Annotated in this window: 97 protein-coding genes and 1 riboswitch; of the genes, 39 read left to right on the forward strand and 58 right to left on the reverse strand. The window is 40.3% G+C overall.

What is annotated here, in order from left to right; all coding sequences use genetic code 11:
- Positions 1 to 147: 147 nt before the first annotated feature.
- Both ACFFIP_RS04115 and ACFFIP_RS04120 read right to left on the reverse strand, forming a co-directional pair.
- The gene (locus ACFFIP_RS04115; protein ID WP_382386299.1) at positions 148 to 600 is read right to left on the reverse strand and encodes a DUF1569 domain-containing protein; all 453 of its coding nucleotides are present in this window, start codon (positions 598 to 600) and stop codon (positions 148 to 150) included.
- A 75-nt stretch (positions 601 to 675) separates the two neighbouring features.
- On the reverse strand, positions 676 to 906 hold the full coding sequence (locus tag ACFFIP_RS04120) for a hypothetical protein (protein WP_382386300.1): 231 nt from the start codon (positions 904 to 906) through the stop codon (positions 676 to 678).
- Positions 907 to 1,364: 458 nt separating this feature from the next.
- Between ACFFIP_RS04120 and ileS the strand changes: the two genes are divergently transcribed.
- Together ileS and ACFFIP_RS04130 are read left to right on the forward strand one after the other, a co-directional pair.
- A complete protein-coding gene (ileS, locus tag ACFFIP_RS04125; RefSeq protein ID WP_382386301.1) occupies positions 1,365 to 4,757 on the forward strand; it encodes an isoleucine--tRNA ligase in 3,393 nt (1,130 codons plus the stop codon).
- 76 nt (positions 4,758 to 4,833) lie between these two features.
- Positions 4,834 to 5,496, forward strand: coding sequence for a lipoprotein signal peptidase (locus ACFFIP_RS04130; protein ID WP_382386302.1), 663 nt, complete (start codon positions 4,834 to 4,836; stop codon positions 5,494 to 5,496).
- Positions 5,497 to 5,598: 102 nt separating this feature from the next.
- On the opposite strand, the gene ACFFIP_RS04135 is transcribed toward ACFFIP_RS04130, so the two are convergent.
- Positions 5,599 to 6,411 carry an ion transporter gene (locus ACFFIP_RS04135; protein WP_382386303.1) on the reverse strand — a complete coding sequence of 271 codons (813 nt, stop codon included), beginning with the start codon at positions 6,409 to 6,411 and terminating at the stop codon, positions 5,599 to 5,601.
- Between the two features lie 269 nt (positions 6,412 to 6,680).
- On the opposite strand from ACFFIP_RS04135, the gene ACFFIP_RS04140 reads away from it, so the two are divergent.
- From ACFFIP_RS04140 to ACFFIP_RS04155, 4 genes are all read left to right on the forward strand, one after another.
- The gene (locus ACFFIP_RS04140) at positions 6,681 to 7,454 is read left to right on the forward strand and encodes a TSUP family transporter (RefSeq protein ID WP_382386304.1); all 774 of its coding nucleotides are present in this window, start codon (positions 6,681 to 6,683) and stop codon (positions 7,452 to 7,454) included.
- 167 nt (positions 7,455 to 7,621) lie between these two features.
- Complete coding sequence (locus tag ACFFIP_RS04145) at positions 7,622 to 8,248, forward strand: hypothetical protein (RefSeq protein WP_382386305.1); 627 nt, start codon at positions 7,622 to 7,624, stop codon at positions 8,246 to 8,248.
- A 108-nt stretch (positions 8,249 to 8,356) separates the two neighbouring features.
- Positions 8,357 to 8,869 (forward strand): FKBP-type peptidyl-prolyl cis-trans isomerase, encoded by a 513-nt coding sequence (locus ACFFIP_RS04150; RefSeq protein WP_382386306.1) that lies wholly within the window; start codon positions 8,357 to 8,359, stop codon positions 8,867 to 8,869.
- A gap of 43 nt (positions 8,870 to 8,912) precedes the next feature.
- Positions 8,913 to 9,941 (forward strand): oxidoreductase, encoded by a 1,029-nt coding sequence (locus tag ACFFIP_RS04155; RefSeq protein ID WP_382386307.1) that lies wholly within the window; start codon positions 8,913 to 8,915, stop codon positions 9,939 to 9,941.
- 19 nt (positions 9,942 to 9,960) lie between these two features.
- On the opposite strand, the gene dgt is transcribed toward ACFFIP_RS04155, so the two are convergent.
- Positions 9,961 to 11,313, reverse strand: a complete 1,353-nt coding sequence (dgt, locus tag ACFFIP_RS04160; protein WP_382386308.1) for a dGTP triphosphohydrolase — start codon at positions 11,311 to 11,313, stop codon at positions 9,961 to 9,963.
- 120 nt (positions 11,314 to 11,433) lie between these two features.
- Between dgt and ACFFIP_RS04165 the strand changes: the two genes are divergently transcribed.
- From ACFFIP_RS04165 to msrC, 4 genes are all read left to right on the forward strand, one after another.
- Positions 11,434 to 12,279, forward strand: coding sequence for a DUF4382 domain-containing protein (locus ACFFIP_RS04165; RefSeq protein WP_382386309.1), 846 nt, complete (start codon positions 11,434 to 11,436; stop codon positions 12,277 to 12,279).
- A gap of 237 nt (positions 12,280 to 12,516) precedes the next feature.
- Entirely contained in the window at positions 12,517 to 13,323 is an 807-nt protein-coding gene (locus ACFFIP_RS04170; protein ID WP_382386310.1) for a DUF4382 domain-containing protein, read from the forward strand.
- Between the two features lie 4 nt (positions 13,324 to 13,327).
- On the forward strand, positions 13,328 to 14,356 hold the full coding sequence (ribD, locus tag ACFFIP_RS04175) for a bifunctional diaminohydroxyphosphoribosylaminopyrimidine deaminase/5-amino-6-(5-phosphoribosylamino)uracil reductase RibD (protein ID WP_382386393.1): 1,029 nt from the start codon (positions 13,328 to 13,330) through the stop codon (positions 14,354 to 14,356).
- 19 nt (positions 14,357 to 14,375) lie between these two features.
- Positions 14,376 to 14,858, forward strand: coding sequence for a free L-methionine (R)-S-oxide reductase MsrC (gene msrC / locus ACFFIP_RS04180; RefSeq protein ID WP_382386311.1), 483 nt, complete (start codon positions 14,376 to 14,378; stop codon positions 14,856 to 14,858).
- 58 nt (positions 14,859 to 14,916) lie between these two features.
- Here the strand turns inward: msrC and ACFFIP_RS04185 are convergent, their stop codons facing one another.
- Positions 14,917 to 15,489: an LOG family protein gene (locus tag ACFFIP_RS04185; protein ID WP_382386312.1), complete on the reverse strand. Its 573-nt coding sequence runs from the start codon at positions 15,487 to 15,489 to the stop codon at positions 14,917 to 14,919.
- 62 nt (positions 15,490 to 15,551) lie between these two features.
- Positions 15,552 to 16,148 carry a hypothetical protein gene (locus ACFFIP_RS04190; RefSeq protein WP_382386313.1) on the reverse strand — a complete coding sequence of 199 codons (597 nt, stop codon included), beginning with the start codon at positions 16,146 to 16,148 and terminating at the stop codon, positions 15,552 to 15,554.
- A gap of 456 nt (positions 16,149 to 16,604) precedes the next feature.
- Here ACFFIP_RS04190 and ACFFIP_RS04195 point away from each other — a divergent pair, with 456 nt between their 5' ends.
- Positions 16,605 to 17,000: a DUF2784 domain-containing protein gene (locus ACFFIP_RS04195; protein WP_382386314.1), complete on the forward strand. Its 396-nt coding sequence runs from the start codon at positions 16,605 to 16,607 to the stop codon at positions 16,998 to 17,000.
- 588 nt (positions 17,001 to 17,588) lie between these two features.
- Here the strand turns inward: ACFFIP_RS04195 and ACFFIP_RS04200 are convergent.
- Entirely contained in the window at positions 17,589 to 18,812 is a 1,224-nt protein-coding gene (locus ACFFIP_RS04200; protein WP_382386315.1) for an ABC transporter permease, read from the reverse strand.
- Between the two features lie 14 nt (positions 18,813 to 18,826).
- Positions 18,827 to 19,210: a 30S ribosome-binding factor RbfA gene (rbfA, locus tag ACFFIP_RS04205; protein ID WP_382386316.1), complete on the reverse strand. Its 384-nt coding sequence runs from the start codon at positions 19,208 to 19,210 to the stop codon at positions 18,827 to 18,829.
- A 150-nt stretch (positions 19,211 to 19,360) separates the two neighbouring features.
- Between rbfA and ACFFIP_RS04210 the strand changes: the two genes are divergently transcribed.
- Positions 19,361 to 20,719, forward strand: coding sequence for a hypothetical protein (locus ACFFIP_RS04210; RefSeq protein ID WP_382386317.1), 1,359 nt, complete (start codon positions 19,361 to 19,363; stop codon positions 20,717 to 20,719).
- A gap of 153 nt (positions 20,720 to 20,872) precedes the next feature.
- On the opposite strand, the gene rpiB is transcribed toward ACFFIP_RS04210, so the two are convergent.
- The 6 genes from rpiB to ACFFIP_RS04240 all read right to left on the reverse strand — a co-directional run bounded on the left by rpiB (position 20,873) and on the right by ACFFIP_RS04240 (position 27,709).
- On the reverse strand, positions 20,873 to 21,310 hold the full coding sequence (gene rpiB, locus ACFFIP_RS04215) for a ribose 5-phosphate isomerase B (protein ID WP_382386318.1): 438 nt from the start codon (positions 21,308 to 21,310) through the stop codon (positions 20,873 to 20,875).
- A 12-nt stretch (positions 21,311 to 21,322) separates the two neighbouring features.
- The gene (gene tatC, locus ACFFIP_RS04220; RefSeq protein WP_382386319.1) at positions 21,323 to 22,165 is read right to left on the reverse strand and encodes a twin-arginine translocase subunit TatC; all 843 of its coding nucleotides are present in this window, start codon (positions 22,163 to 22,165) and stop codon (positions 21,323 to 21,325) included.
- Positions 22,166 to 22,180: 15 nt separating this feature from the next.
- Positions 22,181 to 23,449, reverse strand: coding sequence for a serine hydroxymethyltransferase (gene glyA / locus ACFFIP_RS04225; RefSeq protein WP_382386320.1), 1,269 nt, complete (start codon positions 23,447 to 23,449; stop codon positions 22,181 to 22,183).
- Between the two features lie 86 nt (positions 23,450 to 23,535).
- Complete coding sequence (locus ACFFIP_RS04230; protein WP_382386321.1) at positions 23,536 to 24,138, reverse strand: trimeric intracellular cation channel family protein; 603 nt, start codon at positions 24,136 to 24,138, stop codon at positions 23,536 to 23,538.
- 118 nt (positions 24,139 to 24,256) lie between these two features.
- The gene (gene uvrA / locus ACFFIP_RS04235; RefSeq protein WP_382386322.1) at positions 24,257 to 27,073 is read right to left on the reverse strand and encodes an excinuclease ABC subunit UvrA; all 2,817 of its coding nucleotides are present in this window, start codon (positions 27,071 to 27,073) and stop codon (positions 24,257 to 24,259) included.
- Between the two features lie 51 nt (positions 27,074 to 27,124).
- On the reverse strand, positions 27,125 to 27,709 hold the full coding sequence (locus ACFFIP_RS04240) for a VTT domain-containing protein (RefSeq protein ID WP_382386323.1): 585 nt from the start codon (positions 27,707 to 27,709) through the stop codon (positions 27,125 to 27,127).
- 132 nt (positions 27,710 to 27,841) lie between these two features.
- On the opposite strand from ACFFIP_RS04240, the gene ACFFIP_RS04245 reads away from it, so the two are divergent.
- Positions 27,842 to 29,038: an MFS transporter gene (locus ACFFIP_RS04245; protein WP_382386324.1), complete on the forward strand. Its 1,197-nt coding sequence runs from the start codon at positions 27,842 to 27,844 to the stop codon at positions 29,036 to 29,038.
- Between the two features lie 37 nt (positions 29,039 to 29,075).
- Here ACFFIP_RS04245 and ACFFIP_RS04250 read toward each other — a convergent pair whose 3' ends face one another.
- Positions 29,076 to 29,843: a hypothetical protein gene (locus tag ACFFIP_RS04250; protein ID WP_382386325.1), complete on the reverse strand. Its 768-nt coding sequence runs from the start codon at positions 29,841 to 29,843 to the stop codon at positions 29,076 to 29,078.
- 78 nt (positions 29,844 to 29,921) lie between these two features.
- On the opposite strand from ACFFIP_RS04250, the gene ACFFIP_RS04255 reads away from it, so the two are divergent.
- Complete coding sequence (locus tag ACFFIP_RS04255) at positions 29,922 to 30,902, forward strand: isopenicillin N synthase family dioxygenase (protein WP_382386326.1); 981 nt, start codon at positions 29,922 to 29,924, stop codon at positions 30,900 to 30,902.
- A gap of 5 nt (positions 30,903 to 30,907) precedes the next feature.
- Positions 30,908 to 32,104 carry a chromate efflux transporter gene (chrA, locus tag ACFFIP_RS04260; protein ID WP_382386327.1) on the forward strand — a complete coding sequence of 399 codons (1,197 nt, stop codon included), beginning with the start codon at positions 30,908 to 30,910 and terminating at the stop codon, positions 32,102 to 32,104.
- 725 nt (positions 32,105 to 32,829) lie between these two features.
- Here chrA and ACFFIP_RS04265 read toward each other — a convergent pair.
- The 16 genes from ACFFIP_RS04265 to ACFFIP_RS04340 all read right to left on the reverse strand — a co-directional run bounded on the left by ACFFIP_RS04265 (position 32,830) and on the right by ACFFIP_RS04340 (position 46,730).
- Complete coding sequence (locus ACFFIP_RS04265) at positions 32,830 to 33,969, reverse strand: DUF4221 family protein (RefSeq protein ID WP_382386328.1); 1,140 nt, start codon at positions 33,967 to 33,969, stop codon at positions 32,830 to 32,832.
- 285 nt (positions 33,970 to 34,254) lie between these two features.
- Positions 34,255 to 34,545, reverse strand: coding sequence for a cysteine peptidase family C39 domain-containing protein (locus ACFFIP_RS04270; protein ID WP_382386329.1), 291 nt, complete (start codon positions 34,543 to 34,545; stop codon positions 34,255 to 34,257).
- A gap of 71 nt (positions 34,546 to 34,616) precedes the next feature.
- Complete coding sequence (locus ACFFIP_RS04275) at positions 34,617 to 35,684, reverse strand: DUF4934 domain-containing protein (protein WP_382386330.1); 1,068 nt, start codon at positions 35,682 to 35,684, stop codon at positions 34,617 to 34,619.
- 175 nt (positions 35,685 to 35,859) lie between these two features.
- Entirely contained in the window at positions 35,860 to 36,063 is a 204-nt protein-coding gene (locus tag ACFFIP_RS04280; RefSeq protein WP_382386331.1) for a hypothetical protein, read from the reverse strand.
- 146 nt (positions 36,064 to 36,209) lie between these two features.
- A complete protein-coding gene (locus ACFFIP_RS04285; protein ID WP_382386332.1) occupies positions 36,210 to 37,343 on the reverse strand; it encodes a DUF4221 family protein in 1,134 nt (377 codons plus the stop codon).
- 69 nt (positions 37,344 to 37,412) lie between these two features.
- On the reverse strand, positions 37,413 to 37,601 hold the full coding sequence (locus tag ACFFIP_RS04290; RefSeq protein ID WP_382386333.1) for a hypothetical protein: 189 nt from the start codon (positions 37,599 to 37,601) through the stop codon (positions 37,413 to 37,415).
- A 105-nt stretch (positions 37,602 to 37,706) separates the two neighbouring features.
- On the reverse strand, positions 37,707 to 38,936 hold the full coding sequence (locus ACFFIP_RS04295; RefSeq protein WP_382386334.1) for a vitamin K epoxide reductase family protein: 1,230 nt from the start codon (positions 38,934 to 38,936) through the stop codon (positions 37,707 to 37,709).
- Positions 38,937 to 38,999: 63 nt separating this feature from the next.
- A complete protein-coding gene (locus tag ACFFIP_RS04300) occupies positions 39,000 to 39,278 on the reverse strand; it encodes a cysteine peptidase family C39 domain-containing protein (protein WP_382386335.1) in 279 nt (92 codons plus the stop codon).
- A gap of 270 nt (positions 39,279 to 39,548) precedes the next feature.
- Positions 39,549 to 40,088, reverse strand: a complete 540-nt coding sequence (locus ACFFIP_RS04305; RefSeq protein ID WP_382386336.1) for an ABC transporter transmembrane domain-containing protein — start codon at positions 40,086 to 40,088, stop codon at positions 39,549 to 39,551.
- Between the two features lie 55 nt (positions 40,089 to 40,143).
- On the reverse strand, positions 40,144 to 40,524 hold the full coding sequence (locus ACFFIP_RS04310) for a cysteine peptidase family C39 domain-containing protein (protein ID WP_382386337.1): 381 nt from the start codon (positions 40,522 to 40,524) through the stop codon (positions 40,144 to 40,146).
- A 68-nt stretch (positions 40,525 to 40,592) separates the two neighbouring features.
- Positions 40,593 to 41,663 carry a DUF4934 domain-containing protein gene (locus tag ACFFIP_RS04315; RefSeq protein WP_382386338.1) on the reverse strand — a complete coding sequence of 357 codons (1,071 nt, stop codon included), beginning with the start codon at positions 41,661 to 41,663 and terminating at the stop codon, positions 40,593 to 40,595.
- A 101-nt stretch (positions 41,664 to 41,764) separates the two neighbouring features.
- The gene (locus tag ACFFIP_RS04320; protein ID WP_382386339.1) at positions 41,765 to 42,001 is read right to left on the reverse strand and encodes a hypothetical protein; all 237 of its coding nucleotides are present in this window, start codon (positions 41,999 to 42,001) and stop codon (positions 41,765 to 41,767) included.
- 105 nt (positions 42,002 to 42,106) lie between these two features.
- The gene (locus ACFFIP_RS04325; protein WP_382386340.1) at positions 42,107 to 42,769 is read right to left on the reverse strand and encodes a DsbA family protein; all 663 of its coding nucleotides are present in this window, start codon (positions 42,767 to 42,769) and stop codon (positions 42,107 to 42,109) included.
- A 398-nt stretch (positions 42,770 to 43,167) separates the two neighbouring features.
- A complete protein-coding gene (locus ACFFIP_RS04330; protein ID WP_382386341.1) occupies positions 43,168 to 44,034 on the reverse strand; it encodes a cysteine peptidase family C39 domain-containing protein in 867 nt (288 codons plus the stop codon).
- Positions 44,035 to 44,072: 38 nt separating this feature from the next.
- Positions 44,073 to 45,044 (reverse strand): hypothetical protein, encoded by a 972-nt coding sequence (locus ACFFIP_RS04335; protein ID WP_382386342.1) that lies wholly within the window; start codon positions 45,042 to 45,044, stop codon positions 44,073 to 44,075.
- A 627-nt stretch (positions 45,045 to 45,671) separates the two neighbouring features.
- Entirely contained in the window at positions 45,672 to 46,730 is a 1,059-nt protein-coding gene (locus tag ACFFIP_RS04340) for a hypothetical protein (RefSeq protein WP_382386343.1), read from the reverse strand.
- Positions 46,731 to 47,623: 893 nt separating this feature from the next.
- On the opposite strand from ACFFIP_RS04340, the gene ACFFIP_RS04345 reads away from it, so the two are divergent.
- Positions 47,624 to 50,149, forward strand: a complete 2,526-nt coding sequence (locus tag ACFFIP_RS04345) for a M14 family metallopeptidase (protein WP_382386344.1) — start codon at positions 47,624 to 47,626, stop codon at positions 50,147 to 50,149.
- A gap of 781 nt (positions 50,150 to 50,930) precedes the next feature.
- Here the strand turns inward: ACFFIP_RS04345 and ACFFIP_RS04350 are convergent.
- Entirely contained in the window at positions 50,931 to 52,484 is a 1,554-nt protein-coding gene (locus ACFFIP_RS04350) for a TolB family protein (protein WP_382386345.1), read from the reverse strand.
- 258 nt (positions 52,485 to 52,742) lie between these two features.
- Here ACFFIP_RS04350 and ACFFIP_RS04355 point away from each other — a divergent pair, with 258 nt between their 5' ends.
- From ACFFIP_RS04355 to ACFFIP_RS04380, 6 genes are all read left to right on the forward strand, one after another.
- Entirely contained in the window at positions 52,743 to 54,893 is a 2,151-nt protein-coding gene (locus ACFFIP_RS04355; RefSeq protein WP_382386346.1) for a TonB-dependent receptor, read from the forward strand.
- A gap of 12 nt (positions 54,894 to 54,905) precedes the next feature.
- Positions 54,906 to 55,559 (forward strand): hypothetical protein, encoded by a 654-nt coding sequence (locus ACFFIP_RS04360; protein ID WP_382386347.1) that lies wholly within the window; start codon positions 54,906 to 54,908, stop codon positions 55,557 to 55,559.
- Positions 55,560 to 55,665: 106 nt separating this feature from the next.
- A complete protein-coding gene (locus tag ACFFIP_RS04365) occupies positions 55,666 to 56,157 on the forward strand; it encodes a DUF2306 domain-containing protein (RefSeq protein WP_382386348.1) in 492 nt (163 codons plus the stop codon).
- A complete protein-coding gene (locus ACFFIP_RS04370; RefSeq protein WP_382386349.1) occupies positions 56,157 to 56,444 on the forward strand; it encodes a hypothetical protein in 288 nt (95 codons plus the stop codon). The genes ACFFIP_RS04365 and ACFFIP_RS04370 overlap by 1 nt, the downstream gene beginning before the upstream one ends.
- Before the next feature lie 12 nt (positions 56,445 to 56,456).
- A complete protein-coding gene (locus tag ACFFIP_RS04375) occupies positions 56,457 to 57,557 on the forward strand; it encodes a sensor histidine kinase (RefSeq protein WP_382386350.1) in 1,101 nt (366 codons plus the stop codon).
- Complete coding sequence (locus ACFFIP_RS04380) at positions 57,554 to 58,309, forward strand: LytR/AlgR family response regulator transcription factor (RefSeq protein ID WP_382386351.1); 756 nt, start codon at positions 57,554 to 57,556, stop codon at positions 58,307 to 58,309. The genes ACFFIP_RS04375 and ACFFIP_RS04380 overlap by 4 nt, the downstream gene beginning before the upstream one ends.
- A gap of 331 nt (positions 58,310 to 58,640) precedes the next feature.
- Here ACFFIP_RS04380 and ACFFIP_RS04385 read toward each other — a convergent pair whose 3' ends face one another.
- Both ACFFIP_RS04385 and ACFFIP_RS04390 read right to left on the reverse strand, forming a co-directional pair.
- Positions 58,641 to 60,908 (reverse strand): TonB-dependent receptor, encoded by a 2,268-nt coding sequence (locus tag ACFFIP_RS04385; RefSeq protein ID WP_382386352.1) that lies wholly within the window; start codon positions 60,906 to 60,908, stop codon positions 58,641 to 58,643.
- 75 nt (positions 60,909 to 60,983) lie between these two features.
- Positions 60,984 to 61,349 carry a DUF8478 family putative metalloprotein gene (locus ACFFIP_RS04390; protein WP_382386353.1) on the reverse strand — a complete coding sequence of 122 codons (366 nt, stop codon included), beginning with the start codon at positions 61,347 to 61,349 and terminating at the stop codon, positions 60,984 to 60,986.
- Between the two features lie 147 nt (positions 61,350 to 61,496).
- Between ACFFIP_RS04390 and ACFFIP_RS04395 the strand changes: the two genes are divergently transcribed.
- Positions 61,497 to 61,871 carry a UDP-glucuronosyltransferase gene (locus tag ACFFIP_RS04395; protein WP_382386354.1) on the forward strand — a complete coding sequence of 125 codons (375 nt, stop codon included), beginning with the start codon at positions 61,497 to 61,499 and terminating at the stop codon, positions 61,869 to 61,871.
- On the opposite strand, the gene ACFFIP_RS04400 is transcribed toward ACFFIP_RS04395, so the two are convergent.
- Entirely contained in the window at positions 61,868 to 62,098 is a 231-nt protein-coding gene (locus ACFFIP_RS04400; RefSeq protein WP_382386355.1) for a hypothetical protein, read from the reverse strand. The genes ACFFIP_RS04395 and ACFFIP_RS04400 overlap by 4 nt on opposite strands.
- A 121-nt stretch (positions 62,099 to 62,219) precedes the next feature.
- On the opposite strand from ACFFIP_RS04400, the gene ACFFIP_RS04405 reads away from it, so the two are divergent.
- On the forward strand, positions 62,220 to 63,125 hold the full coding sequence (locus tag ACFFIP_RS04405) for an AEC family transporter (RefSeq protein WP_382386356.1): 906 nt from the start codon (positions 62,220 to 62,222) through the stop codon (positions 63,123 to 63,125).
- Here ACFFIP_RS04405 and ACFFIP_RS04410 read toward each other — a convergent pair.
- From ACFFIP_RS04410 to ACFFIP_RS04465, 12 genes are all read right to left on the reverse strand, one after another.
- Positions 63,110 to 66,124 (reverse strand): AsmA-like C-terminal region-containing protein, encoded by a 3,015-nt coding sequence (locus ACFFIP_RS04410; RefSeq protein WP_382386357.1) that lies wholly within the window; start codon positions 66,122 to 66,124, stop codon positions 63,110 to 63,112. The two genes, ACFFIP_RS04405 and ACFFIP_RS04410, sit on opposite strands and share 16 nt — an antisense overlap.
- Positions 66,125 to 66,201: 77 nt before the next feature.
- Entirely contained in the window at positions 66,202 to 66,999 is a 798-nt protein-coding gene (locus ACFFIP_RS04415) for an inositol monophosphatase family protein (protein ID WP_382386358.1), read from the reverse strand.
- Positions 67,000 to 67,293: 294 nt separating this feature from the next.
- Positions 67,294 to 68,067 carry a 16S rRNA (cytidine(1402)-2'-O)-methyltransferase gene (rsmI, locus tag ACFFIP_RS04420; protein ID WP_382386359.1) on the reverse strand — a complete coding sequence of 258 codons (774 nt, stop codon included), beginning with the start codon at positions 68,065 to 68,067 and terminating at the stop codon, positions 67,294 to 67,296.
- Position 68,068: 1 nt separating this feature from the next.
- Positions 68,069 to 68,296 carry a 4a-hydroxytetrahydrobiopterin dehydratase gene (locus ACFFIP_RS04425; RefSeq protein ID WP_382386360.1) on the reverse strand — a complete coding sequence of 76 codons (228 nt, stop codon included), beginning with the start codon at positions 68,294 to 68,296 and terminating at the stop codon, positions 68,069 to 68,071.
- A gap of 12 nt (positions 68,297 to 68,308) precedes the next feature.
- Complete coding sequence (locus ACFFIP_RS04430; RefSeq protein ID WP_382386361.1) at positions 68,309 to 68,575, reverse strand: DUF493 family protein; 267 nt, start codon at positions 68,573 to 68,575, stop codon at positions 68,309 to 68,311.
- A gap of 144 nt (positions 68,576 to 68,719) precedes the next feature.
- Positions 68,720 to 70,831, reverse strand: a complete 2,112-nt coding sequence (locus ACFFIP_RS04435; RefSeq protein ID WP_382386362.1) for a SurA N-terminal domain-containing protein — start codon at positions 70,829 to 70,831, stop codon at positions 68,720 to 68,722.
- Positions 70,832 to 70,905: 74 nt separating this feature from the next.
- Positions 70,906 to 72,186, reverse strand: coding sequence for a hemolysin family protein (locus ACFFIP_RS04440; protein ID WP_382386363.1), 1,281 nt, complete (start codon positions 72,184 to 72,186; stop codon positions 70,906 to 70,908).
- Positions 72,186 to 72,401 carry a hypothetical protein gene (locus ACFFIP_RS04445; protein WP_382386364.1) on the reverse strand — a complete coding sequence of 72 codons (216 nt, stop codon included), beginning with the start codon at positions 72,399 to 72,401 and terminating at the stop codon, positions 72,186 to 72,188. Before ACFFIP_RS04445 ends, ACFFIP_RS04440 begins: the two co-directional genes overlap by 1 nt.
- 2 nt (positions 72,402 to 72,403) lie before the next feature.
- The gene (gene lptC / locus ACFFIP_RS04450; RefSeq protein ID WP_382386365.1) at positions 72,404 to 72,949 is read right to left on the reverse strand and encodes an LPS export ABC transporter periplasmic protein LptC; all 546 of its coding nucleotides are present in this window, start codon (positions 72,947 to 72,949) and stop codon (positions 72,404 to 72,406) included.
- A gap of 87 nt (positions 72,950 to 73,036) precedes the next feature.
- Positions 73,037 to 74,338, reverse strand: coding sequence for a tetratricopeptide repeat protein (locus ACFFIP_RS04455; RefSeq protein WP_382386366.1), 1,302 nt, complete (start codon positions 74,336 to 74,338; stop codon positions 73,037 to 73,039).
- 11 nt (positions 74,339 to 74,349) lie between these two features.
- On the reverse strand, positions 74,350 to 75,633 hold the full coding sequence (bamG, locus tag ACFFIP_RS04460) for a BamG family beta-barrel-assembly machinery protein (RefSeq protein ID WP_382386367.1): 1,284 nt from the start codon (positions 75,631 to 75,633) through the stop codon (positions 74,350 to 74,352).
- A complete protein-coding gene (locus tag ACFFIP_RS04465) occupies positions 75,617 to 76,342 on the reverse strand; it encodes a type III pantothenate kinase (RefSeq protein ID WP_382386394.1) in 726 nt (241 codons plus the stop codon). Before ACFFIP_RS04465 ends, bamG begins: the two co-directional genes overlap by 17 nt.
- Positions 76,343 to 76,455: 113 nt before the next feature.
- Between ACFFIP_RS04465 and ACFFIP_RS04470 the strand changes: the two genes are divergently transcribed.
- From ACFFIP_RS04470 to ACFFIP_RS04500, 7 genes are all read left to right on the forward strand, one after another.
- Positions 76,456 to 77,541, forward strand: coding sequence for an anhydro-N-acetylmuramic acid kinase (locus ACFFIP_RS04470; RefSeq protein ID WP_382386368.1), 1,086 nt, complete (start codon positions 76,456 to 76,458; stop codon positions 77,539 to 77,541).
- Positions 77,542 to 77,674: 133 nt separating this feature from the next.
- Complete coding sequence (locus tag ACFFIP_RS04475) at positions 77,675 to 78,901, forward strand: Glu/Leu/Phe/Val dehydrogenase dimerization domain-containing protein (protein WP_382386369.1); 1,227 nt, start codon at positions 77,675 to 77,677, stop codon at positions 78,899 to 78,901.
- A gap of 194 nt (positions 78,902 to 79,095) precedes the next feature.
- Positions 79,096 to 80,595: a sodium:proton antiporter gene (locus ACFFIP_RS04480; protein WP_382386370.1), complete on the forward strand. Its 1,500-nt coding sequence runs from the start codon at positions 79,096 to 79,098 to the stop codon at positions 80,593 to 80,595.
- A 316-nt stretch (positions 80,596 to 80,911) separates the two neighbouring features.
- Positions 80,912 to 83,047 (forward strand): prolyl oligopeptidase family serine peptidase, encoded by a 2,136-nt coding sequence (locus ACFFIP_RS04485; RefSeq protein WP_382386371.1) that lies wholly within the window; start codon positions 80,912 to 80,914, stop codon positions 83,045 to 83,047.
- Between the two features lie 181 nt (positions 83,048 to 83,228).
- Complete coding sequence (locus tag ACFFIP_RS04490) at positions 83,229 to 83,654, forward strand: nuclear transport factor 2 family protein (protein WP_382386372.1); 426 nt, start codon at positions 83,229 to 83,231, stop codon at positions 83,652 to 83,654.
- Positions 83,655 to 83,708: 54 nt separating this feature from the next.
- Positions 83,709 to 83,897 carry a hypothetical protein gene (locus ACFFIP_RS04495; protein WP_382386373.1) on the forward strand — a complete coding sequence of 63 codons (189 nt, stop codon included), beginning with the start codon at positions 83,709 to 83,711 and terminating at the stop codon, positions 83,895 to 83,897.
- 397 nt (positions 83,898 to 84,294) lie between these two features.
- Positions 84,295 to 85,851 (forward strand): S8 family peptidase, encoded by a 1,557-nt coding sequence (locus tag ACFFIP_RS04500; RefSeq protein WP_382386374.1) that lies wholly within the window; start codon positions 84,295 to 84,297, stop codon positions 85,849 to 85,851.
- 189 nt (positions 85,852 to 86,040) lie between these two features.
- Here the strand turns inward: ACFFIP_RS04500 and ACFFIP_RS04505 are convergent, their stop codons facing one another.
- Together ACFFIP_RS04505 and ACFFIP_RS04510 are read right to left on the reverse strand one after the other, a co-directional pair.
- Positions 86,041 to 87,741: a fibronectin type III domain-containing protein gene (locus ACFFIP_RS04505; RefSeq protein ID WP_382386375.1), complete on the reverse strand. Its 1,701-nt coding sequence runs from the start codon at positions 87,739 to 87,741 to the stop codon at positions 86,041 to 86,043.
- 382 nt (positions 87,742 to 88,123) lie between these two features.
- Positions 88,124 to 89,818 (reverse strand): fibronectin type III domain-containing protein, encoded by a 1,695-nt coding sequence (locus ACFFIP_RS04510; RefSeq protein WP_382386376.1) that lies wholly within the window; start codon positions 89,816 to 89,818, stop codon positions 88,124 to 88,126.
- 343 nt (positions 89,819 to 90,161) lie between these two features.
- Here ACFFIP_RS04510 and ACFFIP_RS04515 point away from each other — a divergent pair, with 343 nt between their 5' ends.
- Positions 90,162 to 91,259, forward strand: a complete 1,098-nt coding sequence (locus ACFFIP_RS04515; RefSeq protein ID WP_382386377.1) for a T9SS type A sorting domain-containing protein — start codon at positions 90,162 to 90,164, stop codon at positions 91,257 to 91,259.
- Between the two features lie 148 nt (positions 91,260 to 91,407).
- Here the strand turns inward: ACFFIP_RS04515 and ACFFIP_RS04520 are convergent, their stop codons facing one another.
- The 3 genes from ACFFIP_RS04520 to rho form a co-directional block, all read right to left on the reverse strand.
- A complete protein-coding gene (locus ACFFIP_RS04520; protein ID WP_382386378.1) occupies positions 91,408 to 92,985 on the reverse strand; it encodes a T9SS type A sorting domain-containing protein in 1,578 nt (525 codons plus the stop codon).
- 406 nt (positions 92,986 to 93,391) lie between these two features.
- A complete protein-coding gene (locus ACFFIP_RS04525) occupies positions 93,392 to 95,113 on the reverse strand; it encodes a T9SS type A sorting domain-containing protein (protein WP_382386379.1) in 1,722 nt (573 codons plus the stop codon).
- Positions 95,114 to 95,497: 384 nt separating this feature from the next.
- Positions 95,498 to 97,336 (reverse strand): transcription termination factor Rho, encoded by a 1,839-nt coding sequence (gene rho / locus ACFFIP_RS04530; protein ID WP_382386380.1) that lies wholly within the window; start codon positions 97,334 to 97,336, stop codon positions 95,498 to 95,500.
- 604 nt (positions 97,337 to 97,940) lie between these two features.
- Between rho and ACFFIP_RS04535 the strand changes: the two genes are divergently transcribed.
- The 5 genes from ACFFIP_RS04535 to ACFFIP_RS04555 all read left to right on the forward strand — a co-directional run bounded on the left by ACFFIP_RS04535 (position 97,941) and on the right by ACFFIP_RS04555 (position 106,574).
- Entirely contained in the window at positions 97,941 to 100,760 is a 2,820-nt protein-coding gene (locus ACFFIP_RS04535) for a M16 family metallopeptidase (protein ID WP_382386381.1), read from the forward strand.
- Positions 100,761 to 101,070: 310 nt separating this feature from the next.
- Entirely contained in the window at positions 101,071 to 101,694 is a 624-nt protein-coding gene (gene pnuC, locus ACFFIP_RS04540) for a nicotinamide riboside transporter PnuC (protein ID WP_382386382.1), read from the forward strand.
- On the forward strand, positions 101,687 to 102,211 hold the full coding sequence (locus ACFFIP_RS04545; RefSeq protein ID WP_382386383.1) for an AAA family ATPase: 525 nt from the start codon (positions 101,687 to 101,689) through the stop codon (positions 102,209 to 102,211). Before pnuC ends, ACFFIP_RS04545 begins: the two co-directional genes overlap by 8 nt.
- A gap of 181 nt (positions 102,212 to 102,392) precedes the next feature.
- Complete coding sequence (locus ACFFIP_RS04550) at positions 102,393 to 103,460, forward strand: fatty acid desaturase family protein (protein ID WP_382386384.1); 1,068 nt, start codon at positions 102,393 to 102,395, stop codon at positions 103,458 to 103,460.
- 456 nt (positions 103,461 to 103,916) lie between these two features.
- Positions 103,917 to 104,013, forward strand: a riboswitch (TPP riboswitch).
- Between the two features lie 164 nt (positions 104,014 to 104,177).
- The gene (locus tag ACFFIP_RS04555) at positions 104,178 to 106,574 is read left to right on the forward strand and encodes a TonB-dependent receptor (protein ID WP_382386385.1); all 2,397 of its coding nucleotides are present in this window, start codon (positions 104,178 to 104,180) and stop codon (positions 106,572 to 106,574) included.
- Positions 106,575 to 106,787: 213 nt separating this feature from the next.
- On the opposite strand, the gene ACFFIP_RS04560 is transcribed toward ACFFIP_RS04555, so the two are convergent.
- The 4 genes from ACFFIP_RS04560 to ACFFIP_RS04575 all read right to left on the reverse strand — a co-directional run bounded on the left by ACFFIP_RS04560 (position 106,788) and on the right by ACFFIP_RS04575 (position 109,569).
- Positions 106,788 to 107,252 (reverse strand): hypothetical protein, encoded by a 465-nt coding sequence (locus ACFFIP_RS04560; RefSeq protein ID WP_382386386.1) that lies wholly within the window; start codon positions 107,250 to 107,252, stop codon positions 106,788 to 106,790.
- Between the two features lie 6 nt (positions 107,253 to 107,258).
- Positions 107,259 to 107,855, reverse strand: a complete 597-nt coding sequence (locus ACFFIP_RS04565) for a hypothetical protein (RefSeq protein ID WP_382386387.1) — start codon at positions 107,853 to 107,855, stop codon at positions 107,259 to 107,261.
- Positions 107,856 to 108,122: 267 nt separating this feature from the next.
- On the reverse strand, positions 108,123 to 108,881 hold the full coding sequence (locus ACFFIP_RS04570) for an SDR family NAD(P)-dependent oxidoreductase (protein ID WP_382386388.1): 759 nt from the start codon (positions 108,879 to 108,881) through the stop codon (positions 108,123 to 108,125).
- A gap of 205 nt (positions 108,882 to 109,086) precedes the next feature.
- Positions 109,087 to 109,569: a GNAT family N-acetyltransferase gene (locus ACFFIP_RS04575; RefSeq protein WP_382386389.1), complete on the reverse strand. Its 483-nt coding sequence runs from the start codon at positions 109,567 to 109,569 to the stop codon at positions 109,087 to 109,089.
- A gap of 95 nt (positions 109,570 to 109,664) precedes the next feature.
- On the opposite strand from ACFFIP_RS04575, the gene ACFFIP_RS04580 reads away from it, so the two are divergent.
- On the forward strand, positions 109,665 to 110,444 hold the full coding sequence (locus ACFFIP_RS04580; protein WP_382386390.1) for a type III pantothenate kinase: 780 nt from the start codon (positions 109,665 to 109,667) through the stop codon (positions 110,442 to 110,444).
- Here the strand turns inward: ACFFIP_RS04580 and ACFFIP_RS04585 are convergent.
- Entirely contained in the window at positions 110,429 to 111,112 is a 684-nt protein-coding gene (locus tag ACFFIP_RS04585) for a peptidoglycan DD-metalloendopeptidase family protein (RefSeq protein WP_382386391.1), read from the reverse strand. The genes ACFFIP_RS04580 and ACFFIP_RS04585 overlap by 16 nt on opposite strands.
- Positions 111,113 to 111,167: 55 nt before the next feature.
- Between ACFFIP_RS04585 and ACFFIP_RS04590 the strand changes: the two genes are divergently transcribed.
- A complete protein-coding gene (locus ACFFIP_RS04590) occupies positions 111,168 to 112,124 on the forward strand; it encodes a pyridoxal-phosphate dependent enzyme (protein WP_382386395.1) in 957 nt (318 codons plus the stop codon).
- On the opposite strand, the gene ACFFIP_RS04595 is transcribed toward ACFFIP_RS04590, so the two are convergent.
- Complete coding sequence (locus tag ACFFIP_RS04595; protein ID WP_382386392.1) at positions 112,121 to 113,293, reverse strand: methionine adenosyltransferase; 1,173 nt, start codon at positions 113,291 to 113,293, stop codon at positions 112,121 to 112,123. The two genes, ACFFIP_RS04590 and ACFFIP_RS04595, sit on opposite strands and share 4 nt — an antisense overlap.
- Positions 113,294 to 113,533 lie beyond the last annotated feature (240 nt).

Here is a 113,533-nt window from a genome sequence, read left to right on the forward strand (position 1 = left end):
AACTTGAATTCATTTACAATTAAAGTTTTAAGGCTTCCAGCACTCCCTGCTTTCGGAAGCCTTATTTTATATCTCTAATATAATGAATTTCAGTTAATTAACCACTAACTAAACGGCATTAATTGTTAATTAGTGATTAGTGATTTGTCACACCCCAAACTGCCGCAAATGATGATCTGTATGTTTCCATACCAAAATTCCCCACTCCCTGTGATTGAGTGGTCCGAAAAAGGGGTGGAAACCTTGGAGTTGGTGTGTGATGCTGCCAAAGGCTTGCAGGGTATCGATTAGCCCTTGCTTTTCTTCAAGAAATTTCTCCTGGGAAACCTTCCCTTTCATATCAAAGCGTTTGGGGCCTTTGACAAGCTTGGGAAATTCTTTTTTGAAATAGAAAAAGTAGTACTTCCCGAGCAGCTGTTTGAAGTTCGCCTTCCTCTCTGGTGTAGGAGACTTCAAAACTGCCGCCGCCACCTCCCGCGCATGTGCCAACATTTCCTCCACCTGCATACTTCCCCAGTGCCCTTGGTCTCCAGCTTGAAGTTTCGATACGCGGTCAAGTAACTCTTGGCGATTTTCCGGGTGTAGGATAGATTTTTTCATTTAGTATGGTGGTTTTGGGTGAGGTTCATGTAATTTTAAAGCTACTAACTTTTCGTTTATTTTCTATTCTTAAACCTAGACAGTTATATGAAGAAGAAAATCCTTCAATCCTATGACTTCCACAGTTGATTCATAGAGGTATCGGTTTTCTCCAGGTGTAATGACAAAAAGCTTGGTAATCCCCAAGTCATCCATGGCAAGATAACTTCCTTTGGTCAATTTGGGAGAAAGGCTGAGCTTGATCTCCGCTGCTGCAAGCCTAAAAGTCAAGTCATGTATGCTTACATCGATTTTGGATCCCTGCAATTTTAAAATTTGTTTTTAAAATTGCAGGGATAAATCATAAGTTTTTATCAAATTCATTGAAAGCTGAAAATCAGTTTGATCACAAAAACCTAATTAGTGAGTTAGTTAAAATTTTATTTTATGAATAAGGTTTTTATATCAATACTCTTCCTTTCATTACTGAATTTAGAAGTTTTTTCTCAAACTCAGGAATAACTTTAACTTCAAAAATCATAATCCTAGAAGTAAGTCTTTGGCATTTTTAGCTTTTATTTTTCCCGATTTCACTTTTGTTGGAAAGGAAGACTCCCACACAATTCCCAATAATTTCTCTCCAATCCTGTAAAATCTCTTAACTTTGTGCCCGCATTCGAGTGTTATACTGCACCATTTGCGGCTGTATCAAAGGCTTTTCCAATCCTTAGCAGCGTTACATTGTAATTATCTTGGGGACAAACCCCATCAAGCTATAGAAGACTGTGAAAAAATACCAGGAGTTCAAACAAGTAGATTATCCTCAGATAGGAGAAAACGTGCTGTCATTCTGGAAAGAGAAAGACATATTCAACAAATCAATCACCAACAGGGAAGGTGCTGATACCTTCACATTCTTTGAGGGACCTCCTTCTGCCAATGGTACACCAGGCATTCACCACGTGATGGCCCGTACGCTGAAAGACATTTTTTGCCGTTACAAAACCCTGAAAGGGTTTCAGGTAAAAAGAAAAGGCGGATGGGATACCCATGGCCTTCCTGTGGAATTACAGGTAGAAAAAGAACTGGGTATCACCAAAGAGGATATAGGCAAAAAAATCACTGTAGAAGAATATAACCAAAAATGCCGTGAGACGGTCATGCGTTTCAAAAACGAATGGGATGACCTGACTGAAAAAATCGGTTATTGGGTTGATTTGGATGATCCTTATATCACTTTTGAAGCCAACTATATCGAATCCCTCTGGCATTTGCTCAAAATGCTCTATGAAAAAGGGCTACTGTACAAAGGCTACACCATTCAGCCCTATTCCCCTGCTGCAGGTACCGGTCTTAGTTCTCACGAACTCAATCAACCCGGCTGCTACAGGGATGTGAAGGATACCTCCATCACCGCTCAGTTTAAGTTAAAAGCACAGGACAACACCTATATCCTTGCCTGGACTACTACACCTTGGACTTTACCGTCCAATTCAGCCTTGGCTATTGGGGAAAAACTGGATTATATAAAGGTCAAAACCTTCAATCCCTACACCCATGAACCCATGTTTGCCATCTTGTCTAAAGCCAGGATGAATGCTTATTTCAATCCAAAGGCCCAAGAGTTGTCATTGGCAGATTACAAGCCAGGTGATAAGTTGATCCCTTTTGAAATTGTAGAAGAATTCAAAGGGAAATCCATGCTGGGTTGGGAATATGAACAGCTCTTCCCAATCGAGGCATTACATCTTCCTCACCCTGCCTTTACTGTAGTGGCTGGAGATTATGTGACCACTGAAGACGGTACCGGTATAGTCCACCTGGCCAAAGCCTTTGGTGCGGACGACTTTAGAACTTTGGTGCAGAATAATGTACCCGGTGTATTTGTCAAAGACAACCAAGGAAACGATATTCCTGTAGTGGACAAGCAAGGCAAATTCCTTCCTATAGTAGGAGAATACCTGGCTGCCAAAATGAAGGAGCATAGCATCACCGCACATAAGGAATTTGGCGCTGACGACTTCTTTGTCAAGAACTACACCAATGATGATGAATCCGACAAGGAATTTAAAAACACGGATATCATCATTTCCATCATCCTTAAAAATGAAAATAAGGCCTTTAAGGTAGAAAAATACGAGCACAGCTATCCGCACTGCTGGAGGACTGATAAGCCAATTCTTTATTATCCATTGGAAAGCTGGTTTATCAAAACCACCGCCTACAAAGACAAACTGGTAGCATTGAACAAAACCATCAACTGGAAGCCTGAAGCTACCGGTACTGGTCGATTTGGCAACTGGTTGGAAAACCTGGTAGATTGGAACCTGAGCCGATCCAGATTCTGGGGAACACCCCTGCCTATCTGGAGGACTAATGACGGAACTGAAGAAAAATGTATCGGTTCTGTAGCCGAATTACAGGCAGAGATGGAAAAATCCATTGCAAAAGGCTTTATGAGCAAATCCCCTTGGGAAGGAAAAGAAATGGACCTGCACCGTCCTTATGTGGATGATGTAGTGCTTGTTTCCTCCAAAGGTGAAAAGATGTTCCGTGAGCCGGATCTTATCGACGTATGGTTTGACTCTGGGGCCATGCCTTATGCCCAGTGGCACTATCCATTTGAAAACGAAGACATCTTCAAAGCCAACTATCCGGCAGATTACATTGCAGAAGGTGTGGACCAAACCAGGGGTTGGTTCTTTACCCTACATGCCATCGCAGGTATGCTCTTTGATTCTGTGGCCTTCAAAAACGTCATTGCCAATGGTCTTGTACTGGACAAAAACGGCAACAAGATGTCCAAGCGTCTGGGCAATGCCATCGATCCATTCAAAACATTGAAAGAATATGGCCCTGACGCCTTGCGTTGGTACATGCTCAGCAATGCCAACCCTTGGGACAACCTGAAATTCAACTTGGATGGTGTCGCTGAAGTACAAAGAAGATTCTTTGGAACTTTACAGAACACCTATAATTTCTTTGCCCTTTATGCCAATCTTGACGCATTTGTCTATGAAGCAGGCAAGTCGGTACCAGTAAAAGACAGAGCTGAACTGGATCAATGGATCATTTCCAAACTCCAATCTTTGATCGCCGAGGTAGAGTCCGCCATGGACAACTATGACGCCACCAAAGCTACACGCGCCATCATGAACTTTACCGTGGACCAATTGTCCAACTGGTATGTAAGGTTGGCCAGAAAAAGGTTCTGGAGAGGCGATATGACCCAGGATAAGCAAGCTGCATATGAAACACTATATGAATGTCTGATTTCCCTGACACAGTTGATGTCTTCCTTTGCTCCGTTCTATGCAGATTGGATGTATCAAAACTTAACCGAAAGTAACAGGGAGGCAGGTCAGAAACTACCTGAGTCGGTTCATTTAGGCGACTGGATACCAGCAGATCAATCCTTGATACAAGAAGATTTGGAAGCTAGCATGGATCTGGCACAGCGTATCTCCTCCTTGGTTCACTCGTTGAGAAAGAACCCAAAGATCGGCATCAAAGTGCGTCAGCCGCTGCAGCGTATCATGATCCCTGTCCTGGATGAAAAAACTAAAATCCAGATCCAGCATATAGAAGAATTGATCAAATCAGAGGTGAATATCAAAGAAGTGGAATATCTCGATGATGCTTCCGGTGTGTTGGTGAAAAATATGAAGCCAAACTTACCTGTTTTAGGAAAAAAACTGGGACCTAAAATGCGCTTTGTCGTGGCTGCGATCAACAGTTGGGGACAGGAGGAAATTTCCCAGATCGAAAAAGAAGGGAAGATAACTGTACAGGTAGAAGGTGAAACCATTGAGCTTCTGTTGGAGGAGGTCCTGATCAGCTCACAGGATATCCCGGGCTGGTCTGTTGCTACTGACCAGGGATTGACAGTGGCTTTGGATGTGACACTGACCGAAGAACTGAAGCAGGAAGGTGTGGCCAGAGACCTGGTCAATAGGATCCAAAATCTTCGTAAAGAGATGGGCCTGGAAGTTCAAGATAAGATTATGATTCAAGTTGTCAGACATGATGAATTGGTGAACAAGGCATTGACAAATTTTGCCCCCTATATCCAAACCGAAACCCAGGCTTTGTCGTTGGAATTGGTTGATTCTATCAACAGTCCAATCATCTTGGATATGGATGATTTTGAATTATCCGTGAAAGTAGAAAAAGCATAAGCTTATAAAATAAACAGCCACAGATGCTTAAGAATTTGAAAAAATTCCTTAAATCTGTGGCTTTGAACTGATATCGATGAAGTATTTCAAATATTTTGGCATTGCCCTAGTGATCATTCTTCTTGATCAGGCAGTAAAAATGATCGTCCATTACCAGATGGATTTTGGCACGCCAGGCCAGATCAAAGTCTTTGGTGATTGGTTTAAGCTCCATTACACCACCAATCCAGGGATGGCATTTGGAATGCAGCTGGGCACAGAATATGGTAAACTTATTCTGACCAGTTTTAGGTTAGTGGCCATGTTTGGGATAGGCTATTATTTGTACCACATCATCAAAAAGAAAATGCATACAGGTTACCTGATCTGTATTTCCATGATTTTGGGAGGAGCTATCGGGAATCTGATCGATAGTGTTTTCTATGGGGTCTGGTTGAACAATGCACCCTACAACGCGCCAACACCTTGGTTTCATGGTCAGGTAATAGACATGTTCTACATTGACATATGGGAAGGGTTCCTGCCCGAATGGATTCCGGTATGGGGAGGAAGTTATACCGCTTTATGGCCGATCTTTAACATTGCCGATGCAGCCATTTTCGTTGGCGTAGCCATTATCCTGATCTTTCAGGGAAGGTTTTTTGATGAAAAATTGACCGAGCACAAAACCGAGGAAATCGACGAGATACAGCAACAACTTATTGAAGGTGAAGAAAAAACTTCTTCCAATAACGCTTAAATGAAAGGCCTTCGGGCCTTTTTTATTTTCTTGCCCGATTATTTTTCAGTGCTGTTAATTATGTTTGCCATTTTCTCCTAGAGAAATAATAAATCCGCTGTATTAAACCGGTTCTCCACAATATTTACAATAATTCGAGTCCTCATCCAGGTGCCTAGATTTACAGGTTTTACACACCTTATTTCCTGTATGGTGCACTTTTCTCTGAACTGCTGTGAGTTCTGAGCTGACAATTCCGGTAGGAACAGCTATGATCGCATAGCCAAGCAGCATAATGACAGAAGACAAGAACTTACCCACTGGTGTCAAGGGAGTAATATCCCCATATCCTACTGTCGTCAAGGTTACTATTGCCCAATACATCGAAACCCCTATGCTGGTAAACCCACTTTCTGGACCTTCGACGATAAACATGATAGTACCAGCTATCAATACAATGGTCAATACTGTTCCAACAAAAAGCTGGATTTTGGTCCGGCTATTTCTCAAGGCAGTTTTCAAGGTCTCCGCTTCCCTCATATACCGGCCCAGCTTGAGAATTCTGACCACTCTTAGCAGTCTTAATCCTCTAATTACCACCAAAAACTGCGTATTGATCAGAAACAGGCTGAGGAAGGTCGGAATAATGGCCAATAAATCCACTAGCCCATAAAAACTCAAGACATAACCCCATTTATTTCTGCTCAACCAAAGTCTAAGGCTATATTCAATGGTAAAAAGGATTGTAAAGACCCACTCCAGAATGTAAAATTCATGATGATATCGTTCATTTAGATATGGCTCTGAATCTAAAATAACTACAAAGAGTGAAGCCAAAATCAAAAAAAGCACACTCAAATCAAAATTTTTGGATGCCCTATCATCATGTTCAAATACAATATGGGCGATGCGGGATTTGGTTGGTAAAAAAGACATATTACATTTTAGAAGGTATCGGAAATATACCACCTAATTTAAAAATTTCTTAGAAAAAGATAATTTGGGTTGAATGTTTAGACAGAGAAAAAGTATGGATAACTATAAGATTAAATTTGAGATTTAAATTACCTGAGAATGGTAGCCTTTCTGGATATGTGATATATTCTGGAATAGCACTAAAAACCCTTGAGGGAAATAATTACGCATTTTGTTTTTTTGAACAAATAACTACCCGGTTTCAAACAAATACGATTAAATTGACAATCATGGAAATATTCATCATCTCCCTTACCGCTTTTATAGTCGCCATCCTGACCTTCTTTTCAGGTTTTGGATTGGGGACAATTCTCACCCCTGTCTTTATGGTTTTCTTTCCGGTCGACCTGGCCATTGCCTTGACGGGAGTCGTCCATTTTTTCAATAACCTGTTCAAACTGGCCCTAGTGGGTAAAAATGCAGACAAAGACGTTCTGATCCGCTTCGGCATTCCCGCAGTGGTTGCAGCTTTTGTGGGCTCATGGGTATTGCTCAACATAACGAATTTGGATCCTCTTTTCAGGTATGACTTGTTCGGGAAAACCTTTATTGTTGAACCGGTAAAATTTATCATTTCTATTCTCCTGATCATTTTTGCCGCTATGGACCTGATCCCTTATTTCCAAAAACTGCAATTCGGGAAAGATAAATTGCCTATTGGGGGCGCATTGAGCGGATTCTTCGGAGGCCTCTCCGGTAATCAGGGGGCTTTGCGTTCCGCTTTTTTGATCAAAGCGAGCCTTTCCAAAGAAGCTTTTATCGGGACCGCAGTAGTCGTATCCACCTTTGTAGACTTTACCCGATTGAGCGTTTATGCCACAAGATTTGTCAGTACCGACCTCAGTGACAATATACAACTAGTAGTGATCGCCACCCTTTCCGCAATAGCAGGGGCTTATTGGGGCAATAAACTTTTGAAAAAAGTGACCTTGAAATTTTTGCAGTTGACTGTTGCGATCATGCTAATTTTGATTTCTATTGCCTTGGGTGCAGGTTGGGTTTAAAAAGAATATCCTTATCCAATATCCTCTTTCATGATAATTTGAAATTTCTTAAGCACCAATGTTTTACGTTTCTTTATCTTAAATTTTTTTTATACCTAAAATTTTATCAAGTGTTTTTTTTATCAAAATAAATATTGTAATTCAAAGAAAACTAAAACCCTCATTCTATGAAAAAACTTTGTTACCTTATTGTTGTCTTCACCATGTTTACCACATCATCTTTTGCTCAAATTGAAAAAGGCGGTCAATTGGTAGGCGTTCAGTCTCTTTTTGTGAAAAGTTTTCCAAAAGATGATGCTTACATCTCAAAATCCTACAACACAGATTTTTCCTTGTTCCACCTATTTATGGTCAGCAATAGAATTGGTCTGGGCTACTTTACCAATCTCAATTTTGCCGGATCAACGTCAGAAGGCCAAGTTTCCTGGGGGGATAATGTGACATATAAAAACAGGAACTTAACGGGGCACATCGGGCCAATTTTAAGGTATTCTATTCCGATCAGCGAGAAAACATATATTTTTCCCCAATTCATGACAGGGCTGGGTATTAACCGGTCAAAATATGAAACAGAGCAATTCGGAAGTTCTTATATGAACAAATCATCCGGCAGGTCTTCTTTAACTGAAATTCAAATCGGTATGTCTAATTTCTTGAGTCAAAGGGTTGCCCTGGAAACAAAAGTAGGGTACGGCTGGGCAACGGTCAATCAGAATGATCAAAAGACTAAGATAAATGCACTTGGCGCCAGTTTTGGTGCAGTTTTGTATTTCAATAAAAAAGTGAAGATTTAGATTCCAATTAGAAGGGAACAATTTTCGCAGAGATGCAATTATATTCTGAATAGTTATCTTTGAACTTACACAAAAAGCACAAGCGTATCCTATTAAAAATAATTGCAAATGAAAGTAGAAAAAAATAAAGTAGTCGCCATTGCTTATGAACTGCATGTGGACGATGGTGAAAATGGAAAAGAGTTCTTTGAAAAGGTCTCCAAAGATACCCCTTTTTACTTCCTTTTTGGAGCGGGGAATATATTGCCTAAACTGGAAGAAGCCATTGAAGGCAAAGCAGCCGGAGAAGGCTTTGAGCTCTTCATAGATTTTGAAAATGGTTATGGAGACTATGATGAAAGCAAAAAAGTCATCGTTCCCAAATCCAATTTCAAAGAAAACGGCCAAAAACAAAAAAACCTCCTGAAGGTGGGCAAAGTAATCCCCATGAAGGATGACCAAGGCAATCAACTCCGCGGTGAAATCATCAAGATTGACTATAAAGGCGTGCACATGGATTTCAATTCCCCCTTAGCTGGCTTAGACCTGTATTTCAAAGGAGAGATTGTCTCTATCCGTGAAGCCGAACCGGAAGAAATTGATCATGGCCATGTGCATGGACCAGGTGGGCATCACCATTGATCGAAGAATAAAAAATGGAGAATTATGAATTAAGAATGGAAAGATGAAAAAAATCAGAACAGCTTTGGTGGGATATGGGTCTGTTGGAGAAAAAATGCATGCCCCTTTAATTTCGGTTTGTGAGGACCTCGAATTGGTAGCCGTAGTAGAAAGAAATCAGGAAAGATCGAAAGAAAAATATCCTAATGTTCAAATTTTCCGAAACCTGGAAGATCTATTAGAAGCCGATGCTGCAGATTTGATTGTGATCGTCACTCCAAATGAATTTCACTTCCCTTTTGCAAAAATGGCCTTAGAGTCCGGCAAGCATGTAGTAGTGGACAAGCCTGTCACCATTCACTCCTTTGAAGCTGAAATTCTGAAGCAACTGGCCGAATCCAAAGGTCTTGTGCTTTCTGTATTTCAAAACAGACGATGGGATGGAGATGTCCAGACCATCCGAAAAATCCTGAACGAAGGAACCTTGGGAAGAATTGTTCATTTTGAATCTCATTTTGACCGGTTTAGGCCGCAGCTTGTGGACAACTGGAGGGAAAAGGATGTTCCGGGCAATGGTATCACCTATGACTTGGGAACGCACCTTATCGACCAAGCGGTGATGCTTTTCGGGAAACCTAAATGGGTGTACGCCGAAATCCTCAAACAAAGAAATGATGCTTTGGCAGATGACTTTTTTGACATCACCCTGATGTACGAAGGCATGAAGACAAGATTGACTGCCAGTGTTTTGGTCAATTTACCCATGCCAAAGTTCCTTGTTTTGGGAGAAAAAGGCAGCTATGTCAAATACGGTTTAGATGTGCAGGAAAAAGCTTTCAAATCAGGACTGAAACCCGAAGGTGAAAACTGGGGATTGGAGGGCGCCGAAGCCTGGGGCACCGTGCATCTGGAAAATTCAGTCACAACCTATCCCACTGAACGGGGGGATTACCGCCACTTCTACCAAAACATTGCAGATACGATCCGCGGTCAGGCAAGTTTGAAGGTAAAAATGGATGAAGCCATTTTGGTGCTAAAAATCATTGAAGCAGCTTTTTTGAGTCATCAGGAAGGAAAAAGGATAGCCTTATAAGCTATCCTTTTCTATGGCATCAAGCTCCCGGCAAAGAAATCCCTTTTACCTTTCGATAAAGCGACAGGGCATATTTGTCAGTCATTCCTGAAATCAGGTCCACCAAAGACCTTAACAAAGGATAAGGATTGACCTGTGCCCCCCATCCTTCCAAGGGAAAATCTGCCGGCAACAACCTGAGTATACTTTTGTCCTTACCTGAATATAGCTCAGTCTGATAGAATTTATGGTTGAGGGCTCTGGAAAAAACTTCCAACAAGCCTTCCAAAACCTGGAATCCTGCAGCTTCTTTTTCCAAAACTGGTTTTGACCTGTAAATTTTTTCAATGGAGAGATTGGAAATTTTTGATAAAGCAGGTGCAGAAGGGATAATGTCAGTAAGCGCTTTGTCAAATTCTCCTTTGAGCATTTCTTCCTCCTTTTGTTCAAATGCCGCTACACATTCCTCGATCAACTTCCCGATAGTCATCGCCCGCATGATGGCTAACTTCTGAGCTTCTGTTGGGTATTTTTCCAGTTTTCCAGGCTGAAATTTATCTCCCAAAATATCTCCCATCAGGGCAATACTTTCTTCAAACCTTACCAAACCCAATGTACAGCCATCTTCGAGGTCAATAATGCTGTAACATATATCATCTGCCGCCTCGACCAAAAAGGCCAATGGATGTCTCATCCAACAATCAGAATTGATTTTTGCCAATCCCAATACATCCGCCAAGTGTTCAAAATCTTTAAGCTGGTCAGTGAAGAAACCGAATTTCTTCTGGCTTCTTCGGCTTTTATCCCTTTGGAAAACCTGAGATGGTCGAGGATATTTGGTAAAGGCAGCAAGCGTGGCATAGGATAACTGTAGCCCATTATTTGGCGAAACCAGCATTCTGAATCCTTGGGCATTACCTTCAAAATTACAAAGGTCATCCCATTCCTGAATTCTGACATGAGGCTGCCATACAATGCCATAAGGATGGTGCTTAAAAAAATCAGATATCGCTTCTTCTCCTGAATGACCAAAAGGAGGATTCCCTATATCATGTGTCAAAGCCGAAGCAGCTACAATTGCGCCAATATCTGAGGATTGTATTTCTAATGACTGTAGTGAAGGATATTTTTTCAACAGGAATTCTCCCGCAGCCTTTCCCAAAGACCTTCCTACACTTGACACTTCCAAACTATGGGTCAGACGGGTATGGACAAAATCGTGTTCAGGAAGTGGAAATACCTGTGTTTTATCCTGTAGGTTTCTAAAAGGTGCGGAAAATATGATCCTGTCATAGTCTCTTTCAAATTCAGTCCTAGAAGAATCTTTAAGCGGAAGATGTTTTTTGGAAGCATCAAACCTTCCGGAAGCCAGTAATTTTTCCCATTGCATCATGGTCAAAAATACTAAAGCTATCACGAATAGCTCTAAAAAATGGTAAAAAAAGAAAAACTGATACAGTTTGGCACTATGGTTGTAAAGACAAAATAGAATATCATCCAACTTAAACTAACTATGAAAAATTTAATCAAATCATTCTTTTTGGGTCTTGCTGCAATTTTGGTGGCTACATCCTGTGACATGGAACGTGATGAAAGCATCGCTGAAGGAAATGCCAAAGTAAATATTTTCCTGATTGATGCTCCAGCAGATTATGATGAAGTATGGGTAGAAGTACTTGGTGTAGAAATTCTCCCTAAAGGTGGCAATGAAAGCAACGAAAGTGCCTGGATCAATCTTCCTTATGAGAAAAATGACCAAAAGATCAATCTTTTGTCTCTAACAGGTGGTGCTTCTGAACATTTGGGAGAAGTCGAAGTCCCTGCAGGTGAAATTTCCCAGATCAGACTTTTATTGGGAGATGATAATTACATCATGCAGAACGGTCAGAGATTGGAATTAAAAACTCCTAGCGCCCAGCAGAGTGGTCTAAAACTAAAAGTAGACAAACCGCTAAATCCGGGAATCTCTTATGACTTGGTCATTGACTTTGATGCTTCCAGATCCATCGTAAAAGCAGGAAATTCAGGACAGTACATTTTGAAACCAGTATTGAGAGTTGTAGCAGAAGCATCTGCTACGATTGAAGGAACTGTATTGCCTCTTGAGGCAGGACCAGTAGTAGTATCCGCCATCATCGAAGAAGATTCTGTGGGTACTTTTGCAGATGACAACGGTCTATTTGTAATCAGGGGACTGAGGGGCGGAAACTATACTTTGGTATTTACTCCAAATGAGGGTTATCAGGAAAAAGTTGTCGAAGACATCATTACTGAGTTAGGTCAAGTAACCAAATTGGACCTCGTAGAACTGGAAGAAGTAGTTGAAGAAGAGCCAGAGGAAGGCGAAGGAGAAGGATAATTAAACTATTGATAGAGCCTGGGTAGGACCCAGGCTTTTTTATTGACCAACAATTTTTAGCACGAACTCCAAATGGATTAATCGGGTAACACCACATGATTTTCTTCAAGATCTAACTGAACTTAAAAACATCTCATTGAGCTTATCGTTTGGAATTAGAACAGCTGAATTGTATTCAGTTTAGTGAATACTTGAGCAAGATTTTGATTAATAAGGCCAATAAAACTACCTTTGGGTGTGAGAAAAATTTACCTAACCATTGCCCTTACACTTTTTCTTTTTGCCTCCTGTTCTGAAGATTCAGAACGATCAAAAGGCTTGGTAAATGTTTTTATCATTGGTTCGCATGGTGAATTTGATGAGATATGGCTGGAAGTTTTAGGGGTGGAGATCAAAACAACAGGTACTCGGGGAATGGATAATGCTGATCCGGTTTTCCTTGCCAATACGCAGACAGATAAAAAAATCAATGTAGCATCCCTTACAGCAAACTCACAGGTATTGCTGGGCCGAGGTGAATTTTCAGAAGCTAACATCACAGAAATCACACTGAAGTTTGGAGATGACCATTATGCAGTCATCAACGGACAGAGATTCTCCATCTCGTTTGCTTCCAATGCATCAGCCGAACCTAAGTTCCTGGTCAACTATGATATCTTCGGTGGGATATCCCACGATATCTTCCTGGATTTTGATGCTTTCCAGTCATTCGAACTCGTAGAGGGTCCTGAGCCCAGGTTTATTTTAGAGCCTCAAATCAGGCCATTTCTTTCCTTAAATACAGGAAGGGCAAGTGGCAGAATCAGCCCCGCCAATCAAAAGGTAGCCATCTTTGCAGTAGAAAATGAACAATTGATCTCCACTACTGGCAGTCAGGCATCTTCTGGAGATTTTGCGCTTCGTGGACTGGAAGAAAACAAGCGCTATAAAGTGTACATTTTTCCCTTCAGCAATAATTTTCTGCCTGATACACTTGACAGTGTATCTGTCAATTTAAGGCAAAACACTGCCTTGGGCACCATCACCTTAAGACCTGTAGAATAATATGATGGACAGTCATCAGAAATTCATGTTACGTGCATTGGAATTGGCCGAACTTGGAAGAGGCGCTACAAGCCCCAATCCCATGGTGGGCTGTGTCATCGTCCATGAAGGCAAGGTAATCGGGGAAGGCTACCATGAGATTTATGGAGGCCCACATGCTGAACCCAATGCAATTCAATCGGTACAAAACAAGAACCTACTTCCTGAATCTACTGTTTATGTCACTTTAGAGCCATGTGCCCATTGGGGAAAGACACCTCCATGTGCCAATTTATTGGTAGAAAAACAAGTAAAGAAAGTAGTAGTAGGGGCGCTTGACAGCAACCCATTGGTAGGGGGAAAAGGCATTCAGATTCTTAGAGACGCAGGTATTGAGGTAGTAACCGGCATCTTGTCTGACAAGATAAGGAATCAAAACAGGCGCTTCTTTACCTATATAGAAAAGAAAAGGCCCTATATCCTACTCAAATGGGCACAGACCGAGGATGGCTTTATAGCCAGAGAAAATTATGATTCTAAATGGATCAGCAGCCAATATAGTAGACAATTGGTACATAAGTGGCGATCAGAGGAGGACGCCATTATGGTGGGAACCCTGACAGCACAATACGACAACCCCAAACTCAACGTACGGGATTGGGAAGGTAAAAACCCAGTAAGGGTTGTTATAGACCGGAAGCTTTTACTGAACCCTGACCTTTATCTTTTTGACCAAAGTCAGGCTACCCTCTGTTATAATCAAATTCAGGAAAAAACAGAAGGATCCTTACAACATGTTAAAATGGAAGACGGCTTTGATATAGAGGCTGTTCTTTCTGACTTATACCATAAAAAAATCCAAAGCATCCTTGTCGAAGGTGGTGCCCAATTGCTAAAAAAATTCATCGAAAAGGAACTTTGGGATGAAGCAAGGTTTTTTACTGGAAACATAGCCTTTGGGCAAGGCATAACTGCGCCGAAATTGACAGGGGTACTTCAGGAAGAAATAAACATTATGGGAGATAAGCTTCAAGTTTTTTTCCCAAAGAGATAAAATAGATTTCTAATAAAAGATGGCAGAATCAATATACATCCCAGAATCCGCAACCAAAGCTGAAAAATACCAAGCTATCCTACCACAAGTTGAATCACTGATTTCAACAGAAACTGATTCTTATGCTAACCTTGCCAATGTGGCTGCGGTTTTAAAGGAAACTTTTGGATTTTTCTGGGTGGGTTTTTACTTGGTGAAAGAGGATCAATTGGTCTTAGGGCCATTTCAAGGACCTTTGGCCTGTACAAGAATTGCTTTTGGAAAAGGCGTTTGTGGAACAGCTTGGAAAGAAGCCCAAACTCAATTGGTTCCGGATGTAGATGCTTTCCCAGGCCATATCGCCTGCAGCTCTGCTTCTAAGTCAGAAGTCGTTGTTCCTGGCTTTAAAGAAGAAAAAGTATGGATCGTACTCGATGTGGACAGTGACAGACTTGATGATTTTGACCAAGTTGATGCCGAACAACTCGAAAAACTGATGCACATTGTCAGCAAATATTGCTAATTGGGATTTGGTGATTGGTGATTGGTTATTTGTAATTAGTAATTGATCATTGGTCATTTCACCGAACCTCCCACTTTTCAATATACTTCGGTTCGAATGCAGCCATTTTATCGAAGATTTCCACAGGGTCACTGCTCACAATCAGAAGATCCAATTGTGCCTGATGTAAAAATCCTTGCTCACTCGCATGATTTAAGAAACTAATCAGCCCTTCATAGTATCCATTTACATTATATAAGGCAAGTGGTTTTTTGATATAGGCCAATTGATTGAGTGTCATGATTTCAAAAAGTTCTTCAAAGGTCCCAATACCTCCCGGCATGGCAATGAAACCATCTCCTTTTTCAGCCATCAGCCATTTCCTATCCCGCATGGTCTCTACCACAGTAAGCTCAGTACATCCTGTATGGGCCACTTCTATATCAACCAGTTTTTGGGGAATGATCCCATACACCTGCATACCTGCCTCAAGCATGGCATCTGCGATGACCCCCATTAACCCAACATTGCCTGCACCATAGACCAAGGACATATCCCTTTTGATCATTTCTTTGGCTAAGGCTTTCGCTCCTTCTGCGAAGACTGGGTTTTTACCTTTATTTGAACCGCAATAGATGGTGATCTTTTTCATATTTCAAAGGTATAAAAAAACCCGCTTTTGGCGGGCTCTTTGGATTTTACTATTTGGGTGGATCAAACGGCTTTCTGGTTCAATGCATCAATAAGTTCCCGTTTCAATTTTCTTTCTCTATCCAGTGTGTTTTTCCTATGCTGGTCAAATTCTTCCCTGGTTTCTTCCAAATCTTTTTTGGCCTTGGAAATAACCTTGAAACTTTGGCTGAATTTATAGAGGAAAAATAGGAAGGCACCCGCCAATATGGCTACAAGGGTCCACATCATGGTATTATATGCAGACTTATGAATAGGCATACCTAAAAAGAAAAAACTATCCCTTGCCTCTTCTGCCTCTGCCAATTGCTCCCGGATGTCGGACATCTGTGCCTCAAGATCTGCTATCTGATTTTGTCTCTCCACCATGTCCTGCTTGATGGTGACGAGTTGATCCTTAAAGACATTTAGTGAATCCGTGACATTATTCCTTATTTTATCAAGATGGGCTTTCTTCACCACCTTGTATTCCTGATAATTATTGGAAATTGAATTCAGGTAATCAAATTGACTGGAAATTGTCCCGCTATTCAGTGAACCTGTTGATTCCGGTTCCTGGGCTAAAATGTACCCCGAAAAGCAAAAAAAAGTAAATAGGGTCAGGAGTAGGTTTTTATTCATCGGTTTTAGGTGATATTAATACTATACAATTCATTTAGACACTCAGGATTTATCCTGATTTTGTAGTATATGCAATAAATATGCCTTTTTAATCTGAGATTAACAAAAAATGATATAAAAAAAGTATATTTTTTAAATAAAATATAATAAAATTCATTTTGTTACTTGTGAAAAGTAAAATACTGGGTGTGTAATCTCAAAAAAAATTTCACCTTCTCTCAATTATGCTAAAATTCAATTATTTAGACAACGTAATTGAGTATCTTAAAATAAACAACCTTATAGTACGCTATTCTGTCATTAGTCGAATATTCCTATAGTTTAAGGTCTGAATACCGATGGCGTAAGACCGTAAAAGGAAAAGATTTGGCTTTTACTTTATAAGCTTTGGAATTAGTTTCTGGCAAAGTTCAGTATATTCATATAAAACAAAATAGGAGTTTAACCCAGCTATGAATGAAAAGTCCAATATTACTGGATATTGTCGATTTATTTTTCCTGATTTTTCATTCAGTACTGATTTTATTCAATCTATTTGCCTGGATTTGGATACCCTTAAGAAAATGGCACTTATTGACCATTTCCTTGACCTTGACATCATGGGTCTTCTTGGGTTTCTTTTATGGTTGGGGTTATTGCCCACTAACGGATTGGCACTGGGAAGTACTCAGGCAAAAGGGCATATCTGATCTTCCGAATTCCTACATCAGTTATCTGATCGAGCGAATCCTTCATATAAAATTACCTCCCAAAGTGGTTGATGCATTCACTTTAAGCTTGGCTGTTCTTGCCTTCATGATCTCATTGAAAGTTAATTTTTGGAGAAATAAAGAAAACCAAGAAAAAAGCTAATACAATTGGGTCTATCCTGAGATTCAGACCATGTCTTTCCATTTTCAAATTCACAAAACGGAATCAATTCAAGAGCTCTATTTTACATTATCATTAATAATTTTATTTATTTATTAAATTTTATGTATTTTTTTTGATTGTTTGTTATATTATTTTAAATTATACAATTGTTTTATTAATTTTGAATCATCAAGAAAGACGAAAGGTCTTCTCACACTGTAGGATGTTGAAACTGGCAGACAAGCCCTCCTGTCTCGGGGGTGGGGAACCCAGGATAAAGCGAACATGGAGCTCGTGTTCTTGCCTAACTGCCCCGTGGAGGTTCGAATCCTTCTCCTACAGCAAATAACCAAATCAGATTTGCATAAGGCAGGTCATGGTATTGAAAAAAATTATACTGTAGGATGTTGAAACTGGCAGACAAGCCCTCCTGTCTCGGGGGTGGGGAACCCAGGATAAAGCGAACATGGAGCTCGTGTTCCTGCCTAACTGCCCCGTGGAGGTTCGAATCCTTCTCCTACAGCTGGTTATTTTGGGTTTATTGTTAATTGACTAAAGCTGTGAGAGTGTTTTTCACAGCTTTTTTATTTATAGCTCATAAGACTTCACTTTTGATGCTATCAAAGCCGGACGGTAAGCCGCCAAAAAAGTAATGGCAATAACAGCCACGCTTGTCCATAAAAAGTCCGTCCAAATCATTTTTACAGGATAATTTTCAATCACGGATGAGGCTATTCCTAAAGAAATCAAACCAAACTTATCCTGCATCCAAACAAGCACAAATCCAAGTACCAATCCAATAATAGCTCCTGAAAAAGCAATGATTGCACCTTGTTTGATATAAATCTGCTTGATCAGTTTTTGTCTAGCCCCCATAGCAAACAAGATTGCCGTATCCTTTTTCTTCTCAATCGCTATCATGGATAGGGAAAAGAAGATATTGAATGAGGCCACAGCAAGAATAAAACTCAAGGTGATAAACACAAAAAGCTTTTCAATTTTTATCGTGCGCAATAGACCAGCATGTTGCTCATCGGTGTCTTTCACTGTAAAACCTTCCCCCAAATGGGCTCTCAAGCGTCTTTTCACCCTTTGAATACTTTCTCCCTCTTTCACTTTGATCTCAAGGGATGTCCGCCTGTTGCCGTAATTCAGCAGTTTACTTACAAATTCAAGAGGTGCTATGATATAATTATCATCAAACTCTTTATCCACGCTGAAAAATGCTGATGGCTTGATCATATCCCTGCTGTACAATTGATTAGGATCAATGGTACCGGCACTTCTGGGGGCTTTGGGATAAAATACCTGTAGCATTTCAAACTCATTGTCCAGATCGACTGAAAGGAAAAAACCAACACCCCTACCCAAAATAGCCTTAGGCTGCTGCCCTGTCCCCAGCTCAAGATCTCCCCAAACATAACCTTGACCAAATCTGCCATGATCCAGATAATTGGCAGATACTCCTTTTATCCTTGCAAGATGCTGGTAGTCCCTATACTTGAAAAGTGCATTATCCTCTATCACCTCAGTTACAATATCAACTCCTTCCAATGCTTTGATTAAGTCAAGCCATTCCTCCTCTGCCACAAAAGATTTGCCCAAACTAGCCTCCACTTTCAATTCTGCATCAAAAGAAGCATAAAGTGATCTCACCAGATCCTCAAGTCCATTAAAAACAGATAGCACAACTACCAAAGCCATCGTACCTACCGCCACACCAATCATGGAAATCCGTGACAGGACGGTAATGAAATTCCGCTTTTTCTTGCTGCGGAAATAACGGGATGCTATGAAAAAAGAGAGATTCAAACTTTTGCTAAAAATTAATCTTCATTCTCTTCTTCCTCTTCATCTGAATCTTCTGGGATATCCAATGAAGAAATCACTTTGTCCATGTGCTGCGCATAGGTAGCAGAATCATCTATAAACAATGCCAATTCAGGAACAATTCTGACACTTTTACCAATTCTATTTCCCAAATGCTTCCTCAACTCACTTTTTTTATCATTTAATTTTTCAAAAACAGGCCTATCCTGATCGAGCAAAAAACTCAGATAAATTTTTGCAAGTCCAAGATCAGGACTCACGATTACCCTGGAAACTGTCACAAAAGAGCTGCCTAACAAATGTTTAGCCTCTTTTTGGAATATTTCACCTATCTCCTTTTGAATAAGCTTACTGTATTTTTGCTGTCTTTTACTTTCCATATCTCATTTTAATTGGTACAAATTTAGTGAATTAAATGCGTAACCTTTAATTTCGTAGGTCCTGATTCTATAACACTTGAACCCAATACGCAATTGATCAATTTTTTCCGAATAAACGACCCTTTTCGTCTTTTTGCCATATTAGGCCTAATGCTTGTTTTAAGCAGCATCTACCTATTTGTTCTTGAGGTCCCTCTGCTTCAGCCGGAAATGACTTGGATGCTTATCGGTGAGAATATGTCAGAAGGAAAAATCATGTACAAAGACATCCTTGATGATACCGGACCTTTCTCAGCTTGGGTTTATTGGATACTTGTTTTCGTTTTCGGGAAAAACATCTGGATCTTCAAACTATTTGCAGGAGCAATACTTTTCCTGCAGATGGTGTACCTCAACAGTCTTTTTATCAGCTATAAATCTTTCGAAGAGATTACCTACATACCCGCCTTTGTGCTGATGATTTTGGTTCACTTATCCTTTGATATCCTGATACTGTCACCCGCCCTGATGGGAAGTACTTTCATCATTTTTGCTTTAGGACAATTGTTTTCACAGACTGTGCTGCAAAAAGAAGGCAAAGACTCTGTCCTTTTAGTCGGGATATTTGGGGGAATTGCAGCTTGCTTTCATTTTCCCTTGGTATTCTTTCTTCCCTACATGCTATTGGTTGGCATTATCATCAGTGGTTTTTCCTTTACTCAACTCCTTTTATCCATTATAGGGTATTTTCTGCCCATACTTATCTGTAGCGTATATTACTTCTGGCAGGATGCACTTCCGGAATTCATAACAGAATATATTCTGACATCAAGAACACTTGAAATTTACAAACATGTCAGATTTAGAGACCTGATGCTATTATTGGTCACTCCCTTGTTTTTTTCCTTTATGGGATTGTTCACAGGTTCTGTTTTCAAATCACTGACAGTAAACCAGCAAAAACAACTCCAATTGATGCTGATATTCTTGTTTTTCAGTGCATCGGCATTTTTTCTGACCAATAGAATTGCTCCTTATCAATTGGTCATCATGCTTCCTGCCCTGACTTATCTGATATCCATGCTTTTCCTTTCTGTTAAAAAAGGCATGTTTCTCAGGATTACTTCGATCTCATTTTCGCTACTAATCCCCATAATCGGCTACTCTTGGTTGTTTTGGAAAACACAAAACCAAACAATGGATACATATGGAGTCTATTATCAAAACAAACATAAAATCACTGAAGGCAAAACCACCTTGGTTTTAGGAAATGATCTTGCTTACTACCAAAACGCTAAACAGGTGACCCCTTACTTAAACTATCACCTTACAAAAGAACTGCTCACAGATTTTAACAATCTGGAAAATGTAGTCATGGCTTTCAAACATTTTCAGCAATTTTCCCCTCAGGTCATCGTGGATGAAGAAGGGCTCTTTGAAGAGCTACTCGAGCACCTTCCTATCCTGAAGGAACAATACAGAAAATCAGGTAACTATTTTTTATTAGACACCAACAACACAAAGGAATAGCAACCCCTTCAAATTTATATTTTAAGTCCTGATAGACATCAATTCAAAAAAAAAGATGCTGCCTCCTTAGGGTTACAGCATCTTTCCATACGATTAGCAGTTTGAACCAAAATTCAAACAGTCGCCATCAGATCAATTATTAAGTATAGAATTTTAAGAACAGGCTATTTTATTCACCCTATTTTGATGCCTACCTCCTTCGAAATCAGTAGATAAAAAAACAAGCGCCATTTGTTCTGCCAATTCATAGGAAACGAAACGCGCCGGCAAGGCAATGACATTGGCGTTATTGTGCTGCCTGGCTAATGCAGCCAAATCCTCATTCCAACACAAGGCAGCACGTATGCCCTGGTGTTTGTTAGCAGTTATGGCCACCCCATTACCACTGCCACAGATGACAATTCCCTGATCAAACTCTCCTTTCTCTATACCTTCACAAACAGGGTGTACAAAATCAGGATAATCAACGGAGGCATCTGAAAATGGACCAAAATCTTTAACACTATATCCCTCTGACTCTAGTCTTTGGATCAGCTTTTTTTTGTATTCATATCCGGCATGATCTCCGCCGATTGCTATTTTCTTTGCCATGGGTTTTTACTTTTATTGCATTTCTTCCAATTCTCTTTTAGCTCTTTTCTTTTCCAATCTCTTGGCAATCTGAATCCCTGCTTCATAGAGGACCAATATCGGCATGGCTATCAAAATCTGACTGATTACATCAGGAGGCGTAATCACCGCTGCCAAAATCAAAATCACCACAATTGAATGCCTGCGGTATGCCTTAAGCATAGCAGAAGTCACCAATCCTGACATGGACAGAAAATATACCACAACAGGTAATTGGAACATGATCGCAGAAGCCAAGACCAACATCGTCAAAGTACTGACATAAGAAGTAATGTCAAACTCATTCAAAATACTTGGGTCCAACTGGTAGTTGGAGAGAAAATTGATCGAAAGTGGGGCCAGAATATAATAACCAAATGCAGCTCCAGAAAAGAACAGTAAACTCACAAAGAATACCGCTCCCCGGGCCGCTTGTCTTTCTTTGGCATATAAACCTGGACTAATAAACCTCCAGAATTCCCAAAAAACATAGGGAAATGCAGCAATCAATCCAACAACTACCGAAGAAGTCATGTGCATGGAAAATTGCCCCGTCATTTGCCTGCTTTGAATGGTAAACGGTAAACTTTCTATACATAAAGGAGCAATGGACAAAGCATCCGAAATTTTGCAAAGCATGCGATAAGTAAAGAAATCTACCTTGGAGGGACCAAGGATGATCTGACCAAACACAATACTTTTTGCAAGAAAAGCCGCAATGGTAAACACCAAAACAGCCGCAACGGATCTAAGCAAATGCCAACGCAACTGCTCCAAATGATCCAAAAAGGATAATCCCTCTTCTTCCTCTTCTTCTCTATACTGATCTAAAGCCACGCTTTTTGGGAATAATTAATATAGTGGAAACTGGACCATCCAATCATTGACTTCTTTTTTGATTTCAGCCAATACCGTCTCATTATCATGATTGGTAAGTGCTTTATCAATCAGGGATACAATTCGCTTCATATCCTCTTCTTTCAATCCTCTTGTCGTCACAGCAGCAGTGCCAACCCTCATTCCAGAAGTCACAAAAGGAGATCTGGTATCAAATGGAACCATATTCTTGTTGATCGTAATATCTACTTTACCAAGTGTTTCTTCAGCCAGTTTACCGGTAAGGTCCTTGTTGCGAAGGTCGATCAACATCAAATGATTGTCTGTGCCACCTGAAATGATCTGATATCCCAATCCGACAAATGCATTTGCCATCACTGCAGCATTCTTTTTGACTTGAAGGACATATGTCATGTATTCGTCAGACAAAGCTTCCTGGAATGCCACTGCCTTAGCTGCAATGATATGCTCCAACGGACCTCCTTGAGTACCTGGGAAAACTCCTGAATCTAGAAGTGAAGACATTTTTCTTAATTCACCTTTTGGTGTTTTCAGGCCGAATGGATTGTCAAAGTCCTCTCTCATCAAAATCAAACCACCACGAGGTCCCCTCAAGGTCTTGTGGGTAGTAGTCGTCACGATATGACAATATTCCAATGGATCATTCAATAAGCCTCTTGCAATCAAACCTGATGGATGGGAAATATCCGCCAATAATATGGCTCCTACCTGATCAGCGATGTCTCTCAATCGCTCATAATCCCAATCCCTGCTGTATGCAGAAGCCCCACAAATCAACAGTTTTGGTTTAACTTCAAGTGCCTTAACTTCAACTTTATCATAATCAATGACGCCAGTTTCTTCCTCCACACCATAAAAATGCGGTTGGTACAACTTTCCGGAGAAGTTTACAGGTGAACCATGTGTCAGGTGTCCCCCATGTGACAAATCAAATCCAAGGATCGGATCTCCAGGATTTAGACAAGCCAAGAATACTGCTGCATTTGCCTGAGCACCGGAATGTGGCTGAACATTGGCCCAAGTGGCACCGAATAGTTCCTTCGCACGGTCAATCGCTAATTGCTCAATCTGGTCAACTACTTCACAACCTCCATAATATCGCTTGTTGGGAAGACCCTCTGCGTATTTGTTGGTCAATACACTACCTGCCGCCTCCATCACCTGCTTACTGGTGAAGTTTTCTGATGCGATCAATTCTATACCTGTTTTCTGACGATTTTCCTCTTTGGCAATAAGGTCAAAAATGACTTGGTCTCTTTTCATGTGGGATTTTGTATTAAGTGCTCAAAAATAGCTTGATTCAATGGATTATCCAATTGAATATAAAATGTAAATACGGGAAATTCAGATCAATCCAATCTGGGCAAACTCAATTTATACCTGAAAGCAACCATTCTAATGGCAATCACCACAATAGTCGAAATCAAAAGATTATAATCTCTCTCCAATCCTAGGTAATGCAGCACCAAATACAAAATAGCTCCCGCCAGACAGGCAGAGGCATAAATCTCTTTTCTGAACAAAATCGGAATTTCATTGACCAAGGTATCACGGATCACACCGCCCATCACAGCCGTAAACATCCCCATAATTGCAGCCACCTCCGGTCTTACACCCAAACTCAAAGCCTTCTCAACCCCTAATACTGTGAAAAAACCTATTCCTAAAGTATCAAACAAAAACATGGTTTTTCTCAGCTTCAATAAAAACTTCGGGAAAATAAATGCTGCTAAAACACCTGCTAAAATGGCATACAAAAAGAAAATGTCTCCGATCCAAACCAAAGGGTAAGAACCTAAAAACACATCCCTCAAGGTACCTCCACCTATAGCAGTAATGAACCCTGTGAAACCTGCACCGAATAAATCATGCTCCTTGTCCCTTACTGCCAATGCCCCGGATATGGCAAAGACAAAGGTTCCAATCAGTTCTAGAGGGTATTGTAAGTCCATCCTTAAATATTAAAATTCCAAATCACAAAATCCAAATTCAAATGAATACAACTAATAATTTTGACTCAAGAATATTCAATTTTTGAATTTTTGAGTTTGAAACTTGAAATTTGGAGCTTTATTGAAAGCTTTCCTTTAAATACTTAGCCGTATAATTACCTTCTTCTGCCATCATGGATTCAGGCGTGCCTTCGAAGGTTACATGTCCTCCTTTTTCTCCGCCTTCAGGCCCTAAATCAACTACCCAATCTGCTGCTTTGATCACTTCTGTATTGTGTTCGATAATGATGACGGAATGTCCCTGCTCTATCAAGGCATTAATGGAGTGCAACAATTTGCGGATATCATGGAAATGGAGACCGGTAGTAGGCTCATCGAAAATAAACAGAATATGATCCCCAGGCTTAGTGCCGCCTTTGCCCAAGAAGGATGCCAGCTTCACCCTTTGCGCCTCACCGCCTGATAAGGTGTTGGAGGATTGCCCCATGCCCACATAACCCAAACCTACTTCCTGTAAAGGTTGCAACTTATTGATGATGGCCGCCTTACCCTGAAAGAATTCCATTGCTTCATCAATAGTCATGGCGAGGATATCTGAAATGTCTTTATCCTTGTATTTGACATCCAAAATCTCATTTTTGAAACGCTTGCCTTTACAGGACTCACAGGTCAAATGGATATCCGCCATGAACTGCATCTCTACCGTCACCGTACCTTCCCCTTGACAAGCCTCACACCTGCCTCCGTCTACATTGAAGCTGAAAAAAGCAGGTTTATACCCTCTTTGCTTCGCCAAAGGCTGGTCCGAGAACAAGGTCCTGATCGCATCGTATGCCTTCACATAAGTAACAGGATTTGATCTCGATGATTTACCGATGGGGTTTTGATCCACAAACTCTACCTGACTTATTTTCTTGAAATCACCCTCCAACTTGTCAAATTTCCCTGTTTCATCAATTACCGTTCCCAGGTATTTGCCCAAAGCCGGATACAATACTTTTTTGATGAGGGTTGACTTTCCAGATCCACTGACTCCCGTTACCACTGTCAATGTATTCAGCGGAAATTTTACCGTAAGGTTTTTGAGATTGTTTTCCCTAGCTCCCTTCACCAGGATACTGTCCCTCCACTTTCTATTTTGGGTCTTGGTTTGAATCTTCTCCTCCCCTTTCAGGTATTGGGCAGTATAACTTTTACCTTCTGTCAAAAGCTCATCCAGGTTACCCTGGAAAACCAATTCCCCCCCTTTCAGTCCAGCATCCGGTCCAATATCAATAATCTGGTCAGCTGCTTTCATGATCTTTTCCTCATGTTCCACCACGATAACCGTATTGCCCATATCCCTTAGGCTTTTTAATACTTCAATCAGCCTGTCTGTATCCCTAGGGTGCAGACCAATACTCGGCTCATCAAGAATATACATAGACCCCACCAATGCAGAACCCAGTGAAGTGGCAAGTTTAATCCTTTGATATTCTCCTCCTGAAAGTGTAGAAGTCAGCCTGTTGAGTGTCAAATATCCCAAACCCACTTTGTCAATATATTCCAGACGATTCAGAATCTCCTTCAACAGTCGGTTAGCCACCTTACTCTCTGCTTCGGATAATTCAATTTCCTGAAAAAAGGCCAAGGCCTTTTCAATCGGCATCAGTACAATATCCGTAATGGATTTACCGCTCACCTTCACATAGGAAGCGTCTTTCCTCAACCTTGTCCCCTTACAATCAGGACAGGTGGTCCTCCCCCTGAAGCGGGAAAGCATTACCCTATATTGGATTTTATGGGTTTTGGATTCCAAATCTTCAAAAAATGCATTAAGGCCTTTGAAATAAGAGTTTCCTGTCCAGATCAACTCCTTTTCCGCATCACTCAGGTCTTCATATGCTCTATGAATAGGGAAATCAAAATAAATTCCTTTTTTCACCAATGGCTCTAACCACTTTCCTGTACTTTCTCCCCTCCAGGGAGCTATGGCACCTTCGTACACGGACATGCTTTTATCCGGTATCACCAGGTCAGGATCTATCCCCAAGACAGAACCAAAACCCTCACATGTCTTGCATGCTCCATAGGGGTTATTGAAACTGAAGAAGTTGACCGAGGGCAGTTCAAAACTCATCCCGTCCAGTTCGAACCTATCCGAAAAGGTTCGCTTCACTTTATCCGGTATCAAGACGGTACATTCCCCATGCCCTTCAAAAAATGCTGTCTGTACAGAATCTGCGATCCTAAACTGATTGTCCTCATCCTCATGTCTGATCGAGGCCCTATCAATCAATATCTCGTACTCCCCCTTCGGCAAGTCAGACATACTGACCATATCCTCCACAAAATAAGGATCGCCATTGACCAGCACACGGGTAAAACCTTTTTGCAGCAACAAGTCCAGTTCCTGTTTCATAGACCTGCCCTTCGACAAATGAAGCGGACAGGAGACCATCACCTTCTCGCCCTCCTCAAAGGTATGGATGAAATCCACTACATCTGTGACGGTATGGTGCTTCACCTCATCCCCACTGACAGGAGAAATCGTCCTTCCGATCCTACTGAAAAGTAATTTGAGGTAATCATAAATCTCTGTTGTGGTACCTACAGTAGAACGGGGGTTTTTGGTAGTCACTTTTTGCTGAATGGCAATTGCAGGAGAGACCCCCTTGATGTATTCCACATCGGGTTTTTCCATTCTTCCCAAAAATTGTCTGGCGTAGGAACTCAAACTCTCCACATACATCCGCTGTCCTTCTGCAAACAAGGTGTCAAAGGCTAAGGATGACTTCCCCGATCCAGATAGACCTGTGACTACCACAAGCTTGTTTCTGGGGATGGCTACACTTAGGCTTTTGAGGTTATTGACCCTGGCATTTTTGATGATAATATATTCCTTTGGGTCAAGGGTATCGATAGATGGCAATGTAATTTCGTTGGTCAGACTCATAAAGGGCAAAGTTACCCATTCAACCGCTGAATTCGTAATTTGTTGGCAAGATTAAGCTTCAATCTTCCAAATAATGTAGGCATATGCAAAAAAGCGCACAATCCTGAATAAACTGAAAAGCAGATATTTGTTCCTATCCAAACCTCCAGCTCCGGCCAATAAGGAAACCGCAGAAAATGGAACTGGGCTGACAGCAGCCACGACAACAAGGTGCGCTCCATACTTTAAAAATAAGTCCCTGTACTTTGCTATGATTTTATAATCACTCTGCATCACCTGACTTTTGTGGTTAAGCAGGCTTCCAATGGTGTAATTAAAAAGCCCAGCAGCGTATGAAATCACGGATAAAATCCCAACACTAGGGAAATAAGGACCTAAAAACCCTGTTTTCAATGACCAAAGCATAAAGACCTCAGGAGGAATGATGCCAAAAAGGATTTCCGAACCCACATAAACCGACATTACCAGTATCGGATTATTGTAAATTTCTCCAAACCACTCCAGTCTTTCCTGTTCCGAAAAACTTTTCTGGATCAGAAAAAATACCAAAACCAAGATTCCCAAATACAGAAATCCTTTGAGGATATTTTTCAGCAAAAATGCTGCTTTCTCTCGTAATATCTTTTCAAGAGCCATCCCATCTACTTTATTTAAAGATAATTGAGATTTCAATCCTGAACCAATCCCGAGGCATTTAATTTGGTAAAACCTATGCTTCTTGGATAAAGGTCACATAAAGTTATGAGCTAACTCTCTTAGATTTGCAGCATGGAAGAAATCAGACTTGGCCTAAAGGAAAACTGGAAACAGTTTACCCTTCTGGTCATTATCAATGCATTCGTCGGGGGCATGGTAGGTTTGGAGCGAAGTATTCTCCCACAGATTGCCGAAGTGGAGTTTGCCATAGCGGCAAAAACCGCCATCTTATCCTTTATCATAGTTTTCGGGATTGTCAAAGCCATCACCAATTACTTTGCGGGGGCATTTGCCAATAAAATCGGAAGGAAAAACCTCCTGACAATCGGTTGGTTATTTGGATTACCTGTACCATTTATCCTCATGTATGCCCCTAGCTGGGATTGGATTGTCGCTGCCAATGTACTTCTGGGTATCAATCAGGGTCTGGCATGGAGCAGTACTGTGGTGATGAAAATTGACCTGGTCGGTGAAAAACAAAGAGGTTTTGCCATGGGACTGAATGAATTTGCAGGATACCTGGCAGTTGCAATTGTCGCATTCCTGACCGGCTTTATCGCTGCAGAGTATGGCTTGAGACCTTATCCCTTCATATTGGGTATTGCCATGGCTATCTTGGGTTTGCTGGGTTCTATATTTCTGATCAAAGATACCAGGAAACATGTGGCAGCTGAAAACACCATCTCAGCAGTACCCAAATTGGGCAATATATTTTGGGAGACTACCTGGAAACACCCAAACCTGGGCTCGGTAACCCAAGCGGGTTTGATCAATAATCTCAACGATGGTATGGCATGGGGTATTTTCCCCATCCTACTGAGCATAAAAGGATTTGACCTTGCAGAAGTGGGGGTCATCACGGCAATCTACCCGGCAGTTTGGGGCCTCGGACAATTGTTTACCGGGAAAATGGCCGACATCTTCAATAAAAAACACCTCTTGTTCATCGGGATGTTCCTGCAGGCCATTGCCCTGTTTTTATTCCTTTTTGCGGAAAGTATGACACATTATGTAGCGCTTTCGGCTGTTCTAGGTTGGGGAACTGCCATGGTGTATCCAACTTTCTTGGCTACTGTAGCAGAAAATACACATCCACAGGACAGGGCCAACAGTATTGGGGTGTTCCGCTTATGGAGAGATTTGGGTTACGCCATCGGTGCTATCCTGACAGGTATCATTGCGGATAGATTGGGCATTGGTGCTTCCATCATGACTATTGGCGGACTGACCATGATTTCTGCCATCATTATTGCCATCAGAATGAAGTGAGCAAACCCATTCCTAAGTATCTTATTGGGAATGGGTTTTATTCAATTTTTATGGACTTCGTGACGCTTGAAAAAGGTCCATCCAGATCTTTACCATCCCTGCTCATCAATTTGACCTTCAGCAGGTAATCCCCTTTGGGGAGATTGGCTATCCTAACAGGGCTCACCTGTTGTGTTTCATAATGATAACCATTTAGCCTGATGTCCACTTTGAGTTTATCAAGGTCAATATCCCCATTTAACAAAAGAAAATCCACCATTACTTCATCTCCCTCCTTATACAACTGATAGTTGACAGGCATGTTGAGGGCAATGTAAGGCTCAGCCTGATAAGGAAAGGGTCTGGTTTCTCCCACAAGGAAATCTCTATCCACGTAATTTCCGAATTCTTTGAGCGCCAAACCTTCTGCATCCACCAAATAGGCCACGGCCCTATACGCTCCTTCTTTCAATTCTCTCTGAAAAATCGGAGAATTATATCCAACCGGATCCCCCGAATTCAGGATCATTTTCAACTGGGTGCCCACCAATCCTTCCTGAAAAGGAAAGTTCTTGATATTGAATTCAAAGGGTACCTTACCTGGCTTAAATTTCTGATTACCCAATGGGGCAAACATTTCTATCACTGCATCAGGGTAGTCATTTTTTTCTTCATACATGAAAAAACTGATGTTCTCAGTAATGGTCTCTACACTGTCTTTTGGCGCAGTCAGGATGACCATTTCTTCTTTTTTTTCCCGGCGGGATTCACAACTAAAAATCAAAATGCTGCTCAATAAACTCAGTAGAAAATAGTTTTTATTCATGGTTATGCTGGCTAGATGGCTAATTTATTTAAATTTAGATGAAAATGACTTACCTTTCGGGATAAATATTTACCAAATATGACTGAGATTTTATATGATGAAATCCCATCCTTGGATCTGGCAGACTTCACTTCCGGGGATGCAGAGAAGAAGGCGGCATTTGTAAAAAAGCTGGGTGATGCGTATCAAAACATTGGCTTTGTGGCCATCAAAAACCATGGCTTGAGCCAGGAATTGCAGGATAAACTTTATGCTGTGATTAAAAAATATTTTACCCTGCCCGATGAGGTAAAGGCAAAACACGAAAAGCCCGAAATCGGCTTCCAAAGAGGATACACAGGCAAAGGAAAAGAACATGCCAAAGGTAGAAATACTGGTGACCTGAAAGAATTTTACCATGTAGGGCAGGAATTGTCCGATATTCCGGACAGTGATCCGATCAAAGCTGAATACCCCGCCAATGTTTGGCCAGAAGAATTACCCGAATTCGAAGATATTGCCCTGGAGACTTACAGGACCTTGGAAAAAGCCGGTAAAAATATGCTCCGTGCTATTGCCATTCATCTGGGTCTTGAGGAAGAATACTTTGAAGACAAGGTGGCATACGGCAACTCCATCCTGAGACAGATCCATTATTTTCCGATTGAAAATCCTGACGAAGTGCCCGCAGATGCAGTGCGTGCTGCCGAACATGGCGACATCAACCTGATTACTTTATTGATGGGTGCTTCGGCGGATGGTTTGCAGGTTCTGAGAAGGGACGGCAAATGGATTCCGATCACGGCCTTACCGGATCAATTGGTGGTCAATGTGGGAGACATGTTGGAAAGATTGACCAATAAGAAACTGAAATCGACCATTCACAGAGTGGTGAACCCACCTCGTGAACTGATGCATACCAGTAGGTACTCTATTCCATTTTTCATGCACCCAAGGTCAGAAATGGACCTCACATGCCTGGAAAGCTGTATTGATGCCAACAATCCCAAACAATTTGAAGACACGACAGCAGGAGCATTTCTGGAAGAGCGTCTAAAAGAGCTAGGACTTAAAAAATAAGCCTTATGTCGGTACGGAAAGTACGGTATTATCTCTACCTCAAGGATGTATTGCTACTTTCCGTAACGGCCTTTGGAGGTCCTCAGGCTTTTCTTGCCATGGTACTAGACCTTATGGTGAGAAAGCGGGGCTATATCAAAGAGGAAGAATTATGGGAATTGAATGCACTCTGCCAGATACTCCCTGGACCTACCTCGACCCAAACCATTTCAGCCATCGGTTACCGTATAGGTGGACCTAATTTGGCTTACCTCTCACTTTTCGTCTGGATACTGCCTGCAACGGTGCTCATGATCGCCGCTGCTTTTTTGATAGATTTCTTACAGGAAAACACACCGGGCGCTTTGAATTTTGCCAAGTTTATACAGCCCATGGCCATTGGTTTTATCATTTACGCAGCCCAAAAAACCATTTTCAAAATGGTCAAGACACCGGAGGCCACTGTATTGATGATGTTCTCAGCTTTTGTTTCCTTTTTCTACAATTCTCCTTACGTTTTCCCATTATTGCTGGTAGTTGGCGGCATCAGTACTTCCCTTAAATTCAGAGATCAACCCAAAGAGGACGGCGAGAAAAAATTGAATATCTCTTGGGCCAATTTCTTCCTATGGGGAGGAGTTTTGGTGGTGGCTGCAGTCATTGGGGCCATTACCAAGAACCAATCAGTGCTTCTTTTTGAGAATTTCTACCGTAACGGTTCTCTGATATTTGGAGGTGGGCAGGTACTCGTGCCTTACCTGTATACAGAGTTTGTGGAATTCAAAAAATTCCTGAGTTCACAGGAATTTCTGACAGGGTACGGCATTTCACAGGGAATTCCTGGCCCGACTTTCAGTATCAGCTCCTATGTAGGGGCCCTTTCTATGCGAGAATATGGCATTCCGGGATTATTGACGGGAGGTTTTATCGCAGCGGCCGGGATTTTCCTTCCAGGTACCTTTTTGATTTTCTTTGTCATCAAATTTTGGGATCAACTCAAAAAATACCGCCCGGTCAGGGCAGCACTGGAGGGGATCAATGCGGTCAGTTCAGGGATGTTGATTGCGGCAGCCTATATCCTTTTTGAACCTTTGGATGCCAACCTGTTCAATATCCTGGCTATTTTTGGCACGTACCTATTGTTGCAGTTCACTAAACTGAGTTCTCCTGTGATTATCATCATCGGGATCTTGGCAGGGATTGGATACAATTGGATTTTCTAATATTTTTTGTTGAGGGAATTGCCACAAAGACACAAAGTTTTCATTTCACCATCTCTTTGTGCCTCCGTGTCTTCGTGGCAATTTCAAATCCTATCCCATGAAGTAAATGAGGCACTAAAGGAGCAAGACACTAAGTTTTTACTTTCAACTGATTTACATAAAAGGTAAAAATCCACATCGAAAAGTTTTTGCAAATGTTAGTGTCTTTACCGTATTTAGCACTTGATTTTGGAACTTTAGCTCAGTTGGTTTACAGAGCGTCCCGACATAGGTCGGGAAGGTCGTAGGATAGAATGCAAGAATCCCAGACTACCAATAAAACACTACATGGACCTTTAGCTCAGTTGGTTTAGAGCGCTGCCTTGACAGGGCAGAGGTCGTGTGCCTGTCTAACCACAGGTAGATTCGAATCCCCCAAGTTCCACTTTTTTTAGACTACTTGAGACGAGAAGCGAGAGGTTAGACTTGATGATGGCTGTCAGGTGGGTTATAACAGAATTAAGAGATAAGAAGCAAGACTCGTTTTTCGGAGGAGCTGATGATCCTTTTTTAGAGGCGAGAGGCGAGAAGCGAGGGGTTAGGCCCGATTCACTTTGGAAGAACAATCTGGTCTTTTGTCTTGCTTCTTGTGTCTAATATCTATTATAGAATCGAGCTTGCCTTTCTTTAGGTTGGAGCATGCAGATCGGATTTCGGAAATTTTCAGGCTACGTTATATCGTATCATTATAAAATCGTCAACACCACAAAGCCCAGCTCATCATCGATATTTTGAAATACCCAAAGTTTTCCATCCTTGGCAAAGTATTTCACATTTTCTCTGGACAATTCCGGGATATGGACCTCGGAGATCAGGTTAAATTCTTGGTCAAAAACAGACAAAAAGACCTTAACTTTATCAAGATCAGGCAAAAGAGCATGTTCGCTTGAACGGATATCAGAAAAGATTCTTGAAGCAGATAAGCGCATATATCGATTTTTTTCCCTATCCCAAACTGGCGGCCCAAATGTGACTTGTTCCAAAAGAAATTGGTATTTCTCTTTTATCTCTTCAAAAGAAGTAATACTTTTTGCATTCGGGTCTTTTGCCCTTTTGGGTGTTATAGCAGTTTCATATTGAGCGGTTTTATAAAAACTACCATCTGGATTAAAGAGATAAACTTCATTCGAAAACTGATGGCTAACTAGAATAAAATCATTCTCATATCCCAAAAACACCAAAGGATCCAAATAAAAATAGCCTGCCGGGTCATCAATCGCCAAAACAAAATCATGATAGGACTTTTCAGCATCTATTTCAACTCTGCTAACTTCATTTTCTTGTGCTGACAAAACATCTAAAAAAACATTCCTGCCATAATTGTCATAAGTTATTCCAAATACCCTAAGACCTCCTGATTTAATTGCCTTTTGTATCTTAGGGAAGTCACCAAAAGTTTCACCTTTTGAATCAACAGAATTTATCCAATCAATTCTTTTTATGCTTTTTCCATTCAGATCAAAAACCCCTGAATTATTGTAGGATTTAATAAAAACCAAACTATCCTGGACTAAATTTATAAAATTAACTATTTCACCTATTCCTTCAGATCCTTCAGCCTCAAAAAGAAATTTACGCACAATTTTAAGGCTATCTAAATCTATTAGATCAATAGAATGATCAAAGCGGTTAAACAAAAATAGGGAGCTATTCCCTTCATTTAAGTCTGATTTTAAAATATCATTACTTAAATCAAATATTTGTCCATTAGAATCAACAATTACCGTGTCCACCACATACTGCATTTTTCCAATAAACTCTTTACCATGCTCTTTTTGGCAGGAAAATGCAATGAATATTACTAGAAAAGCTATCAAATACTTCATGAGACTTTAATTGAGTTAATGAAGAAGCCAAATTAGATTTTGACTTCTTCTATTGTTGAAAGATATTAAAACTTTATACTTACGATCACCTCCTTACGCATGTGCCCGTAGGGCCACTACACTGATAAATATGGTCATCGCAGCATTTAATCATATCTTTTCCTCCACAAGCACCATAACTGCAACCAAATGAATTAACTCCCCCAGTAATCTTCCTCATCTGACTTCTTCCCAATACTTCATCGGAAGTAAGTCTTAACATTTCTAAACTTAACTTTTTCATTTTTATTTGATTTTATACACCACTACAAAGTGATGTTTGTTCAAATGGACAATAGCTGGAAAGGGGGCTTCCATGAGTTTATTGAAATTCAGCTTGGCTCCTATGGTCTTAAATCCCAAAGCCTCTGCTGCGTCGCTCAACTTAAGTAAGCTGCTACCTTCCCTTGTCGTTTCCGATATTTCCCGTATTTCCTTTAAAGATATTAACTTCCCATAGTGCTTGGCAATAATCCTCAAGCAGGTCGGACCGCAGTCTTTTGCATCGGGTTGTGTATAGAAGGGAAAGACTTTCAAATGATTATTAAGGTTTACAATTTAAAAACTTCAATCTTACCGTTTTAAGATAAATATTGTTTAGCTTCATGTTATTTCAATTTCACAATTCCTAATATAGGGTTTTGCTCTTCAATGGATTTGTCTTCGAATTCGTCATTTTTAATGTAATAAAAGAGGTCATTGTTTAAATCTAGAGGCCGCAATAACACTACATTTCCTTGACTGTCAATCAGACCACCTTTAAGGTTGTAGCCTTTCGACTCATTCTTATTGTACAAAAACATCATACGCTCCCAATCTTGGTCATATTCACACAAAATATAATTTGATGAGATATTCAAATTATTAATAAGAAGAGTTTGATACCCTTGTTCATTAAGTGATTGTGGCCTTTCAAAATCTAATTTAAGATAAGGTGTCAATATATTTGTATCTATCCGGTAAAGTGTATCGCGCAATAAATTCTCAGGAGTAAAAACTGGCTTGAAAAGGAAAAGCCCTTCTTCAATATTTGATATATAATATTTAACGGAGAATCCTCCAATGGTCAATTCTTCCATATAAATAGTACGGACTGGTATACTATCACTCACATCCAATGATTGATTAAGTCGAAATAATTTTGTTTGATTAGCATAACTGTTATTAACTTTGACTCCAATACGTTCAGATAAAATGAAAGGAACTTGGTCAATTACTGTAATATATTCTAATGGCATTGGAAGCCTTCTTTCTTCCAAAAGTTCATTTTCAGTTGAGTAAATGAGTAATTTATAACCTGAAGTAACAAAAATTCGGTTAGTAATTTCATCCACTTCCATTGAAACAACTTTTTGATATTCTCCAGGTCCGTCTCCCTGTTTCCCAATTCTTCCTATAAAATTTCCTTTCCTGTCAAAGACTGAAATCTGGTTTAATTCTGCCAGATAAATTCTATCTTCCAGTATTTTTACATCTTTTACAAAACTTAAAAGAACATCCTTTGTAGTTTCGAGGTGTATCTTCTCATGTAATTCAGCCAGTTCATCTACTGATATTTCAGGGCTTATGGCTAAAGGCACCTCAATATGAATGAGATTTGATTCTTTTATTGGTTTTTTACAAGAGAAACAGACCAATAAAAAGATATATAAATGTAAATATTTGACTGCTTTCATTATTTTATTTCTGGCACATAATGAATTAAACAACTTTTCAAAAGTATATATTGGTGTTTCTGGTGATTCGGTTTTTTATAGAAATCACCAACTTAAGTCTTGTACTTTTTTTATATTATAGGAAAAGGGCATCTGTATTGATGCCCTAATAGCGATTAGCGATTCAAAGCGAAAATTATGTTTGAGGTGCTGGACGACACCAACCACTTTGGTTCCCACAAACCTCTGTTGGATTAACATGGTCATCCCACAAAGTAAAAACAGGGCCTCCACCACATTGGCAGTGCCAAGCCGTACCCCCCGTAATCTTCTTCATCTGACTTCTTCCAAGTACTTCATCGGAAGTAAGTCTGAGCATTTCTAAACTTAACTTTTTCATGATATTAGATTTTATTGAATATTAACATCTCCGGGCATTATGGTCAGTCGAAGCTTCTGACCATTCATCGCGACTGAATATTTTTCATAGTTATTCCATCATTTTTTGTTTTTTTAAGAATTTATTTAAAATAAGTCTGGAAAAAGTTAGATGTCGATCACTATAAAACCAAGTTCATCTGCAAGATTTTCAAATACCCATAGTTTTCCGTCTTTGGAAAAATACTTGACAAATTCAGTTGTCAACTCAGGAACCAAAACCTCAGAAGTCAAATTAAAATCAGAATCAAAAACTGATAAATACACCTTAATTTCTTGGAGTTCTGAGTGCAATGTACCCTTTGCCTCTCCTTCTTTAAATATCCTTGTAGCAGATAACCGGAAATACCTCTTGTTCACACCATCCCATACAGGAGGGGCAAATGTTACTTGTTCCAAAAGTTTTTGATATTCTTCCTCTATCTGTTCAATTGTATGGAAACTCTTACCTTTTAAATCAGAAGCTCGATTTGGTGTCATACTGGGTTCACATTTTAGAGTTTTCAAATATTCCCCTTCGCCATTGAAAATAAATATTTCACTTGAATATTGGTGGCTAATGATGATTTGATCATTTTCAGAAGTCAAATAAACAATAGGATCCATAAAAGTGTAGTTTTGAGGGTCATCAATTTCCAATACGAAATTGTGGTAAGATTTTTCAGAATCGATATCAAATCGTTCAACTGAATTGTCTTTTACAGACAGAATATCCAAAAAAACTTCACGATTTTTATTTTCAAAACTTAACCCAAAAACCTTTAAATCATTTAAGCCTACTGCAATTTCTTTTTGAGGGATTTTTCCAAACTTCAAACCATTAGAATCAATTGAATTAGTCCAATTGATCTTGTAGATAAGTGTACCATTCTTATGAAACAAAGCTGATCTATTAAATGATTTAATAAAAAATAAACTATCTGATATTTCATAAATATCATTAACATACTCTCCTGTTCCATCAGGTCCATCAGAATCAAATGGATAATTATTGACAAACTCAAGGTTATCAAGATCTACTTCATCAATTAAATGTTTGAACTTGTTAAATAAAAAAATGGAACTTTTCCTTTCATTTAAGTCAGATTTGAAAATATTTGATTCCAAATCCAAAAGGCTCTCTTTGGAATCAATAATAACAGTGTCAACTGAATACAAATTATTAAAGTTGGCCTGTTTATTTAATTTGGTTTGACAGGAAACTGAAATAAATAAAATAGTTAAATAGGTAAAATACTTCATCTTTTTGTCAATTTATCTAAGAGGAAGCCATTCACCTTCTGGCTTCCTCAACATATTTATCTAATCATCCTATCTTTTTTGACAATATCCTCCTTTACACCAGTGTGTATGAGAATCACAACATACCGTTCCTGCAGGACATGCATTCCAACTACAACCACCAGAAGAACCATACCCACCCGTAATCTTCTTCATCTGACTTCTCTCTAAAACTTCGTCAGAAGTAAGTCTTAACATTTCTAAATTTAACTTTTTCATGATTTTTAGATTTTATTAAATATTACTTTCCTCGGACATTAAAGTCACCCGAAGCCTGTGACCATTCATCGCGATTGAATATTTTTTATCACAAAATGGTGTTTTTTATACCAGAATATATTTTAGATCATCTATACTGTAGGCTTTAGGTAACTCGTGTCCATTGATAAAGATGGTAGGTGTGTAGCTGATATTTTCCTGTTCGCACCAATTTAGCATGTCTTGAATGCGGGATTCCTGAGCTTTCAGTTCCCCGTTCATAGGGTATTTGGCTGCAAAGGCTTCATATTCCTTTTTCTCTGGCAGGTACCAATCGTCAAGTGCTTTTTGTATTTCCTCCTGACTTGCCTGAGCAGCTACTGCCATAATATGACTGATTGTTTTATACCTAATTGCATCTTCTCCGCCGGGATGAAATATGACCTGTAAGTTTATGTTTCCGGAAGCAAACAATTCTTCCAAAATAGGATGAGAATTAGCACATGGTCCGCAATAAGGATTGCATACTTTGAGTACATGATATTTGGCATTTTCCCCTTTAAGTAATATTCCCAATCCTTCTGGATTATTGGAAATACTTCTTGAACCCGATAAAAAATGTTCAAAGGTTTCACTATTGGAAAGAAATCTGGTCAGTTTGGTTTTTTGCTTTTGGAGTTCCTTTTTAGCTAGGAAATATGGCTTAAGACTCAGCCAAGCCACTACTGTCCCAATAAATAAGAAGGAAAACAATGTCAAATCTTGAAATTGTACGGAGCCGGTATTTACAAGAAAAATCTGACTAAGCAATATTTCTGCGAGCAGTACTGTCGAAATCCAAAGGCACAGCATGCACCACTTCTTGATTTTTGCCCATTGATAATAGATGGAAATGGGAATTATGAATACTCCGGACAGACTCAAATAGCCAAAAAACTGCAAACCTGATCCTGAAAATGAAGTCAAAAGCAAAAAGAGAACTCCAGAAAAGAAGTAGGCAAAAACTATGATGCTTAAACTTATCCCTCCTGGCAATGAAAAGGAAGAAATAACTGAGTTACAGTCTTTATTTTCCACTCCTGTACAAAAATCTTTTATTGCTTTATTGCCCTTATCAACTTCTGACCAAAGCAAAACAGTGGAAATGAACAATCCAATAGCTTTTATCAGGAAAAGGGACAAAATTACAAGAGCTTGGTTTGGGTTTGCGAAAATAGGCTGATAAAAAGCAATTAACCCAATGAGACTTATTAATCCTAGGGAAATACATAAAAAACGGAAGACGAAAGCATCCTGCTGTCTCGCCTTAAATCCAGGTTCACCTGATTTATCAGACTTTTCCAATAGCAAGGTCACACCAGTCCAGTTTTTGCCAAAATCCTCTTTTGAAGTGTTTTTAATTTTCCCCTTTTCATCCAGTTAGGATACGGTATCTATTTCCGATTTAGTAAGCACACTAAAAAAAGGATGTCCATTTTCTTGAATCTGTATTATACAGGGCAACGGAATTTGTTCTAACTTTTCTATAGTAAGGTTGAGTCCAAGGCTGTCCACCTTATATTGTTTCAAGGTATCTGAAATGGAAAGCAAGGATTCCTGTTCAGGATGGGATCCTACTATTTCTTCCAGGTAGCCCTTAGTAAAAGGAATATCCAGTAGCCGCAGAATTTTCTTTAAAATCAAAAACGAATTTTCCATAAAAACTTAGGTTAAAAACAGCTTCATCAGAAATAATCTCTTTCAAAAGATTAATTACGTTGGCTAACCTAAAAAATAAATTTTTAAATACCAAACCCATATTGCGTTATAACCTACTAATTTGAAGGCATTTAAATTATTTTAATAGCAATAAACCAAAGATAATTCTAAAAACTTCGTTTTACCCCCCTCCTCCAAACTAATTGATAAGTGAATTTGAAGTTTTCGGGATTTAAAACTTTTTTTATAGTTTTTGAAAAAATTCTGTATTCAGTTGTCCGAAGGTTGTACCTTTGGATAACATGGCTGCCTGCAGGTTTCGCCTTCGTACCCCTGGTAAAGGATTTTCAACTCCTTTCCAAAATAGGCCAAAGGCTTAAATACCAATGATACCAAGCCACATGCTCCGGATGGCCCGGAGCGGTAGTCGCGAATCCGCTGCATGATATCCCCAGTCATGCGGGTATCGAAATAGGAAATGGGCAGGTTCATCAATTTGATAAAAAAATCCGAAACAAGTGAAATATTAACCCGGGTCGTCAAGTGCAGCAAAATCCAGCTGCGGAGCACTTCCACGCTGATCCTCCCTAGAAAGAGCATGATCTGTGCAAAAAGGACCAGGTAGATAAAGTTAATATCTTGGTTTTGGATCCCCACATCCACAATACTCTGGGTAAGGAAAGGAAAAATCAACTGCAAGAGACTGCCTAACAGCAATCCGATGGCCAGCTGGGCTATCAGGTTTTTATAGTTGAAGAGGTATTTGAACAGGAAGCTGAGGGAACGCTTTTCCTTTTCCTCCCATTTCATTTTCCTGAATGTAGGGGTAGGTTCCAGCAGAAGGATGATGCCTTCTTTGGTATTTTCATCGGCATTGTTTCCTATATCTTGAAATAAATTCCTGCTTGGTATATTGAATTAAACCATAGGCAGGATCGGAAATATAGACCGTATCTTTCCTGATTTTATACACCACTACAAAGTGTTGCTTGTCCCAATGGACGATAAGGGGCAACGGTGCATGTTTGAGTTTCTCAAAACTCAGCTTGGCACCTATTGTTTTGAATCCCATGGCCTCTGCGGCATCACTCAGTTTCAATAAGCTGCTACCTTCCCTCGTCGTTTCCGATATCTCCCGGATTTCCTTTAATGATACCAGTTTGCCATAGTGCTTGGCTATGATGCGTAGGCAGGTGGGGCCACAGTCTTTAGCATCGGGTTGTTTATAGAATGGGAAGGATTTCATTGGGAAAAGGAAGTGAAATTCAAAAACTTCATTTTTAAACTTCTCTTATAAAAAGTAATACTTAACATCTATTTCAATTTTACAATGCCAATGATGGGGTTTTGCTCTTCAAATTCTTTAGATGCATATTTTGAATTTTTAACAAAATAAAAAACATTATGAGTAGTATCCAATGGACGCAACAGCACCCTATCTCCATCATCATCCAAAATTCCTAATTCAAAATTATATGCTCTTTCGTTTTTTTTATCAAAAATGAACATCATTATCTCATTTCCAGATTTAAAGTAATGAGAAGTGATATAATTGGAAGTATTTACGATGTTACAAATCCAATAAATTTTGTTTCCTTTTTCATCCTTATTAGGTTTAGGAAAGTTGAGTTTTGCAAATGGTTCCAACTTATTGTCAATATACTCAAACAGGGTATCACGAAGTATTGGTTCATTAGTTGTGACAGGAGTGTAAACAAATTTTTTCAAATTATAGCCGCTCCAATAGTGACGGTACCCTAATGTAGAAGCTGACCTTTTCTCTAAAAAAACCTTCCTTAGCATAAGGGTATCCAAAATATCCAATTCTGAATCCATGGTATATAATACTGTTTGATTAGAATATCCTCCATCTACTTTGATGTCATACATTTGGGTGATTGCTTTTAGATTTCCGTCAGAGTATTCTAAAAAATCGAAATTTGTTGGCAACTTTCTCTCCATCAAAAGTTCGTGATTTTCCGAAAAAACCATCACCTTTCCACCACTGCCCAAGAAAAAGTTTCCTGTTCTACTGTCCCATGCAAATCCTGTTAGAAACCTATATTCTCCTGGACCATCTCCCTTTTTTCCCAGATTTTTTATATACTTACCATCATCATCAAAAATCAAGACCCTCCCTGTTCCATCAACCACATATAACAAGCCTCCGAAAAAATATACTTCTGATATTCGGCTTATTAAAACTTCCGAATTTGTTTCCAGTTTGACAATCTTTATTGATTTCGAAAGCATATCCAATTTTAATTCGTTGTCTATATTTTGAGGGACCTCTATATATAGCATATTTGATGTATCGGACCTATTACAGGAAGTCAAAACCAGAACCACAAATGAGATACTGAGTACAATTAAAATTTTTTTCATAATTAAATTAATAAATCATTATTTTTGCACTTAGTAATTTTTAATTAATTGACATGATGTTTAAGGTAGGGTTTAGAATCCCAAACCCTACCTAAATCCTGCTATGCTCCGTTGCAGGTAACGTCAGGTTGAACGCAAACTACTTGAGCTACTTCTAGTGCCTCACTAGTATCATTGGCGGCTACTAAGAATTGGTCCCCTTGACCAGGACCACCTACATGTCCACAATAACATACCCATGATCCTCCACCTGCCCCCCCGGTAATCTTCTTCATCTGATTTCTCCCAAGTACTTCATCGGAAGTAAGCCTTAACATTTCCAATCTTAACTTTTTCATGATTTTTGATTTTATTAAATATTACTTTCCTCGGACATTAAAGTCACCCGAAGCCTGTGACCATTCATCGCGATTGAATATTTTTTATCACAAAATGGTGTTTTTTTATACCAGAATATATTTTAGATCTTCTATACTGTAAGCTTTAGGTAATTCATGCCCATTGATAAAGATTGTGGGTGTGTAACTGATATTTTCCTGTTCGCACCAATTTAGCATGTCTTGTATGCGGGATTCCTGAGCTTTCAGTTCCCCGTTCATAGGGTATTTGGCTGCAAAGGTTTCATACTCCTTCTTCTCAGGCAGGTACCAATCGTCAAGTGCTTTTTGTATTTCCTCCTGACTGGCTTGAGCAGCTACTGCCATAATATGACTGATTGTTTTATATTTAATTGTATCTCCTCCGCCGGGATGAAATACGACCTGTAAGTTTATGTTTCCGGTAGCAAATAATTCTTCCAAAATAGGATGTGAATTAGCACATGGTCCGCAATAAGGATTGCATACTTTGAGTACATGATATTTGGCATTTTCCCCTTTAAGTAATATTCCCAATCCTTCTGGATTATTGGAAATTCTTCTTGAACCCGATAAAAAATGATCTAAGGTTTCACTGTTGGAAAGAAATCTGGTCAGTTTGGTTTTTTGCTTTTGGAGTTCCTTTTTAGCCAGGAAATATGGCTTAAGACTCAGCCAAGCTATAACAGTTCCTATAAATAGAAAGGAAAACAAAGCCAATTCCTGAAATTGTACAGAGACTGTGTTCACCAGAAAAATCTAACTAAGCAGGATTACTGCGAGCAGTACTGCCGAGATCCAAAGGCACAGCACACACCACTTTTTAATTTTTGACCATTGGTTATAGATGGATATGGGAATTACAAATACTCCGGACAGACTCAAATAGCCAGGTAACTGCAAACCTGATACTGAAAATGAAGTCAAAAGCAAAAAGGAATTCTCCATAAAAACTAAAATTTCCAAAATACCTAATCATTCTACCAAGTGCTTCAAAATAATAAAGGCACATATGAACTTAAACATTAGATTTTGAAATTCCAAAAACACAAAACAATACAATCCTATGAAAATCAATAAATTGCATTATTCTAAGCTCATAGTTCAGAATTATATTTTAAAATCTTCGTTTTACCCCCCCCCTCTATTCAAATTAATTGGTAAGTAAATAGAAGATTTACAGAATTTTTGACTTTTTTCATAGATTTTATAAAAAAGTTAAAGTACAATTTTATAAAAATCACGTATTTGAATGTAAGTTCACTGAAAATATCCGAAACAAGTGAAATATTAATCCGGGTCGTCAAGTGCAGCAAAATCCAACTTCGGAGCACTTCCACGCTAATCCTGCCCAAAAACAGCATGATCTGTGCAAAAAGCACCAGATAGATAAAGTTGATGTCCTGGTTCTGGATCCCCACATCCACAATGCTCTGCGTCAAAAAGGGGAAGATCAACTGCAACAGACTGCCTACCAACAACCCGATCGCCAACTGGGCAATCAGGTTTTTATAATTGAAGAGGTATTTGAACAGGAAGCTGAGGGAACGTTTTTCTTTTTCCTCCCATTTCATTTTTCTGAAGGTAGGGGTAGGTTCAAGCAGGAGCGTAATACCTTCTTTGGTATGCTCATCGGCATTGTTGCCGATCCATCGTGAAATAAATTCTTTTTTAGAATACTGGATCAGACCATAAGCTGGATCTGAGATATAGACAATATCTTTTCTGATTTTATACACCACTACAAAGTGATGTTTGTTCCAGTGGACAATAACTGGAAGGGGGGCTTCACTAAGTTTATTAAAATTCAATTTTGCCCCTATGGACTTAAGTCCCATAGCCTCTGCTGCATCACTGAGTTTCAATAAGCTACTTCCTTCCCTCGTAGTTTCGGATATTTCTCTGATTTCTTTGAGGGAAATCAGCTTGCCATAGTGCTTGGCTATGATGCGCAAGCAGGTGGGACCACAGTCTTTAAAGTCGGGTTGTTTGTAAAAGGGGAAGGTGGTTTTCAAAATAATCCGTTCTTTTTAAGAAATGTTTTCCATAAAAATTATTTTAAAAACACTCTGTAACGATAATAAACATTATAATCCAATTCGTTTTCTGAAGAACGCTTTACGTATAAAATATCATTTGAATCCATAAAGTGTACTGAACCAGAAATTGGAAGTTCTGAAATTGCACCCTGAATTCCGTTTTTATCGATTAGGATATATTTTACTTTTCGGTAATTCTCCAATGTAGACCAGTATTCCGGATCACTATGAAACTCCTCACCTTTTGCTCGAAAAGTATCATAAATTTCTTGGGGTAATTCTGTGTGAAATTCTGCTAAAAAGTAATTGCCTCCACTGAATAATTGTGTAAAAAATGGATATAATACATAGTCATTTTTGGGATCGAAGGGAAAATCAACTTTTCTTTCAGGATGAATAAGCGATATTTGGAAAAGGGGAGAAATGCCTGCATCTTTCAATTCATAAAAAAACAGCTCATTGCCAACACTTGGGAGTACTGCTACTCTATTATCACTTTTCGAAACCTGCAAATAGGAAGAAACCCTCCCCGCCCATTTCTCTTCAAGTCTTGGACTCCACGTTTTTGGATATAAATTAATTGTTTTTAATTCTTCAGTATCCCTATAATAGATATATCCAATATCAGCATTTTCATAAAAGCTCCAATTCTCGGATTTTTCGTCTAAAAATAGATCTGGAATCATATTTAAATCCTGACCGATAATAAAGGTTTTGCCATCATTTTCAAGGACTGAAAAACTCCTGTGTGAATTGTAAATGGTAAGAAAATTTAGCCCTTTTGTTAGTGCTGGACTTTGGGCTATTTTTTTAAAGTTCCCATCGAAAAAATTAAACTTATGCTCTGGAGACATTTCCTTGATTACTATTCCTTCTTGCCAAAAAGCCACTTCCAAAGGAATTTCTACCTTATTAGGACCTTCTCCCTTTGGTTCAAACCGTGAAATAATATTTCCCTTAAGATCTGTAATCAATAATTCCTCCATTTGCCTCTCATTGAAAAGGAGATGCTGCGTTTGTTCATTTTTGTCAGCAAGATATAGTTCAACCAGTGATTCAATCCTAAGAGAATCCAAAAACTCAAATTCAACTTCTCCTTCATTTGAAATCAGTTCAATTTTTTTTTGTCCTGTGGTGCAGGCAAACTGTATGAAAATAATTATTAAGAACAATGAATTCTTGAAAATCATATAATTCTATTTTAGGGGAACAATTCAGAAAATATCTATTTACATTTTTAATATTAAAGATCACAAAACTGTACTAGTATGAATTCATCGCACAGTTTTGTGATTTACTTTTTAACAAGATGTTAAAGATCCAACAGAACACCTGCAATCAGATTTACAGGTAACACAAGCGCTACAGCTTGAACCAACGCAGCATTTGAAGTTTCCGTACCCCCCAGTAATCTTCTTCATCTGACTTCTTTCCAATACTTCATCAGAAGTAAGTCTGAGCATTTCTAAACTTAACTTTTTCATGATAATAGATTTTAATGAATATTAACATCTCCAGGCATTAAGGTCAGCCGAAGACTCTGACCATTCATCGCGATTGAATATTTTTTACACCCACAACTAATCATTTAAAATATGTAATTCTTAAAAATATTAGTGGTTAAATGATTTCAATTCAAATATTTTCCCCCAATAAAAGTCTCTTTCAATTTCATTTTCAAAAACGAAAAGAAATTTATTGTTTCCCAAATAAGATACCTTTTTCCAAAATGAAGGATGACCATTGTGCTCTGGTAAAACTACTTGACTCCCATTTCTAGAAGAAAAATCATAATAATAACCGTAAAACAAGGGATCAGGGGCTTCAATGGCATCAGCTTCACTGTCATTCATTCTTATATTTTTACCTTGATTGTAAACAAAGAAAATCCGCTCATTATCCAAAGATATAACATCATTGATGTGGCTATTTATATCACTTGCTTTATTAAAATGCCGATAGTTATCAATTGTCATAGATTTGTAATCCAATCCAATAGGCTCTTTAAATCCTGGGACATCGAATTTTATTTTCTCTATTGGATACTTTGATTCTCCAATACTGTACGTATAAATGATCGGCGTCAAATTGAAAAAAAGATTCACATTCCCGCCATCCACAAAAGTCTTTGGTGAATAACTGTTATACTTAAAATCAGAGAAAAAAACACTCATAGTGTCTAAGTGACCGAACTCAGTTATTTCAAATTGATTTGTTATTTGAGAGTATTCATATTGAAGCCAAATTGGCACAGAATCAAGAACAGCCCGATGATCTGGTCTTCTGGAAAGGCCGTCTAGGTAAATATTCGGAACGATAAATTTATTTTCCCCAACAAAGTCCAGTTCATTAGAAGGCATTCCTCCCCTTAGGCTTTTGTTTGGGTCATTAAAGGGGATACTCTTCACCCATTCACCCTGATAACTGAAATAAGATAGCTTTTTATTATCCATGAAAATCAAGTGTCCGTTGTTTATCGTAACGAATGACAGATTCCGGGTATAATCTTTAGGCCCCTCTCCCTGATGATTAAATGAGTTCTGAAGCCTACCCTTTGAATCAAGAACATGGAAAGTCTGATCAAGATAGCTATAAGCTAAAAGTTTACCATCAATAACTTTGGGGAATACCAAGCCAAACTCGTAGGGTATCTCAATTTTTACAGAATCCACAAGCTCAAGATAGAAACCTAAATCCTTAATTTCGGAATTTTCATTCCGGTTACATGAAGTGAAAAAAAAGGAATTAATTGAAATAAAGATTGTTATTAATAAAAAACAGACACTAGGACTATTCAATCTCTTCAAAACTGATCTCAGGAATTTGTTGTATGATAAGAACATCATAATTGATTTCAATTCTACATAAAAACTTAGGTTAAAAACAGCTTCATCAGAAATAATCTCTTTCAAAAGATCACTTACGTTGTTCAACTTAAAAAATAAATATTAAAATTCGTAATCCAGCTTGGCTTACCACCCTTTATTTAACAATCAATGTCATTCGTACTGTTTTGCGTTCATTATATTTCTCTTGTCTTATTTTTAGCCAATTTTTGAAAAAGAGGCTTCGGCTATTCCAACATCATGATCTACAAAGCATGCCTGATTTCGTATGCCCAACTCGGCAATAGTGGTTTTGAATTGGAGATATGATACTTTCTTGACACTAAAATCCATAATTTTAGGCAAATTCATGAACCCAACTTCAAATTTTTAGCTAAATCCATGAAGTTATATTCAAATACAACCCCCATACCAAATCCAAATTCCCTAAGATATTTCAGGAAACCTATCCGGAATCAGCGTTCAAAGTCATAAGTCCAGAGAATTTTTATGAATTGGCGGGCTTGGGATCATAAATCAAATTACAGCAATTAACGCCATTTAATTTCCATCAGCAACTTATTCCTTGAGACGGATCTAATATCCATAAATATCCATTTCGCCTTGGCGGATCTAACATAACCAAATATCTCTTTCAACCCCTATATTCCCCTCCCCCAAAATTCATCTTGCCCACTTTTGTAAATACCCTTATCTTAAGAAATTCAAAAATTACATCTATGAAGAAAATATACACCTTACTCTTCGGGCTGTTGATGACCTGGAATGTCTTCGCCCAACAAAGCCCGGAAGCATTTCTAGGCTATAAAATGGGGGAAAGATTCACTCCTCATCACCGTGTAGTAGCCTATTTTGAACACCTTGCGGCAACCATGCCCAATGTCAAGTTGGTCTATTACGGCGAGACTTATGAGCATAGACCTTTGTTCATTGCCATAGCCTCCAGTGAAGAAAATATGCGCAACCTGGACAACCTGAGAACGGACAACCTCCGCAGAACAGGACTGGTTGAAGGCACTCCTTCCACTCAGGTTACTTTTAACTGGATGCAGTATAACGTGCACGGCAATGAAGCCGTTGGTGCTGAAGCTGCCATGATGACCTTCTGGCAAATGGTGGATCCTTCCAACACTACCTCCAAGGAATGGCTGAAAAACCAGGTGCTGATCATGGACCCCTGTGCCAATCCAGACGGAAAAGACCGCTATACCATGTGGTACAATCAGAAACAGAACAACAGACTTCAGCCAGACCCACAGTCTGTGGAGCACTTTGAGCCATGGCCAGGAGGAAGACCTAACCACTATATGCTGGACCTGAACAGGGACTGGGCTTGGCAGACACAAAAAGAAACTGAACAAAGAATCAAACTTTACCATGACTGGATGCCGCATTTATTTGTGGATTTTCATGAGCAGGGCATCAATGACCCATTTTACTTCGCGCCAGCCGCGCAGCCTTTGCATGAGCAGCTTTCTCCATTCCAATTGGAGTTCCAGACTTTATATGGGAAAAACACCGCCGCCAAATTTGATGCAAATGGCTGGTTTTACTTCACCAAAGAGCGCTTTGACCTGCTGTACCCAGCTTATGGGGATACTTGGCCTACCTACAACGGCGCCATCGGTATGACCATCGAAAAAGGTGGCTCCGGCCGTGCAGGCCTCGGTATGCTCAATGCCCTGGGTGACACCGTTACCTTGGCTGAAAGGATTGCCCATACGCATGTGGCAGGTATTTCCGCAGTGGAAATGGCTGCCAAGCATGCTCAGAAACTCGCCGATGAGTTTGGCAATTATTTCAAAAACAACAGTACCAACCCAAGGGCCAAATACAAGAGCTTTGTCATCAAAGGAGAACAAAACCCGGAAAGGGTAAAAGCGCTTCTGAATCTTTTGGATAAAAATGGCATCCAATATGGCTTCGCAGGAAACAGATCAGGTTTGAGAGGATTGGATTACTCGAGTGGAAAATCAACCACCTTCTCTACTACCGACAAGGATATCATCGTCAATGCTTACCAGCCAAAGTCTGTCTTGACACAGGTTTTGTTTGAGCCAGAGGCTACACTACAGGATAGCATTACCTATGACATCACGAGCTGGGCATTGCCTTATTCCTATGGCGTGCAGGCTTATGCATTGGAAACCCGATTGGATGCTGCCAAAAAATATGAAAAGTCAGCTTTCACCGCCAATGCCGTGAGCGGCAAACCACTGGCCTATCTGGCACCTTGGAATGCTACCAAACACGCCAAGTTCCTGTCTGCTCTTTTGAATGAAGGTATCCGTGTCAGATTTGCGGAATATGCTTTCGAAATTGAAGGAAAGAGCTATCCTGCCGGAACCCTGATCATACACAGAAATGGCAATCAGTATGTAGCCAACTATGATCAGAAAGTGGTGGATGCTGCCAACAAATTTGAAATTAGCCTGAACACCAGCAATTCAGCATTTGTCGACAAAGGAAAAGACTTCGGATCTCCTGATGTCAAGGCAATTGTAAAACCAAATGTGGCTATTTTGGGCGGTAATGGAACATCATCCCTGAATTTCGGTGAACTTTGGTATTTCTTCGAGCAGGAACTCGATTATCCTGTCAGCATCCTTGAGGCAGATAACCTGGGCAGATTTGACCTTTCCAAGTACCATGTCATCTTACTTCCATCCAGCTGGGGAACTTACCTCAATGAAAACAATATGAAGAAAGTGATGGATTGGGTAAGAAATGGCGGTAAACTGATCGCTATCGAAAATGCCCTGAATGCTTTTGCAGATAAAAATGGATTTGACCTGAGCCGATATGATACGGAAGAGGAGAAAAAGGCTGCCGAGAAAGAGCAGAAAGAAATCCAAAATGTAGAAAGACTGGAACCGTATCAGGAAAGAGAGCGTCTGGCCATTTCCAATACAGCGGCAGGTGCCATCTACGAAGTGAGAATGGATGAAACCCATCCACTGTCTTATGGTATGGGAGGCAAATTTTATACCCTGAAAAATAACGGTTCAAGGTTCTCTTACCTAACCAATGGTGTCAACGCAGGTATTATCCCTGGCAATGATGCCTACAGATTTGGCTACATCGGCAACAAAATCAAGCCAAAGATGGCGAAATCCATGGTGTACGGCGTGGAATCCCAGGGAAGGGGACAGATCGTCTACATGGTGGACAACCCTATGTTCCGTTCCTTCTGGGAAAGCGGCAAGCTGTTGATGGCAAATGCTGTTTTCTTTGTAGGACAATAGGAGAGGCGAGAGTTTAGAAACGAGAGTTTAGAGACAAGAAGCTAGACCCGATCTGTGTAAAAATGGAGATTTTGTACCAAGTACGAAGTACCATGTACCAAGAAAAAGTTCGAGTAAATTACAAGCAAGCTTGCCTAACTTTTGGTAGGAGGTGAGAGTTTAGCGTCAAGAAACAAGACTCTGGTAGGAGTCTAATACCGACAGGTTATTTGCCCCGAGTTGCCACTCGGGTCTTGAAGAGAGTAATTGACCCGGTCCTCCCAACTCCGATAGGAGTTCAATGAATGACTTGAATACTGATTTTCCGAAAACAAAGATAAAATTTAAAATTGAAAACAAATACCCGATAATTCTACTAGTCTACTAGTAAGATTATCGGGTATTTTATCTATTGGACTAGTAAAATTATCGGATTTTATCTCTAAGCGAGCAACCAAAAAACTACACTTGACAGATTTATTCATACCTCCTCTGTAAGCCTAGTGAACGTGGTTATCGAATTTAAAAGAGGAAGAAAAAAAGTATGTCTGTGGAAATCACAAAACAAGATCAGCTTAAAAGTCCAAGCTTCTTTTTCACTTCAAAAATTTATTTTTATAATGTCAGCCTGCTCAAATGACCTCAAACTTAAGGGCGATAAACACCTTCAACTTAATTTTTAATCTCAAAAAAAGTGTTCTGCAAGAAATAGAAAAAGAAACCTCCATCAGCAGGCCCGAGTCTATCGTAGAAGCCATTTTCACCCAACCCTACACCAAGGTAAAGGCAAAAAACATATGGTTTATTTGGAAATAAGAATTTCACCAAAGTAGTTTTTCCCAGAATTACTGACAAAAGAGATGGATTGACTATCGGGAGACCAGGAGGGCACATTGATAGTTCCCTGTCCTCCATATAAATAAGCAATAACTCTTGGTGCCCCTCCGGAAGTTGGCATTAATTTTAACTCCACCCGCTTATAAGAGGGATGGCTGTTCCTTGGAATATCCTCGGGAAAAGCAATATAGGCTATCCATTTCCCATCCGGTGAAATATGGGGAAACCAATTATTATATTGGTCAAAAGTCAATTGCTCGGGATCTGAACCATCAGGTTTCATTCTCCAAATCTGCATTGTCCCGGATGCACTGCCATTATAATAAATATACTTTTCATCGGGAGAATATTCGCATCCATCTACATGTTCCCATGGTTTGGTTGAAGTAAGCGCAATTTCTTCGCCCCCATGAATATTCTTCTTATAAATATCATAGGATTGTTTTTCTCCCCTCTGTCCAACATAGAGAACTTCTTCATTGTTAGGCGCCCAGCCATGCCAGTAAGACGGTGTTTCTTCAGTTACCAATTTGGGTTCTCCTCCTTCCAAGGGGAGTACATACACCGTAGAGCCCCAACCTGGATATCCCTCTCTTTGATGACTTATGGCCAATAATTTCCCATCAAAAGAAATCCCATGATCATTGTTATTTTTATCTGCAAATCCAGTATTGAGCTTTTCAAGATTACCCCCTTCTACAGGAATGGTGTACAAAGAACCATCCATATTGATCAATAACTTTCTGCCGTCAGGCATCCAGTTTGGAGCCTCAAATCTCCCGTCTTTTTCATAGATAACCTTTCTTAGCCCGGTAAAAACATTCATGGTTTCCAGACGACAACCCAAATATCCTTCCCTTCCGGGATTGTAATTTTCCCCTACGGGCCTGTCCAACCGAACATTCCAAACTTTTGCCTGTTCCGAAACATTCTCGTTATGGGAACTGATAAAAATTCCTCCTAAGACACTTCCTTTCAATGCTGACATTTTGTGCGAACCGATTACCTGAAGTGGCTCACCCGAATGTGCCGCCCTCATGATAAACTCGTTTCCGGAACGTTCCAATTGTAAAATGGAATAATGGCTCTTCGGGGGAAAAATCTCATCTTCCGGGTCTCTCATAAAGGCCCCTTTTAACTCTCTCCATTGCAGGACCGTCAATCCATCTCCATGTAAGGTTGCCGTAATATGGGCAGCATTGTCATCTTCTGATTCTCTGATCATCAAACCTACTTTTCGGTGGGGATCAGCACCATCGCCCACAAACTCAAAATTGGCCGTTAAGATGAAATCTCCTTCAATTTTTTCAAAAGCATAGTGAAACTCATCCCTTTCAAACCAGATGTTATATCCTGCTCCCTTGAGATGGTAGGACTGAGTTTGTGAATCAAATACCGTTTCACCTTTGAGTTTGGGCATACCTATATCTTTTACATGACTGAATATTCCAACTTTTGTTCCTTGTGCAAAGGCAAATTGAACAAGAAAAAAGCCAATTAGGGCAATTAAGTATTTCATTGTTTTGGTGTTTAAATAAGAATTATATCAAAAAATCGGGTGCTTCTCATCATTTCATGATGGTTGAAAAATTTAGGAAAAAAAATCCACATTTTGGGCAAATCCCATGTTTCTCTGAATCAGAACATATTACAAGTTCTTCCTTCATTCACTGAAATTCCAGCTAACTGACATTTCAATCATCAAATTCAACACTTCAGTCAGTTTAAATTTTTCGGGTGTGGTTTCTTCCCCAATTTTGAATCAAATCTTATTGCCATGAAAATTCTATTAGCAATTTGTTTCCTTTTTGTCATTAACCTGAGTGAAGCCCAATCCATCATCAAGGGTACGGTAAAAGACCCTAAGGGGATTACCATCCCTGGGGTAAATATTTATCTTAAAGGAACTTTTGAGGGAACTTCCTCAGAAATCGATGGGACATATAGCTTAGAAGTAGAAAAGCAAGGTACCTATATCCTTATTTTCCAGTCCATGGGTTACAACCCTCAGGAAATTGAGGTGGTATTGAATGGAACAGAACTGATTTTGAATCCTGTATTAAGAGAATCTATTAACGAAATGACTGCTGTAACTATAAGCGCCGGGGCCATGGAAGCATCAGATGAGAAAAAAGCAGTGGTCTTAAGGCCTATAGATATTGTAACAGTCCCTTCCGCCATGGGAGATATTATCGGAGCCTTTCAAACTTTGCCTGGAACTGCCAACGTAGGGAATGATGGACGATTGTTTGTAAGAGGAGGCGATGCAAGCGAAACAGCTATTTTTATTGATGGGTTGAAGGTAGGAAATGCTTTTGGGACTACGGCTGCAAATGTACCCACCCGTACCCGGTTCAATCCCAACCTCTTCAAAGGCTCATTTTTCAGTACAGGAGGATATTCCGCTGAATATGGACATGCCCTATCCTCAGCGCTTGCATTGAACACCGTAGATTTTCCTCAAAGAAGCCAAGGGGATATCAGTCTGATGTCAGTGGGCGGAGGATTTACCCAAACTTTGGCAGGTGAGAAAAATAGCCTGACCGCTTCTGCTAATTATTTTGATCTTTTGCCCTATCAGTCCCTTGTCAGGCAAAATTTTGATTGGGAGCGTGCAACCTATGGATGGGATATGGAGGTTTCTGCACGACAAAAATGGGGCAAAAACGGAATGGTCAAAGTCTTTGCACATACCGAAGCCGGTGGTATGCAAATCTGGCAGCCCATCCCTGGTATTGAAGGCCGAGGTCAGTTAGTAAATCTCAAGAACCACTATTCCTTTGCCCAGACTTCTTTCAGACAATTTGGCAAAAATGAATGGACATATTATGGAGGGATTTCTTTCTCTCACAATGTGGATGAATACCTAGTCGATCAAGTGGATATGCGAAACCAAAACCAGGTGTTGCACAGCAAATTGGTTGGGGTAAAAGAATTTTCTGATAGATTTTCCTTGAAAAGCGGCATCGAATCATACCTGTTCAAATATGAAGAAAGACTTAGATCCGAAAACCTCGGTAGAAATTTCCAAGATCTTCAGGCAACTATCTTTACTGAAGCGGATTATTACATAAATAATAGTCTTGTTCTAAGGGGAGGATTAAGAGGAGGAAACAGCACTTTGGCTAATCAGGCCTGGGTAGACCCAAGGTTATCCTTTGCTTACAAGTTTAAGGATGGCGGCCAACTTTCCCTTGCAGCGGGTCAGTTCAGCCAAATGCCTGTGGAAGAACTTAGAGTTATCGAACCATCAGTACGGAATGTACGGTCTGACCATTTAATTCTGAATTACTTCCTAAGCAAAAATGGAAGAACCGTTAGAGCTGAAGCCTTTTATAAAGATTATAAAAATTTATTGACTTACGAAGGTTTTAGATTCCAATACCATACCATTAACCAAGTTGGAGAGGGCTTTGCAAGGGGATTTGATTTCTTTTACAGGGATCAGAAAAGTTTCAAAAACACAGACTTTTGGATCACATACAGTTTTGTTGACAGCAAGAGACAATATGCACAATTTACAGAATGGGTGCAACCTGGATTTGCCCCAAGGAATAACGGGTCAATTGTGGTGAAGCATTTTATTTCTACCCTCAAATCCCAATTAGGCATTTCATTCAGCATCAATGATGGTTACACCTATCATGACCCAAATTTGCCAGGGCAAATGAATTCCAAAACTAAAGGATTTCAGGATTTGAGTTTAGGCTGGAGTTACTTAGCTAAACCAAACTTGATCATTCATATGGCCTGTTCCAATGTGTTCGGCAGGGACAATATTTTCGGCTATCAGTTCAGTCCTATCCCCAATGAAAACGGGGTTTATGAATCCCTTCCCGTTAGACAGACTGCCCCAAGGTTTATTTTCCTGGGTATATTCCTTACCCTCAGTAAAGACAAAACAGCTAATCAATTAAACAACTTATAAAATATAAAATCCATGAAAAAGTACAGTTTAGCAATTCTCGTACTGATGTTGATTTCAATAATTTCCCCAGCTTCCAATGATGCCTATGAAAATGCCATGCGTAAGGAACTCCAGGGCATGAAAAAAGCAGTCAGTTCAACTGATCTTCAAAAGTCAGCCAATGGTTTTGCCAGGATCGCGGCAATGATGCCGGAAGAATGGCTGCCGGATTATTATGCGGCTTTGGCTTTGGCGAATGCAGGGTTTAGAAGCCAAGGTGGTGCGGATGAAAAGGATGCATTTTTCGCCCAGGCTAAAAAATATGCGGATAAAGCTGCAACCATTTCCCCCAACAACTCTGAGATTGTGGCCCTTCAGGGATTTATCACCATGGGTGAACTGGCAGTGGATCCCAATTCCAGGGGACAGCATTTGTCCGGAGTTGCCATGCAGACATTTGGTAAGGCAGTGGAGCTGAACAGGCAGAATCCAAGGGCCATCATGATGCTTGGACAGATGGAATTGGGAATGGCCCGGTTTTTTGGACAGGGCCCTGAAAAGGCTTGTGGATTGATCAAATCCAGTTTGGAATTATTTGAAAAAGAGGAGGCCAATAGCCAAGAAGAAACTATCCAACCTACTTGGGGAAAAGAGATGGCCTTACAACTGCAAGATGTGTGTAACTAAATTCAGAAAGATTATCGTTTTGGTTTTCAAGTCTACAGTAATTATTTCTTGAATCAAATGGCATTTCAGAGGTCTATCTATCCACGCAGAAAAAACAACTGACCCCATGATACATAATGAAATCGGACTGGTGCATGTGATCGCATCAGTCCTCGCATTGATTACCGGCACTTGGGTACTTCTTTCGAAGAAAGGAAGTAAAATCCACATCCGAATAGGCTATGTATATGTTTTTAGTATGGTCTTACTCTTGGGAACAGCTTTTAGTCTCTATCATCTGTTTGGAAAATGGGGTATCTTCCATTACATGGCCATATTAAGTACTTTGACACTTGTCATGGGAATGCTTCCTGTTATCCAAAGACCTAGGAAATCCTTAAGCGTTTACTATCATTTTTCGTGGATGTATTGGTCAGTTCTAGGTTTATATGCAGCCTTTATCAGTGAAATGCTGACAAGAGTACCCCAAACCCCATTCTTTGGTATGGTTGGAATAGCCACTCTTGTCATCACTACTACAGGAGGGTACATTTTTAGAACCAAAAAGAAAAAATGGAAATATGAATTTTCTATATTGGATAGACAAAACCATAAATAATGAAAAAGCTTTCTTTCCTTTTGATGATTAGCATATTGGCAATTCTTCTTGCTGGTTGTGCTTCAGTTGAACCAATCGATCCCTGCCTTCAGGGAAAATCCTATGGTTTCTTTTGGGGAGTCCTTCATGGTTTGATTGCCCCAATTTCATTATTGGTCAGTTTTTTTGATAAGGAGACAGTCATGTATGCACAGAATAATTCTGGTTCCTGGTATGGATTGGGGTTTCTTATTGGCTCGGGAGGCTGGGGGATTCTTGCTTCAAATTCCTCCAAAAAAGGTAAATAATTAAAAATCAAGATGACAGAAAAAACAGCTTCATTTCCTGAGAAATATTCAAAAAAAGTATTCGCCTCGGCTACAATTTTTACATCCCTTCGGAAATTTTTACTTCTAAATCTTGGGATAGCCGCAGTTTTAATGCTGATCCAATGTCCAACCTGCCTACTTTCACTTGAAGGATTGAAGAGTATTTTCCCTGACTTTATTTTTTCCTTTTTGATGTCTTCCTCCATCAGTTTCGGTGGTTTCTATGTAGATGGATACTTCGACAGGAGGATTTCATGGATCCAACATCCTGTCAAAAGACTGGTATTAACAGCAGGGACATACCTGGTATATTGTTTTATTATCAGTTTTATACTGACTACGCTCTATGTTTTGGTAACAATTGAAGGTGTTACTCTCAGTAATATTTCCTGGACCCGAATGTTGGGAAATACGGTTTATCCCATTATTGTTGCTTTAATTATCATTTCCATATTTATTTCGAGATCCTGGCTATTTGAATGGAGAAATGCAGCGATTGAAGCCGAACAGCTTAAATCTGAAAAGCTGGCAAGTCAATACCAGTCCCTTAAAGACCAACTCAATCCCCATTTCCTATTCAATTCCCTCAATGTGCTTTCCAATCTAGTCTATGAAAGTCCGGACAAATCCGCAGAATTTATACAGCAACTCTCCAAAATTTACCGATATGTGCTGGATGTTCAACAGGAACAACTGGTAAGTCTGAAAAATGAACTTGATTTTGCGGAGCATTACCTTAGTCTTCAGAAAATCAGGTTTGAGGACAGTCTGGAATATTTTATAGATGTGGAACCCTCCCTAGATCTTTACCTTCCCCCGCTTTCCTTACAACTGTTGTTGGAAAATGCCATAAAACACAACATTGCTTCCGGGGAAAACCCTCTTAAAATCTTAATTGAACAAGTGGGCAACAACCTTATAGTGAGAAATATTCTTCAGCCTAAGCTGACTCAGAAAACTTCAAATACGGGAATTGGCTTAGCTAATATTCAGAAGCGTTATGCTTTGTTGAGCGACCAGAAACCAAAAATCATGCAGACTGCCAAGGAATTTATTGTTGAACTTCCACTTTTAAAAATCAGCCAGTCATGAAAGTCCTAATTATCGAAGACGAAAAGCCTGCCGCCAACCGTTTGAAACAACTGATACTGGAAGTACTTCCTGAAGCAAAAATCGACGGAAACCTGGAGAGTATTACTGCAGCTTCCCAGTGGTTAAAAACCAATGATGAGCCTGACCTCATTTTTTGTGACATCCAATTGGCAGATGGTTTAAGTTTCGAAATATTCAACAGGGTGAAGGTGAACAGTCCTATAATATTTACAACGGCTTTTGACCAATACGCTATCAAAGCTTTCAAACTCAATTCCATTGATTACCTCCTAAAGCCCATCAGTCCAAAGGAATTGGAAGGTGCAGTTCAAAAGTTCAAAAGCCTTCAAATCAGACCGGTAGTGGACATCCATCAGCTTCAAGAGCTTTTAACCCCCAAACAAAAAGAATACAAAAGCAGGTTTATGGTCAAGATTGGGGAAAAAATCCAGGCAGTTCAGGCCTCTGAAGCTTCGTATTTTCTAAGTGAAGAGCGGGTAACTTTTTTGCATACCTTTGAAGGTAAACGTTATATTCTTGACTACACCTTGGACCAATTGGAGGCATTGCTGGATCCAAAGCAGTTTTTCAGGCTCAATAGGAAATACATAGCTGCAATTGAGGCCATTTCTGAAATCCATACTTATTCCAACAGTAGATTGAAAATTAAGCTAAAAGATTGTTCTGATAATGATATCCTCGTAAGTAGGGAAAAAGTGGGCGCAATGAAGGAATGGTTGGATGGGAAATAAAAAACCCACTTTCCCCAAAATTCAGCAAAGGTTTCCGCATCAACATGCAAGATAACCAAGCTGGAAAGGGTGTCATTATTTGTCGCATTCAAAATGCTTATCCCATGAAAGAAAGTATTGAGGCTATGGGACTTTGTAGATTCATCGATAAAATCAAGCCCTAAACTTGATGTTCTCTGTCAAAAGTAAACTTGATGCTACACCTTTCAGGATTCACCATAAATATTATGCTTCCAAAGAGGAAAAGTCTGGTCAAAAAATCCTAAAAAGTTCTTGATATTATGAGGAGTGGGCCCTCCAAGAGTTTCAAACTCTTGGAGGGTTTTACTTATTAAAATGGAATTCTGACATTTAATGCTATATTTCTCCCCATCTGATTGATTCCAAAAGGTCTGAAAAGGGACAAATGGTCAAGGTAGGTTTTATTCAAAAGGTTGGTCCCACTGACATAAACATCCAAAAGATTGTTGCCCACTTTTAAATTTCCTCCAATATTCATTCCCAATAAAAAATATCCCGGAGTGGCTTCTTCCAATGGTGCGGGTTTATTTTGGTCAAATACCAAAGAACCTAACACACTGATATAGGGTTTCTGGATGATTCCCAAATCTTTTAACCTAAAGTCTATTGATTGGTTCCATCGATATGCAGGAATGTAAGGCAAATAGGTTAGGTCGTTTGTCCTTTGTCCAATGACCATGGAATAAGAAGTCGAGGCGCCAAACCATTTTGCAGAAACAGGATGGAAATCGAGTTCAAGTTCTCCTCCATAAAGCCTGGCATCTGCTTGTTCAAATGTCCAAATCTCCAAATCCTCCTCCATTTCTCCAGTAGGTGCGAAAAAGATGTAATTATTGATGTCATTGTAAAATACCTCTCCGGAAATTGAAAAATTATTGGTCCTATACCGGACTCCAAAGTCTGTCTGGATATTCTGCTCCCGTTGAAACTCAGCATTGCCTTTTTCAAATCGTCTGGTTCCAGGATGTACGCCATTGGAGAAAAGCTCTGCCAAATCAGGAGCCCTGAAACCTTGGGCAACGTTTAACCTGAACCTCCAATGAGAATCAGGCCTAAAGGTAGCACCTGCGGAGGTGGTCACCCCATCAAAGGTCCGCTCAAGTTTTCTGTCCTCAGGCTCACCTGGAAGTATAAAACCAAAATCTATGAAATGGGGCGCGCTTGCATCTACATTCACTTTTCGGTAATCATATCTTAATCCTCCTTGGATTACCCATTTTTCTGTATTATAATTCAAAAGGCCATAAATAGAACGGTCATCTTTTCTGGCATCCGGTATCAAATATTCAAGGGCATCATCATAGTTGATGGTCTGAAGTAAAAAACCCTGAATACCAAAAATCGCCTCTAAATTTGGGCTTAATCCTTTGAAGTATTTCACATCATACATGAAATTGGTCTGATTAAGTCCCAAATCAACCAATTCACCACCGGTTTCAATCTCTTCTCTTAGATTTTTATGAAGCCCGAAAGTTGCTTTGATTTTATCCTCCCCTAGAAATACATTGGTTTCTGAAGAAAGGAAATGGTCGGTTACGTTTTGAAATGGGGTCTGCGATTTTCTATCTCCCCGGTATGTTGCCAACCCTTCTACATCCGACTCATCCAAAATACCCAGTTTTTGCTTTAGATAGGTATACCTTAATCTTGTGTCCCCCCATTTTTTTTGAAACCCTACAGCACCTTTGAAATTTTGGGTATTGAAACGGGTATTCCCCATGGTCCTGCCATCTCCATCCAAATAATCTGCATGTGATTCCATTGCCCCATTAAAGGACCAAAGGAATCCCTGATCCGTATTTCCCTTTACGCCTGCCTCTGACCTTACACCCAAGGTATTACTGTAACCTCTTAGATTGAGATATCCTTCGATATCCCCTTGTATGGCATCTTTTTCTTCAATAAGATTCACTACTCCTGCCATGGCACCAGAGCCATAAATGATAGAAGCAGGACCTTTGATCATCTCGATATTGGCAATCCCCGTTTCGGTCATTCCCAGACCATGATCCGCTCCCCATTGCTGGTTTTCAAATCTTGCCCCTTGATACACAGAAAGCACTCTACTGAAAGAAAGACCTCTGATTACGGGCTTGCTGATACCAGGACCCAATGAAATCTCACTGACCCCCGGTGTTCTTGCCAGCGCTGACATCAGGTTAGGTGAAGGCATTTTGAGCAGATCGGTTTTACTGACCTTTTCTATACTGATAGGAGAGCTTTCCTTACTCATGATATAGGCGCCAGAAACAACTACCTCATCAATATTGGTGGTCATTTCCTCTAATTGGATCAGAAGGGTTTTGCTGGCGTTGCCAGGTTTGATGGTCTGAACCTCAGTACCGTAGCCCACAAAGGATATCTGTAAGGTAATGTTCCTTTCAGGCAGTCCACTGATGCTGAAATTTCCGTCAAGGTCGGTCACAACCCCTCTGTTAAGGTCTGCAATTAAAATAGTTACTCCCGGTAGGGGTAATTTTGTGTCTTTATCGATAACCTTACCGGATAAAGAAAGTGTCTGAGCTGCCAATACCCCAACTGAAGCCAGGTATACGGCAACAAACAGTAAATATCTCATTGTTTGTAAAAGATAGGATTAGATTAGAAATAAGGTGTCTCTATCCGGCATAAAGCTGGAATAGGCAAATAAAAATCAGGCCTTGTTAGGCGGCCCCCTTAAATCAAATCCGTTGGCTACTTCCTGAAAAAACGCTGGAGAGACCAAAGGTAACTGAACACTTATTTCTACCTCAGTGAGTTCAGGTACATCAATATCAACAGTATAAACAAAATATTCTGCATGGGCGATAAGATCCAAAATGATCAGCTCCATTTCGGTATGCCCGTGGTCAGGCTGCTCCTCCTGCTCTTGGGAAAGAATCGGATGGGCATGGGTGATAATCCTGCCGTTTTCCAGTTCATGGGAGTGAAAAAACAATACCCCATTGGCCAAAATGGTCAACATCAAAGCCAAACTGAAATGGCTTAAAAAGGGCAGTATTTTTCTAAACTTACTCACTATGATTCCAAATCTTCAAACTGAAGTTTTGAACAATTGTTGCGAAAATAGAAAAGAATATTGAAAAACTGAGTATAGATTTACTTTTAGGTGGATTTTAGAAGGTTGGGTGGTTTTATATTTTCCCTATTTAGCTAAATTTACCCTGTGATCAATTTTAACTACCGACCTGAAAGCTATTTTGACGGCTCAGGTCCAACCACCTTATTGGCCAAATTATTATACCCCGAAAGCCAATGGGGAGAGGAAATCAATATCTACGCCAATGTGATAGATGGTGAATATTACTTTGAAGCAATTGATTTTTATGGCAATGACATCAAGCTAAACCCTGAGAAAATCAATCAGCCACTCACCTTACAGGAACTGATATTTTTGATTGAAACCATGGATGTTGAAAGTAAAAGTGCTCAGGGAAATGTAGAACTTACCCTTTCCGGTATCCCAGAGGCTGAAAGCAAACTCTACCCTGACCTTGAAAGGTATTTTTCCGAAAAAAGAAATTATTACGGACTGCGTTAAAAATCTAAAATAGATTCGTAAGCCCTGGAAAGCACATGATGTGTCTTGAACCAATAATCATAAGTTTCAAAAAGCACACATTCCTTTAAATTCATTCCCTGAAACTCAATCTGCCTGATGCTTTCTTTGGGAAGCCAGCTTCTGAGGTCATTTGCCTGATCAATAGTCAATTGAGCCAGTTCAATGACCATTTCTCCGTGGATATTCAATGGTATCAGTTTAGTCATAATACGTAACCTTTATAATCCAAAGGAAGGAATAAAGTAGCAGGATTTGATTAATTATACATGATGATTGTGTTAAATTTAGCCGCATCGTCCCAAACGGACCATAGAATCTTTTCTCTTGATGTTAAATATTCTCCTTATCCCTATTTTCCTCCTGCTGGGAATAGGTCTTCAGCAAATCAAATCCTTGCCTGGCCATACAGCCAAATACCTAAACCTCTACCTCATTTATGTGGTTTTACCGGCTTTGGCTTTAAAATACCTGCCTTCTGTGGAGTTGAAACCTGAACTGGCCTTTCCCGTGGCCACTGCATGGATAAGTTTCGCCTTTTCCTGGCTGATATTTGGATTTCTTGGCGCCCAGTTCAATTGGAACAAATCGATTACAGGATGCCTGATTATTACTTCCGGACTGGCCAATACCTCTTTTGTGGGATTCCCCATTGTAAGTGCTTTGTACGGAGAGGAAGCAGTAAAAATTGCCCTTCTCATTGATCAGGCAGGATCATTTATCATTGTGAGCAGTGTGGCAGTCATCGTGGCTTCCATTTACAGTTCCGGCAAAAAAAGAAAGAGGGACATCAGTAAAAAAATACTGACCTTCCCTCCTTTTATATTCTTTATGGTTGCCATCATCATGAATCTTTCAGGAATCCATACACCTGAAATACTGAAATCAGTTCTGGACTTCGTTGCAATGACCCTCACCCCTGTCGCCTTGACTGCTGTCGGCCTTCAGGTTAACATCAACCTAAATGCCATTATGTCCAAGTATCTTTGGTTCGGACTTACTTACAAGCTTCTTTTTATTCCCTTGGTCATCCTTCTACTCTTCAAACACATTTTTCAACTGGAAGGTATGCTCTTCAAAGTCTCAGTTATCGAAACTGCCATGGCTCCAATGATCACCGGGTCTATTATTGCCATCTCCCACAATCTGGAACCCAAACTCGCTTCTCTTCTTGTTGGAATTGGCATACCCCTTTCCTTTCTGACCATAGGGCTCTGGTATTATATCCTTGGCTGAATATCGTTTTTCTTTGTGGTATCAGGTTTGACGGTATCAGGTTTTGTAGCTTTTGGTCTGATCAGGCCTTTAAGTACGTTTTTGGCCTCTTCCACCACTTTCTCTTTGGTGTCCGCCACTTTCTTCTCGGCCTCTTTTTTCACACTGTCCTGAACAATTTCTGCCTTTAATTGGACCTCTCTCTTGATACTGTCTTCCGCGGCCCGGAACTGTTGGGTTACCTGCTCCTGAATATTTTCCCGCTCACTGCTTACTCTTGATTTTAGGGCGGCTGCCAAGAGGTTCTCAATGCTATTTCCTCCTGCTAATCCTATTTTAGGACTATTGTAAGTCCCTCCAAGGCTAATGGAAACAGGGATCAAGGTGGAAGCATTGGCGTCAGTGCCGGATATTGTCGCCAACAAGGCATTCGCCTGTGCGCCAAATCTACCCGCAGGTACCTGCATGTTGAGCAAATAATTGATCGAACCATCAAAACCCGTACTTCCCTGAATCGTAGCCTGATAATCCCAAAGTTTGAGATCAAAAGGACGGACCGATAAAAGACCATCTTTAATTTCTATCGGGATAGAAAGATTTCTGAACAGTAAAGTGTTGGTATCATTTAATTTGGTGAGGCTGGTAATACCCTGCAACAACTGACTGTTTTGATAAGCAGCTTCTGCCACTTTCAATAAACCCTTGACATCTAATGAGGATAGAATAGGCATCATATCCTGCGCCAAAATGCCCGACAAATTCAGGTTACTGTTGAATTTACCTGTCAAATGCTGGGCTATGGGCGCAAATGCTTTTACAGTATTGAATGCTTCAAATGCAGCAGGTATGCTGAGATCAGCCAAATTGAGGCTAAGATCAAACAATGGGGCTGTGATATCTCTTGGATCATAAGAGCCATTTAATGTCATCTGTCCACCCAAAGTCTTCATCCCGGCATCTGTGAAGCTTAACACCCCATCTTTCAATGTCATATTTCCCCTTACCTCTTTAAGGTTGAGGTTATCATAAATCACCTCATCAGCGGCAAGGGACATGGAAAAATCAATATTTTTAGGCAATTCGATTACAGTCAGGGCTTCATCTCCCCCACTGCTTTCAGTCATCCATTCATTAGCATCAAACTTGCTTGAAGTCAATGAAAGCTGTCCCTTCAAAACGGCATTTTCTTCCAGAATGAAGTTCATGTAGTTGGACAAAAAGCCACTAGCCTGCAATGGGCTTTTTCCCACCCTTGAATCCATTTGGGTCAAATTAATCCGGTCTGGGGAAAAATCAGCTTTAGCCTGATGGATGCGTACTCCCTGCGGCAAATCGGTTGAGGTAAAATAAAAGTTATTGACTTCCACCTGACCACGGGTATCCAATCGGTTATATCTTTTCTCTTCCACATCCTTATAGGAACCCTTTGTCAAGAGGTCAGCCTTTATCTTACCCTCCATAATCAGGTTTTCCATCGGGAATATTTTCAGCATTTTGCCCAAATCAATAGTGCCTTTGACTGATCCGTCCCAATTCAAAACAGAAAAATCTGCAATCTTCATCCGGCCATCGATATTTTCATCTTCCAGTTCAAAACCAAACTTTGTCAGATCTACAACAAAGTCATTCATTTTACCTGTCTTGTTTTGAACGGTAGCATTGACATTCAAGTGCTCAATTGGCGCTGGATAATCCGCACTTTTCACATAAACATCGCTCAAAAGTAATTTGGCATTGATCACCGGAATAATTTCCGCTATAGAGTCATATCTTCCTTTTGCCTCTGCATTCACATCAAGCAAACCCTTCAAGGTCATTCCCTCTATAGGAAAAATTGAAGTCATTTCCTCCAAATTCAGTTTCCCAACCAAAGCACCATCTATATCATAGCTGACCAAATCGGCCAGTGCAAAGCGTCCTGAAATGGGATTACTGCCAAAGTTCAAACTGAAGGTTGGAATATTGATAGATGTATTTTCCAGATTACCACTGCTGTTCTTAACCTGCATATCAATCTGAATATCACTCACCGGTCTCGGTAGTTCGGGATATTGGAACATCCCATCATTGACTTTCATGGCAATATCAAAGAAAGGGAAACTGGTATCACTGTAAAGTCCCCTGAAAAATCCACCGAAGTCCATACTACCGGATGTCTTCAGACTGGAAAAGCTCTCTGTATACATACCTGGTACCAAAGAAAGGATGCTTTTAAAACTATTGTCTTTTCCTGCAAAATTCAGGTCAAAGTCTATACCTTCATCAGGAAGGGCTACAAATCCGTTTAAATCAAAAAGAAAGTCATTGAGGGCAAAATCTCCGTCTCCAAAAGAAAACTTCATCTGATTCATATCGATATTCATCAGTGTCTCTCCCTGGAATTGCTTGTTTCTTAAATAGTTGGTTCCCTCATAAGTGATATCTGCAATCAAAGCTTTAGCTCTGACCGGTAATTCGTATACATCTAGGGTAAAATCACCTTTGCCTTCTGCTTCTATCTGACCCAGTGCCATGAAATATTGCAGGGACCTATCATCGTAGATCAGGTTCACATTCTTTACCTCAATGAGGTCTACACCCATTTTGAAATTATGCTCTACCTCTTCCCCATCTTCTGAAGGGTAGGTAATATCATAATTAGCCCTACCATCTTCCAACACTTTGACATAAACACTTCCCCCATCCACATGCACACCGGTAAGGGTGGGATAATCTCCAAACAGTACCGATTTCAAATTAAAATCAACCTGCATTTGATCCACATGAATCAGGGTATCATTCTGAAAGGGGGGATTCCCGATAATTCCGAAATCATTGATGGATGCGGAGATATGGGGAAAGCGCTTGAACACACTCAGGCTGATATTGTTAAAATCAAAATACACCTGTGCATTGATAGATTCGGCTATCTCCTTGTCAATGCGCTCAACAATTTTATCCTTGAAAATGAAGGGTAGGGCTACCAATGAGGCCAGGAGAAAAATGAAAACTCCCAGTATAATCAATATTGTCTTTTTCATAGCAGATTCAAGTCAGTTCTATAGTTTATAACGAAAAATACACCCAAAAGGTCACTAAAACCCTGCCAAAGTCAGGCTCAAAGTGGCCAAACTTTCTGTATTTCTTTTTCAAATTCCAGGTGGATCAAATTATTGGTTGCCAGAATTTCCCCACTGAAAATATAATCATCTCCCTGACGGAAATCTGTCACCTTTCCTCCTGCCTCCTGCACGATTATCACTCCTGCGGCCACATCATAGGGCTTCAGGTCATATTCAAAGAACCCGTCCACCCTTCCGCAGGCCACATAGCATAAATCTACTGCTGCGCTGCCCATTCTCCTGAGTCCATGGCATTTTTCCATCAAACTCCTCAGGACTTTCAGGTAATCATCAATCCTGCCAAATGCACTATAAGGAAAACCTGTAGCGATCAGACTTTCAGAAAGTGTTTTGGATCCAGTCACCTGAATGGGGTCTCCGTTACAGTAGGCACCTTGGCCTTTGAGGGCATAGAAGCATTCATCAAAATTGACTTCATAAACCACCCCCATGATTATTTCATCATGGTGTTTCAAGCCAATACTGACAGCAAAAATCGGCAGTCCATGTATAAAATTCGTAGTCCCATCCAAAGGATCAATGATCCAGGTATATTCTTTTCCTTCCCTACCGGCCGTACCCTCTTCGGCTATAAAATCAGCTTCAGGTAGGATCTCCTGCAACTTGGTGACGATGATTTTCTCCGCATGCTTATCCACATAAGAAACCAGGTCATTCAGTCCTTTCTGCTCTACTTTTTGTCGGTCAAAAATCTTTCTTTCTTCTCTGAGAAATGCACCCGCTTCTTTGGCCACTGCCTTAGTTTGCTCCAAAATCTTTACTAAATCCACCATTTTTGTTTATTATTTTTTATCCCCGCAATGAATTACTGGGTAATATTCTTGGTCATCTCTTCCTATATCGGAAAATCCTACAGGATTTTTGTGTTTTCCCCCTAGTCCTAGGGCCTTACCCTAGGCTATTACAAGTCGGCCCTTCAGGCCTTGATTACAAACCATAGTTGCAGAGAAATTATATTATCGCCGAGGGCTTATATCTTTTCAATATTCTTAATGACTCCCTTAATTCCTGAACTCTTAATGGTTCAAAAACTCCCACTTCCGAAATCCGACTTCCGAACTTTTCTGTCACCTCTTTCGTCTAGCCTCCCGCTTCCCTTCTCTCGTCTCTAGCTTCTCGCCTCTAGCCTCTCTTTTCTCGCTTCTACCCTCAGTCCTACCTTCCACCACCAACACTATTTCCCCTTTGATAGGATTTTCTAGATAATATTCGATCAGTTCAGCCAAAGTCCCCCTGACGTTTTCTTCATAGATCTTAGTCAACTCTCTGGAAACGGAAGCTTGTCTCTCTGGTCCAAAAGCCTCAGCAAACTGTTCCAAGGTTTTCATCAGACGGTGGGGAGATTCATAAAAAACCATCGTCCTGCTCTCCTCCAGCAAAGACTGAATGCGGGTCTGCCGGCCTTTTTTATGCGGCAAAAACCCTTCAAAGGTAAAGCGGTCAGTTGGCAGTCCAGAATTCACCAAGGCGGGCACAAAAGCTGTGGGACCCGGAAGGCAATTAATCTCAAGCCCAGCTTCTTTAGCCGCTCTGGCCAATAAGAATCCTGGATCAGATATCCCAGGCGTACCTGCATCACTGACCAAGGCGATGGTTTCTCCTTTTTTCAACCGATCAATGATTTTTTCAACGTTTTTATGCTCATTGAAAATATGGTAACTCTGCAGCGGTCTGCTGATCTCCAAATGCTTCAATAGCTTGCCAGTGGTCCTGGTATCTTCAGCCAAGATCACATCGACCGATTTCAACACCTCTATGGCACGTAAGGTGATGTCCTTAAGGTTGCCTATAGGCGTGGGCACTAAGTACAGGAGCCCCTCTCTTTCATCCTCTGTAGCCATGTCAGATTTTGTCAATGGCTGCTGCAAGTTTTCGGTCCTTATCCGTCACCACATTTCCGGCATCGTGGGTAGTCAATTCAATTGAAACAATATTATAGACATTGCTCCAATTGGGATGATGGCCCTGGGCTTCTGCCAAAAAGGCCACCCTGGTCATAAAAGCAAAGGCCTCCTGAAAATCATTGAATTTAAATTCCTTCTTCAGTCTGTTATTTTCTTCTTTCCACATAATTGTTTTGCGTTAAAGTGAAATGACTCCTTCAATTTTAGAGGCACGGTCATAGACCTCCATGATGGCCTCACTGTTGGGCATCATTGCTTTGATGGTGGCCGATACGTATTTGCCTTTGGAGGATTCTTTCAAGGTCATCTTGTTATTGGGCAAAAGAGACGCTACCTGATCTTCCCTTCCGCGCATGACGATGAACTTAAACATATACAATGTAGGAAAAGAAGTAGATGCCTCCAGTTTTTCTTTGAAAGCAGCCCTGTCAAATGTTTGCTTCATATCTGCGAATTTACTTTAATAACAGCAAACCTCCCAATATAAATCCAACCATAAAAAAACCCGAAGCTTTCGCCCCGGGTTTTTCTATTCCACATCCGGAATCCAAGAAATCATTTTCTTCCATCCGGAATAGGTTAACTAAAATCAGAAGAATTTATATCTGTAATCTTTCACGTTAGCCAAGTCTTCAAGTGCCATCATGATCATGTAAGCTGTTCTTTGGGAAGCATTCAAGGTCAATTGTCTTTGATAGCTATTGTAATCGGCGATTTCAGAAGCAGGAGTCTTTTCATTCAACTTGATCACGATGATGCCCACATCTTCATGGATAGGCATACTGATCTGACCAGGGTTTTGAAGGCCAAATGCAGCTCCGATAGCTTTTGGTGCGAATCCTACACCCGGAAGAACAGAAGCGCTCAATCTCAAGTCAGGTGTTTTATCCAATGAAGCTTCATTAGGAAATACTGAAAGCATATCCTCCAAAGTAGTTTTACCCTGAAGTTTGCCTTTGATAATCTCTGCCTTCTTATCGTTTCTCACTTGGTTCAATACCTGAACCCTTACCTGATCCAAAGAAGCTGTTCCTTCTTCGTATTTGTTTTTCAAAGTAGCTACGATATAGCTATTGTCCAATTCAAACACTTCAGATACTTTACCTTGAGAGGCATCATTGAATGCCCACCTGATCACTTCTCTTGCACCTTGTAGGTTATTCAAATTTCTGTCAAATGCACCAACATTGTTGGCCTGAAGGATTCTGTAGCCTTCTTTTTCTGCATTTTCTGCAAATTGAATGGCATTGCCAGAGCTTGCTGCAAAGAAATCTGCACTTCTGAAAATATCATTTCTGGTAGCATCACTAGGAATCAGTTCCAATTCCAAGGTGGCAACTTTGTAAGAAAGTGTCTGAGGAAGTTCGGTTACCTCTATGATGTGGTAGCCATATTCAGTTTCAACAAGTCTGTTGATCAAGCCTGTCTTTCTTTCAGCAAAAGATACATTGGCAAATTCTTCTACAAAATCTTCTTTCGCAAACCATCCCAAATCACCACCTCTTTGGGCAGTGGCATCCTGACCATACTGGGCAGCTGCAGTAGCGAAGTTCAAACCTTCCTGAATCTCTTTCAGTACAGTTTCAGCATTAGACCTTACTTCAGCTTTTGCATCATCGCTTAGACCTTGGGTTCCGAAAAGGATATGACTTGCTCTCATTCTTGGTGTACCATCAAACTTAGAGGTGATTTTGTAAGACACGTAAGTAGAGCGGTTTGTCAAGAAAGGACCGTATGTTTCCCCTTCAACGATCTCATCAACATTGGAAGTCAAAGATGCCGGAAGTGCGTCACCAGGAAGAATGGTCGCAAATGGTCTCTGCGTATCAGAATTTCTCATGACGAACACAGAATCATTTGTAGAGTTTCTCAACTCTTCGGTCAATTGTCTGATTTCAGAAATTACCGCAGCAGAGTCTTCACCGCTTGGAACCAAGTTGAAAGCAACGTATTCCAAATCTACCGCATTGGAAACCTTAAACTTTTCTTTGTTTTTGTTGATATAATCTCTCAGTTCATTGTCACTTACCTGTACATCACCATCAGGAATGGCATAGAAAGGGATGAACAAATGGTCAATATCAGCGATGGTGTTTGCCATCTTATGCTCCAATTTACCTTCAGCAGTAGTCGCATACTCAGACGTAGAAAGTAAGTTATCATACTTAACCCTCAATCTTGCATCTGCAAATAATTGTTCCTGCTGAGCCCAGAAAGCCTGCTGATCAGGACCTGCTTCTTCCAGTGATTGAAGGAAAGCAACCAATTGCGTTCTGTCAAATTCTCCTGTCTGAGGATTGGTAAGCTGTTGTCTAAGTTCAGCGATGATGTTTTTACCCTGAACCATGTCTACCAATTCCGCATCAGAAATGGTAAGGCCAAGGGCTTCGTATTGTTGATCGAAAACTTTCTCTACAATCAGGGCCTGCCAAGCTTGCTCTCTGATGGAATACATTTCGTTTTCTGAGGGTGTTCTACCCGTGTTCTGCTGGAAAGAAAATTTTATTTCTTCAATTTTCTGAATGTATTCCTCATAGGAAATACTTTCACCTGCAATCTCACCTACCTTGTTTGAGCTACCACCCAAAAGGGTTGAATTAGGACTTAATATATCTCCTCCTACAAGGAAAAATATCAATCCAACTGCTATCACACCGATTGCAAGACCTGTTTTCTGTCTGATTTTTTTAATTAATGCCATTCTACTGGTTTTTTGAAGTGCCGCAAAATAATTACATCTAGTGTTAAATTCAAAATAATATCACTGTCAATAAATCACTTATTGGAATTAAGGGTTTGATTTATCTTTACTTTCAAGGTTTCGATACGGTGATCCTGCTTGGAGACAATGGAAAAAGTAAACTGCTCATAGGTCACGCTTTGGCCTTTTTGGGGTATATCTTCGGTCAAAGATAGGATAAATCCAGCCAATGTTTCGAACTCTCCATAGGGCAAATCCCATCCGTATTTTTCATTTAAATAATCTATTTCATGTCTGGCACTTAGCAGGTATTCATTGTCAGATATCCGCTGTTCGGTCAGGTCATCACTGTCATACTCATCTTGGATCTCTCCAAAAATCTCTTCAATGATATCTTCCATGCTCACAATACCACTGGTTCCGCCAAATTCATCCACCACCAGGGCCAAACTTTTTCTTTCCTGAATAAACTGGATCAATAGCTCGTTGGCCAAAGCCGACTCCGGTACAATAATGATCGGCGTAAGGATGTCGGCAATTCTCTTCGGTTTTTTGAATAATTCCAACTGATGACAATAGCCGATCACATCATCGATAGATTCCTTGTACACAATGATCTTGGAATGCCCACTTTCAGCAAACACACCTTTAAGATCTTCTATCGAATCTTCTATCTCTACTGCAACAATATCCGTACGGGGCACCATACATTCCCTGATCCTGATGGTCTTAAATTCCACAGCATTGTCAAAAATTTTACTATCTACCTCCACCTTCACATCATGGCTGCTATGATGCAGGTTGTTTTGGATAAAACTGTTGAGATCTGTGACCTTGAAAACAGGCCTGTCCTCACTGTAGTCAAGACGAAGTATCTTGGTGATGAAAAATTTGGATAACCAGACTACCACAAACACTATGGGGTACATGATCAAATAGATCACTTGTATCGGTACGGAAAGCGCACTGAGAAGACTGTTTGGATTAAGTAAAAAAATGCTTTTGGGCAAAAACTCTGCTGTGATCAGCACGATAATGGTAGAGAAAACCGTCTGAATCAAGAGCACCGCCACCTGATTATCTCCAGGCAACCAGTCCCTTATCCAGGGTTCCAATAAATTGGCCATAAAGATACCATATACCACCAAGGCAATGGTATTCCCTATCAGGGTGGTCCCGATAAACTGACTCGGTTTCTTCAGAAAATTGGACAGAATCTTACCTGACAGCAATCCCTGCTTTTTTTGAAGCTCAATGTGCAGCTTGTTGGCTGATACATAAGCGATTTCAACCCCTGAAAAAAAGGCTGAGAACAGCAAGGTAATGATCACATAAATCAGGTATCCGGATTCCATTATTTTCGTTTATTTTCTTTTTTGCCAGACTTACCTTCATGTTCCTGCTCCTGTTCCCTTCTTTTGTTTTGCCTGAATTTGTACCAAAACAACAGGACCAAAGAAAGCATGAAAATGGGGTAAGCAGCGACTATCCCAACAGTGATGGTCTGATGGGTACCGATGATAACCAAGGCCGCTGCCAAAGACAAGAGGGCAATATCGTTAATTTTCATGATTAATTTCCTTCTCCCGGTATTAACATTCTACTATTGAAAGGTTTGAATATTTTGTATTCATTAAACCCCTCATCTGCTTCCATCCCAGTTCCATTGATCACTGTCTCTTTATCCTGAATGGTCACAAACTTTTCTGTGTAAATCTTTTTTGCGTTGGGATCCCAAAACAACTCCTCAGAGGATAGTTTTTGGTTTTTTTCCAGATTATCCACCTGCACATCTCCTTCCCCTCTGTACAGGTTATCCTTTTTGATATAAAAACCCTGATCCGCCCGCATGGTGGTCGTCACTTTGCCTGACTCGTCATAAAAGGTAATGTCAATACCCTCGGGAAACTCCAGATCACCTGTTTCGTACTCAACCTGCCTTTTAGCCTTCAAATGCGTCCTTACAATGGCAGAATCACTGTGATACAGGTCAATATCAGTCGCTTCACTGACAGGACCCAAATAGGCTTCTAAAATACCTGTATCCACTTCTGCTTCACAGGAAAGGAGAAAAATAGGCAGGAATAAGAAAAGAAGTCGCTTCAAGTACCAGTTCATGGGCACAAAGATATCAAAAGATTAAGAATCCATACAAAAACAAAAAGGCAGCCATACGACTGCCTTTTGTATTAAAGTTAATGTCAATTAGTCTCTTGTAGCCAAAGTTACAGTTTCACCTATCCAGCAGCCAGTACTGATGGATTGACCTACCTGAAGGCCTTCTGTGAACAATTCCTCTTTGGAAGGGAATCTTGCTCTGGCATCTCTCATCCCTTCGCTGTTACCAGCTCTTTGGAAAGCATTATAAGCGGCGATATAAATAGAGTAATCTTTAGCTCTACTTTCTCCACCTTTACAGTCATTGAAAGAACCCATATACAACTGACCGATCAAGGTATAAGCATCACCGGTTTTTTCAGCGTCCAAGTTAGCAGCTTCTCTAGCAGAAGTTCTTGCCGCAGATTTTCTACCAAGCTGGGCATGTACTTTTGCGAGGTCGAAATGCACATCCGCTTTTTGAGTATTGTTCTCTGCCAAAGTCAAGGCTTTTTCCAATATTGGCTGTGCCTTGTCATACTCTCTATTTTGCATATACCTCATAGCCCTAACTTGAGAAGTAGAGAAAGAAGGATTGTTATTATCAATATACTCCAAAGCCATGGTAAATGCTTCTGTGTTCAAACACTTATACTGGACAGAATACTTGAAAATCTGATTAGCAAGTTTCTCATCATTAGGGTTAGCTTTGAATCTAGTTCCTAATGTATTCTCGATAAAATTACAATCAATCAACTCCATAGCGACAATTAGCTGATCTCTGGTGCCAGCAGGAGTAGAAACATCACTTCCGTTAGCTTCAGCAGCTTCTAAAATCGCTGTGATGGCATCATATTTATTGACAACTTCTTCTTTGGTATATGCCTTATTCATAGCATAATGCCTGTAGATTAAGTCGTAGTAATAAGCCAACAAGTTTACAGTTCCGAATTTACCATTGAGTTCAATTACTTTATCAAAATCCTTGATAGTTTCAGCCAATTTCTCCTTATCATTTTTATAGAAGTTATAAGCATAGTAAGCTTTGTTTTCTATCCATCTGGCTTCGTTGTCATATTGTTCTTTTCTAAGTTCAAATATGGTAATAACAGAATCCTGATATACTTTCTTCTTTGCTGCATCACTGGTTTTGGTAGCCGCACCATTGTATACAGTTACACCATTGATGTAAATAGATTCATTCAAATTTGGGACGTTCACCAAGAGCCAATTCAAAGGCTTGGTCGCCTCCACGAATTGTTCTGATTTCATATAATCCACATAGGCAGCATTATACTCCCTTGCTTTGGCCTCTTTTTCAGGCTCAGAAGGCCAATTCCAGTCCTGTGCCTGGGCGAAACCCGCAACTAGTAGGGTTAGTAACCCGGTTAGTACATTTTTAACTTTCATGTCTGTTAACTTTAATCAAATACTCGTTTGTAAAACCATGTATTGTCGTTGAGAGAAAAACCTAGACTAAAGCCTACGTAGTTTTCTCTGATCAAACCATTGTCTGTGGTACCGCGGGTTCCAAGCTTGATGGCGAAGTTTGCCAACGACAAACTGTTTATAGGAACTGAACCACCAAAATTGATGCCAATATCTTTGATCTGTGTATTGGCAACTATATATGGGGTCTCCTGATAGTCGATACCAATTCTATAAGTAATTCTTTTCAGCAGGTTATCTACAGCCGAAAAATCCGGTGCAATCTGACCACCCAAAGCTATTTTGAAGGAATCTCCTAACTCACCCAAAGAACCGTTGAAATTTCTAAATTGGCTAAGTTGCTGTTGCTGAATTTCTAAGCCAACTACAAATTTATTGATTTTTTCATAAGTCAGGCCATATCCGATGTTTTTTGGAATATAAACACTGCCTCTTACGTTATCACTGATGACATCACCTTCCCCAATGGGGCTGCTAGCTTGGCCAAAATCCGCTACCTTCGCAAATTCTTTTCCACTAATATTTCCATATGCCTGATAAATGGCACCTAAGTGCAAATTACTTTTGCTGTTCAGCTTAAAGAAATAGTGGAGACCTCCCTTAAAAGTAATATCATTCATGGTCAGTCTCTGGTAAAATTCAGAAGATACTCCTGTTGGTTCATCATCCTCAGTCAGCAAACTCAGCTGATTTGTCCTGATCGTGGAACCGAAAAGGTAAGAAGCATGGATACCAAGACTCAGGTTTTTAGCAATCATATAGCCTGTGGAAATATAGGCTTCCGAAATTCCTCCATCTCCATCAATCCTGTTGATGGAAGACAAGTCTGAATTTGCCACCTGCCCTCTTACCAATAGATTGTAATTCACACTAGTAATCTGATTGATCCCCAAACCCAATGCGGATTTACCGGATTTGATCGGAAAGGACATGCCTACATAAGAAAGACCACCGCCGTCCAGCAACTCACTTTCATCAGCCGTAGTGCCATTGATACGCTTGTAATTAAATGCTGCTTGGAAATTGTAAATGGTATTTCTAGTGGTCAGCGCAGGGTTCATATAGTTGAGACCCCAGCCGGTACCAAAACTGATACCCAGACCACCCATGGCCTGATTTTGGGTAAGACCGGAATTATTAAAGTCCCCGAGACCCAGTGAACTGTAAGTAGATGCACTGGATTGGGAAAATACTTCGGAAAATATGAAAAAGACACAGATTGTGCCCAGCAGTTTCAGCCTATTGGAGATTGACATTGTAAGTTAATATTCTGTTTAGGCCATACAGGACCAAATTAGGGATTACAAATATGTGGTCTTTTGTTAAGCTTTCAAAAATTTTTGAATCACCACCGCAAATAATCACCTTCAAACCAGGATATTTGGTCTGATAGGCTTCAATAAATCCTAGCATTTCATGTAGGATACCAAAATACACACCACTCTTCATACCTTTTTCAGTAGAATTACCGATCAGATCCGGCCGCTCTCCCAATGGCAGTTCCACTAGTGGCAATCTGGCCGTCTGCTGATGCATGGCCCGAAATCTCATTTTTAATCCAGGGGAAATAGCTCCCCCGAAATACCTGTCTTCCTCATCCAGAAACTCATAGGTAATGCAGCTTCCCAGATCGATGGCCAATAATGGCCCTTTTTCTATAATTGATCTCGCTCCAATTACCGCAGCTTTCCTGTCCACTCCCAAGGTCTCAGGAGTCGCATACAAATTCTTAATCGGTACTGCAGTCGTACGGCTTAAGTAGATAAAAGGAAAACCCAATAAGCCCTGAAGTTGTTCTTCCGAATAAGTGACCGAACTGATGATGGCATATTGAAAATCCAGTCTTCCGGCGAATTCCTGGAAGGACTCAAAGGTTTCGAAATAGGTCTCCTCCAGCATTCTCTCCCCCTCAAAAAGGGCGGTTTTGATCCTTGAGTTACCAATATCTACCACAAACTGTTTCAACACGCTGACATTTAGAAATAATCAATGGAGCGAAATTACTCATTTTCAATTAGCCCGCTTTTTGAATAAAATAAATTTAACTTTATGGCTGATTATTTAACAAAATTTAACCCATGAACACTCCCACTAACTATAAAATGATAGGCCTGATGTCCGGAACTTCAGGTGACGGACTGGATATCGCCTATTGTGAATTCCATTATGACGGTAATTGGACTTTTGATATCCCCGCCTATCAGACCGCCCCATTTCCAGAAAAAATGGCAAAAAAACTGAGAAAATCGCACAAGCTTAATGGCTATAAACTATCCTTACTTGATATTGAGTTTGGAAGATGGATGGGCATGCAGGTCCGTCAATTCATCAACAAGCATCAGCTGACAGTGGATGCTGTGTCTTCTCATGGCCATACCGTCTTCCATCAGCCCCAAGAAAAAATCAGTTTACAGATCGGAAATGGATGGGCATTACACCAGGCCTCTGGTTTGCCTGTGATCAATGATTTCAGGATGCTCGATGTGCAGCTTGGAGGACAGGGCGCACCTTTGGTCCCCATTGGAGACCGATTGCTTTTTGGGGAATATGATTACTGCATCAATCTGGGCGGCATTGCCAACATCAGTATGGAATCAGCCGGGCAGCGCATTGCTTTTGACATCTGCCCTTTCAATCTATTGTTGAATTATTTTGCGGAATATGAAGGCTTGGCCTATGACAAAAATGGAGAATTGGCCAAAAAAGGCCGGGTACTGCCGGGTGTTTTGAAAAATCTGAACAAATTATCCTATTATGATATTGAAGGGCATAAATCTTTGGGAAGAGAAGATTTGGTGGGCTTTTTTGAAATTTTAGAAGGTGGCGAAACCTATAAAGCGGAAAATATCCTGCACACTTTGGTGGTTCATTATACCGAACAGATCAAAAGGGCTATGAAGCCTATACCTTCCAAAAAAGCGAAGGTACTGATTACAGGAGGGGGCGCATTCAACACCTTTTTTATGGAAACACTGGAAGAAGCGCTAGGGGAGGATTTCCAGATCATGCCCTCAGGCGAAACAATCATTAATTTCAAAGAGGCCCTGATTTTTGCTTTCCTTGGCGTACTGAAATTACGGGATGAGGTAAACTGTCTTTCTTCAGTAACAGGTGCAAAGCAGGATAATTGCGGCGGAGTACTTTACGGACAAATCAAGTCTTAAATCATATCATCTAGGGATTTACAGTTTTTATCTGAAAGCTTGGGCAGACCAAATCATCTCTTCCCAAATCCCATATGCTATCTGATATTTATTTCTATTTTTGCCTGAGATTAAACCCAAATATTACTGACCAATGAAAGATTTACTCAAGAAATTTGAGAATAAACAACCTGAGATTGTTTTTGAATGGAGCGATAGCGAATCAGAAGCTGAGGGCTGGGTAGTCATCAACTCCCTTAGAGGCGGCGCTGCTGGCGGTGGTACCAGAATGAGAAAGGGATTGGACAAAAGAGAAGTGGAATCACTGGCCAAAACCATGGAGGTGAAGTTCACCGTTTCCGGTCCTGGCATCGGAGGTGCCAAATCAGGAATCAACTTTGATCCGAACGACCCCCGAAAAGATGAAGTACTGAGGAGATGGTATAAGGCGGTAATGCCTTTGCTGAAAAACTACTACGGTACCGGCGGCGACCTCAATGTGGATGAAATCCATGAAGTGATTCCCATCACCGAATCATACGGCCTATGGCATCCGCAGGAAGGAATTGTCAATGGACATTTCCATGCCACTGAGCCACAAAAAATAAGAAAAATCGGCCAGCTGAGACAAGGTGTTTCCAAAGTATTGGAAGATCCATTGTACACGCCTAATGGTCCAAAGAAATATACCGTGGCGGATATGATCACCGGATATGGAGTAGCAGAAGCCGTAAGACATTATTATAAAATCTGGGGAGGCCAGCTCAAAGGCAAAAGAGCCGTCATACAAGGTTGGGGTAATGTAGGGGCGGCTGCGGCCTGCTTCCTGGCAGTGGAAGGCGTCAAAATTGTCGGCATCATTGACAGAGAAGGTGGCCTGATCAACGAAAACGGTTATTCTCTTGACGAAATCCGGGAGCTTTTCATTCAGAGGGCCGGTAATAAGCTTGTGGCTGAGAATATGATCCCATTTGAAGAAATGAATCAGAGGGTATGGGATCTCAAAAGTGAGATTTTCATTCCGGCAGCTGCTTCTCGATTGATTACCAAAGAACAGGTGGAAAGAATGGCAAAGGCTGGATTAGAAGTGATTTCTTGTGGTGCCAATGTGCCTTTTGCAGATCCTGAGATTTTCCTGGGACCAATTGGAGTTTGGGCAGATGAACAAGTATCAGTTCTACCTGATTTCATTGCCAACTGTGGTATGGCCAGGGTCTTCGCTTACCTCATGTCCGAGAAAGCAGAAGTGACTGATGATGCCATCTTCAAAGATGTAAGCAAGACGATTTCCAAAGCCTTGAAGAAGACCTTTGAAAAAAATCCTGAAAAAATTCGCATCGCCCAGACATCACTCGAAATAGCTTTAAAGCAGTTAATATAAAAATTAAACCAGTCATCAGCCGGGTTGAATTGTTTTTAAATTAATTCATCCCGGCTTGTTTATTTTATGTGGTGCTTTTCATTCAAAATAAGTAGTTTAGCGAAAACAAACTTGGTAATTAGCTTGCTACCTTTATAATAATTCCAAGTTAATCAATCCAAAACTAGAGAAGAAAACCGCTTAATTTTAACTGAATGAAGAATTTATTAGCTGTTTTTGTGGTATTATTTGGGATTATGATTTTTTCCGGTATTCCGGAGGTCAATGCCCAAGATGACCCTCAAACCGAAGCCATCCATATCGAAGCTCAAGACAATGTCGAAGCCGGTACTGCCGAACACATCCATGATGATCATGGGCATCACGAAACAGCCCCGGTCTGGTTGGTTATTCCATTTGTAGCGCTTCTGCTAATGATTGCCACAGGCCCGTTATTTTACGAGCATTTCTGGCATCATAATTATCCCAAAATTGCCGTAGGTTTTGCCATGCTCGTGGTATTCTACTACTTATTTGTACTTCACAATGTACATGGACCCGTGCACGCCCTTGCTGAATATGTTCAGTTTATTGCACTCTTGTCCTCTCTGTACATTGCTTCAGGGGGTATCCTGATCGAGATAGACAAAAAAGCAACGCCAATGGCGAATGTTTCCCTATTGTTGATTGGTGCACTTGTTTCCAATTTGATCGGTACCACTGGAGCTTCCATGCTATTGATCAGACCATTTATCCGTCTCAATAAAGGCAATATTCAGCCTTATCATATCATTTTCTTCATCTTTATGGTGAGTAATATCGGGGGTTCCCTGACACCAATCGGCGATCCTCCACTATTCCTCGGTTTCCTGAAAGGAGTTCCTTTCTTCTGGACTTTGGAGCATAACTGGCCTGCTTGGATACTGGCATTGTTGATCCTGGCTGCAATTTTCTACTTTATTGATAAAAAATTCGGCAGGGCCAATGAAGAGGAACTTGAAGAAGTGACTTACACCAATAAATTTGAACTGATCGGCTCTAAAAATTTCCTGTGGCTGGCAATCGTGATCGCATCTGTATTCCTGGATCCTAATGTGATTGACTGGGTACCTGCCATCCATTATGATGGTCAAAAATTCTCCTTTATCAGAGAAATCATCATGCTCTCCGTAGCTTACTTCAGCTTTAAATTCGCTGATCAAAAAGCTATCAAAGGCAATGAGTTCAACTTTGAGCCAATCCGTGAGGTAGCCTTTATCTTCATCGGTATCTTCGGGACCATGATGCCAGCATTGGAGTTGGTGGGCAACTTTGCCAAGTCTCCGGAAGGCGCTGCTTTGATTACACATAACACCCTGTATTGGGGAACCGGTATCCTTTCAGGCGTACTGGATAATGCACCTACTTACCTGAACTTCCTTGCAGCAGCCATGGCTTCACAAGGTGCTGAAATTAGCAATATCGAAATGGTAAAAGATTTTGCCATGGACAATTACGATGATTCTGCCTTTGAACTGATGGCCATCTCTCTTGCAGCGGTGTTCTTTGGAGCCATGACTTATATCGGCAATGGACCGAACTTTATGGTGAAATCCATCGCAGAACAAAGTGGTATCAAAATGCCTTCTTTCTTTGGATATGTCATCAGGTTCTCCTTGCCTATCCTCTTGCCGGTACTGATCATCACCTGGTTGGTATTCTTTGCTTTTGTCTGATGTGGGATGTCGGATAACCGTTATGGGTATGACAAGAATGTAAAGTGAAGAATTTTGAATGAGAATAAAAACCACGTAGTGGTTTATCCTTGAATAGCCCCGTATGAAATGTGGGGTTAGGGGGTTTAAAATCTAAATCAGCATCCCAACCCTAAAGGGGTTGACCCATTTAAATTTTGTCAAGTAATTACAGGACGAGACATCAATCGAATAAACAAAACCCAGCATATCTTGCTGGGTTTTTTTATGCTTTTTTGTTTTGTTGAAACATTATTAACTTCAATGCGCTTTTCAAATTAAACCCAAATCACAATCTATGCAATCACATAAAATCTTACCCTCATTGGCAACTGTAGGACTACTCCTGGCCTGTCAACCGGAAAATCAAATTGAAAATATCGACGTGCAATATCCCGAAACCAAGAAAATAGACCATGTAGACACCTATTGGGGTGAAAATGTTCCAGATCCTTACAGATGGCTAGAAGATGATTACTCTGAAGAGACAAAAGCCTGGGTAAAGGCCCAGAATGAAGTAAGTTTCGGCTATCTGGAAAAAATCCCTTTCAGAGAAGCCATCCGTCAGCGATTGGAAGAAGTGTGGAACTATGAAAAAGTTTCTGCACCAAGCACTCATGGGGATTACCAATACTTTTACCGTAATGATGGCCTTCAAAATCAATCTGTGCTTTACCGTAAAAAAGGACCGGATACCCAAGAGGAACTCTTTTTGGATCCCAATAAGCTTTCCGAAGACGGCACCTCTTCACTGGGCGGGAGTGCCTTCACCAAAGACGGGAGCTTATTTGCCTATGCGGTGTCTGTAGCAGGTTCTGACTGGAGAGATATTTATGTGATGGATGCTGAAAGCAAAACATTGCTAAAAGATCAAATCTCAGATGCCAAGTTTACCGGGATTGCCTGGAAAGGAAATGAAGGTTTTTTCTATAGTACCTATGACAAGCCTGATGGTTCCAAACTTTCCGCCTTTACCAATAATCATAAACTTTATTACCATCAGTTAGGTACTGAACAGTCTGTGGATGTACTTGTATTTGGCGATGACAATAATCCAAGGAGGTATGTAGGGGCTTCAGTTACTGAAGATGGCAAATACCTGGTCATCACAGCGGCTAATAGTACTACTGGAAACGAATTGTACATTCAGGATCTGAGCAGGCCCATGTCTCCGATTGTCCCAATTATCTCCGACATGGAAAGCACCCATTATGTGGTGGACCATCAGGATGGCGAACTCTTCATTTTTACCAACAAAAATGCGCCAAACAACAAGTTAATCAAAACCAGCATCGCTGCCCTATCTTCAGATAATTGGGTGGATGTCATAGCTGAAACGGAAAATGTAATGGATATTTCCACGGGAGGGGGAAGCATTTTTGCTTCTTATTTAAAAGACGCCATTACCGAAGTTAAGCAATTTGATTATTTAGGTAAGCTGATCAGAACAATTGAACTACCGGGCATTGGGACAGCTAGTGGCTTTGCCGGCAAAATGGAGGAAAGCGAGATATACTACACCTTTACTTCTTACATTACCCCTGGTACGATCTATAAATATGATATTGTTTCAGGAAAAAGCGAACTACACTACAGTCCAAAAGTGCAGTTTGACCCAAGTCAATATGAAAGCAAGCAAATTTTCTATACGTCCAAAGACGGTACGAAAGTCCCCATGATCATCACCCATAAAAAAGGACTAAAGCTCGATGGAAAGAACCCGACAATTTTATATGGTTATGGCGGATTTGGTGTGAGCTTAACACCTTCCTTTAGCATTGCCACCACCGTTTGGTTGGAAAATGGGGGTGTTTATGCGGTACCTAATCTTCGTGGTGGCGGTGAATATGGTGAAAACTGGCATTTGGCAGGCACCAAGCAGCAGAAGCAAAATGTCTTTGATGACTTTATTGCCGCAGGAGAATACCTGATCAAGGAAGGCTATACTTCCTCTGATTTCCTGGCCTTGAGGGGAGGTTCAAATGGTGGCTTATTGGTAGGCGCTGTGATGACACAAAGACCTGAACTGGCTAAAGTGGCATTTCCTGCTGTGGGGGTATTGGATATGTTACGATACCATCAATTTACCTCAGGAGCGGGATGGGCCTATGACTATGGCACAGCCGATGATTCAGAGGAAATGTACCGCTACCTGAAAGGATATTCTCCACTCCACAACCTGAAAGCAAGAACTGCTTATCCTGCTACTTTGGTAACCACAGCGGACCATGATGACAGGGTGGTTCCTGCGCATTCATTCAAGTTTGCTGCTACCTTACAGGAAGTCCACGTGGGTGATCACCCAGTATTGATACGCATTGAAACCAATGCAGGGCATGGAGCCGGTAAACCTACATCCATGCAGATTGCAGAGATTGCGGATATTTATGCCTTCGGTTTGTACAATATGGGGGTAAGTTTCCCTAAAAAATAAATATCTTTTGACCAACCCTCCAAGGGTTTAAAACCCTTGGAGGGTTATTCTCTAATAGAGATTACATGAAAAAGTCAAACCTGCCTGGTTAATGATCCAGAAAAGCATCACAAAACCAATATAACTTTAAAAACCAGGCAGGTTTTTTTCCTATTTTTAAATTGAAAGAATTGAAATTGATATGAAAAAAATATCCTTACTTCTCCTTCTTTTCATGCTAAGTACGGCTACTTTTTCCCAAACACTGGAGGAAGAAAAAGCAGCCATTGCCAAGACCATCCAGTTTTATTTTGAGGGCATGATGGAGCGGGACAGAACCAAGTTGGATCAGGCATTCGATCATTCTGCCAGGTTAATCGGGTATAGAGGTGATAAATTTACCGTGACACCATATGAAGAATGGGCAAGTGGTACCGCCAAAGGAGAAAAAAGAAAATTAACTGATTTCAAAAACCATCTCATAGAAATAGAGGTCAAAGGCTATACCGCTGTGGCCAAGACGGAGCTTTTTTGGCCGGGAATTTACTATTATGATTACCTCACCCTGATCAAGATTGATGGCAATTGGAAAATTGTGCACAAAACCTGGTATGAAGAGAAGCGATGATGAAAAAGCTTCAACTTGTCATATCGAAGATAGGAGACATCTGGCATTTCTTAGATGAAACAAAGAAAGAGGCAATCCCTACAGGATTGGTCTTCCACCATCAATCATCTCATGCTACCGATAGGTAATCCCTACAGGATCAGAAACGAAGATCAAATCATGCCGAATGGACCTTCGATTCAGGCAAAAGGTCAAAAATTCAAAAAGCTTCCCCTTGTCATGTCGACGACTGGAGACATCTAGGATTTTTGTTTTAAAGCTTATTAGAAAAAAATCACCAAACCGTAAGACTTGGTTATATTGTTAAATCCTGCCAAAAAAATTAAAAAAAAACATACTTACAAATTAAGTTTAAACCACTGTATCTATAGTACTTATTATCAATAAGTAATGTATTTTTTACCAATAATTGGGAAATTATTTTTTGAATTAATTTATAGTTAAATACATTAAAATGTAAGTTAAAATCACTTTTTTGTTTATATTCAATAGGCTTAAAATGAAAAGGCATTAGATTATCTGGATTAAGTTGGATTAAACCCAATTAAAGTTCAGCAGTCTTAAACTTTAAATTTTGATTACCAAACCAACCAATTTGCTACTCAAGCAACCATTCTTTTACAAGTTTAAAAAGCTAATTATGAAACACTTCAAAAATCCAAAATTTTCACTTTTGATTTTAGTATTTGGTTTACTGGTGTCTGCCTGTGACAACCAACTGACGGAGGTTGACCCAATTAATGAGGCAGAGTTAAAAAAGCAGAGCACAATCAGTAAGTTTAATCTTACGGAGATTTCAGATTATTCCAATCTGAGGAAAGGTGACTTTACCGGAAAGTATTTGGTTTTGAGCAGAAATCAGAACTTAAACTCTAATCTAATGAGAAGTATAGAAAATGCGGGAGGAGAAATAGTAAAGCAGTATCCTGAGATAGGCGTACTTTTGGTTACTCCCCGTACTGATACATTCTTAGAAGAGGCAGGTAAAATAAATGGTGTTGAATCCATTACACCGGACTTGGTATGGACTTATACCCAAGAACCTGGATTAGTGAGTGAGGACGTCACTGTAAGTGCTGAAAATGCCAGAAGAATTACAGCAGGTGGTGAGGCCTTCAATTATAGGGATGCTATATTTGATGGTTGGCAATGGGCCCCAAAAGCTATTAATGCCACTGATGCTTGGGATGCTGGTTATACAGGTGAAGGCATTAGGGTAGCCGTACTTGATGGGGGTTTCCATTCTACCCATATCGACCTAGCTCCGAATTTGGATGTAGCTTCTTCTGCTTCATTTGTTCCAGGTTTTGCTTTCAATCAAGACACAGGTACTTTCTGGCATGGTACTCACGTCGCGGGCATTGTAGCTGCTTCAGGATTTGGCGTAGTAGGGATTGCTCCTAAAGCTACTTTGGTAGGGGTAAAAGTGCTTCACAATGGTTCAGGGGCATTTTCTTGGATTTTGGATGGCATCATCTATGCTGCCACTCCTCAGAACCTAGGTGGCGGTGGCGCTCAGGTCATGAATATGAGTTTGGGCGCTACGATTGATTACAGAAACAACTGGCAAGACAGAGAGTTCAGAGATGCTTTTAGAGAATTGCAGAAAATCTATGACCGGGTAACAAGGTTTGCCTTCAACAATGGCGTCACTGTCATTGCTTCATCAGGAAACGGTGAAACTAATTATGATGAGGAAAGAGAATTATTCAAATTCCCTGCCCAAAACCAGCATGTGTTATCCATCAGTTCTACAGGACCTACAGGATGGGTTCTTGGCAATACCAACTTTTCCGATCCTGCTTATTATACAGATTTTGGTAAGTCTTTGGTAGATTTTGCAGCACCGGGAGGAACAGTTGGATTAGCAGTCGTAGAAGGCAATTTCAATCCTTGTACCTTAATTGGAACAACAAGAACAACTACAACAACTTGTGCCATATTTGACCAAGTATTCAGTACAGTGAGGGGAACCAGTAATGGAAATTACAATTGGGCTCAGGGAACTTCTATGGCTTCTCCAGCAGCCGCAGGTGTGGTAGCCCTAATGATGCAAGCCAATGGAGGAAACCTTACTCCAGCACAGGTCAAAACCAGATTGATGCAATCTTCTACTGATTTGGGCAAACCAGGTCAGGACGAAATCTATGGACATGGTTTTGTCAATGCCGCAAAAGCTGTTGGTATCAACAACTAATTAAATTACCATAAGTCTAAAAAATCAAATAGCCTTTCAATTTTAAGCAAAACTCAGCACTAGTAGTACCAATTGAATAGCCCTCGGAAGCATTCGAGGGCTATTTTTATGATATATACTAAGTTTATAAAATTAAAAAACCCACTACCCGAAGGCAGTGGGAAATAAATTTCAAAACAAAAGAATTTTTTACTGTTTCAACACTTTAATATGCTCTATTTTTTGACCCCATTGGATTTCGACTACGAAAACCCCTTTGGGAATTCTGGCCACCATCTGGGACAATTGTTCGTTCATTTCCATCTCGGTTTTCACTGCAACTGCCTGACTTTGGGCAGTGGGGTGTACCAATCTGAATGTTATGGGCTCTTCATCATACTGGGATCTATCTAGTAAACTTATTCTCAACTGATTGTCCAGAGTAGGATTTGGGAATGCCCTCCACACACCTGAAGTAAACTGAACTCCTGGAGTTTTCACGGACAATACTTTTGAATAATGATGGTGGCCTGTCAGGTCAACCTGCTTCAACCTGTACAACACATTGCTTTCTCCTAATGGTAAAGCAGTATCTTCAAATGAATATTGCATCAGGACATCACTCCAACCCGCGGCATTGACCTCACCGATTTTAACAAACTCCACTCCTTTAACCGCTCTTTCGATTTCAAAATGGGAAGATTCCCATTCTTTGGTTGTGGACCAAGTAATTTTAGCACTTCGGGTTTGGTTGAGGAATTGCACGTTAAAATCAGCAAGTTCAACAGGTAAAATCTTTGCCCCAAGATCAAACAAATCAACCCTGCATCTTCCTGTGGCATTATCAATTGTAGTCAAACTGTAGGTAGTCCCTCCCACCAAGGAGTCTATCAATGCTTCTTCAGAATAAAAAGTAGGGTCATCTAAGGATGTCCAATAATAAAAATAATCTCCTGGCTCAAAGGTAACTTCTATAGATCCTGTAGCCAGGTCTATACCTGTTTGTCCATCGATCGTTGATTCATTAACACTTTCACTTAATATAACATCATCAGTCGATAAGGCATCAGGAACGGCTGTAATATAAGATTCTATTTTTCCAACTAGGTTACCTTGGGTTATTGTCAACGAAGCTATTACCTCACTTCCAACTGCTCTATTCCAAACTGTTGGATTGAAATCTGTAGAGCTTAATGTAGAGCCATCGGGAAAAGTGAAATTCCAGGTTGCATCATACTCAAGTGTCGGGTTTCCTCCAAAAAGTGATGTGATGATAAAAGAAACATTTGTTTGCGTCAAATCTTCTGCAAAACACTCAAATATGGGTTCAAACGAATAAGCCAATGTCCCAACTTCAATAGGTATAGAAGTAGTATTATTCAAACATTGGGCCGCAGGATAACTTTGACAGTTATAACTATCTTCTAAGTCCTTATTGCCGCTAGTTGTCCATGATACAAGTGGGTTTGATAATTCATAGAATTCATTTTTACATTCAATCCCAATATCAGGAATTGGAATGGTTACTATGCATGAACCAGTATTACATGGGCTTATAGAGCCACTAAATTCATTAATATAAAATGAAGCCAATGCATCACCATCTGGATCATTACGGTCTTTCTTTACAATATCAGCAATTAACCTAAAATTATGGATATCATTTCTGGCATTAGAGGTATACAACAATGAAATGTAATAAGGACCACTTCCCTCACAAATGTCATTTGGATTTCCAGCAGCATCACTGAAATACACATTCAAAATGGAATAATTCTGTGCATTTCCTTTACAAATGGTACAAGAGCCATCTCGAAGATCAGGCTTATTGGGATCAACCTGCCCATATCCTTCCATGCTTACTCCAGTAAGCAAAAGGATCATCGTGAGTAATGTGAAAAATCTTATCATCGGTTTATATAATTATAATTGTATTACAAATATATTTTTTTGTTTTTTATTAAACAAGTGATTTTAAGCATTTTATGCATTTTTTTGTTTTTTGAATACTGTTTTTTGCTTATTAACTTGTTTTAAAGGGTTTTTTGAGTGTTTTTATATAAAAATATGATGCGTCTAACGGATTCCAACAAACCTCTAAAGCGAACTGACGGATAGCCTTGGTAAAAAAGAAATCCAAATATTACCCTTCCTGAAGGCAAAAATGAAAAGGGAAACAGAGGAATATAAAGCGCTTTGAATTAGAATTTTCTATCCAAAAGATCAGGCTGTATAAAACAAAAAAACCACTGCCCGGTGGGCAGTGGAAAAACAACTGTAGCTAAAAAAACAATTATTTCTTCAATACTTTGATATGCTCTACTTTTTGGCCCCATTGGATTTCTACCACAAAGACGCCTTTGGGCATTCGGATTGACAGATCAGTCAACATTTCATTCATTTCTTTTTCAGAAGGAACCGAAATGGCCTCGGTCTGGGCGGTAGGATGTATCAACCTAAAGGTTAGCGGTTCCTGATTGTAATTCCCTGCATCTAGTAAACTGATGCGCAATGAACTACCATCCGTCGGGTTAGGGAATGCACGCCATACTCCTGAGGTAAACTGCATTTCAGGAACTCTTACAGACAAAACTTTAGAATATTCAAAATCCCCATTGAAATCCACCTGTTTGAGACGGTAAAGCAGATTACCTCCAGTAAGTGGCAAAATCTTGTCTTCAAACAGGTATTCCGTCAGCTGATCACTCCACCCAGCCGCCTTCACCTCTCCTATCTTTTCAAACTGAGTTCCGCTTACTGCCCGTTCTATTTCAAAGTGAGACGCTTCCCATTCTTTGGTGGTGGACCAATTAAATGAAATGCTTCTGGAAGAATGATTGAAATTTACTCCATATTCTTCATACAAAACGGGTAATGGTGTTACATTAATAAGGTATTTAAATGTTCTGCACATACCAGTTTCCTGATTGATCATAGTAAGAGTATATTCCCCTCCCGCTAGACCTGTTAAATTTTTGGGGTCTTCCGGATCCAATATATTACCATTTTCATCACTCCAAAGAAATATGTATTCGTCATCAGCTGGATTTATTTCTGTAATTGTTATTGACCCATTTGGATCTGGGCTCAAATTAGGATCATTATCAGTTTTATTATCCTCAGTTATATCAAACAAATCTGGGATAGTTATACTTGAAGGAATAGTGAAAGGTACATCAGATTCATCGCTATTTATTTCTAAGTCTGGTTTAATCACATCTCCGGGCTTCAAATTTATAGTATACGAAAAGCCACCGTCAGGAACCGTAATTAAATCATCACCAACCTGAAAGATCCAGTCTATTTCAGCTGGTCTAATTCCTCCAGCTAGGGTGGTTACAAAAAAAGTTACATCAACAGTTCCATCAGGAGTCCCATCATTTTCTTCAAAACATTCAAAAACATAATCAAAATCATATACAAATCCATCAACACCCACAGGGATAATTACTAAAGGAGGGTTACTACACAAACCAGGGGCATAACCTCCACATTGACCATTTGTGTTTAAATTCTCATTTGGAGTCCAAAATGCACGAGTATCAAAAAGTTCCAAAACTTGATTTCTACAATCAAATGTATTATCATCAAGCTTAATTAGAATTGGCACCGACCCTTGTTCACCAGGATTTGTACTCAGAACGGTACCTAAAAAATATTCTATACTAATTGAACCAACAACAAGACCATCATTATTTTTAATAAACAAATCAAATAACAACTTAACATTATAAAGTTCTTGACGCGAGGTATAGTCTAGAGTAATCCAGAATTCATTTCCAGACACACAATCATCAACACCTAACCGATCTCCATCTGAATTACTAAGATAAGCCTCTTGAATTACAAAATTTTCTCTTTGATTATTAGCAGGCCTACATTCCTCACAGTCAATATTACCTCCCCCCTGCCCATATCCATTCATCACCACCCCAAAAAGCAGTAAGGAGCCAATGAGGCCATAAAATAAAAATTTAAAAAGTTTCATTACAATCAGGGCTTATCAATTATACATAAATGTATTACGAATATACGTTTTTGCATTTCAACAACAAAGAAAAAATCCATAAAATTATTAAAACATGCATCTTATATACAAAAAAACACTTTCAGTTAAGCATTATTAACAGGTTATAATTATTTTTTAGTTTTCATAAAACAATAGCTTTTAAAGATAAAAGCACAATCCATCAAAAATCCATTTATAATTCATTTTTTTATATCCAATTGACATTTTAATAAATATAAACAGAATTTAATTAATGTTTTTTTATTTTTTGCAAAATAAAATTCTTTTTTATAGTTTTACCATTTAAATAAGCCCTAGTAATATGCTTTCTTTTAGTGGTAAAATATTCAAGGCTTTATTCCTTATCTTGGGTATCAGTTTTATTTATACTGATATAAACACCTATGCCCAATGTAGCCAAAACAACTTTGCAGTAACAGACCTCTATTTTTTAGATGAGAAAGGAAATCCTTTTGAAGATGAAGAAGAATTCGCAATCGGTGAAGTGGTCAAAGGAAGGATATATGCGATCTTTTCTGGAACATCTACCAATGCATACTTTCCCTTACATTTTGCCTACCAAGAAGAGATTTCTGGCAATCTATCATCCACAACCTCTAGTTACTGCGTATTTAACGAAACTTCAAATACCAGCAACCAAATCCCTAAAGAAACACGCGTCTTTCTTTTTGATTATGAAATTATCTGGGGCAGTGAAACCTATTTCAAAAATATTTATTTGAGATGGCGCCAAAATGAAGGCCAAACAGAGTGTACGACATCAGCTTCAAGCGGACAATGTTATGCCAGTCCTGAAGGTCTTAGGGTAAGTACCCAGTTTGGACCACTCCCAGTAGAATGGCATCAATTTTCAGTTAGCCCGACTGAAAATTTGAGGAACATAGCCTTAAACTGGTCAACATTAAAAGAATGGGAGTCCAGCCATTTTGAAATCGAAAGGTCTGAACAGGGAATCGATCATTTCACCAAAATCGCAGAAGTAAAAAGCGTGGGTTGGAGCGACACACTTACCCAATACAGCTATACGGACCTTCAACTTCCTTATAAGGGCGGAAGGCTTTATTACAGAATCAAACAAGTGGACTTCGACGGCAGCATGGATTATAGTCCAACACAAATGGTACAAGTACCTAAAGTAATGTCCAGCAAGAACCATTGGCAGGCAATTCCAAATCCTGTAATCAACAAAGAACTTCAACTCATGTACACAGGACCCCCTCTCCAAAATGAGGTTCAAGTCCAAATTTACACCGCAAGCAGTAGCTATTCTTATGTATTTAACAATGCCGGCAATTCCATAGACCTGAGCCAGATCTTACACAAACTGCCAAAAGGAATCTTAATTATAGAGATTATCACAGAAGCAACTACAGAAAGATTAAAAGTGATCAAGAAATAAAGGTATTTTCTAAACCGACGATAATTTTTTTCTCATGTGCAAATGCACAGCGTTCACCCCAGCTCTTAAGTTTGAATAAAACCGAAGGGCTGGGGATTTTTGATGCTCAATGCCATTTTCAGTTCTTGATTTAGCTTTAAAAAATACCTCAGTTTTTTACCAACTTATGGAATTCCTTTTTCGTTCCCCAAGAAATATGGATCAGGTAGATTCCTTTGGGAGCATTCAGCAATTTGGCCTGTACCTGCCTGGATATTTCAGCCATATTGCCAGCTCTAAAAAGTACTGCCTCAGCGGAAGGGGAAATCAATTCTACCTGAATTTCTTCTCCTGAATATTCCTGCAAGTGCAATAACTCCAATCTAAAGTTATCTCCTGAAGTCGGGTTAGGGAAAGCCCTCCAAACACCTTTGGTAACTTGAAGTGAAGGTATCCTTATAGAAACCACTTTGCTGTAATTCACTTCCCCTCCAAAACTTATCTGCTTTAGTCTGAATAAGATATTTCCCCCAACTAACGGAAGTTCTTCGTCCTCAAACTCATATTCTGTAATCGTATCTTTCCATCCCATTCCCTGAATTTCCGCAATTTTCTCAAAGCCTTTTGTTCCAGCATAAGATCTTTCTATTTCAAAATGGCTGTTGCCAAACTCCTTGGCTGTTGCCCATCTAAGTTTCACAATTCTTGATGATTCATCATAACTTGGTTCCACATAGATAATCTGAACCGGCATGATGGTGATATTACAGTTGATGGGATCATCGATAACCTGATAAGTTGCAGTTGGGTCTAGTGCGGTAAGCGTACTTGGATCGGGCCCCATTCCGCAATAATACACCTCTCCTTGGGTTGTAATGCGGATCTGAGAACCCGGATTAGGCAGAAAATCAGTATATATAGTTAAAGAAGCCTGCTCACTCACATTCAGGTTGCCACCCTGTACGACAACAGAACCCTCCACTACCACTTCACTGGTACCCGTAATGGTAAGTGTCGCATTACCGGCAATGTTAATACCTTTGGTTTCATCAGTCACATACACAAATGCATCTCCTGAGGTAGTAATATTATTGGTAGCACCGGCAACATCTATGCTTCCTGTCACGAATTCACCGGCTACTTTGATATCCGATCTATTGCCCCGCATCTTTGTTTCGCCCAGAACTGTCAAAGAACCTCCTGACTTGATATCTATGGTGACAAGATTACCATTCAGATCCAGTTCATCAAAAATGGCCTCAGCACCGCTATGGATTACCAAATTAAAGTCGTTTTTTACTTCTACTGATTTTGCCGTCAATACCCCAGAAAAAACATTGATGGTCGTCGCCCCTTGGTTGGTTGATGTCAGGCTGCCAGTGACAGTCAAAGAAGCATTCATATTCAAAGTAAAACCGCTTCCTGATGCAAAGTCACCATTTACTTGTCTAGGATGATTCAAATTGACTACCACGGCACAGTTATTGGAAATCCCTTGAAATGGAGGCGAGTTAGGAATGGTTACATTCCCGCTACAACTACCCGTCCTTGTCCAACAAGCAGGATCATTCCATAAACCGGATGTACAGGGCTGAGAGGTATAGGTAATTGTTTGTGCTAATGTTTGGAAAGTAGAAATAAAAAATAGCGAAAGCAAAGTAAATACCCCCCAAACCTTTTGATGATTGAGAAATTCAACATTCATTCTTCTGATTACAGAAAATTTATCCAAAATTGAATTAACCATTAAAACTTTAAAGAATATTAGGGTGACTCCTGTTTGATCTCTACACTTCAACCTTCAAAAAATCTGACAGACCAAAGAGAAAAACAGACCTAAATTTGTACTTATTCCTTGAAATAGTCAATTTTTACTAGGTATATTTTTGTTTTTTGGGGTACAAGTCATTTTCAACTACACATACTGCATTTTCCCTATCTTAAATTTTTGGTTAAAAAATCCTCAAATCTGATTTCATCAGGAAAGACATACTATTTTTACCATTGGTCACAAAAAAAAGAGGCTGTCTCATAAATAGGGACAGCCTTTTTTTATTCGGGCAGATATCTGGATCAAATTTCATATAGCCAAATCTAATGGCTTTAATTTGACTTATGATACAACCTCTTGTATAAGCTTTAAAACACTTAATTCAATTTTTGATCAACTTGATGTACTCAATCCTTTGCCCCCAGCTGATTTCAAGGACATAGACGCCTTTTCCATTGGCATTCAGCAAGCCCAAAACTTCCTCAGCTATGGTCTGGGTAGTGTTCCCTTTCAGGCTTCTCCTCCCAGCTGTAGGAGTAATCAGATTGGCCATTAAAGATTCTCCATTATACTCTTTGCTATCCAATAATTCAATCCGTAAAGCATCTCCAATCGTCGGGTTAGGGAATATCCTCCACACACCATTGGTAATTTGCATCCCAGGAACGCGGACGGATAAAACTTTGGAATATTCAAAATCCCCGTTGAAATCCACTTGCTTAAGACGGTAAAGGAGATTACCACCGGCAAGTGGAAGCAATTTATCCTCAAATAGGTATTCCGTTAATTGATCTGACCAACCAGCAGCTTTCACTTCACCGATCTTTTCAAACCGAGTTCCACTTACTGCCCTTTCAATTTCAAAGTGTGAGGCTTCCCATTCTTTGGTCGTGGACCAGAGGAAGTTGACAGATCTAAAAGACGGTTTAAATTCAAGGGATAAGTTTTCATAAATTACTGGTGTAGGGAAAAATCTAATAGATCTACTAAAGCATCTAACCACCCCATTTTCATCAGTCATAAAAAGAAAATATGTTCCGTCGGGCAATCCTGTAAGGTTAGTTGGATCTCCTTGTATTTGAATACCATCCTCATCAAACCATTCATAAGAAAAAGTTTTAGACGGATCAATGTTAGTAAGTCTTATAGATCCATTTGGAAATGGAGTTATATCTCCAAGGTTTTGAGAAACCTCAATAGATACTTGAAATGGTTCTGGGATATTCACAACTTCTGCATTAGGTGGAGTAGCCATAGTCAGCCCATTAGAATCTCTTACCAAGACACTCACTTCAATTATATCATTAGGAGAAGCAGGTTCAGTAATAAATAGACCCTCAGGTAGTCTTCTTGCTGGATCAGTTCGGGTTATTCCATTTTTGGTAACAGTCCAAATAACGTCGTAAACTCCATTTCCTCCAGCAACATTTGTTAGCACAAATGTCCTAAAAGTAAGATTATCTTCTTCAAAACAACTTTCTGTTACACCAAAAGAATAAAAAAAACCATCTACGGTAATTGTTCTAACAGCTGTTTGAAGATTTGAGCATTGCCCTGGAGGATAGTTAATCCCGTCACAAAAATTATTATTATTTGCATTATTATCTGGTCTTCCAGGGTTTGACCAATGAATTCTTATATCCTTCATTCGAGCAGTTTCTTTCTGGCAATCAAACTCTAAAGGCAGATCAACTTTAATGGTATGAGTCACAAAACCTGGCCCAGTAGTTGGCAAATCCCCAATTAGAAAATCAAAAATACCTTCTCTAACTCGATTTGGAGAATCAACTGGTAAAGTATTATCAGTAATTTCTAAGTTAGACACAAAAAAAACATTCGTACGAATTTGGTTAGTATTTTGCCCAGTAGAATATGAGAAAGTTATATAAATATTGTCCTTATCAGGACAAGTACTTAAATCAATAGGATTACCTAGAGCATCTGTAAAACTAACAGTTCCTAAATCAAATCTACTTGCTTGAGAATTGGCATTAGGGCTACATATCAAGCAATCCCTTGTTACTTGCCCAAACCCTTCAACTACCAATCCAAAAAAAACTAAAAACAAAATCAGCCCAAAAGGAATGAACTTTTTAAACATCATAGTTGACAGGATTATTCAATACCGTTTTTTGTATTACAAATATGATTTTTTGTTTTTGAATAATAAAACGAAATGTTTAAAATAATTTCTGTTTACACATTTTATTCGTTTTTTCATTCCTTTTATTTACTTTTCAACACTTGATTTTTATACCAATATCAGAACTTTAGTAAGCTTGAAAACACAAACATATCTCATTGTTAATTCATCATCAGGCATTTACAAAAAAGGAAGTTGACCAACTTTAAGATAAATTGTCTCTAACGTACATTTGAAAGAGAAAGCAAAAAATTCCTTGCAAGTTTTAATGATTTGTAAAAGTATTTGACACAAAAAAACCCGACATCGCTGCCGGGTTTTGTAATTGGTATGTGATTGGGTTAATTACCCATTCATGGAAATCAAAAACTCTACATTGTCCCTTGTGCCTTTCATACGCTGTAAGAGGAACTCCATCGCCTCCTGAGAAGTCATGTCGGACATCAGTTTTCTCAGGATCCATACACGCTGCATCTCTTCCTTGTCCATCAACAAATCCTCTCTTCTGGTACCTGAACTTGGCACATCGATGGCTGGATAGATCCTTCTGTTGGACAACTTTCTGTCCAGCGCCAATTCCATGTTGCCTGTGCCTTTGAATTCTTCAAAGATCACTTCATCCATTTTGGAACCGGTTTCGACCAAAGCAGTAGCGATGATGGTCAAAGAACCACCGTTCTCCACATTTCTTGCCGCACCGAAGAATCTCTTTGGCTTATGCAGGGCATTGGCATCTACACCACCGGAAAGGATTTTCCCTGAAGATGGCACCACTGTATTATATGCCCTCGCCAGACGGGTAATGGAATCCAATAAGATGACTACATCATGACCGCACTCTACCATTCTTTTGGCTTTTTCCAGTACAATGGAAGCTACCTTCACATGTCTTTCTGCCTGCTCGTCAAAGGTTGAGGAAATTACCTCTCCTTTCACCGAACGTGCCATATCTGTCACCTCTTCCGGTCTTTCGTCAATCAACAGGACCATCAAATGTACCTCTGGGTGATTTTCGGCAATGGCATTGGCTATCTGCTGCAACAACACCGTCTTACCGGTCTTTGGCTGTGCCACGATCATACCACGCTGACCTTTACCGATAGGCGCAAACAAATCCAAAATCCGGGTAGAATAATTATCCGCCTTGGTAGAAAGGTTCAACCTTTCTTCCGGGAACAATGGGGTCAGGTACTCAAAAGGAATCCTGTCACGGATTTCTTCCGTCGTCTTGCCATTGACTGTGATCACTTTTAACAAAGCGAAGTATTTCTCTCCTTCTTTAGGAGGTCTGATGGAACCTTTGATATGGTCACCGGTCTTCAAACCAAAAAGTTTGATCTGAGAAGGGGAAACATAAATATCATCCGGGGATGCCAGGTAATTGTAATCCAAAGATCTCATGAAGCCATATCCTTCAGACATGATTTCCAGAACACCTTCGTTTTCGATGATCCCTTCGAATTCCTTCATGCTGACATAAGGCCTCTTCTTGGTAGGAATCACTTCTGCACTTGGAATATGCACTTCATCAATATCCCTGATATTTTTTCTTCTTGGCAGCTCCACTTCTGCTTCTGCCGGAGTAGAAGGAGATGCAGCCGGCTCTGAAGGCGCTACTTGTTCTACTTCCACCACTTTCCTTCTTGGACGGATAAACTTTGGTTTTTCTTCCTCCTGAGGAGCTGCTTGGGGAGTTATAGGCGCTACGGCTTCAACCTTAGGAGCTGATTTTGGCTCTTCCTCTCTTCGAGGGCGCGGGGCCTCAGCCCTTGGAACTTCTTCTCTTTCTCTGCGAGGTCTTGGAGCAGGAGTCTCAGCTTTTGGCTCTTCCTCTCTACGGGGACGTGGTGCAGGTTTTTCAGCAGCGACGGACTTCACCGGATCACTTGATTCCTCTTTGGGAAGCTCCGTTACGTTTTGTCTTCTGAATTTGGGCTTGGTATCAGCTGCTTCTTCTTGGGGTGATTGAGCAGGCTTTTCCTTTTCTTTTTCTTTTGCTTCTATCTCGATTACAGAAGGCTTCTTTTTGGGGAGGGCTTGTTCTGGGGTGATGGCCTGTTGGTCCAGAATGGCATAAACCAGGTCATCTTTTTTGAGGTTTTTAAAGTTTTTAACTCCCAGTTCCTCCGCGATCTCCTTCAACTCAGAGAGAAGTCTGATCCTTAATTCTTCTATGTTATACATAAAAAGCTTATGAAATTAATTGATAATGTGTGATGTGTGAATAGTAATGAATGTGTGTATTGAGTATTACTGATCTGAATGAAAAAGGTATTCAGGATAGTATAAAATCCAAGGGGAGAGGATTTTGACATACTGTAACAGCACAATATTACATGATGAAAATTGAATACGCAAGTTTTAAGCTTAAAAGAACGCAAAAGTCATCAATTTCTTCCTATTTAATACCAAGGCTAAAATATTGTTTAAAGCTAAATAATAAAGAAAACATAAGTAATCCTTTATCGGTCAATGGATTAAAGAATGAAATTGCATAACATTGGCCATGAAGCTGTTTTTCCCTAAGTTAGATTTTGAAGGTATAGAGCTGCACACAAAATCCTCTGCTCCTAGGTTCGGAAACGCTTGACTACAGCACCGGCTAAAAAACCTTAGTGCGTTCAAACCCTTATGGCATAATACAATCCAATCTTACTGAAACCCTTAATTCCCTAAACTCCTTAATGTTTCAAAATCACACTTCCGACATCTTTGCAAATTCCACCTTCCAAATCTCACTGCTTTTTGTAGGGATTTACTATTTTGTAAGCTGTAAAAAAATTTTACCATGAAAATGAAAACCAACAAATCTCTCTTTTTGTCGCTGATTGCCTTTTCTGTATACAGTTCCGTTGCTTTTGCGCAGCAAGACCTCTCACAGGAAGTGCCCCTTGATACCAGGGTTCGCGTAGGAGCCCTAGACAACGGACTGGTGTATTATATTCAGCAGAACCCCAAACCTGAAAATAAGGTTGAACTGCGACTGGCAGTCAATGTAGGATCTGTTTTGGAAACAGAGGATCAGTTGGGGCTGGCACATTTTACTGAGCATATGGCCTTCAATGGTACCCGGAATTTTGAAAAAAACGAACTGATTTCTTACCTGCAATCCATAGGGGTTTCCTTTGGAAGGGACCTAAATGCCTACACTGGATTCTATGAGACGGTATATATGTTACCCATCCCTTCAGATGATGAGGAAAAGCTGAGAAGTGGTTTCCTGGTCATGAGTGATTGGGCTGGAGGTATTATGATGAAGGATGAAGATATTGATGGAGAAAGGAGCATCATCGTGGAAGAGTGGAGAACAGGGCAGGGTTATTCTCAGAGGATGCGTGACCAATACCTGCCCATCCTGTTGCATGATTCCCAATATGCCGACCGGTTGCCCATAGGCAAAATGGAAGTCATTGAAAATTTCAAGTACGAAACGATCAGAAAATTCTATAAAGACTGGTACCGTCCAGACAATATGGCCGTGATCGCCGTTGGGGATGAAGACCCTGACAAACTGGAAACTTTGATCAAAGAATATTTTGGTTCTTTAGAAAATCCCAAAAAGGCTCCCAATAGGAAACATTTTGAAGTACCGGAGCACAAAGAAACTTTTGTGAGCATTGTGACAGACCAGGAGGCCCCTGGTATTCAGATACAGCTATTTTATAAGCATAAGGCACTCCCTACAAAGACCAAAGCGGATTATAAGAATTTCCTACTGAGGACCCTTTATGGAGGCATGATGACCCAGCGCTTAGATGAAATCCGTCAAAAACCTGATGCACCTTTCATTTTTGCGGGAACAGGCTATGGCAATTTTGTTCGGGATATGGATTATTTCAGTGCTTCAGGAGTGGTGGCACCGGGGAAAGTTGAAGCTGGTATTGAATCACTAATTCTAGAAAATGAACGGGTGGCCCAGTTTGGTTTTACCCAAGCTGAACTAGACAGGGTCAAGCGATCCGTGATGAACACTGCAGAGCGTGCCTATAAGGAAATGGACAAAGTGGAATCCAGGGCGGTAGTCAGTAGGTATGTGAACCATTACCTTTCAGGAAGATTTGCCGAGGGAGAGGCCTGGAAATATGAATTTTATCAGGAGATCATCCCCCAGATTACCCTGGAAGAGGTCAACAAATTGGCCAAAGAACTGGTGAGGGATGAAAACAGAGTAATCATCGTCATGGCACCTGACACTGACAAAGAAGAACTCCCTTCAGAAGTCCGGATTTTGGCCATATTTGATGCGGTAAACGAGATGGAACTCAGCCCATATGAAGAAAAACTGCTGGCAGAAAAATTAATGGAAGATTTACCGGCTCCAGGAAAAATAGCGCAGGAAGAACATATCGAGTCCATTGACGTGCACGAAATCACGCTCAGCAATGGCTTAAAAGTTTTTGTCAAAAGCACAGATTTTAAAAATGATGAAATTGTCTTTTCCGGTTCGGGAAAAGGTGGTGTCTCCCTTTATGGAGATGAGGACCACTATACCGCCAGTTATGCAGGTGTATTGGTCAATGTAATGGGAATCGGGGATTTTTCACCTACAGATCTTCGGAAAATACTGGCAGGAAAATCCGTTTCGGTGACACCGAATATCGGTACCTATTCGCAAAATATATCCGGCAGTACTTCACTAAAGGATTTGGAGACTACCCTACAGTTGGTACATCTCTATTTCACGGCTCCAAGGATTGACAGGGAACTTTATGAGGTATTTATTAACAACCAAAAGACCCAATTGGCTTCAGCTCAGGTGAATCCTGATTATCAGTTTTCCATGAAGCTGAACAAGATCGTGGCCAATGGAAATTTAAGGGCAATGGGTATATTTGGACCTGAGGACCTGGATAAAATCGACATGGATAGGGGTATCGAAATCTACGCTGAGCGATTTGGAAATGCCGCCAATTTCGAATTTTTCTTTACCGGGAATATAGACCTGGAAATTTTCAAACCTTTATTGGAGCAGTATCTGGGCAGCTTGCCTTCCGATCCTGAAAACCTGGATGATTTTAGAGATATGGGCATCAGGGCACCAAGAGGGATATCCGAAACCATCGAAGTGGGAACTGATGAAAAGAGCCAGGTCATCCTGTATTTTTCCGGTGAAACAGCTTATGATAGAAAAAAGGCAGCTGACATTTCTTACCTGGGAGAAATCCTTACCATCAAATTGATTGAAAACCTGAGAGAGGAAATCGGTGGTGTCTATGGGGTAGGTGCCAATGGCAGCATGGGCATTCAACCGGTGGGCAATTTTTCATTTTCCATAGCTTTTCCCTGCAGTCCTGATATGGTTGACCGTTTGACAGCAGCTGCTTGGGATGAAGTGAGGAAAATTCAGGAAAATGGCCCAAGCGAGGAAGACCTCAACAAGGTTAAGGAAAACAGACGGATTGCCCTGGAGGAAAATCTGAAGAGAAACAATTATTGGAATGCCCAGCTCTCTGCCATCAGAACCTATAAACTCCCATGGGAAGCTGTTCTGGAAGCCAAGGCTTCGATTGAGGCTGTGACGGTAGAAAGGATTCAAGAAGCAGCAAAGGAGTTTTTGGTTAAAGAGAATTTATTGGAGGTGAAAAAGTTTCCTTTACGAGCTCAATGAGCAGATATTGGTAGCAAAAGATTATGATAGTGGAAATGATGAAAAATCTAAGAATTTTGATTTGATCAAGCTTATTTTCACCCTGATAGAAAAAAAGGTATTTGTGAATAGATGTTAAAATTTGTGTGTATAAAAGATTTCAGGGTCAAAGTATTCCGAAATCAGCCTTCCGAAATCCCCCTTTCCTATCTTAATGAACCCCTAAATACCTTTCACTCCTTAATGTTTCAAAATACGATACCACACTTCCGACAACAGACATCAGACTTCCCAATTTCCCTTTTCAAAAATTTCTCCCTTAATTCGCTTTATGGATTTACAATGGATTTGGGATGGCATCAAAGACGGAGTTGCGCAGATGAGCTGGTTGGAGGCCGTTGCCGTGTTTTTTGGTATTGCCTCTGTTTTTTATTCCATCAAGAAAAACATCCTGGTTTTTCCTACCGGCATGATTTCCACTTTGATTTATGTCTATATCTGCCTCCAATATAAACTGTATGCAGACATGGGCATCAATGCCTATTACTTTGCCATGTCCATTTATGGTTGGTATTTATGGAGCCGACCTTCGGATGGAAAGGAGGAGTTGCCGGTAACTTGGTTGGACAAAAAAGGAATCTTCAATTCCCTAGCCCTATTTGTAGGTTCATATGCGGCACTCTATTTTGTCCTGGCCAATTTTACCGATTCTGATGTGCCTTATTGGGACTCCTTCACCACAGCCTCGGCATTTGTAGGCATGTGGCTGATGGCCAAAAAGAAAGTGGAAAACTGGATTGCCTGGATCATCACAGACATTGTTTCGGTACCCCTTTATTTTTATAAAGGATTGATGCTGACATCTTTTCAATTCCTTTTTTTCACCGTTTTGGCAGTGATAGGATTAATGGAGTGGATCAAATCAGCCAAAAAAAGCCAAAAAGTATATGCTTAAAAAGGTGGTTGTCATCGGTCCTGAGTCTACAGGAAAAAGTACCCTATCATCCGGATTGGCAAAACACTTTTCATGCCCTTGGGTGCCTGAGTATGCACGAGAGTATATCGAAAGCCTTGATAGCCATTATACTTTTGAGGACTTGTTGCATATCGCCAAAGGACAGCTGTACTTAGAGGATGAAAAAGCAAAAGAAGCGGCTGGGCTTTTGATCTGCGACACGGATCTGCATGTCATCAAGGTTTGGTCTGAATATAAATATGGGATGGTGCATGAATGGATCTTGGAGCAGATTAAGATACGTAAATATGATCTTTATCTTTTGACAGATATTGATATCCCTTGGGAAGAAGACCCACAGCGGGAGCATCCGCAACCTGAAATGAGGGAATATTTTTTCAATCAATATGTTTCCCTGATCAGGGAAACAAGGGTTCCTTTTGAGCGTATTTCGGGTTCGGAAGAAGATAGATTACAGCAGGCTATTGGGGTTATCAACAGGTTGTCAGAGACTTAAAACTATCATCTCTTACAATTTTTATTTCATAAAATATGTTAAATCCGAACACTTTTTCACTTTCTTTTGAGGATGTTGAAAAATTCTCGGATTTATTGATGTACCTTTAGAGAAAGAATGTCAAACGATCACCCAGCTTGTTTCACATTCCCATTTTAAATTTATCATCAAATTACCATTAATGCGTCCGCCTAGATTCAATGCCGCATCCTCCTTTCACACAGATTTGAAGGGAAGAATCAAAAATTACTTCACAGAAAAAAATCTTAAACAAACTGGAAATTTCTCCCTTTATTTCAAAGCTATCGTGATGGTTTTGGCATTTATCGGTGTATATATCCACTTGGTTTTCTTCACCCCATTCTGGCCATTTGCCATATTGGAATCCATTATCCTTGGCGGCCTTACCGCTGGAATCGGTTTCAATGTCATGCACGATGGTGCTCATGGCAGTTTCAGCCGTAAGGGTTGGGTCAATGAACTGGCCGGTATTTCCATCAATTTTCTGGGAGCAAATGTGTATATGTGGAAAACCAAACACAATGTTGCACACCACTCCTTTACCAATGTGGATGAACATGATGATGACCTAAATGCCGGAGCATTCCTGAGATTGGGTCCTAATCAAAAAAGGTACAAAATCCACAGGTTTCAGCACCGTTATTTCATCTTCATTTACTCTATTCTGTATTTCTACTGGGTGTTCTTCACCGATTACAAGAAATATGTGACCAACAAAGTTGGGGAAACACCGATCAAAAAGATGAATGTGGCAGAACATATTTCCTTTTGGGGATTTAAACTGGTCCATTTGTTCCTTTTTGTGTTCTTACCGATTTATATAGTAGGTTTTATGCCTTGGTTGATAGGCTTCCTTGCATTTGGCCTGGCTACAGGTGTCATCATGAGTGTGGTGTTCCAATTGGCCCACGTCCTAGAAGAGACTTCCTTCCCACTACCTGATAAAGTCACCAACAAACTAGAAGATGATTGGGCAGTACACCAATTAAAAACCACTGCGAATTTTGCAACCAAAAACAAAATCTTGTCCTGGTTTATCGGAGGTCTGAATTTCCAGATCGAACACCATTTGTTCCCGAACATTTCCCATATTCATTACCCTGCGATTTCTCAAATCATCAAAGAAACATGCAAGGAATATGGTATTCCATACATCGAACATCCTAAAATGAGGGTTGCCCTGGCTTCCCATGTTAACCACTTGAGGCAATTGGGAAGAGGTGAATAACCCATCTTGAGAAAATATTTCAAAAATTCCATTTGAAAAGTGGAGAGCAACACGGCCAAGCTGTGTTGCTTTTTTTATGCATATTGAATTTTTAAAGGATTTGGATTCCACACCCTGAATTTACCAGTCCCGCGTTCGGAAACGTGGTTTCATTCCGAAATCTCCCTTTCGACTTCCCCCTTTCGAAATCCCCCTTCCCATCGGTCCTTCAGACCTCTCGTTCATCTTGCATTTGCTATCTATCCTAGGGTTCTACCCTAGGCTGTAACAGAACGGCCCTTCAGGCCTTTTCTATATCCAACTTTCCTTAATGAAACCCTTAATCCCTTAAATCCTTAAAGGTTCCCAATTCTCCGAAATTCCGACACCCTACTTCCAACATCCAACTTCCGTCATCCCACCTAAAATCTATCCTGCAATCCTTGCTTTTTCCAATCTGCCAATCTACCTTCGTGCCAAGATCATTAGGGGTGCCTTAATATTTCGGGCTGAGATCATACCCACAATACCTGATCCGGGTAGTGCCGGCGAAGGGAAATGAGTAAAGCGAATACCTACATATTGGACTCTGAGTCGCCAAAATCTGATTTTGGTACATGCATGCAATTCAATCAATACGGTGGTTTCGGCAAAGGGTAAACAAATAAACAGAAAATCACCCCTTGGTTTTCTGATGTTTAACCAAAATTCCGCAAAGCGGTGAATTATTCAGTAATCATGAAAAAAACAGTATTCTTATTGGCTCTATGGCTTGTAAGCCTGGCAGCCTTTGCCCAGTCCAATCTGAGAGGTACGGTGAAAAGCAGTACCGGAGAAGAATTAGTGGGTGCCAATGTGATTTTGGTGGGAACAGGAAGGGGCTCAACCTCTGACCTGGAAGGAAATTTTCAGATCAGAAACATCCCCGCAGGAACTTACACCTTGAGAGTAACCTATCTGGGTTTTGAGAGCTATACGAAGGAAATACAAGTGCCAACAGACGAATTCCTAGACATTGCTCTTACTCCAAGTACCTTATTGACCGAGGAATTTATCGTCTATGCCACCAGGGCTACGGACAAAACCCCTACCACATTTTCCAAGGTGGATAAGTCCGATATTGCCAAACTCAATTTGGGTCAGGACTTGCCTATCCTCCTGAATTTTACCCCATCTGTGGTGTCTTTTTCAGATGCAGGAGCGGGAGTGGGCTACACGGGATTGAGGATCAGGGGTTCCGATCAGACCAGGATCAATGTGACCGTAAATGGTATACCTTTGAATGATGCCGAGTCACACGGTGTTTTCTGGGTTAATATGCCGGATTTTGCTTCTTCAGTGGATAACCTTCAAATCCAGCGCGGTGTGGGCACATCTACCAATGGCGCGGCTACTTTCGGTGCCAGCTTGAATATTCAGACAGATACCCGACAAGATGAGGCCTTTGCTGAAATTGACAATTCTTTCGGTTCCTTCAATACCCGCAGGCACATGGTCAAAGTGGGAACAGGTTTGCTGAATAACCGCTGGGCATTTGACGCGAGGGTTTCCCAAATCACCTCAGACGGATATATCGACAGGGCTTCTTCTGACCTAAGATCCTATTTCCTTTCCGGTGGTTTTTATGGCGAAAAGCATGTAGTCAAAATGAATGTCTTCGCAGGAAAAGAAGTCACTTATCAGGCTTGGGAGGGGGTTCCGGAAAACCTATTGGCTACCAACAGGACCTTCAACCCCTATACCTATGACAATCAGGTAGACAATTACAATCAGGATCATTTTCAATTGATTTATACCGGAACTTTAAACCAAAACTGGAAAGCCAATGCTGCGCTTCATTACACCTATGGCAGGGGTTATTTTGAGCAGTTTAGACCAAATGACAGGTTGAATAGTTACGGACTTCAGCCATTGGAAATCGGCGGTATTACAATTTCCAGAATGGACATCATCCGAAGAAGATGGTTGGACAATGATTTCTATGGAGCAGTTTTCTCTTTGAATTACATCTCTGACGACGGGAAATGGGATGCTGCCTTTGGTGGTGGTGCTAACAGGTATGACGGGGACCATTTCGGAGAAATCATCTGGATGCAATATGCGGGAGATGTGAATATCAGAGACAGGTATTATGACAACAATGCCGTCAAAGACGATTATAACCTGTATGCAAAAACCACTTATGCGGCATCAGAAAAGCTTTACCTTTTTGGTGATTTACAGTACAGAAAAATCGATTACAGCTTCGTGGGGTTCAACAATGACCAAAGAGATATTTCCGGCGCGGTAAATTACAATTTCTTCAATCCTAAGTTTGGCTTTACTTACCAGGCTTCAGAAGGTAAATCTTGGTACGCCTCTTATGCGGTAGCCAATAGGGAACCTGTGAGAAGGGACTTTACCGATTCACCGATTGTAGACCGAGCACCTAAGCACGAGAACCTACAGAATATCGAAGCCGGTTTTAAAGGAAGAGGCAGCAATTTCAGCTATACTGCCAACCTTTACTACATGAAATACAAAGATCAGTTGGTGTTGACCGGTCAGCTGAATGATGTGGGTGCTTATGTAAGAGATAATGTAGAAGATTCATACCGATTGGGAATTGAATTGGACGGAGTTTACCAGTTCACTCCTAAATTTTCCCTAGGAGGTAACTTGGCACTGAGCAGGAATAAGATCGCGGAGTTTATCGAATATATTGATGATTATGCGGCTGCGGATTTCAGACAGGAAACCATCATCCATACAGATACCGACATTGCCTTTTCCCCTAGCGTAGTGGGCGCAGCAATCGTAGAGTACAAACCTGTTAAAGATTTTGAAATTTCTTTGCTCAACAAATATGTGGGAAGCCAGTTTCTGGACAATACCCAGAATGAAAGCAGGAAGTTGGATGCTTTCTGGACTACCGACCTTAGACTCAATTATGCTGTAAGACCAAGGTTTGTCAAAAATATGGAACTTACCTTGATGGTCAATAACATCTTCAACAGGCTATACGAACCAAATGGCTATACTTTTAGCTACTTTTTACCTGGTGAAGGTGCGAGCGGAAGAGAATTGGTAACCGAAAATTTTTATTATCCTCAAGCCGGAACCAATTTCTTGGCAGGTGTGAAGTTCTTGTTCTAAAATCTCAAAACTCCTTCGGGACCTGTCCCGAAGGAGTTTCTTTTAATATCTATTATATTGCCAAAAAAGAAATTAAAAGCGAATTAAGGGGTAATACCACTAAATATCTACCAATTTCTAATCCGCCGAGGCGGATAAAACATCCATTAATATCGACTTTGATCATATACCAAGATCATATTCCTAATGATTTAATCTCGTTTTATAAATCAATCAATTCCTTATCCCTTCAGCAAAGAAGTTTTTCACCCAAAAAGTCCTGGCTATCAAATTCACATTATCCAATATTTCATAGATGTTTTTGGGCATAAAAGGGGAGATGGTGACTTTATAATTCCCAAATCTGTCTTTTTGGACCTCCAGGTCAAATTTATGGTGGAGAACCAGCAGTTCATTCGGAAAGAACTGCACCTTGGATGCAGGAGAAATAATTTTTTCTTTGATGCCAAATCGCTTTTTTTGAGCCATATAGCTTTGTTGGCATTGCTTGTCCTGGAAGTTTCTGTCAGCAAGGGTCAACCTGGATTGTTGGAAAAATTGGGGATTAAAGGCATGTTTTAAGGTCAAAGAACCTTTGATGATGTCATAATTTACTTCCCCGTTTTTGCTGCATTCAACTTTCAGGTTGTTTTTGATACTGAGAAACTTCCATAGGTTATTGATTCTATGTAAGTCCATATATGGTTATTTTGGGTTTTTGGTCAATCTATCATAATCCCTGATGGTAATCTTCAGGGCCTCCCGCGCAGTTTCTTCCTCAAGTATTGGTGTCGACGATGTCCCGTCGGTCCTTTCCCAGGCAAGATTATCCTCCAGCAGTGGATATAATTTACGCACAAAATCGTAATGCGCAAATTTGTCCCCTCCATAAAAGACCAGTTCCCCGGAATCGCTTAAGGATTCGTTTCTCCATTTGAGGCGCAAAGGGAGATATTCGGGATTTGGTTCAACAAAAATATAGGCCTCATCTTTGACCCTGTTCAAGAGGATAGAAAGGTTTAGTGTTGGGAAGTCTGGACTTTTTATCCTTTTCCCGTATCGATAAATATTGATTTTGGCGTCTTCCCTTCCTTCAATATCGTAATAGGGTGCCCGCATATTTTTGAAAAATAACCTGTCCTGATCCGCAACCAGCATGGGGTTTTCATCTTCTCCGCTGTTATTGGCCTTTCTTTCGTTGAAGAAAGACAAGAGGAAGACAAAAAGTACCGAACCCAACCCGAAGATCTTCAGGATCTTGACCATTTCAGGGGAGAAAGTATCGTTGGATGAGGAAGGCATGCTTAACTGTTTTAGACATTAAACCCAGATCATTGATGTTAGGTTTAGAATGGGGGGTTTGCAATTACCAATTACCAAATTTCAAAATCCAATCTTCAAACTCCAGTCTTCAAACTCCAATCTTCAAAATTGAAACTCTATAATGAAACCCCTAATGGTTCAAAAGGAGAACTCATGATGTTTATTAGATCCTTAACAAAGAGACTAGACAAAGTCTTTTGAAACTCCCTGTCTTGTTTCTTATGTCTTGTGTCTTGATTCTTTTTTTCAATGCACATACGAACCTGCATTGATATCAATTGTACAACCCGTTGCATGATCTGCAAAGCCTGAACAGAGCAAGGTTACCATTGGGGCAAGATCTTTAGGTTCGGTGAGTTGGTTCAGAGCAATGTCATTCAGGGCATATTCTTCCCCATATTGGTCCATAAAATCCTGCGCCATGTCTGTACGGGTAAAACCTGGAGCTATGATAAAAGCTTTTATGCCTTCTTTGCCATAATAGCGCGCTATGGATCGGGTATAGCTGACAATGGCTGCCTTGGATGCCGCATAAGCCAAATAATCCGGCGTATCTCCTCTGAAAGCCGCTCGGGATGAAATATTGACAAGTCTACCGTTTTTATTTTCCCTGGCATGCTCGATAAATTCCTTGCAGATGATCGCCATGGCATTGATGTTGACATCCATGGTTTTCAGCCAAGCTTCCGCCCATTCCTCTGTTAGGGCATTATCGGGAACAGATATAGCAATTCCGGCATTATTGACTATAGCGTCGATTTTACCGTAGGTTCCAATCAGTTCCGGGATCCAACCTTTAACCAATTCAAGATTAGAAAGGTCACAAGGCACAAGATGTGAAGTGTTGTTCAGGGAATTCTGAAGTGACTTGGCTTCTTCCACATTATGGTTGAAATGGATGAGTACCTCAGCACCGGAAGCAGAAAGCTGTTCAGCAATACCTCTTCCGATACCTCTTGAAGCACCGGTCACTAGAATTCTTTGGTTGGTCAGGTCGATTTTCATAATGGGTTAATGGCAAATGATATTTCAGTTTCTTTGATAAAGGTAGCTTTTTTAGCGAAATCAGGATGCAGTGGAATGATTAGCAAATTATGCTCAAGGGGATAATTTACCAGGGGAATTTGGCAAGAAGGAACCTTCAGGGCAATGCTTTCCTGCTGCTTTGCCATATCCAAATTTAATCAGTTCTGCTAAATACAATATTAAATTATTGCATTTGGAATAATTTTCTGATTTCTGCTTCCTGAAGGTTACAGTTGATCCACCCTGCGTCCAGATCAGCACCATATTTTTCATAGAAATTGATGGCCGGAGTATTCCAGTCCAACACCTGCCAGGTCATCCCGGAACAGTTGTCTTCCAATGTTTTTTGTAAAGTACGGTCAAACAGCAGTTTTCCAGCCCCATTGCCACGCTCTGATTCGGTCACCACCAAGTCTTCGAGGTAGATCCTTTTGCCTTTCCAGGTACTGTACCGGTAGTAAAAGATAGAGGTTCCGATAATCTCATTGGTCGCATTTTTGACAGCTACAAAAAAAGAAAAGACAGGATTGGGTCCAAAACCATCTTTTTCCATCATTTCAACTGTATTGATCACTTCATTTGGGGCTTTTTCATAAACAGCCAGTTCCTGGATCAATTTCAAAACCTGTGGCAGGTCTTCTTTTTTTCCTTCTCTAATCGTATACATGCAGGAAAGTTATTAAAAAACATAAAAGCAAAAAATCAATTTATATATTTGAAACCATCTACTGACCTGATCGGTCAGCTAAAGATTCAGCAATTATGTTTCTAGCCATTGATGTGGGCAATTCCAATATTGTCTTTGGTTTTTATGATGAAAGACGCCAAGCTTGGACGCACGAACTTCGTGTCCATACCAGCAGGGAGTTGACTGTATTGCAATTGGAAAAGGAAGTGCATTTGTATTTTTTGGAAAATGGCATCAAATCCGATGAAATTACCCATGTCGGGATTTCTTCCGTGGTACCTGAAATCAACCACATCATCCAGCAGTTTTGTAAGGAATACCTGGAAAAAATCTGTTACCTGATAGAAGGGAAAAGTTATGCCACTTTAAAGGTGAGTACAGCAAGACCCAATGAAATCGGCTCTGACCTCATGTGCAATGTTGCTGCTGCCTATGAACGCTTCCAAACAGCCTGTATTATCGTTGATTTTGGCACAGCCCTTACCTTTACGGTAGTTGGTGAGGATGGCAAAATCCTTGGTGTGAATATTGTGCCGGGACTGAAAACTGCCATCAAGTCCCTTTTTTCAAATACTTCCAAATTACCTGAAGTGGAGTTGAAAATGCCGAAATCCGTCTTGGGCAAAAGCACTTCTCATTCCATTCAGGCGGGAATACTATATGGGTACACCGGACTGGTCAAAGGCATGTTGGATACCATCCAAAAAGAACTTGGCCATCAGTGCAGAGTGATCGCCACTGGTGGTCTCTCTTCTATTTTGACCACCTTACAGGATGAATTTGAAGTGGTGGACCGAAACCTGACATTGGAAGGCGTTAAGCTGATCACTTTGGCTAATCAGCCTTCAAACTGAAGCAGAATATTGGGATCTGGGCAGATGGCTTTGTATTTTTCAACCTCTCGGTGGGAACAAACTCCGGGAAAATCTCCCCAATTATCCATCATATCCCACATCAACTGAAAGTGCAGATGAGGAGGCCAATCGCCGTTTTCAGGAAAAGGTCCTAAATGACAAAGCAAGTCCCCAGCTTTAAACTCCTTTCCGACTGACACCCCTTCCAAATCTTGCAGCGCAAGGTGTCCGTAAAGGCTGTAAAGGGTGACTCCTTTAATTTGGTGGGAAAGTATGATAGTGGCGCCATAGTTACCAAATCCTTCATTGTTTTGGAAACTGTGGATTTTTCCATCCAATGGGGCATAAACAGGAGCAAAAGCATCTGTCCAGATATCCACTCCCAGATGGATGTCTCGGAAATCCTCTTTTTCCGTTACAAAAACCTCACTTCTGCTGTAAATGGCCCTTTGCTCGAAATATCCTCCGATACCATATTTTTTTCCGGCATCTCGGAGCTGACCGAATACAAAATCATTGAACTTTTCAGTACTCGAAAGGTCAACCTTTGGCAATTCAGCATTGGAAGGGGAAAAATCCAGGGAAAACGTATTCTGACTATCCAGTCTTTCACCCATGACAGGGAAGATTTCTTCTCCAGAAAGCAAGTTTGAGAGGCTAATTTTCATAGCTTGCAAGATAAATATTTTGTCAGTTTTAAAGGCTTCCCCTATCTTTATTTCCATGAACAATGACATGAAATTTCCTTCTTTAGAAGATATCAAAGCTGCCCATCAGCGCATACAACCCTTTATTCACAGGACACCCATCCTCAGTTCGGAAGCTATCAATCAGATTGCCGGTTGTGAAGTTTTCTTTAAGTGTGAAAATTTCCAGAAAGTAGGTGCTTTCAAAGCTAGAGGAGCAGCCAATGCGGTGGCAAAATTGACGGAAGAGCAGAAGAAGAATGGCGTGGCAACACATTCCAGTGGCAACCATGCTGCTGCCTTGGCAAGGGCGGCAACAGTCGCTGGTATCAAATCCTATATCGTGATGCCTTCCAATGCCCCTGAAATCAAAAAGAAAGCAGTAAAAGGCTACGGAGGGGAAATCATCGAATGTGAACCCAATTTACAGGCAAGAGAAACTACCCTTCAGGAAGTAGTGGACAGGACCGGTGCTACTTTTATTCCTCCCTATGATTATATGGATGTCATAGAAGGACAGGCTACCTGCGCGCTGGAAATGTGGGAAGAAGGAATTCCATTTGACACTGTCATGGCTCCTGTCGGCGGGGGAGGTCTTTTGGGTGGAACTGCCTTGACCACCAAATATATTTCCCCCAACACCAAAGTGATTGCCGGTGAACCCACAGGGGCAGATGATGCTTACCGCTCATTTCATGCCAAGCAACTCATCCCTATGGTCGGTCCAAAAACTATTGCGGATGGCCTCTTGACTTCTTTGGGCAACATCAATTTCGCAATTATCATGGACTATGTGGATGATATACTTACAGTAAGTGATGAGGAAATCATAGAGGCGATGCGGTTGATCTATGAGCGAATGAAAATTGTCATCGAACCCTCTTGTGCGGTACCTCTTGCGGCTTTATTGAAAAACAAGGAAAGATTTAAAGGCCAAAAAGTGGGGATTATCCTTTCGGGAGGAAATGTGGATTTGGGGAAACTGCCATTTTAAGAAGGGAAGAGTAACTTTTCCCAGATTTGTGGTATTTCAAGGAGTTTACCACTTGCAAAGGAACGTACTTCATCCTCTGAGGCTTCTGCATTTTTGAGCCGGATTTCCAGTAAAGTAGGTTCTGTGATGGGCTTGCCTATTTGGGAGACTATAAAAACCTCAGCTTCCTCTGCAAATCCTTGCAAGCAAATGGCTTTACTCAATTCATTGGCCCAAAGGTTATAAATCTTACCCACATGGGAAATGGGGTTCTTGCCTGCAGTAGCTTCCAAACTCATTGGCCGATAAGGAGTAATCAGCCCATTGGCCCGGTTGCCCCTGCCAACCTGACCATCGTCCCCATTTTCCGCACTGCAACCTGTCACTGTAAGGTAAATACTTTCCTTTTGATAATCATCGGCTGTATTGATAAAGATACAGGAGGCATCTATAAATACATGATTCGCAACAAAAGCCTTTATTTCCTCGATCTTGCTTTTATACTCGGCAAGGTTTGCAAGGTGACGGTCCACCATCGCAATTGCGAGTGTAAAAAGGAATTGCCCTTCTTTGTACACCCCCATAATTTTGGTATCTTCTCCGATGCAGGGGAACTGGGAAAGGGTTGTTGGCTCCCTGAGCAGTTGGTCAATTTCAAGTACCTTTTTTTCAAGGGCAGAAAATGGATAAAACCCCACGCCAAAAGAAGTATCATTGGAAAGTGGCACCTCCCCCAGACCGAAGCGTTGAAATAATTCCACCAAATCCTGACTACCGCTCCTGATTTTGGGAATGATCCGGATATCATTGACCACATCCACATATCGCAGGTGCTCTTTTAACCAATTTTTTGCTGTACGGATGGCAATTTCCTCAACAGGGACAAACTTATCGCCGACCTGGGAAGTGGCCCTTCCGGCTATGTAAAGCTCTATGGGATGTCTCATTTTGCCGCCAGCATAATACGGTTCCGAACTGCCACCCACCAACAAAGCCTTGTCCACATTGTGGTGAAGAATACTCCCAAAATGTTCCAGATAATAGCGGGAAAGTGCTCTGGAAACCGCTTCCGCAATCTCATCGCAAATGGTGTCGGGATGGCCTATGCCTTTTCTTTCAACAATTTCAAAGTCTCTCTTAGAGCCTCCCGGAAGCTGTTGTATAAAAATATTTGACTTGGAAAGGCTCATAGTTAAAAGTAACAAATTCTATCGTGAATGACAGCCACTAGCCGCAAAAATAAGAAAGGGATCCCTATCAAAAGATCCCTTTCCGAAAATTGTAATTGAAGGAACAGGAAACCGTCCTGACTTCCGCACTGGGACACCCAGATTAAAATCCGAATATTTCTTGTACTGATTTTTGTTCTTCGGTTAGGATTATTGTTTTCTTGATGACTTCATTGTTTGGGGTGATCAAACTTAATTCAT

Source organism: Fontibacter flavus, assembly GCF_042432905.1.
Classification (GTDB): domain Bacteria; phylum Bacteroidota; class Bacteroidia; order Cytophagales; family Cyclobacteriaceae; genus Fontibacter; species Fontibacter flavus.

Bases quoted from the DNA above. Each gene is read 5' to 3' on its own strand.
- ACFFIP_RS04115 (WP_382386299.1), bottom strand. From the start codon at position 600: ATGAAAAAATCTATCCTACACCCGGAAAATCGCCAAGAGTTACTTGAC.
- ACFFIP_RS04130 (WP_382386302.1), top strand. From the start codon at position 4,834: ATGAAGTATTTCAAATATTTTGGCATTGCCCTAGTGATCATTCTTCTT.
- ACFFIP_RS04135 (WP_382386303.1), bottom strand. From the start codon at position 6,411: ATGTCTTTTTTACCAACCAAATCCCGCATCGCCCATATTGTATTTGAA.
- ACFFIP_RS04140 (WP_382386304.1), top strand. From the start codon at position 6,681: ATGGAAATATTCATCATCTCCCTTACCGCTTTTATAGTCGCCATCCTG.
- ACFFIP_RS04145 (WP_382386305.1), top strand. From the start codon at position 7,622: ATGAAAAAACTTTGTTACCTTATTGTTGTCTTCACCATGTTTACCACA.
- ACFFIP_RS04150 (WP_382386306.1), top strand. From the start codon at position 8,357: ATGAAAGTAGAAAAAAATAAAGTAGTCGCCATTGCTTATGAACTGCAT.
- ACFFIP_RS04155 (WP_382386307.1), top strand. From the start codon at position 8,913: ATGAAAAAAATCAGAACAGCTTTGGTGGGATATGGGTCTGTTGGAGAA.
- dgt (WP_382386308.1), bottom strand. From the start codon at position 11,313: ATGATGCAATGGGAAAAATTACTGGCTTCCGGAAGGTTTGATGCTTCC.
- ACFFIP_RS04165 (WP_382386309.1), top strand. From the start codon at position 11,434: ATGAAAAATTTAATCAAATCATTCTTTTTGGGTCTTGCTGCAATTTTG.
- ribD (WP_382386393.1), top strand. From the start codon at position 13,328: ATGGACAGTCATCAGAAATTCATGTTACGTGCATTGGAATTGGCCGAA.
- msrC (WP_382386311.1), top strand. From the start codon at position 14,376: ATGGCAGAATCAATATACATCCCAGAATCCGCAACCAAAGCTGAAAAA.
- ACFFIP_RS04185 (WP_382386312.1), bottom strand. From the start codon at position 15,489: ATGAAAAAGATCACCATCTATTGCGGTTCAAATAAAGGTAAAAACCCA.
- ACFFIP_RS04190 (WP_382386313.1), bottom strand. From the start codon at position 16,148: ATGAATAAAAACCTACTCCTGACCCTATTTACTTTTTTTTGCTTTTCG.
- ACFFIP_RS04195 (WP_382386314.1), top strand. From the start codon at position 16,605: ATGAAAAGTCCAATATTACTGGATATTGTCGATTTATTTTTCCTGATT.
- rbfA (WP_382386316.1), bottom strand. From the start codon at position 19,210: ATGGAAAGTAAAAGACAGCAAAAATACAGTAAGCTTATTCAAAAGGAG.
- ACFFIP_RS04210 (WP_382386317.1), top strand. From the start codon at position 19,361: ATGCTTGTTTTAAGCAGCATCTACCTATTTGTTCTTGAGGTCCCTCTG.
- rpiB (WP_382386318.1), bottom strand. From the start codon at position 21,310: ATGGCAAAGAAAATAGCAATCGGCGGAGATCATGCCGGATATGAATAC.
- glyA (WP_382386320.1), bottom strand. From the start codon at position 23,449: ATGAAAAGAGACCAAGTCATTTTTGACCTTATTGCCAAAGAGGAAAAT.
- ACFFIP_RS04230 (WP_382386321.1), bottom strand. From the start codon at position 24,138: ATGGACTTACAATACCCTCTAGAACTGATTGGAACCTTTGTCTTTGCC.
- uvrA (WP_382386322.1), bottom strand. From the start codon at position 27,073: ATGAGTCTGACCAACGAAATTACATTGCCATCTATCGATACCCTTGAC.
- ACFFIP_RS04240 (WP_382386323.1), bottom strand. From the start codon at position 27,709: ATGGCTCTTGAAAAGATATTACGAGAGAAAGCAGCATTTTTGCTGAAA.
- ACFFIP_RS04245 (WP_382386324.1), top strand. From the start codon at position 27,842: ATGGAAGAAATCAGACTTGGCCTAAAGGAAAACTGGAAACAGTTTACC.
- ACFFIP_RS04250 (WP_382386325.1), bottom strand. From the start codon at position 29,843: ATGAATAAAAACTATTTTCTACTGAGTTTATTGAGCAGCATTTTGATT.
- ACFFIP_RS04255 (WP_382386326.1), top strand. From the start codon at position 29,922: ATGACTGAGATTTTATATGATGAAATCCCATCCTTGGATCTGGCAGAC.
- chrA (WP_382386327.1), top strand. From the start codon at position 30,908: ATGTCGGTACGGAAAGTACGGTATTATCTCTACCTCAAGGATGTATTG.
- ACFFIP_RS04265 (WP_382386328.1), bottom strand. From the start codon at position 33,969: ATGAAGTATTTGATAGCTTTTCTAGTAATATTCATTGCATTTTCCTGC.
- ACFFIP_RS04275 (WP_382386330.1), bottom strand. From the start codon at position 35,684: ATGAAAGCAGTCAAATATTTACATTTATATATCTTTTTATTGGTCTGT.
- ACFFIP_RS04280 (WP_382386331.1), bottom strand. From the start codon at position 36,063: ATGAAAAAGTTAAGTTTAGAAATGCTCAGACTTACTTCCGATGAAGTA.
- ACFFIP_RS04285 (WP_382386332.1), bottom strand. From the start codon at position 37,343: ATGAAGTATTTTACCTATTTAACTATTTTATTTATTTCAGTTTCCTGT.
- ACFFIP_RS04290 (WP_382386333.1), bottom strand. From the start codon at position 37,601: ATGAAAAAGTTAAATTTAGAAATGTTAAGACTTACTTCTGACGAAGTT.
- ACFFIP_RS04300 (WP_382386335.1), bottom strand. From the start codon at position 39,278: ATGGAAAATTCGTTTTTGATTTTAAAGAAAATTCTGCGGCTACTGGAT.
- ACFFIP_RS04305 (WP_382386336.1), bottom strand. From the start codon at position 40,088: ATGAAATGGGAGGAAAAGGAAAAGCGTTCCCTCAGCTTCCTGTTCAAA.
- ACFFIP_RS04310 (WP_382386337.1), bottom strand. From the start codon at position 40,524: ATGAAATCCTTCCCATTCTATAAACAACCCGATGCTAAAGACTGTGGC.
- ACFFIP_RS04315 (WP_382386338.1), bottom strand. From the start codon at position 41,663: ATGAAAAAAATTTTAATTGTACTCAGTATCTCATTTGTGGTTCTGGTT.
- ACFFIP_RS04320 (WP_382386339.1), bottom strand. From the start codon at position 42,001: ATGAAAAAGTTAAGATTGGAAATGTTAAGGCTTACTTCCGATGAAGTA.
- ACFFIP_RS04335 (WP_382386342.1), bottom strand. From the start codon at position 45,044: ATGGAGGAATTATTGATTACAGATCTTAAGGGAAATATTATTTCACGG.
- ACFFIP_RS04345 (WP_382386344.1), top strand. From the start codon at position 47,624: ATGAAGAAAATATACACCTTACTCTTCGGGCTGTTGATGACCTGGAAT.
- ACFFIP_RS04350 (WP_382386345.1), bottom strand. From the start codon at position 52,484: ATGAAATACTTAATTGCCCTAATTGGCTTTTTTCTTGTTCAATTTGCC.
- ACFFIP_RS04355 (WP_382386346.1), top strand. From the start codon at position 52,743: ATGAAAATTCTATTAGCAATTTGTTTCCTTTTTGTCATTAACCTGAGT.
- ACFFIP_RS04360 (WP_382386347.1), top strand. From the start codon at position 54,906: ATGAAAAAGTACAGTTTAGCAATTCTCGTACTGATGTTGATTTCAATA.
- ACFFIP_RS04365 (WP_382386348.1), top strand. From the start codon at position 55,666: ATGATACATAATGAAATCGGACTGGTGCATGTGATCGCATCAGTCCTC.
- ACFFIP_RS04370 (WP_382386349.1), top strand. From the start codon at position 56,157: ATGAAAAAGCTTTCTTTCCTTTTGATGATTAGCATATTGGCAATTCTT.
- ACFFIP_RS04375 (WP_382386350.1), top strand. From the start codon at position 56,457: ATGACAGAAAAAACAGCTTCATTTCCTGAGAAATATTCAAAAAAAGTA.
- ACFFIP_RS04380 (WP_382386351.1), top strand. From the start codon at position 57,554: ATGAAAGTCCTAATTATCGAAGACGAAAAGCCTGCCGCCAACCGTTTG.
- ACFFIP_RS04385 (WP_382386352.1), bottom strand. From the start codon at position 60,908: ATGAGATATTTACTGTTTGTTGCCGTATACCTGGCTTCAGTTGGGGTA.
- ACFFIP_RS04400 (WP_382386355.1), bottom strand. From the start codon at position 62,098: ATGACTAAACTGATACCATTGAATATCCACGGAGAAATGGTCATTGAA.
- ACFFIP_RS04405 (WP_382386356.1), top strand. From the start codon at position 62,220: ATGTTAAATATTCTCCTTATCCCTATTTTCCTCCTGCTGGGAATAGGT.
- ACFFIP_RS04410 (WP_382386357.1), bottom strand. From the start codon at position 66,124: ATGAAAAAGACAATATTGATTATACTGGGAGTTTTCATTTTTCTCCTG.
- ACFFIP_RS04415 (WP_382386358.1), bottom strand. From the start codon at position 66,999: ATGGTGGATTTAGTAAAGATTTTGGAGCAAACTAAGGCAGTGGCCAAA.
- rsmI (WP_382386359.1), bottom strand. From the start codon at position 68,067: ATGGCTACAGAGGATGAAAGAGAGGGGCTCCTGTACTTAGTGCCCACG.
- ACFFIP_RS04425 (WP_382386360.1), bottom strand. From the start codon at position 68,296: ATGTGGAAAGAAGAAAATAACAGACTGAAGAAGGAATTTAAATTCAAT.
- ACFFIP_RS04430 (WP_382386361.1), bottom strand. From the start codon at position 68,575: ATGAAGCAAACATTTGACAGGGCTGCTTTCAAAGAAAAACTGGAGGCA.
- ACFFIP_RS04435 (WP_382386362.1), bottom strand. From the start codon at position 70,831: ATGGCATTAATTAAAAAAATCAGACAGAAAACAGGTCTTGCAATCGGT.
- ACFFIP_RS04440 (WP_382386363.1), bottom strand. From the start codon at position 72,186: ATGGAATCCGGATACCTGATTTATGTGATCATTACCTTGCTGTTCTCA.
- ACFFIP_RS04445 (WP_382386364.1), bottom strand. From the start codon at position 72,401: ATGAAAATTAACGATATTGCCCTCTTGTCTTTGGCAGCGGCCTTGGTT.
- lptC (WP_382386365.1), bottom strand. From the start codon at position 72,949: ATGAACTGGTACTTGAAGCGACTTCTTTTCTTATTCCTGCCTATTTTT.
- ACFFIP_RS04455 (WP_382386366.1), bottom strand. From the start codon at position 74,338: ATGAAAGTTAAAAATGTACTAACCGGGTTACTAACCCTACTAGTTGCG.
- bamG (WP_382386367.1), bottom strand. From the start codon at position 75,633: ATGTCAATCTCCAATAGGCTGAAACTGCTGGGCACAATCTGTGTCTTT.
- ACFFIP_RS04470 (WP_382386368.1), top strand. From the start codon at position 76,456: ATGAACACTCCCACTAACTATAAAATGATAGGCCTGATGTCCGGAACT.
- ACFFIP_RS04475 (WP_382386369.1), top strand. From the start codon at position 77,675: ATGAAAGATTTACTCAAGAAATTTGAGAATAAACAACCTGAGATTGTT.
- ACFFIP_RS04480 (WP_382386370.1), top strand. From the start codon at position 79,096: ATGAAGAATTTATTAGCTGTTTTTGTGGTATTATTTGGGATTATGATT.
- ACFFIP_RS04485 (WP_382386371.1), top strand. From the start codon at position 80,912: ATGCAATCACATAAAATCTTACCCTCATTGGCAACTGTAGGACTACTC.
- ACFFIP_RS04490 (WP_382386372.1), top strand. From the start codon at position 83,229: ATGAAAAAAATATCCTTACTTCTCCTTCTTTTCATGCTAAGTACGGCT.
- ACFFIP_RS04495 (WP_382386373.1), top strand. From the start codon at position 83,709: ATGAAACAAAGAAAGAGGCAATCCCTACAGGATTGGTCTTCCACCATC.
- ACFFIP_RS04500 (WP_382386374.1), top strand. From the start codon at position 84,295: ATGAAACACTTCAAAAATCCAAAATTTTCACTTTTGATTTTAGTATTT.
- ACFFIP_RS04505 (WP_382386375.1), bottom strand. From the start codon at position 87,741: ATGATAAGATTTTTCACATTACTCACGATGATCCTTTTGCTTACTGGA.
- ACFFIP_RS04510 (WP_382386376.1), bottom strand. From the start codon at position 89,818: ATGAAACTTTTTAAATTTTTATTTTATGGCCTCATTGGCTCCTTACTG.
- ACFFIP_RS04515 (WP_382386377.1), top strand. From the start codon at position 90,162: ATGCTTTCTTTTAGTGGTAAAATATTCAAGGCTTTATTCCTTATCTTG.
- ACFFIP_RS04520 (WP_382386378.1), bottom strand. From the start codon at position 92,985: ATGGTTAATTCAATTTTGGATAAATTTTCTGTAATCAGAAGAATGAAT.
- ACFFIP_RS04525 (WP_382386379.1), bottom strand. From the start codon at position 95,113: ATGATGTTTAAAAAGTTCATTCCTTTTGGGCTGATTTTGTTTTTAGTT.
- rho (WP_382386380.1), bottom strand. From the start codon at position 97,336: ATGTATAACATAGAAGAATTAAGGATCAGACTTCTCTCTGAGTTGAAG.
- ACFFIP_RS04535 (WP_382386381.1), top strand. From the start codon at position 97,941: ATGAAAATGAAAACCAACAAATCTCTCTTTTTGTCGCTGATTGCCTTT.
- pnuC (WP_382386382.1), top strand. From the start codon at position 101,071: ATGGATTTACAATGGATTTGGGATGGCATCAAAGACGGAGTTGCGCAG.
- ACFFIP_RS04545 (WP_382386383.1), top strand. From the start codon at position 101,687: ATGCTTAAAAAGGTGGTTGTCATCGGTCCTGAGTCTACAGGAAAAAGT.
- ACFFIP_RS04550 (WP_382386384.1), top strand. From the start codon at position 102,393: ATGCGTCCGCCTAGATTCAATGCCGCATCCTCCTTTCACACAGATTTG.
- ACFFIP_RS04555 (WP_382386385.1), top strand. From the start codon at position 104,178: ATGAAAAAAACAGTATTCTTATTGGCTCTATGGCTTGTAAGCCTGGCA.
- ACFFIP_RS04560 (WP_382386386.1), bottom strand. From the start codon at position 107,252: ATGGACTTACATAGAATCAATAACCTATGGAAGTTTCTCAGTATCAAA.
- ACFFIP_RS04565 (WP_382386387.1), bottom strand. From the start codon at position 107,855: ATGCCTTCCTCATCCAACGATACTTTCTCCCCTGAAATGGTCAAGATC.
- ACFFIP_RS04570 (WP_382386388.1), bottom strand. From the start codon at position 108,881: ATGAAAATCGACCTGACCAACCAAAGAATTCTAGTGACCGGTGCTTCA.
- ACFFIP_RS04575 (WP_382386389.1), bottom strand. From the start codon at position 109,569: ATGTATACGATTAGAGAAGGAAAAAAAGAAGACCTGCCACAGGTTTTG.
- ACFFIP_RS04580 (WP_382386390.1), top strand. From the start codon at position 109,665: ATGTTTCTAGCCATTGATGTGGGCAATTCCAATATTGTCTTTGGTTTT.
- ACFFIP_RS04585 (WP_382386391.1), bottom strand. From the start codon at position 111,112: ATGAAAATTAGCCTCTCAAACTTGCTTTCTGGAGAAGAAATCTTCCCT.
- ACFFIP_RS04590 (WP_382386395.1), top strand. From the start codon at position 111,168: ATGAACAATGACATGAAATTTCCTTCTTTAGAAGATATCAAAGCTGCC.
- ACFFIP_RS04595 (WP_382386392.1), bottom strand. From the start codon at position 113,293: ATGAGCCTTTCCAAGTCAAATATTTTTATACAACAGCTTCCGGGAGGC.